Origin of the sequence: Streptomyces shenzhenensis, assembly GCF_003688995.1 — a bacterium.
Classification (GTDB): Bacteria; Actinomycetota; Actinomycetes; order Streptomycetales; family Streptomycetaceae; genus Streptomyces; species Streptomyces shenzhenensis_A.
Genome location: NZ_PENI01000036.1, coordinates 1 through 100,542, shown reverse-complemented (window position 1 = coordinate 100,542; position 100,542 = coordinate 1). Strand labels below are relative to the sequence as shown.

Genomic DNA, 100,542 nt, shown 5'->3' with positions numbered 1-100,542 from the left:
CGACACGAGGATGAAGTCCCGCCTGGCCGTCACAGCGCTGAACAACGCTGTTGCCCGGCGTGGTCACGTCGCCGGGTGCATTCTGCACAGCGATCGCGGATCGCAGTTTCGGTCTCGGAAGTTCGTCAGGGCGCTCGACCGGCACCGGATCGTCGGCTCGATAGGGAGGGTCGGAGCGGCAGGCGACAACGCGGCCATGGAGTCCTTCTTCAGCCTGCTGCAGAAAGGCGTCCTCGACCGTCGGGCGTGGGCCACCCGCGAGGAACTGCGGATCGCGATCGTGACCTGGATCGAGAGGACCTACCACCGACGCCGCAGACAAGCCTCGCTCGGCCGGCTGACCCCTGTCGAATTCGAGAGCGTCATGACCACACCGGCCCTCCAGGTCGCGTGACCAAACCTGTCACCCAAACCTGCACCAGACCCCTTTGATTTGGATCATCAGGTGGACCGGACGAAGATGCCTGGGATGAGCAGTCCGGCGTGGTAGATGGTCGCGGTCTTCTCATGGCGGATTGCGTGCCTCTCCATTGAGCGAGGCGGTTGACGCACCGCTCGACTGTGCTGCGTTATCGGTATGACTGAGGACCAAGAGGTCCGAGGTGAGCCGGCTGCGGCCTCAGTTAGCCACAACTGACCAGCGGCGGCCGTGACCAGCGGCCGCCGAACCGATCACTGCTCTGACCTGCTGCTGAGCTGTCAGTAGTTGTCGACGTTGGTCACCCGTGAGCGCCCTTCCATGGCCCGAGGACGGCTCGGGACGGCGCTCGTGTGTGAGCATCGCATGTAGGAGTTCGATCTACACCCGCCCCTGGGGCCGTCGACGGCTGGTCCGACGGTCGTCCGGGGGTGCTGCTGTATGCCGCCGTCCGGCCTCGCTGATGTCAGCCGTCGTCCTCTCGCTTGGAGAGCACCAGGCCGCGAGACTCCATAAGCTGGCGGCACTCCGGACAGGCCGGAGCGTCGTTGGTCATGGGGCGCACCCTAACTGAGTGACCTCTTCGTCCCGAAGCAACTCCCCGGAGGGCTCTGTCCTGGGCTGGTGTAGGTCTCACCTGCGCTGATGGTCCACAGACGTCCGCGCTTGTCCGCCGTTGTTCGCGGGCGTTGTCATGCAGTTAGACACTCACTTCGCCGCTCCTCTTGGCTCGGTCGCTGCACCAGAGATCTGGCGCGCCAACTCCTCGGCTACCTGCGGCACGACACGTTGAGCACCCTCGTCTTGCAGCGCTTCGACAAGTGCCTGATGGACCGCCGCGAACGGCTGCCCCGCATGTGAGGCACGGGTCCGGTCAACCGCTCGCTCGATCTTCGCGAGATAGGCTGCCATGATCGGCATCGCCTTGTCGTACTCACTGGGATCCGTGGCCACGGGCCCAGCCGACCAGGACGGGACGTTGTGGTCAAGCCGGCGGTGGGCCATCAGTTCGGGAAGCTGACGATGGAGCCGGCTACGAGAGATCCCACTCCACCGCAGGTCAGCCCCAGGCGTTCGGCCGACGCAGATCAGGAATTCTGATGGCTCCTAGACGTCCATGTGGTTTCTCAATGCCAGCGTCGGGATGACTCTTGCCGAGAGTGCTCCTTGTAGCTCTGGATGCGGCAACATTGTTCAACATGAACGAGGCCGTAGCGGCGTTAGCAGGAGCTTTGATCGGTGGGGGATTCGCGTTTGCAGGAGCGCTTGCGCAGGCTCGCAGTGCCTTAGCACAGGCCGATGCCTCCCGCGCAGCAGCTAGGCACCAGACGGACTCCGCTCACATGCAGTGGGTACGCGGTGGCAGAAGCTCTGCATGCCTTGAATTCCTGGCCCTGACTTTGGAGGTGAAAGACCAGGCATTTAATCTGCACTGTTTAAGAGAGCCGCTGGGTGGGCGAGGCTTCTGGCGTAGAGTCCGCTCTTGGCGGGCCGAAGCGGAGATTGGAAACGCCATTCATGAAACTCTCAGGCAGATGCGAGCCACCCTCGCCGTGATCGAGCTGTACGGTCCGGATGAGGTTGCCAGCGCCGCGCACAGAGTGGAAAGAGCATGCCTAAATCTGAGCATGTGTGCTGAAGGGTGGGTGAGGACTTCCGGTCTTCCTCAGTTCGACTGGAATACAGATTTATCAACCGTGCAGCTGGCGCGCCAGGAGTTCGCTGCGGCCGTACGCCCGCATCTGAACAGTTCAGTCACGTGATGCCCCTTGTTGTCGATGCCGATAACCGACGTGTGCGCTCTGAGCTTGGGAATCACGACCACTCATGTGCGATGCAGCTCCCGAACAGCGGAGACCTCGTTAAGCCAGCCACCAAGGAGAGTGTCCGATGGCTTCTGTTGACCGGTGGTTACTCCTCGTACTGGCACGCTGCTGGCACGACGTGTGATAGCCGTGGTGAAGCTAGAAGGACGTTCCGAGAATCCCTCCTCTCTCAGTGTCCAAGACGACCCTGCGGGTGCCATGGACGAACCACTCCTCACCTCGGACAAGATCCGGAACATCATTACTGTTCATTGTGCAGATGTACTGACCGCCGACATTTTCCACCGTCTCATTGATCAGTCGCAGACCGGCCGCAACCTGTCGCGGATCTACTCCGTCGAAAACAACTGAATCGTGAATTAGGAAACCTGGGTGATGCAGCTCGTCGCTTTCGGCCATCAAAGTTAGGTCGAAACACAGGAGTTGCATACGGGTCACGCCACCACTGGCAGAGGTAGAGACCCGGATAGAGAATTTGAAACCTAGGTCGTCGACTTCTGCTGTTAGTACCCCTCCTACGTTGTATAGATCCTGCATCATGCTGTCGAAACGCGTAGCAACAGAATCAAGCTTCTGTCTATTGGTGCTGAGGTCGCGCGCTGTTTCTTGCCTGAGCTGTGCCTTTTGAACTCGGATTCCCTCTTGAGCCTCGGCGAGATCCCTTACGTTACTTAGAGAGGCCTCAACTTCACTTACCCTCGCCGCAGCCTGCGCGCACTCGTTTTGTAGAGCGGAAAGCTCTTCCAGTGCACCGCCGGCATCTAGTACTGTGAGAATTGAGTTTCGTGACGCGGTAAGTTCTCTTATCCGTTCATCTCGCTGAGCCTGCTGGATCCTGAGGCGTTCCAGCTCTGACGCGAGAAACCTCCTTCTGTTCCCCATGAGTTGCTGATGAAAGGCCTCGACTTTTTCGAAGCTATGGAGTGCTTCTGGACTGAAAGCACGCTGCATTTCGCTATATAGTCCAGCGACCGCCTCGCCGACACCTTCGTCATTGGTCGTTTGCTCCCCCTCGATTGACTCGGCATAAAGTTCAATCATTCGACGGTCAACGAGGGCGTCGTTGCGAAGTTCCTTTAGCTCCTCAGTAACTCGATCAGCTCGTGAAATAAGGCCGTCTGGATCGTCTACGACTTGGAAACCATTAACGCGAGATGAAAGTTCTTCGAGCGTGCGCTGGGCTTCCACCAATTCCAGCATTAGTTCAGGTTCAGGGCGAAGGGCGCGAGGAAGTAGGTTCTTCTTGGTGGCTCTTGCGATCGCCTTGTATGTATTAGAATCCTCTTCGAGGCGAGAAAGGTCGCGTACCAATTCCCAGTTGAGATTCAGCAGATAGGCTACGTGCTCGCGACTGCTCCACGCGGGTTGCTGAGGGATGATCTTCAGAGGATCTTTGACTGCCTCTGTGCGAATTACGTAAGATAGAAGCGTCCGAGGGGAGATTCCTCTATCGCCTTGCTCGGGCACCCGATCGAGGGCAAATAGCCCCAGCCCTAGAAGGAACTTCCAATCGTCAACGGAGATCGTCGAGTTCTCATCTAGGTAGGGGTGAAGAGCGCCCGTCAGCTCCGCGGGGTAAGCCAGCGAAAGTCTGGTGCCACCCTTAACTTTGCGCGTGACAGTTACGGTACTTCCGAAGAGATCCAACTCAAGGCTAAATGCCCAACCTGTCGGCCCTAGCGGCGCCATTGACTTTGCAAGACTTCCTCCCAGGCAGTAATTTATTGCCTGAATTAGAGTCGTTTTGCCGCGAGCGTTTCTGCTGTGCTTATCGGATGCGTTGGGAGCCATTTCTGCCAAGATGACATTAAATCCTGGCTTGAAGGTGATTGGTTGAAAAGATGAAAAATTGGATGAGATCCTACGCAGCATCGTTTGTCACCTTCACGAGTTGCTGGCCTTCGAGGCGCAGTACGCCGAGGCCTACGAGTACATCCAACGTCAGGACGAAGCGTTCGAAGGGGAGGCTGCCAAAGAGCTTTCTATAGGTCGCCCAGCCGGCACCGACCGACTCCGCAGGAGGCATGCTTCGGAATAGCTCAGCAGCGTGCACCGCGAGACTGTCGGAAGGCTTCAGGTAGCGGTTAGGCAGCAGGATGCTCATGCTCGAACAACTCACAAAGTTGAAATAGGTAAGCCACAGTCGCCAGTGTCGCTGCTCGCAGCTTATCGGTTTCTACGGGGCCAGCATTAGTCATCGCCACGGAACAAATGAACTCGAAAAGTTCGTCCCCGGCAAGCCCTTCTGCGTAGCCACCGTAGTACTCTCGCTTGAATCGCGCAGCGAGCCGGTTACCGAAATTGGGGCGCATTTTGCTGATAGCGGATATGAAGGCGTCAACCTCGCCTGATTTTGCGAGACCGATCCTGATTCTTTCCTCGGCTATCGTGCCGAGTCCGTTGAGTTCAATTTTTTGCTGGATGTCGATTGGGATTACGACGTCGTCGTTGGTCCTCTCGTCGCCCATACCGATGAACTGACAAACGAGTTCTAGGTCGTCATAGCCGATCTTTCCCATGGCGTGACTCATGGCCCGAGCTACGGCTTGCTCGTGCTTGATCTTGATGCCTTGAAGGAACTCAACAGTGTGAAAGTGGAGTTGAGTGTCGATGACGTCATGGTGAGGCCCGCACAGATATATCAGGTTGTCTGCGCTGCCTCTCTGGGCTGTTGTCATGCTTGCGTCGTACCGCGGTCCACCCGCGCTAGCTGCCCGGATGTGGGCGACCTTTCCCACGGCCTTGTGCAAGTCCTCGGCTGCTTGGGCGTCGATGCTGAGGGCTAGGCCGCAGTTTGGGTACGCGCAGCAGTCACCGCTACGTTGGATGACAATTTTCTCCTGTGCCTTGGGTACTAGGTCGCGAGCCATCGCCCCCCGATTCGTCCGACTCAACCAGTGCTGCAGTTTACGACTCGCTTGAGCTGTCTCGTAGGGGGTTGGGCCTCACGACATCGTCCTCCATGACCCCAGGTCGGCGGAGCGGGTTTGGCCGGTGTCCTGTCCGGTTTGGGGTCGAGCATGATCAGGGGGCCGTACGCTGGACGGCAACTCGGGCAGGCTGTGATCCTGCCCGGAATTTGAACGAGTGGTCCCCTGGTCTTGCTCGACGCGGGACCCGAACCGGGGAGGTGGCTAAAGCCGTGGAGCCGACCGCCCCAGCCACAGCGGCTTTCTCCCCACCATGGTCTCGCTCCAGTCGCGCGACCGGCGTAGCCGGGGCCAGAGCGGGCCGAAGGCAGGACCGTCGGGCCCCGGTGGTGAGCCGGGGAGCGCGCGGTGAGCGGAGCGAGCCGCCTTGATGACGTAGAGAAAGTCTGAGCCAACTGGGGTTCGGCTACAGCTTGAACGAGAGCTCCAGCTCGTCGCCCGGTAGGTGGAACTCCTCCAGGGCTAGGGGCTTGTCTGCCTCGGTGAGGGTCACGCGGAGGACGTGCAGGAGCGGGACCCCGTCTGCGAGCCGGAGGGCCTGGGCCTGGTCCGGTAGGGGCATGCGGGTGCGGACGTACTCCGTGAAGTGGAGTTCGTGGCCCAGCTCGGCGAGCGCCGCGTAGAGCTCCGGTGCCGGCGGTGGGGCTTCCTCCTCGTACTTGGTGTCGAGGAGTGCCGAGAACGGCACGTAGGTCCGGTGGAGTTGGCGCAGGCGGCCTTGGGCCGCGGTCTGTAGCGCGTCGTAGGTGAACATCGGCTCGCCCGGTGGGATGCGGAGTAGGTCCGCCAGAGCTAGCGGGGCGTCGGTACGAGTGGCTACCGGCGGCTCGGCGTCCGTCCAACGGATACCGTCGGCCTCGACGTAGCGGCCGTCCGTAGTCCGGCGTACGCCGCGCGGGCGCGTGTGGCTTGGGCGGCCGTGGGGGGAGCGGGCGAAGGTGCCGCGGCCCATGATGGCCTCGACGAGACCGGATGCCCGTAGCTCCGTGAGTCCCTGACGCACTGTGGGCCGTGTCACTCCGAACTGCTTCGCCAACGACTCCTCGGAGGGGAGCGGCTGGCCGGCCGGGAAGGTGCCGTTCAGGATGCCTTCGCGCAGGTACTCGGCGATCTGCCGGTACTTCGGCTGCGTGTTCTTCGGTGGCATGCGGGGCCCTCCGGTGGCCGTGGCTTGTGGGGCTGTGCGTCCTCGTAGACAGCTTGTCCACGTTCGTGGACAGCTTCGCTCATCACTAGGCAGTTGACAACCCGTACTACGGGTGGTCACTCTGGTCTCCGTCACCCGTACTACGGGTGGTCTAGCAGCCCGAAGGGCCGGCCTTCGGGCGCGAGAGATGAGGAGATCCGAAGAGTGGCAAGCCTTCCGATTGACACCGCGAAGTTCACGGGGATCATCTGTGCCGTCCCCCCGACTCCCCGGGTCGCCAACCGTGAGACCGGTCAGCTCCGTATTGACCGCGACACCGGAAAAACCGTGTACCAGGTCGGCCTCTGCCTGATGGCCGGGGCGTCGGCGGACGTCGTGAACGTGAGTGTGGCCGGGGAGCCGACCGGCGTGCAGCTCGGTATGCCGGTGGCCGTGCGGGACCTGGTCGCCACGCCGTGGGAGAACGAGGGGCGGCACGGGATCGCGTTCCGTGCGGCGGAGATCCGGCCCCTGAGCGCTCCCGCCGCCCCGGCGGGCAAGGGGGCCGGGCAGTGAGGAACCTGGCCTCCTCCGCCACCTCGGCCAGTGAGAGCGGGCCGGGTTGGGTTCTGTTGGCGGCCACAGTGCTGGTGTCGGGCCTGCTTCTCGCGGGCCCGGCCCTGCGCCGCCGCTACCCCGTGGCCTGGTGGCTGTTACTCGGCTTCCCGGCCACCGCCTTCCGAGTCGTGCAGACTTGGCGGCCCCTGATGGCCGGGTGCGGGCTCGCCATGAGTCGTCGGCCGGCGCTGACGGTCGTGTCCGGGCTCGTCGGCAACGGGGCGCCTCCGCCACAGCCACGCGTACCCCGACGCGGACTCATACGCCCGACCCCCGGCGGCTTCGTCCTGCTGGTCCGGCTACTGCCGGGCCAGGTGCCGGAGAACTTCGTCAAGGCCGCGCCTGCCATGGCAGAGAGCTGGCAAGTGCACGCGGTGCGGGTGACCTCCTGGAAACCGGGGGTCGTACGAGTCGTCGCCGCGGCGGCCGACCCGTTGGCCGCTCCCCGGGCGCCGAAGCAGCGGGGGCCCGGCCATCTGCTCCGGGTGACCGTGGGCGCACTGGAGACCGGGGCCGCGTGGGTGCTCGACCTGCGGCGCGTGCCCCACTGGCTGATCGTGGGGGCCACCCGCTCCGGCAAGTCGACGCTCATCAACGCACTCGTCGCGGGCCTCGCTCCGCAACCCGTCGCGTTGGTCGGGATCGACTGCAAGGGAGGCATGGAACTGTCCCTCTACGAACCTCGGTTGTCCGCCCTCGCGACCAACCGGGAGCAAGCGGTCCGGCTGCTGGCCGCACTCGTTGACCTCACCCTCGACCGGATGACCGTCTGCCGGGCGGCTCGTGTCCGCAACATCTGGGGGCTGCCGGACAAGCTACGTCCGGTGCCTGTCGTCGTGATCGTGGATGAGATCGCGGAACTGTTTCTTGTGGCGAGCCGGAGCGAGAAGGACGAAGCGCAGGCGGCCGGTACGGCGCTGATCCGGCTCGCTCAACTCGGGGCGGCTCTTGGGGTGTTCCTCGTCGTCGCCGGCCAACGTGTCGGCTCCGACCTGGGGCCCGGTGTCACCGCGCTGCGGGCACAACTCGGCGGCCGGGTCTGCCATCGCGTGGCCGATCCCGGTACGGCTGAAATGGCGCTCGGGGATCTGAACCCCGACGCCCTGAAGGCTGCGCAGGCCATCACCCCGGAACAGGCCGGCACGGCCGTCCTCGCCTCCGGCGATGGCTGGGAACGCGCCCGGTCCCACCTGATCACGGAGGTGGAAGCGGAAGCCGTCGCCGCAGAGTACGCGCACCTGACTCCCGTCCTGTCCGAACTGCACCTCGAAGCGTCGTGAAAGGGGCCTGCCGTGCTGGTGTCCATGTCCGCCGTTCTCCTGCTGGGCCTGCTGATCTGGTTCCTGCTGCGCATCCGGTACCTGCGGTGGGCCGACGCGCTGCTCTGCGGAGCCTTCGGCTTCCTGCTCTCCAAGACCGTGGCCGCGCCGTTCGCTCAGGCGTTCCTCGACGGCGTGAACGGCTTCCTCGGCCAACTCCGCTTCTGAAAGCACCCGTTGGGAAGAGAAAGGGACTTCCTGTGTCCGAGTACGTCATCCGCTCCGGCGACCGGGCGGCGTTCATCGCCGGTCTTCGAGAGCTGGCGGACTTCCTGACCGCCAACCCCGCTGTCCTCGTCCCGCGTAACGCGTCCTTCGGTGTCTTCGTCGACGCGTCCGACGCCACAGCGCGCAGGGAGGGCGCGGAGCATGTCGCCGCGTCCCTCGGCGTGCCCGTCGAGGACATCGGCGAGGGCTACTACGACGCACGCCGTGACTTCGGCCCGATCGCCTACAGCGTCATTGCGATCCCGCCCAAGGAACGGCAGTGATCGCCCGTACGACGGGCTCCCGACGGGGCGCGAAGTCGCCAAACCCGACCCCGTCAGGAACCCACTCCATCCGCCACGTGAGCAGTGAAAGGAGCACTCACACTTTGTCCACTGCGCATCATTCGCGCAAATCTCCGCTGCCCGACTGCGACCTCAAGGGAGACGGTCCCGAGGTCTCGACCTGCGAGGGACCCGAACGTGTCGTCCTCGTCGGGCTCGACGACACCGAGCAGCACCTGTGCCCGGCGCACGCTGCCGCAGTCTGGCTCACGGATCCGACGTTTCGGTTCAGCGCCAAGACTCGGCCGGAGGCAATCTCGGCCGTGATGCGGCACGCGTTCGGTGGGGGCGGTGGTCGACGATGACCACACCCCTCGTACCGGGCAGCGCTGCCGCTCTGGTCGCCAGGGCATCGGAACCCGAGTTCGCCGCCTGGCGCCGGAACATCGTCCGCCTCGGCGGTTGTACCAACCCGATTCACCTGGTCGGCACGGCGACCGTCTTCGACACGGCCACGGGTGCGGCTCTGCTCTCGTACGGGTCGGACGTCTATGGCGGTCGCCTGCTCACCGCATGCGGCAACCGGCGGGCGACGGTGTGCCCGGCCTGCTCGGCGCTGTACCGGGCGGACACGTACCAACTGGTTCGGGCCGGACTCGTCGGCGGCAAGAACGTCACGGAGGCGGTGAGCGGGCACCCGCGCGTGTTCGCCACGCTCACCGCTCCCGGCTTCGGGCCGGTCCACACTCGGCGGGAACACGATGGGCTCGTACGGGCCTGTCGTCCCCGCCGGCCGGGGGAGTGCTGCCCGCACGGGCGGCCGGTCGGATGCCGTACGCGTCACGCGGCCGACGATCCTCGCCTCGGCGAACCGCTCTGCCCGCGCTGCTACGACTACGCGGGCGCCGTCCTCTGGCACGCGTTCGCCGGTCGGCTCTGGCATCGGTTCGGGCTGGAGCTGCGGCGGGAGATCGCCCGTCGGGCCGGTCTGTCGCGTACGGAGTTCGGGGAAGTCGCCCGCCTCTCGTACGCGAAGGTCGCCGAGTATCAGCGGCGGGGCCTGGTCCACTTCCATGGTGTGATCCGCCTCGACGGACCGGACGGGCCCGACTCACCTCCGCCGGGCTGGGCGACTACGGCACTGCTGGCGGAGGCCGTTCCGGTGGTGGCTGGTCGGGTTCGGCTTACGGCGCCAGGCGCGAGCATCGTCGGTCCGCGGGAGCTGCGTTTCGGCGGGCAGGTCGACGTACGGCCCGTCACCTCGTACCGCCGTGACGCGGGGGAGCGGCCAGCCTCTGCCGGGGCCGTGGCGGGCTACATCGCCAAGTACGCGACGAAGGGGGCGGAAACCGCTGGCGCGGTGGACGGCCGGATCTACGACGCGCGAGACATGGTCATGCTGCCCGTTCGGGCGCACGTGCTGCGGATGATCGGCACGTGTTGGTGGCTGGGCAGCCTGGCGGAGTCCGAGCCGCTCGGGCTTCGTCGCTGGGCGCACATGCTCGGCTACGGCGGCCACTTCTCCAGCAAGTCGCAGCGCTACTCGACCACGTTGACCGCTCTTCGGCAGGCCCGTGCCGATCATCGTGCGGAGCAGCAACGGGCGTCGCTGGGCCTGGCTGACGTCCCGACCGTCGTGGTTGGCCAGTGGCGTTACGCGGGGCGCGGCTACTCGCTGGCGGGGGAGCTCCTGGCTGCTTCGGTGCGGGAGGGCGGTGGTCGTCGTGGCGCGTGACAGCCGTGCGAAGTCGGCCGAGCTGCTCACCGTTCGGCAGGTGCTCGACGAACTGGGCGGCGTCTCCCGGCGCACCTTCTACCGCTGGCGGGAACTGCGCATCGCCCCCGCCTGCATCCGGCTGCCGAACGGGGAGCTCCGGGTTCGGCGGGACGTGCTGAACGACTGGTTGGAGGAGCGGGCGGAGGGGGCGGCGTCGTGAAGTCGTACAAGGTCTCTGTCTGGAAGATCTCCGTCAACAAGACCACCAAGAAACCGACCTACCTTGTGCGCTGGGTCGTAGGCGGCCAGCCGTTCAGCGAGTCGTACAAGACGAAGACGTTGGCCGACCGTTTCCGCGCGAAGCTGGTGGGCGCGCTTGACAAGGGCGAGCCGTTCGACACGGTCACCGGTCTGCCCGATTCGCTGCGTGGTGGCAAAGCTGCCCTGTCGTTCCTCGACCTGGCGGTGAAGTATGTGGATGCTCGTTGGGCGGAGGCGTCTGCCAAGCAGCGGGACAGTGTGACGGATGCACTGGCGACGGTCGTTCCCGTCCTCGTGAAGCTGGGACGGGGGCGGCCTGCTCCCGAGGTGTTGCGGCGGGCGCTGCGCTCGTACGTGCTGCCCGTACCCCGTAGGGAGCGGGAGCGGCCGGAGGAGATCGCCGCCGCGGTGCGGTGGATCGAGAAGGCGTCGCTCCCGGTGGGGGAGCTGCAAGAGATCGCTCGGGTTCATGAGTTGATCGACGTGCTGGGCCGGAGGCTGGACGGCAAGCCTGCGGCGACCCAGACGTACCGGAGGCGGCGTGCGGTGGTCTTCAACGTGCTTGAGTACGCCGTCGAACTCGAACACCTGCCGTCCAACCCGCTGAGCCGGGTCCGGCGCAAGCGGGGGAAACGGGCCGTGCAGGAAGTCGATCGCCGCGTGGTGGTCAACCCTCGGCAGGTGCGGGAGCTGCTGACGGCGCTCACCTACGTCGGTGGCTACGACCGGGCCAGCGGTCGACGGCTGCGGGCGTTCTTCGGCTGCCTGTACTACGCGGCAATGCGGCCGGGGGAGGCGCTGGGGCTTCGCCGCTCCGACTGCACGCTTCCAGCGACCGGATGGGGGCGTATCGAGCTGGCAGAGACTCGCCCGACAGCCGGGAAGGCGTGGACGGACTCCGGGGAGGCTCACGATCGGCGCGGGCTCAAGCAACGGGCTCACGGTGAGGTGCGCATCGTTCCGATCCCGCCTCCGCTGGTGCGCCTGCTACGGGATCACCTGAAGGAGTTCGGTACGGCGAAGGACGGCCGGCTGTTCTCCAGCGAGCGGGGGAACGTGGTCGCCGCCTCATCGTACTCCCGCGCCTGGAAGCAGGCTCGGGAACTGGCGCTCGTCCCCGATCAGGTGGCCTCGGTGCTTGCCTTCCGGCCGTATGACCTCCGTCACGCGGGTGTGTCCCAGTGGCTCAACTCTGGCGTGCCGGCGCCCGAGGTCGCCGCTCGCGCGGGCCACTCGGTGGACGTCCTTCTGAAGATCTACGCCAAGTGCATCGACGGCCAGGAGCAGGAGATGAACGACCGGATCATGCAGGGGCTGGGGGAGGGAGAAGCCCTCACGGACTGACATAACCACATAACCGACGAACGGGAGCCCTGGGCCGTCTGGTCCGGGGCTCTCGTATGTTCACTTACGTGCGGACGATCGCGTGTGATCACTGCATGGTCGCGAGGGTGTGTCGGTTGGTGGCCAGGATGAGTACCTGTACTCAGGCGCATCTGCTGCGTTGGCGGCACGCTGACGGGCATGCAGCGGCGTTCGGTGTGGTTGGATCTTGGGCTCGCGGTCGCCCTTTTGCCGGTGTCGGCGATGCTCATCGTCTGGCTCGGAGTGCATGTGATGTTCTCGGGTGATGACTTCGGATCCCCCGGCATCCGCACTGCTCATGCTGCGCGCCGTGGGGCATGGATCAGCGGCTGCGTAGCGGTGGTGGTGGGCGGCGGGCTGCTGGGGCTGCGATTGTGGATCGCAGGATCTCTGCAACTGCTTGTTCTTGGCGCGGCCGCTGTTCTGTTCGCCGCAGTGGCTATGCAGCATGGTTGATCACGGGAGTCTCCGGAGGAGATCAACGCGTCGGCGATGCGGGTCTGCAGGACTACGCTCAGGCGGTCGCCGAATGCCCACTGACCTGCCGCGAAGCCCTTCAAGATCAACACGCTATTACAACGTGATCACTGGCAAACGGCTGCTTCCGACCGCATCCGCCTGCACAAACAACAAGACCCCGCACCCAGCAAACGCGCTGGCGGCGGGGTCTTTAGGCACCTCATGCGAAGTGCCCCCGGCAGGATTCGAACCTGCGCACACGGCTCCGGAGGCCGTTGCTCTATCCCCTGAGCTACGGGGGCGTGTCGGGTGTGGAGCTGTTGCTCGTTGCGACGGGTAGAACACTAGCAGGTCTCGCGCGGTGATCAGGAACGGGTTTGCCGTGGGTGGGGAGGTGGCGGGCTCGCCCGCACGGGTGGAAGTGGGGAAAAGCCGGACGCGGTGGCCGGTCCGGACCTACTCTCGAGGTGTGCCAGGCGCTTCGGGGCGGGTGCTTGTTGTGGACGACAACAAGGTCATCCGACAGCTGATCAGGGTCAATCTCGAACTGGAGGGTCTCGAGGTCGTGACCGCGGCCGACGGTGCCGAGTGTCTGGATGTCGTTCATCAGGTGCGGCCCGATGTCGTGACCCTCGACGTCGTGATGCCCCGGTTGGACGGGTTGCGCACCGCCGCGCAGCTCCGGGCCGACCCGCGCACTCATGATCTTCCCCTTGCCATCGTCAGTGCCTGTACGCAGCACGAGGTCGAGGGTGGGCTCGACGTCGGCGTCGACGCCTTCCTCGCCAAGCCCTTCGAGCCCGCCGAACTCGTACAGCTGGTACGTCACTTGCTCGCGCAGGGGCGTGGTGGGACCGGGCGTCAGGTGGGGGGCCGCCTCGATGTCGGGGAGGGCGGGGAAGGGGCGCGCACCCCTGACTCCGAGTTCTCCGGGTAGCGCTCCGCGCACACCAGCGGATCAGCACACAAGACACCAGCGGATCAGTGGGGCGGTCGGTCGGGGGTCCATGAGTGTGCCCTGAGTCTCCGGTGGGGACCGTGCCTGCCCGTTGTGCCGTGGCGTCCATATCGCGGGACCCGGCCAAACCGGCTCGCCTACCCACCCCCCTCCTCCCCTACGCTTGTCCCGTGACCCCCGTCGAGCTCTCCCGTACCGTGCTGCGCGCGGTGCGTCGTGCTGTGGACGGGGGAGAGCTGAGCGTGACCGTGCCTGAGCGGGTCGTGGTGACCGTGCCCGGGCCCGGAGGATGCGGGGACTACGCGACCAACGTCGCCCTGCAGCTCGCCCGGCCGGCCGGGAAGCCCGCGCTGCGCGTCGCCGAGATTCTGCGGCCGCACCTCACGGATGCCCAGGGCGTCGGTGACGTCGTCGTCACCGGCCCGGGGTTCCTCAACATCAGCCTGGAGCCGGGTACGGCTTCCGTCGGTGCGCTCGTGCGTGAGATCCGGGACCGGGGGGCCGCCTACGGTCACGGTGACGCCCTCGCCGGGCAGATCGTCGCGCTGCGCGTGCCGTACGAGGCGCGGGCCGAGGTCGTCGCCGACGCGCTGGTGCGGATCGTGGCGGCCCAGGGCGGCCGGGTCGAGATCGAACACGGTGCGCCGGTGAACCTGCGTCCCGTGCCGGCCCCGGAGGACCCCGCCCCGCTCGGTCCCGACGCCGCCCGCTGGGCGCTGCTGTATCCCGCCCCGCACGACCGGCCCCGGATCACCGCCGACCACCTGGTGCAGCGCGAGGGCAATCCGCTCTTCCGGGTCCGTTACGCGTACGCCCGCACCCGGGCCCTCACCCGCAACGCCGCCCGCCTCGGCTTCACCGCCGAACCCGGCGACGACCTGGACGATCTCACGGGCACGGTCCCATCCGCCCACCCCGCGGTCTCGCCAGCCGGCGGCGACCCGACGGACCCGCCCGTCTCCACCGGCCCGACGGCCGCACCGGCTGGTCCGAGGGCCACGGGCGCGGCCTCATCCGCCCACCCCACGGTCACGTCGGTCGGCGGTGACCTGATGGACCCGGCCGTCTCCACCGGCCCGACGGCCGCACCGGCTCGCCCGAAGCCCACGGGCACGGCCACATCCGCCCACCCCACGGTCACACCAGCCGGCGGCGACCCGACGGACCCGCCCGTCTCCACCGGCCCGACGGCCGCACCGGCCCGCCCGAAGCTCACCGACACGGTCACACCAGCCGGCGGCATCCTTGCCGCTCGCTCGTCGGCGGCAGCCGTACGGCCCCTGCTCGCCGTCCTTGCCGACCACCCCCGCATCCTCCGTGCCGCCGCCGTCGATCGTGGTCCGGACCGGATCGCGCGGCACCTCGTCGCCGTCGCCGATGCCGCGCTGCCGTTCCTTCTGACCGTTCTGCCGCACGGCGAGGAGAAACCCTCGGCCGCCCACCGCGCCCGGCTCGCGCTCGCCGAAGCCGTCGGGACGGTGCTCGCCGGCGGCCTGTCCCTGCTCGGCATCGACGCCCCCGACCACCTCTGAGTGCCCTGGTGAAAGCCATGGAGAGCACCGGAGAAAGCCTTGAGAGCCTGAGAGTCAGAGAGCCACTGTCATGAGTCGTTCCGCACACCCCGCCGGGCCCCGCCACGCCGACGTCGTCCCGGAGGGGCACTACTCCGCCCCGCCCGCCGACCTCAACGCGCTCGACACCAAGGTGTGGGCCCACACCGTCGGCCGCGACGCCGACGGCGTCGTCACCGTCGGCGGCATCGACGTCAAGCGGCTCGCCGAGGAGTTCGGCACGCCCGCGTACATCCTCGACGAGGAGGACTTCCGGATCCGGGCGCGGGCCTGGCGCACCGCCTTCGGGCACGACGCCGACGTCTTCTACGCCGGGAAGGCCTTCCTGTCCCGCGCCGTGGTGCGCTGGCTGCACGAGGAGGGGCTCAATCTGGACGTGTGCTCCGGCGGCGAGCTGGCCACCGCGCTCTCCGCGGGCATGCCCGCCGAGCGGATCGCTTTCCACGGCAACAACAAGTCCGCCGGGGAGATCGAGCGGGCCGTGCGGGCCGGCGTCGGCCGGATCGTCCTCGACTCGTTCCAGGAGATCGTGCGGGTCGCGCACCTCGCGCAGTCCCTGGGGAAGCGGCAGCAGGTCCAGATCCGGGTGACGGTCGGCGTCGAGGCGCACACCCACGAGTTCATCGCCACCGCGCACGAGGACCAGAAGTTCGGCATCCCGCTGGCCGGCGGGCAGGCCGCGGAGGCCGTGCGGCGGGCGCTGCAGCTCGACGGGCTGGAGGTCATCGGGATCCACTCGCACATCGGGTCCCAGATCTTCGACATGTCCGGGTTCGAGGTCGCCGCCCACCGGGTGGTCGGGCTGCTCAAGGACATCCGCGACGAGCACGGCGTCGAACTGCCGGAGATCGACCTCGGCGGCGGCCTCGGGATCGCGTACACCAGCGACGACGACCCGCGCGAGCCGCACGAGATCGCCAAGGCGCTCACCGAGATCGTCTCCCGCGCCTGCGACGCCGCCCGGCTGCGCACCCCGCGCATCTCCGTCGAGCCCGGCCGCGCCATCGTCGGGCCGACCGCGTTCACGCTCTACGAGGTCGGCACCGTCAAGCCGCTCGACGGGCTGCGGACGTACGTCTCCGTCGACGGCGGCATGTCCGACAACATCCGGACCGCGCTGTACGACGCCGAGTACAGCGTTGCGCTCGTCTCCCGGACCTCCGGTGCCGCGCCGATGCTGTGCCGGGTCGTCGGCAAGCACTGCGAGAGCGGGGACATCGTGGTCAAGGACGCGTTCCTGCCGGCCGACCTGGCACCCGGTGACCTCATCGCGGTCCCGGCGACCGGCGCCTACTGCCGGTCCATGGCCAGCAACTACAACCATGTGCTGAGGCCGCCGGTGGTCGCGGTGCGCGACGGCGAGGCCCGGGTGATCGTCCGGCGCGAGACCGAGGAGGACCTGCTGCGGCTCGACGTCGGGTGACGACGGAAGTCCGGCGACGGCAGCGGGGGACGGCGTCAGCAGGGCCGGAAGATCTCCGGTTTTCCGGCCCGGCACAATGAAATAGATGTCTCACGATCCGGACGAAGGGTAGAAACCGCCGTCCGGTGAGTGAGACTGGTCCAACCGTAGACGGTATGAGGAAACGAGGTCGGATGATGCGTACGCGTCCGCTGAAGGTGGCGCTGCTGGGCTGTGGTGTTGTCGGCTCAGAGGTGGCGCGCATCATGACGACGCATGCCGACGACCTCGCCGCCCGTGTCGGAGCCCCGGTGGAGCTGGCGGGCGTGGCCGTGCGCCGGCCCGACCGGGTGCGCCAGGGCATCGACCCGGCGCTGGTCACCGCCGACGCCACCGCCCTGGTCAAACGCGGCGACATCGACGTCGTCGTCGAGGTGATCGGCGGCATCGAGCCCGCCCGCACCCTGATCACCACGGCGTTCGAGCACGGCGCCTCCGTCGTCTCCGCCAACAAGGCGCTGCTCGCCCAGGACGGCGCCGCCCTGCACGCCGCGGCCGAGGAGCACGGCGAGGACCTCTACTACGAGGCCGCCGTCGCCGGTGCCATCCCGCTGATCCGGCCGTTGCGCGAGTCCCTCGCGGGGGACAAGGTCAACCGGGTGCTCGGCATCGTCAACGGCACGACCAACTTCATCCTCGACAAGATGGACTCCACGGGCGCCGGCTACCAGGAGGCGCTGGACGAGGCCACCGCCCTGGGGTATGCGGAGGCCGACCCCACCGCCGACGTCGAGGGGTTCGACGCCGCGGCCAAGGCCGCCATCCTCGCCGGGATCGCCTTCCACACGCGCGTACGCCTCGACGACGTCTACCGCGAGGGCATGACCGAGGTCACCGCCGCCGACTTCGCCTCGGCCACCCGGATGGGCTGCACCATCAAGCTGCTCGCCATCTGCGAGCGGGCCGAGGACGGCGGCTCGGTCACCGCGCGCGTGCACCCCGCGATGATTCCGCTGAGCCACCCGCTCGCCTCCGTGCACGGCGCGTACAACGCCGTGTTCGTCGAGTCGGACGCCGCAGGGCAGCTCATGTTCTACGGTCCGGGCGCGGGCGGCGCCCCCACCGCCTCCGCGGTCCTCGGCGACCTGGTCGCCGTCTGCCGCAACCGGCTCAACGGTGCCACGGGGCCCGGCGAGTCGGCGTACGCCGCGCTGCCCGTCTCGCCCATGGGCGATGTCGTCACGAGGTACCACATCAGCCTCGACGTCGCCGACAAACCGGGCGTTCTCGCCCAGGTCGCCACCGTGTTCGCCGAGCACGGTGTCTCGATCGATACGGTTCGGCAGCAGGGCAGAAATCAGAGCGGCGGCGACGCGGTCGCCATCGAACAGGGTGGTGGGCGACGGGAGGGCGGCGAGGCCTCCCTCGTCGTCGTCACCCACCGGGCGTCCGACGCCTCCCTGTCCGGGACCGTCGAGGCGCTGCGCAAGCTCGACACCGTGCGGGGTGTCGCCAGCATCATGCGGGTTGAAGGAGAGTAACCAGCAATGACCCACCAGTGGCGCGGAATCATCGAGGAGTACCGGGACCGGCTGCCGGTATCCGACACCACGCCGGTCGTGACGCTCCGTGAGGGCGGCACGCCGCTCGTGCCCGCGCAGGTGCTCTCCGAGCGCACGGGGTGCGAGGTCCACCTGAAGGTGGAGGGTGCCAACCCGACGGGATCCTTCAAGGACCGCGGCATGACCATGGCCATCAGCAAGGCCAAGGAGGACGGGGCCAAGGCGGTCATCTGCGCCTCCACCGGCAACACGTCCGCGTCCGCCGCCGCGTACGCGGTGCGGGCCGGGATGGTCTCGGCCGTGCTCGTGCCGCAGGGCAAGATCGCGCTCGGCAAGATGGGCCAGGCCCTGGTGCACGGCGCGAAGATCCTCCAGGTCGACGGCAACTTCGACGACTGCCTCACGCTCGCCCGGAACCTGAGCGACAACTACCCGGTGGCGCTGGTCAATTCGGTCAACCCGGTGCGCATCGAGGGACAGAAGACGGCCGCCTTCGAGATCGTGGACATGCTGGGCGACGCCCCGGACATCCATGTGCTGCCGGTCGGCAACGCGGGCAACATCACCGCGTACTGGAAGGGGTACCAGGAGTACGCCGCCGACGGCGTGGCGGCCGGCACCCCCCGCATGTGGGGCTTCCAGGCGTCGGGCAGTGCCCCGATCGTCCGCGGCGAGATCGTCAAGGACCCCTCGACCATCGCCACCGCCATCCGCATCGGAAATCCCGCCTCCTGGCAGTACGCGCTGCGCGCCCGGGACGATTCGGGCGGTCTGATCGACGAGGTGACGGACCGTGAAATCCTGCGCGCCTACCGGCTGTTGGCCGCGCAGGAGGGCGTCTTCGTGGAGCCCGCGTCCGCCGCGTCGGTGGCCGGCCTGCTGAAGGCCGCCGAGCAGGGCCGGGTCGACCCCGGTCAGCGCATCGTCTGCACGGTCACGGGCAACGGCCTCAAGGACCCCGACTGGGCCGTCGCCGGCGCCCCGCAGCCGGTCACCGTCCCGGTCGACGCCGCGTCCGCGGCCCAGCGGCTGGGACTCGCCTGACGGTACCGGGGGCCGGACCGGCACCGCCTTCGAGCGGGTCGACCGGGCCGGCCTTCCCGGCGTCCTGACCCGGGTACTCCCTACGAGGGGTGCACGGGGGGCTTGCGACACGCATCGTGCGCCTCCTGTGCGCCCTATGTCGCCACAGAACCTTCCTTCGATAGGCTGTACACAACCCGCCTGCCGCATATGCCCACGCATACAGCGGTGCCGCGTTGTCTCCGCGGCCCCGGGGCCGCACCGTACGCACGTATCGAATGTCATTCGACAAGCACGCAGCTCAAGGAGAGTCATCGAGAGATGGCCGGTCCAGCGTTCCGCGCCGCCGCCGTCCGGGTGCGCGTCCCCGCCACCAGCGCCAACCTCGGCCCGGGCTTCGACGCCCTCGGCCTCGCTCTGGGGCTCTACGACGACGTGGTCGTCCGGGTGGCCGACTCCGGGCTGCACATCGACATCGCGGGTGAGGGCAGCGAGACACTCGCACGTGACGAGAACCACCTCCTCGTACGCTCGCTGCGCACCGCCTTCGACCTGCTGGGCGGCCAGCCCCGGGGCCTGGAGATCGTCTGCGCCAACCGCATTCCGCACGGCCGTGGCCTGGGCTCCTCCTCCGCCGCCATCTGCGCGGGCATCGTCGCCGCGCGGGCGGTGACCATAGGCGGCGAGGCCAGGCTCGACGACGCCGCCCTGGTGGAGCTGGCCACCGAGATCGAGGGCCACCCCGACAATGTGGCGGCGTGTCTGCTCGGCGGCTTCACGCTGTCCTGGACGGAGCAGGGTGCCGCCCGGGCCATCAGGATGGAGCCCGACGATTCCATCGTTCCGGTGGTTTTCGTGCCCGGGAAGCCGGTTCTCACCGAGACCGCGCGCGGCCTGCTGCCGCGCACCGTGCCGCACGTCGACGCCGCCGCCAACGCGGGCCGCGCCGCACTGCTCGTCGAGGCCCTGACCAGGCGCCCCGAGCTGCTGCTCGCCGCCACCGAGGACCGTCTCCACCAGGAGTACCGCGCACCGGCGATGCCGGAGAGCGCCGCGCTGGTGGAGCGGCTGCGCGCCGACGGGATCCCCGCGGTGATCTCCGGCGCCGGACCGACCGTCATGGCGCTGGCCGATGCCGGCACCGCCGACAAGGTGCAGGCCCTGGCGGGCGCCGGCTGGGCCGCCAACCGGCTGGGCCTCGACCTTCAGGGAGCGAGCGTGCTTCCGCTTGCGCCCTGACACCCGGTTGCCGGATATGGAGAGGGGGAATGTTTGTTGGATCCGGTAGTGTTAATCTCAAGTCTGCACCCGACCCCACCATGGCGAGGTGCTTCGTGTCCCCGTCCGGGACAGACATTCTTCCGGGAGCCTCCCAAGCCACTTCGTGTTCTGTACGTCGTACCTGGGCAGTACGCCGCACTCGGGCACTGAGGGGATCGCCGGGCACGCTTCGGAATCGGTGCGACCACGCCACGTGACACTGGATGCCACGGCTCAGGGAAGCGCCATCACCAGATATCTCTTCCGCCGCTTTGGCGGACCACCGCCCCGGTACGGTCCACACAGCAAGGGCCGAAGCCGGACAGCACAACCGGTCGCCGAGCCAGACAGGCCGACGTCCGCTCCAGGGAAGGACCCTTCGTGAGCGACACCACCGATCTGATGGGCGCACGTGTCGAGGAGACCGCTGCCGCGCCCGCCACGGACGCCTCCGCGCCTGCCAGCGGTGCCGGCTCCCGGCGGCGCCGCGGTACCGGCCTCGAGGGCATGGTGCTGGCCGAGCTGCAGCAGGTCGCATCCGGCCTCGGTATCAGGGGCACGGCGCGCATGCGCAAGAGCCAGCTGATCGAGGTCATCAAGGAGGCGCAGGCCGGGGGTGCCCCCGCCGGCGGAGGCAGCGCCTCCGCCGCCAAGGCGGACGCCTCCGAGGCCAAGCCGAAGCGCCGGGCCACCTCACGGACCCGTACGGGCGAGGAGGCGGACAAGAAGGCCGAGGCCAAGGCCGCGGCCCCCGCCGACAAGGCCGTGGCCCAGCAGCAGATCGAGATTCCCGGCCAGCCCTCTCCCAAGGTCTCGGCCCCCGCCGAGCAGGCGGGCGCCGATGACGAGGCCCCCACCGAGCGCCGCCGGCGCCGTGCCACGGCCGAGGCGGGCAGCCCCGAGACCGTCGTCGCCGAGGCGAAGAGCGAGGTCAGGGCCGAGACGCCGGCCGCCAAGACCGCGACGTCGGCCGACCAGGCCGGCGGTTCCGCGCAGGGCGAGGCCAAGGGCGACGGCGGTGAGGGCGAGGGCCGCGGCCGTCGTGACCGCCGTGAGCGAGGCGAGCGCGGCGAGCGCGGCCGGGACCGCGACCGCGACCGCCGGGGCAAGGGCGACGAGCAGCAGGGCCAGGGACAGGGCAGGCAGCAGCAGAACCAGCAGGGCGGCGGCCGCCAGGAACGGCAGCAGGACGACGACGACTTCGAGGGCGGCCGGCGCGGCCGGCGCGGCCGTTACCGCGACCGTCGGGGCCGTCGGGGCCGTGACGACGTCGCCGAGCCGCAGCTCGCCGAGGACGACGTCCTGATCCCCGTCGCGGGCATCCTGGACATCCTGGACAACTACGCCTTCATCCGGACGTCCGGCTACCTGCCGGGTCCGAACGATGTGTATGTCTCCCTCGCCCAGGTCCGCAAGAACGGTCTGCGCAAGGGCGATCACATCACCGGCGCGGTCCGCCAGCCCAAGGAAGGGGAGCGGCGCGAGAAGTTCAATGCGCTGGTCCGGCTGGACTCCGTCAACGGCATGGCGCCCGAACACGGCCGCGGCCGACCGGAGTTCAACAAGCTGACCCCGCTGTACCCGCAGGACCGGCTCCGTCTGGAGACCGACCCCGGTGTCCTCACCACCCGGATCATCGACCTCGTCTCGCCCATCGGCAAGGGCCAGCGCGGTCTGATCGTGGCCCCGCCGAAGACCGGCAAGACCATGATCATGCAGGCGATCGCCAACGCGATCACCCACAACAACCCCGAGTGCCACCTGATGGTCGTCCTCGTCGACGAGCGTCCGGAAGAGGTCACCGACATGCAGCGGTCGGTCAAGGGCGAGGTCATCTCCTCGACCTTCGACCGCCCGGCCGAGGACCACACCACGGTCGCCGAGCTGGCCATCGAGCGGGCCAAGCGGCTGGTGGAGCTGGGCCACGACGTCGTCGTGCTGCTCGACTCGATCACGCGTCTGGGCCGTGCGTACAACCTGGCCGCGCCCGCCTCCGGCCGCATCCTGTCCGGTGGTGTCGACTCGACCGCCCTGTACCCGCCGAAGCGGTTCTTCGGTGCCGCGCGGAACATCGAGGACGGCGGCTCGCTGACCATCCTCGCCACCGCCCTGGTGGACACCGGGTCCCGCATGGACGAGGTGATCTTCGAGGAGTTCAAGGGCACCGGCAACATGGAGCTCAAGCTCGACCGGAAGCTCGCCGACAAGCGCATCTTCCCGGCGGTGGACGTCGACGCGTCCGGCACCCGCAAGGAGGAGATCCTGCTCGGCAACGAGGAGCTCGCCGTCGTGTGGAAGCTGCGCCGGGTGCTGCACGCGCTCGACCAGCAGCAGGCGATCGAGCTGCTCCTCGACAAGATGAAGCAGACCAAGTCGAACGTCGAGTTCCTGATGCAGATCCAGAAGACCACGCCTACGCCGGGCAACGGAGACTAGGCGCTCCGCTGGTTCGGCCGCGTACGTCGGTCGTCGGCTGTCTGCGGCGCCGTCGTGGCTGGTCGCGCAGTTCCCCGCGCCCCTTTGGGGCGGTGCTGAAGGTCGGCTCCCGTCACTGAGTGACGGGAGCCGACCTTTTGGCGCAGATAGGAACGGGTGTGCTGATACACCCGTTCCAACGCCTGTTCATCTGGGGGGACTTCCTTGCCTACCACCCTGTCCGGCGGTCGTCACAGACGCCGGATACGCATCGGGCTGCCCGTCGCCGCCGTCGGCGTCGCCGCGGCCCTCGCCGCCGCGCTGCTGACCAGCTCCGCGGACGCGGCCACCGCCCTGCCGACCCCGACGGTCGAGCCGGCCGTCGCCGCACCCTCGCTCGCCACGCTGGAGCAGCGCGTCGCGGGCGCCCTCGCCGGGGACGACACCCCGGGGCAGCTCACCAAGAAGGCATCGCTCAGCGCGGACACCCGCGCCACCACCATCGACCCGAAGATCATCGGCGGCAGCCAGACCACGATCACCTCGGCCCCGTGGATGGCCCAGCTCTGGTACTACGACGACCGGGGCACCGCCGACGAGAGCGACGACATCGGCTTCTTCTGCGGTGGCACGGTCGTCTCGCCGACGAAGATCCTCACCGCCGCGCACTGCGTCAAGGGCTACAGCTGGAAGGCCAACGGCGCGATCGTCACCGGCACCTCCCAGCTGCCGACCACCGACGCCGCCGGCGACACCGATCTGCACGGCGGCACCGTCACCGGTGTCCTGCGCCAGTGGAACCACGCGTCGTACAGCGCGAGCACGCTCGACAACGACATCGCGGTGCTCACCCTGGGCACCCCGGTCAAGGCCACGCCGATCCGGATGACGACGTCCGGCGACACCGCCTCGTACGCGTCGGGCACCAGCGCCAAGGTGTACGGCTGGGGCCGCACCAGCTCCACCACCCAGGACATCTCCGAGACGCTGAAGACCGCCACGCTGCCCGTCCAGTCGGACACCACCTGCGCCCGCACCTACGGCCCCGACTTCGTCAAGGGCCACATGGTGTGCGCGGGCAAGCCCGCCACCGGCAGCGACACCGGCACCACCGCCACCTGCAACGGCGACTCCGGAGGCCCGCTCGTGGTCGGTGGCCGGATCGTGGGCGTCGTCTCCTGGGGCGTGACGGACTGCGTCACCAAGGGCGCCTACAGCGTCTTCACCAAGGTCAGCACCTACGTCGGTGCCGCGTACGCGCAGCTCGACGACGCGAACCTCAGCCACACCGACGGCAAGGCCGACGTCTGGGTGCGTGCCGCCGCCAGCAAGACCGGCTACGAGAAGGACTCCAAGGGGTCCTCGCTCGGCGCCCGCATCTCCTGGGGCAACTGGAACGGCGTCAACGTCGTCCTGCAGACCGACCTCAACCGCGACGGCATCCAGGACCTGGTGGTCCGCGACAGCGGCACCGGGAACGTCTACTGGATGCACTACGTGACCGCCAGCGGTTCCTGGGCGAAGACGAAGATCTTCACCGGCTGGAAGACCCGTACCCGGATCATCACGCCCGGTGACGTCACCGGTGACTACCTGCCCGACGTCCTGTCCGTGGACTCCGGCGGCACCCTGTGGATCTACCCGGGCAAGGGCAACGGCACCTTCGCCTCGCGGGTGAAGGTCGGCACGGGCTGGAACCAGTACAACTCCGTGCGCGGCCACGGCGACTTCAACGGCGACGGCAAGGCCGACCTGCTCGTGCGCAAGAGCAGCACCGGGGACCTGTACCTGTACAAGGGCACCGGCAAGGCCGGCAGCGGGGCGTTCTCCGCCCGGGTCAAGGTCCGGAGCGGCTGGACCGGTTTCAACGCCTTCGACGCCGTCGGTGACGTCAGCGGCGACGGCAAGGCCGACTTCCTGGCCCGTACCAAGAGCGGCACGCTCTACCTGTACAAGGGCACAGGCAAGGGCACCAGCGAGATCTTCGCCACAAGGGTCTCGCTCGGCACCGGCTACCAGCAGTACGACATCTGGGGCTGAAACCCCAGGTGAGCCGGGCTCGTCCGGCACGGGTTGTCACCTGCTGTGCCCGCCCTTTCACAGGGCGGGCACAGTGCGTCATGCAACCCTGTCCCCGATTTCGCCGTCTGACCTGGGGGAGTGACGATGGTGCGACAGGCACCGTGACCGTCCCTGGCAGCAGGGGGTAACCGAAGGACCCGACCAGGACCGAGGAGCACATGTCCGCCGAGAGCACGCCGGAGCCAGGCATACCCGAGTCCGGCCATGGGGCCCGCCACCGCGGGACCCGCAGGCGCAGCAAGGCCCTGCTGATCACGGCCTGGACCGTCGCGGGCATCGTGGTGCTGGGCGGCACGGGCGTCGGGTACGTGTACTTCAAGCTCAACGGCAACATCAAGAGCGTCGACATCAACCAGGTCCTGGGCACCGACCGGCCGACGAAGGCCGACAACGGCTCCGAGAACATCCTGGTCCTCGGCTCGGACTCGCGGTCCGGCTCCAACGAGAAGCTCGGCGGCGGTGCCGACGACGGCAGCGCCCGCTCCGACACGGCGATGATCGTCCACGTCTACGAGGGCCGTAAGACGGCCAGCGTGGTCTCCGTCCCCCGCGACACCCTGGTCGACCGCCCCGAGTGCACCGGCACCGACGGCGGTACGCACCCGGCCGCGACCGGCGTGATGTTCAATTCCGCCTACTCCACCGGTGGCGCCGCCTGTGCGGTCAAGACCGTCGAGTCCATCACCGGCATCCGGATGGACCACTATCTGGAGGTCGACTTCAGCGGCTTCCAGAAGCTCATCGACGAGCTGGGCGGGGTCACGGTCACCACCACCAAGGACATCGACGACCCGCAGAGCCATCTCGACCTGACCGCCGGCACCCACAAGCTGTCCGGCGAGCAGGCGCTCGGTCTGGTGCGCACCCGGCATGGTGTCGGCGACGGCTCCGACCTCGGTCGCATCCAGCTCCAGCAGGCCTTCGTCAAGGCCCTGGTCGACCAGGTCAAGCAGGTCGGCGTCCTCACCGACCCGACGAAGCTGTTCGCCCTCGCGGACACCGCGACCAAGGCCGTCACCACCGACTCCGAGCTCGGCTCCGTCAACTCCCTGGTGAGCTTCGCGAACGGTCTCAAGGGCATCAGCGCGTCCCACATGACCATGGTCACGACGCCGGTCCAGTACGACCCCGCGAACCCGAACCGGGTCCTCCTGGACAAGACCAAGTCCCAGCAGGTCTGGACCGCCCTGAAGAACGACCGCCCCATCCCCGAAACAGCAACCAAAAACACAGCAACAGGCCAGGCCAAGGACGTGATCACCACCCCGTAGCCATGGTCAGCACCCCGCAGGGGCGCGAGGAACTGCGCGCTCAACCACAACGAACCGGCACCCACCGGGGCCCATGGTGAGCGCCCCGCAGGGGGCGCGGGGAACTGCGCGCTCAGCTACAGCGAGCCGGCACCCGCCCACGGTGATGACCTGGCACCCCCTTGGTGGCACCCACCGGGGCCCGTGGTGAGCGCCCCGCAGGGGGGCGCGGGGAACTGCGCGCTCGGCCACAGCGAGCCGGCACCCGCCCACGGTGATGACCCGGCACCCACCCGGGCCCGTGGTGAGTGGCCCCGCAGGGGGCGCGGGGAACTGCGCGCTCAGCCAGAACGAGCCGGCACCCGCCCACGGTGATGACCCGGCACCCCATTGGGCGCACCCACTCAGGCCTTCAGAAAGAGATATGGTCAGCCCCCGCAGGGGGCGCGGGGAACTGCGCGACCAGCCACAATGAACCGGCACCCGCCCACGGCGATGACCCGGCACCCACCTGGGCCCGTGGTGAGTGCCCCGCAGGGGGCGCGGGGAACTGCGCGACCAGCCACAACGAACCAGCACCCGCCCACGGCGATGAACCGGCACCCCCTTGGGCGTCAGGGGAATACTTCACCCGCACCCCCGGTTTTGGGGGATGGCGCCAGTCCTGGCAGACTGGTACGTCGGCTCCGGTTCACGCTCCCGCACCCCGCGGCAGCGACCCGGCGCCCTCCCGAAACCTAGGAGACACCTTGAAGCGCGACATCCACCCCACGTACGTCGAGACGCAGGTCAGCTGCACCTGTGGCGCGTCGTTCACCACCCGCAGCACCATCGAGTCCGGTACCGTCCGGGCCGAGGTCTGCTCCGAGTGCCACCCGTTCTACACGGGCAAGCAGAAGATCCTCGACACCGGTGGCCGTGTGGCCCGCTTCGAGGCCCGCTTCGGCAAGGCTGCCGCCGGCTCCAAGAAGTAGCGAGCCCCCATTCGCCGGTCCATGGCCGTGCCCCTCACCGGGGCACGCCCGGGACCGGCGTTTTTGGTCGCCCGCCTTCCCCCTTTCCGAGCAGTACAGGAGCCCCAAGATGTTCGAGGCCGTCGAGGAACTCGTCGGTGAGCACGCCGATCTGGAGAAGAAGCTCGCCGATCCGTCGGTCCACGCCGACCAGGCCAACGCGCGCAGGCTCAACAAGCGCTACGCCGAGCTGACTCCGATCGTCGCCGCCTACCGCTCCTGGAAGCAGACCGGCGACGACATCGAGACGGCCCGTGAACTCGCCGCCGAAGACCCGGAGTTCGCCGCCGAGGTCAAGGAGCTGGAGAAGCAGCGCGAGGAACTCACCGAGAAGCTGCGCTTCCTGCTCATCCCGCGTGACCCCAGCGACGACAAGGACGTCATCCTGGAGATCAAGGCGGGCGCGGGCGGCGACGAGTCGGCCCTGTTCGCCGGCGACCTGCTGCGCATGTACCTGCGCTACGCCGAGCGCGTCGGCTGGAAGACCGAGATCATCGACTCCACCGAGTCCGAGCTGGGCGGCTACAAGGACGTCCAGGTCGCGGTGAAGTCCCGCGGGCAGACCGAGCCGGGGCAGGGCGTGTGGGCCCGGCTGAAGTACGAGGGCGGTGTGCACCGTGTGCAGCGCGTGCCCGCCACCGAGTCCCAGGGCCGGATCCACACCTCGGCGGCCGGTGTCCTCGTCACCCCCGAGGCCGAGGAGGTGGACGTGGAGATCAACCCCAACGAGCTCCGCATCGACGTCTACCGGTCCTCGGGACCCGGCGGCCAGTCCGTCAACACCACCGACTCCGCCGTACGCATCACGCACATCCCCACCGGAGTCGTCGCTTCCTGCCAGAACGAGAAGAGCCAGCTGCAGAACAAGGAGCAGGCTCTGCGTATCCTGCGCTCCAGGCTGCTCGCCATCGCACAGGAGGAAGCGGAGAAGGAAGCCGCCGACGCCCGGCGCAGCCAGGTCCGCACCGTCGACCGCTCCGAGAAGATCCGCACGTACAACTTCCCGGAGAACCGCATCTCGGACCACCGTGTCGGCTTCAAGGCGTACAACCTGGACCAGGTCCTGGACGGCGAACTCGACGCGGTGATCCAGGCGTGTGTCGACGCGGACTCGGCGGCGAAACTGGCCGCCGCCTAAGGCACGTAGGACGACGTAGCGAGGACCGGAGGACGAGCGTGCAGCAACATTTTGGGGGGCGACCCCCGACCTCCCGCAGCGTGCTGCTCGCGGAGGTGGCGCAGGCCACCCAGCGGCTGGCGGACGCCGGCGTGCCCTCGCCGCGCAACGACGCGGAGGAACTCGCCGCGTTCGTGCACGGCGTGAAGCGGGGCGAGCTGCACTCCGTCAAGGACGCCGACTTCGACGCCCGCTACTGGGAGGTCGTCGCCCGCCGCGAGCAGCGTGAGCCGCTCCAGCACATCACCGGGCGGGCCTACTTCCGGTATCTGGAGCTCCAGGTCGGACCGGGTGTCTTCGTGCCCAGGCCGGAGACCGAGTCGGTGGTCGGCTGGGCCATAGACGCCGTGCGCGCCATGGACGTGGTCGAGCCGCTCATCGTCGACCTGTGCACCGGCTCCGGCGCGATCGCGCTCGCCCTGGCCCAGGAGGTGCCGCGCTCGCGCGTGCACGCCGTCGAGCTGTCCGAGGAAGCCCTCCGGTGGACCCGTAAGAACATGGCGGGCTCCCGGGTCGACCTGCGCCAGGGCAATGCCCTGGACGCCTTCCCCGACCTCGACGGCCAGGTCGACCTCGTCATCTCCAACCCGCCGTACATCCCGCTCACCGAGTGGGAGTACGTCGCTCCCGAGGCCCGTGACTACGACCCCGAGCTGGCCCTGTTCTCCGGCGAGGACGGCCTCGACCTGATCCGTGGTCTGGAGCGCACCGCGCACCGGCTGCTGCGGCCCGGCGGTGTCGTCGTCGTCGAGCACGCCGACACCCAGGGCGGCCAGGTGCCGTGGGTCTTCACCGAGGAGCGGGGCTGGGCCGACGCGGCCGACCACCCCGACCTCAACAACCGCCCCCGGTTCGCGACCGCCCGCAGGGCCCTGCCGTGACGCCGACGCGCGCAGTGGCCGCGGCGCGCCGGCCGGCCGAGGGCACCCCGGAGGCGAACCGAGCGACAACAGAAGGAGACCGCTAGACATGGCACGGCGATACGACACCAATGACGCCACCGACCGCACGACGGGCCTGCGCGAGGCCGCGTCCGCCGTCCGCCGGGGCGAACTCGTGGTGCTGCCGACCGACACCGTCTACGGCATCGGCGCCGACGCGTTCTCCGCGGAGGCCGTGGCCGACCTGCTGGAGGCCAAGGGCCGGGGCCGCAGCATGCCCACGCCCGTCCTCATCGGTTCCCCGAACACCCTGCACGGCCTCGTCACGGACTTCTCCGAGTCGGCCTGGGAGCTGGTCGACGCGTTCTGGCCGGGCGCCCTCACGCTGGTCGCCAGGCACCAGCCGTCGCTGCAGTGGGACCTCGGCGACACCCGGGGCACGGTTGCCGTGCGCATGCCACTGCACCCGGTCGCCATCGAGTTGCTGACCGAGGTCGGCCCGATGGCCGTGTCGTCGGCGAACCTCACCGGCCACCCGGCCCCGGAGGACTGCGACGCCGCCCAGGAGATGCTCGGCGACTCCGTCTCCGTCTACCTCGACGGCGGCCCGACCCCCGCCAATGTGCCGTCGTCCATCGTGGACGTCACGGGTGACGTGCCGGTGCTGCTGCGCGAGGGCGCGCTCTCCCCGGACGAGCTGCGAAAGGTCGTACCCGACCTCGAGGTGGCGAATTGACGGCCCCTGAGGCCCCCGAGCTCTCGACTGCGCTCGAGCAGGGGGGAACCCCATGCGTGGCATAGGAAACGGGGACAGCAGCGCGGAGGAGACGACGACCTTCGGATTCCCGCGCGACACCTTCCGCATCCTCCACGTCAGCACCGGCAATGTGTGCCGCTCGCCCATCACCGAGCGGCTGACCCGGCATTTCGTGACGGAGCGGCTCGGCATCCTGGGCGGCGGGCTGATCGTGGAGAGCGCGGGCACCTGGGGCCACGAGGGCGCGCCGATGGAGTCGAACGCGGAGGCCGTGCTGGCCGAGTTCGGCGCGGACGCCTCCGGCTTCACCGGCCGGGAACTCCTCGACGAGCACGTGATCACGGCCGATCTGGTGCTGACCGCCACCCGCGACCACCGGGCCCAGGTCATCTCCATGGGCCATTCGGCAGGGCTGCGGACCTTCACGCTGAAGGAGTTCACCCGGCTGGTCCGGGCGATAGACCCGACGACGCTGCCGCCGCTGGAGGACGGCCTGGTCGCGCGGGCCCGCGCGCTGGTCCGGGCGGCCGCCGCGCTGCGCGGCTGGCTGCTGGCGCCCACGGCCGAGGCCGACGAGGTCTACGACCCGTACGGCGCGCCCCTGACCTTCTTCCGGTCCATCGGCGACGAGATACACGAGGCGCTGGACCCGGTCGTCACGGCCCTCACGGGCGTCCCCGCACGGATGTAGCCGACCGCGCACCCCCTCCGCCCCGGGCCTACATTGGACGTACGTCACCGTCGACCGCCCGGGAGTCCGTCATGTCGGTCACCCATACCCTCGTCGAGGCCGATGTGCTGCGCGGGCAGGATCCCGAGCTGGCCGATATCCTGCTGGGCGAACTGGCCCGGCAGTCGACCACCCTGCAGCTGAGCGCGGCCGAGAACTACGCGTCCCCGGCCGTGCTGGCGGCGCTGGGCTCGCCGCTCGCCAACAAGTACGCCGAGGGCTATCCGGGCGCCCGCTACCACGGCGGCTGCGAGCTGGTGGACATCGCCGAGCGGCTCGCGGTCGACCGGGCCAGGGCGCTGTTCGGCGCCGCGCACGCCAACGTCCAGCCGCACTCCGGTTCCTCCGCCGTGCTCGCCGCGTACGCCGCCCTGCTGCGGCCGGGCGACACCGTCCTCGCCCTCGGGCTGTCCTACGGCGGTCATCTCACCCATGGCTCGCCGGCCAACTTCTCCGGCCGCTGGTTCGACTTCGTGGGCTACGGGGTGGACGCGGAGACCGGGCTCATCGACCGGGACCAGGTCCGGGCGCTGGCCCGCTCGCACCGGCCCAAGGCGATCGTGTGCGGGTCGATCGCCTACCCGCGCCACCTGGACTACGCCTTCTTCCGGGAGGTGGCCGACGAGGTCGGCGCCTATCTCATCGCGGACGCCGCCCATCCGATCGGGCTCGTCGCCGGGGGAGCGGCGCCCAGCCCGGTGCCGTACGCCGACGTCGTGTGCGCCACCACGCACAAGGTGCTGCGCGGGCCGCGCGGCGGGATGATCCTGTGCGGGGCCGAGCTGGCCGGGCGCGTCGACCGGGCCGTGTTCCCGTTCACTCAGGCCGGGGCCCAGATGAACGCCGTCGCCGCGAAGGCGGTGGCCTTCGGTGAGGCGGCGACGCCGGCGTTCGCCGCGTACGCCCGGCAGGTGGTCGCCAACGCGCGGGTGCTGGCGGCGCGGCTGGCCGCCGAGGGGCTGGCCGTGACCACCGGCGGCACGGACACCCATCTGATCACCGCCGACCCGGCGCCGCTCGGCGTCGACGGGAGGACCGCGCGGGGCCGGCTCGCCGCCGCCGGGCTGGTCCTCGACTGCTGTGCGCTGCCGCACGGGGACGCCCGCGGGCTGCGCCTGGGCACCGCGGCGGTGACCACCCAGGGCATGCGGGAGGCGGAGCTCGACCGGATCGGGGCGCTGCTGGCGGAGGTGCTGCGGGGTGCGGCCGATACCGTCGGGGCCCGTGCCGAGGTGCGCGAGCTGACCGGTAGATTTCCGCCGTATCCCGGCTGAGCGGGGACGGACGCGGGGCCGTGCATGTGGTGCACAGCTCTTCGTGCAACCATCGTCGCTACCCGGAAGTCCCCATACATATGCGTCCCTCGCTAGGGTGTGGGGCTGTGATGGCCAGCGAGACCTGTGGGGAAGCCTGTGCGTGAATACCTGCTGACGCTCTGCATCACGGCCGCGGTGACCTATCTGCTGACAGGGCCGGTACGGAAATTCGCGATCGTGGCCGGGGCGATGCCGGAGATCCGGGCGCGTGACGTGCACCGGGAACCCACTCCGCGCCTCGGCGGGATCGCCATGTTCTTCGGCCTGTGCGCGGGCCTGCTGGCGGCCGACCATCTGACCAACCTCAACGAGGTCTTCACCAAGTCCAACGAGCCGCGCGCGCTGCTGTCCGGGGCCGCGCTGATCTGGCTGATCGGTGTCCTGGACGACAAGTTCGAGATCGACGCCCTGATCAAGCTGGGCGGGCAGATGATCGCGGCGGGCGTGATGGTCATGCAGGGTCTGACGATCCTGTGGCTGCCCATCCCCGGCGTCGGCAACGTGGCGCTGACCCCGTGGCAGGGCACGCTGCTGACGGTGGCGCTGGTGGTCATCACGATCAACGCGGTGAACTTCGTGGACGGCCTGGACGGCCTCGCCTCCGGCATGGTGTGCATCGCCGCCGCGGCGTTCTTCCTGTACGCCTACCGGATCTGGTACTCGTACGGCATCGAGGCCGCCGCCCCGGCCACGCTGTTCTCGGCGATCCTGATGGGCATGTGCCTGGGCTTCCTGCCGCACAACATGCACCCCGCGCGGATCTTCATGGGCGACTCCGGCTCGATGCTGATCGGCCTGGTGCTGGCCGCGGGTGCGATCTCCATCACGGGGCAGGTCGACCCGGACGCGCTGGCTCTGTTCACCGGCTCCGAGAAGGCGGCGGTGCACCAGACGGTGCCCGTCTACATCCCGCTGCTGCTGCCGCTGACGATCATCGCGGTGCCGGCCGCCGACCTGGTGCTGGCGATCGTGCGCCGCACCTGGCGCGGTCAGTCGCCGTTCGCCGCCGACCGCGGGCATCTGCACCACCGGCTCCTGGAGATCGGCCACTCGCACAGCCGGGCGGTGCTGATCATGTACTTCTGGTCGGCGCTGATCGCCTTCGGGGCGCTGGCCTACTCCGTGAACTCCGCGTCCATGTGGATCGTGCTCGGCGTGGTCTTCCTCAGCGCGATCGGCCTGGTGCTGCTCCTGCTGCCGCGGTTCACGCCCCGTGCCCCGCGCTGGGCCGAGCACTTCGTGCCGCCGCGCTACCGGCGCCGGCGGGCCGCCGCGGCGGACGTCGCAACCTGCCCTCCCGCGGCCCCAGTTGAGGACGAATCCCGTACTCCGGTCAGCGCCGGGGTCAACGGGGCGAGCGCCGTCGGCGCTCGTTCGCGCCTCCTGGACGAGCGCAACGCGGGTACGTCACGCTGACGCCCAAGGTAAGAATCTGACTAGAGCATTGCCAAGCCGTGGGGGAGCAAAAGCCCCTAATACCAGACAAGTGGGCCTGGTCCTTGCACAGACGCGCACTCTCACTCTCATGTGTGACGGCTAGCACACGTCCCAGGTAAAGACCTCATCAAATAGTTTGTGATACGGTTCACGAGAACCCCGGACACACCCGAAGGACCGCAGTGCGACGGTCCATTGGCGTGAGGTCTCCCCTACTCAGCCCGGGGTTAGGCTCGTCCATGACGACACCCCACGCCCCCTGTGAAAAGCGGAGTTGCCGCCATGCCGTCCAATGACGTCCGGACCCTGGCCCAGGCTGCCGTGCCCACGGCTGCCGTCGGCGCGCTCGCCGCCGTCGTCAGCTCGGTGGTCGCGGGTGGCAAGGGCGCCATCGGGGCGGTCGTCGCGACGCTGATCGTGATCCTGTTCATGGGGCTCGGCCTGTACGTCCTGCAGCGCACCGCCGCGTCGCTTCCGCACCTGTTCCAGGCCATGGGCCTGATGCTCTACGCGGCGCAGATCCTGCTGCTGTTCGTGTTCGTCGCGGCGTTCAAGAACACCACGCTGTTCAACCCCCGGGCCTTCGCGCTCACGCTCGTCCTCGCCACTCTCAGCTGGATCGCGGCACAGACGCGTGCGCACATGAAGTCCAAGATCCTCTACGTCGAACCCGATTCGACCGCCGCTGCGAGCGGCGACAGGCCCGAGAAGACCGGGCACCAGTCGTGAGCGGTAGGGCCGGGATAAAGGCGCATGAGAGATGCTGCTATCGTCCGGTGCCAACTGCGGCATCGCGGGCGCGGGCATCCGAGCTGACGCCTGCTCAATCGCGAGGCGAGATGTCCCTCAGCCGCCCCCACATCCGTTACACCAGTCCGGTGCCGACCCGCGGCCCTGCGCCGCGCCGACACAACGAGGTTGCCGTACCCATGCGCCACGCAGAAGGAGCCCGCGGTGAGTGCTGACCCGACGCAGGTGCTCGCCTTCGAGACCGACTGCCACATCTTCGATGGCTGTGGCTTCCCCGCTCCGGGCCTGCACTCGTTCCTGTTCGAGCCCCTCTGGGGCGACGCCGACAGCAACCTGTATTTCAACAAGACGATGCTGCTGGCGCTCCTCGGCTCGATCATCATCGTCGGATTCTTCTGGGCCGCCTTCCGCCGGCCGAAGGTCGTGCCCGGCAAGCTGCAGATGGTGGCCGAGACCGGCTACGACTTCATCCGGCGCGGCGTCGTGTACGAGACGATCGGCAAGAAGGAGGGCGAGAAGTACGTCCCGCTGATCGTCTCGCTGTTCTTCTTCATCTGGATGATGAACCTCTGGTCGATCATCCCGCTCGCCCAGTTCCCGGTGACGTCGATCATCGCGTACCCGCTCGTGCTGGCCCTGATCGTCTACGTCCTGTGGGTCTCGCTGACCTTCAAGCGGCACGGCTTCGTCGGCTTCTTCAAGAACGTCACGGGCTACGACAAGTCGCTGGGCGCGGTGCTGCCGCTCGCCATGACCATCGAGTTCTTCTCGAACCTGCTGGTGCGGCCTTTCACCCACGCGGTCCGGCTCTTCGCGAACATGTTCGCGGGCCACACCCTGCTGCTGCTCTTCACGATCGCCAGCTGGTACCTGCTGAACGGCATCGGCATCGCCTACGCCGGCGTCAGCTTCGTCATGACCATCGTGATGACGGCCTTCGAGCTCTTCATCCAGGCACTGCAGGCGTACGTCTTCGTGCTGCTGACGTGCACCTACATCCAGGGCGCCCTCGCCGAGCACCACTGAGCGCCCGCACCACCCCCCTGATCGTCCGGTGGACAACCCCCACCGGTCCGTAAAGAAGAAGGAAGAACTGGCATGTCCCAGACCCTTGCCGCCGTCTCCGGCTCGCTCGGTTCCATCGGTTACGGCCTGGCCGCCATCGGCCCCGGCGTCGGCGTCGGCATCATCTTCGGCAACGGCACCCAGGCCCTGGCCCGCCAGCCCGAGGCGGCCGGCCTGATCCGCGCCAACCAGATCCTCGGCTTCGCCTTCTGTGAGGCGCTCGCCCTCATCGGCCTGGTCATGCCGTTCGTCTACGGCACCTGATCGACCGACCGATCAGCGACAGCCCCCTAGACGAAAGGCACTGACATGAGCCAGTTGCTCATTGTGGCGGCCGAGGAGGCGGAGAACCCCCTCGTCCCGCCGATCCCCGAGCTCGTCATCGGCCTGCTCGCCTTCGTCATCGTCTTCGGCTTCCTCGCCTGGAAGCTCCTTCCGAACATCAACAAGGTTCTGGAGCAGCGCCGCGAGGCCATCGAGGGCGGTATCGAGAAGGCCGAGGCCGCGCAGACCGAGGCCCAGAGCGTCCTCGAGCAGTACAAGGCCCAGCTCGCCGAGGCCCGGCACGAGGCCGCGCGGCTGCGCCAGGAGGCGCAGGAGCAGGGTGCCGCGCTCATCGCCGAGATGCGCGCCGAAGGCCAGCGGCAGCGTGAGGAGATCGTCGCCGCCGGTCACACCCAGCTCGAGGCCGACCGCAAGACCGCCTCGGCCGCGCTGCGCCAGGACGTCGGCAAGCTCGCCACCGAACTGGCCGGCAAGCTCGTCGGCGAGTCCCTCGAGGACCACGCCCGGCAGAGCCGCGTGATCGACCGCTTCCTCGACGGGCTCGATGACGCCGCTTCGAAGGCCGAGGCGACTCGATGAACGGAGCGAGCCGCGAGGCACTGGCAGCCGCACGTGAGCGCCTCGACGCGCTGACGGACGTCACGACCGTGGACGCGACGCGGCTCGCCGACGAGCTGGCGGCCGTCACCGCGCTGCTCGACCGCGAGGTGTCGCTGCGTCGGGTCCTCACCGACCCGGCGCAGCCCGGCGAGGCCAAGGCCGAGCTGGTCCGGCGCCTGATCGGCGGCCAGGTCAGCGGCCCGGCCGCGGACCTGGTGTCCGGTACGGTCCGCTCCCGCTGGTCGCAGCCGCGCGACCTGGTGGACGCGCTGGAGGAGCTGGCCGATGTGGCCGACCTCACGGCCGCCCAGCAGGCGGGCCGGCTCGACAGCGTGGAGGACGAGCTGTTCCGGTTCGGCCGGATCATCTCCTCGAGCACCGAACTGCGCGCCGCGCTCACCAGCCGCAGCGCCGGCGCCCCCGCCAAGACGGAGCTGCTGCGCCGGCTGCTCGGGGGCCGCGCCGCCGCGACCACCGAGCGTCTGGTGACGCGCCTCGTGACCGTGCCGCGTGGACGTAGCCTGGAAGCGGGAATCGAAGCCCTCTCCAAGCTCGCCGCCGAGCGCCGGGACCGCACGGTCGCCGTCGTCACCTCGGCGGTACCGCTGAGCGACACACAGAAGCGGCGCCTGGGCGCCGCCCTGGCGAAGCTCTACGGCCGCACGATGCACCTCAACCTCGATGTGGACCCGGCGGTCGTCGGCGGTATCCGGGTACAGGTCGGCGACGAGGTCATCAACGGCTCGATCGCGGACCGGCTGGAGGACGCCGCCCGCCGCATGGCGGGCTAGCAGCAACTCAAGAAGCAGTACTGATGGCGGCCCTGGTTGGGCCGTGCAGAGGATTCACCTCCAGATGGGGGGAGTCCCCATCCCCCCAAGTGAAACTTCGGGCCCAACAAGGAGAGCAGGGAACCCAGATGGCGGAGCTCACGATCCGGCCGGAGGAGATCCGGGACGCGCTGGAGAACTTCGTCCAGTCGTACAAGCCGGACGCGGCCTCGCGCGAGGAGGTCGGTACGGTCACCCTTGCCGGCGACGGCATCGCGAAGGTCGAGGGCCTGCCCTCGGCCATGGCCAACGAACTGCTGAAGTTCGAGGACGGCACCCTCGGTCTCGCGCTGAACCTGGAAGAGCGCGAGATCGGTGCCATCGTCCTCGGTGAGTTCAGCGGCATCGAGGAGGGTCAGCCGGTGCAGCGCACCGGTGAGGTCCTCTCCGTCGCGGTCGGCGAGGGCTACCTCGGCCGCGTCGTCGACCCGCTCGGCAACCCGATCGACGGCCTCGGCGACATCGAGACCGACGGCCGCCGCGCCCTCGAACTGCAGGCCCCCACGGTCATGCAGCGCAAGTCGGTGCACGAGCCGATGGAGACGGGCTACAAGGCCGTCGACGCGATGACCCCGGTCGGCCGCGGCCAGCGCCAGCTGATCATCGGCGACCGCCAGACCGGCAAGACCGCCCTGGCCGTCGACACGATCATCAACCAGCGCGACAACTGGCGCTCGGGCGACCCGAACAAGCAGGTCCGCTGCATCTACGTCGCCATCGGCCAGAAGGGCTCCACCATCGCGTCGGTCCGCCGCGCGCTGGAGGAGAACGGCGCGCTGGAGTACACGACCATCGTCGCCGCCCCGGCCTCCGACCCGGCCGGCTTCAAGTACCTGGCGCCCTACACCGGCTCGGCCATCGGCCAGCACTGGATGTACCACGGCAAGCACGTCCTGATCATCTTCGACGACCTCTCGAAGCAGGCCGACGCCTACCGCGCCGTCTCCCTGCTGCTGCGCCGCCCGCCGGGCCGCGAGGCCTACCCGGGTGACGTCTTCTACCTGCACTCCCGGCTGCTGGAGCGCTGCGCCAAGCTCTCCGACGACATGGGCGCCGGCTCGATGACCGGTCTGCCGATCGTCGAGACCAAGGCCAACGACGTGTCGGCGTTCATCCCGACCAACGTCATCTCCATCACCGACGGCCAGTGCTTCCTGGAGTCCGACCTGTTCAACGCCGGTCAGCGGCCGGCCCTGAACGTCGGTATCTCGGTCTCCCGCGTCGGTGGCTCCGCCCAGCACAAGGCCATGAAGCAGGTCTCCGGCCGGCTCCGCGTGGACCTCGCCCAGTTCCGTGAGCTGGAGGCGTTCGCCGCCTTCGGTTCCGACCTGGACGCCGCCTCCAAGGCCCAGCTGGAGCGCGGTCAGCGCATGGTCGAGCTGCTGAAGCAGGACCAGTACCAGCCGATGGCCACCGAGGACCAGGTCGTCTCCGTCTGGGCCGGCACCACCGGCCGGATGGACGACGTGCCGGTCGCCGACATCCGCCGCTTCGAGAAGGAGCTGCTGGAGTACCTGCACCGCAAGGAGCAGGGCCTCATGACCTCCATCAAGGAGGGCGGCAAGATGTCCGACGACACGCTGACGGCCGTGGCCGACGCGATCGCGGACTTCAAGAAGCAGTTCGAGACCTCCGACGGCAAGCTGCTCGGCGAGGACACTCCGGCCGCTGCCGCCAAGTGACGTAAGGAAGGGACCTGACTCATGGGAGCCCAGCTCCGGGTCTACAAGCGTCGCATCCGATCCGTCACCGCGACCAAGAAGATCACCAAGGCGATGGAGATGATCGCCGCCTCGCGCGTCGTCAAGGCGCAGCGCAAGGTGGTGGCCTCCACGCCGTACGCGCGGGAACTGACCCGCGCGGTCACGGCGGTCGGCACCGGTTCGAACACCAAGCACCCGCTCACCACGGAGGCGGAGAACCCGACCCGTGCCGCGGTCCTGCTCCTGACGAGCGACCGCGGTCTGGCCGGCGCCTTCAACTCCAATGCCATCAAGGCGGCGGAGCAGCTGACCGAGCGCCTGGAGCGCGAGGGCAAGCAGGTCGACACGTATGTCGTCGGCCGTCGCGGTCTGGCCCACTACAACTTCCGTGAGCGCAAGGTCACGGAGTCGTGGACCGGGTTCACCGACGAGCCGACGTACGCGGACGCGAAGAAGGTCGCGGCGCCTCTGATCGAGGCCATCGAGCGGGACACGGCCGACGGCGGTGTGGATGAACTCCACATCGTCTACACCGAGTTCGTGTCGATGATGACGCAGACGGCGCTGGGCGCCCGGCTGCTGCCGCTGCGCCTCGACGAGGTGGCGGAGGAGCAGCCCAAGGGCGAGATCCTTCCGCTGTTCGACTTCGAGCCCTCGGCGGAGGACGTCCTCGACGCCCTGCTGCCGCGCTATGTGGAGAGCCGTATCTACAACGCGCTGCTCCAGTCGGCCGCTTCGAAGCACGCCGCCACGCGGCGCGCGATGAAGTCGGCCACCGACAACGCGGGCGAGCTGATCAACACGCTCTCCCGGCTTGCCAACGCGGCCCGCCAGGCCGAAATCACCCAGGAAATCAGCGAGATCGTCGGTGGCGCGAGCGCCCTGGCCGACGCGACCGCGGGGAGTGACCGCTAATGACCACCACTGTTGAGACCGCGACGGCTACGGGCCGCGTCGCCCGGGTCATCGGCCCGGTCGTCGACGTGGAGTTCCCCGTCGACGCGATGCCGGACATCTACAACGCCCTGCACGTGGACGTCGCCGACCCGGCGAACGAGGGCGAGAAGAAGACGCTGACCCTGGAGGTCGCCCAGCACCTGGGTGACGGCCTGGTCCGTACCATCTCCATGCAGCCCACCGACGGTCTGGTCCGCCAGGCCCCGGTGACGGACACCGGCTCCGCCATCTCCGTCCCCGTCGGCGACTTCACCAAGGGCAAGGTGTTCAACACCCTCGGTGAGGTGCTGAACGTCGACGAGGCCTACGACGGCGAGCGCTGGCCGATCCACCGCAAGGCCCCGAACTTCGACGAGCTCGAGTCCAAGACCGAGATGTTCGAGACGGGCGTCAAGGTCATCGACCTGCTCACCCCGTACGTCAAGGGCGGCAAGATCGGCCTGTTCGGCGGCGCCGGCGTCGGCAAGACGGTGCTCATCCAGGAGATGATCTACCGTGTCGCCAACAACCACGACGGTGTCTCCGTGTTCGCCGGTGTCGGTGAGCGCACCCGTGAGGGCAACGACCTGATCGAGGAGATGTCCGACTCGGGCGTCATCGACAAGACCGCCCTGGTCTTCGGTCAGATGGACGAGCCCCCGGGCACCCGTCTGCGCGTCGCGCTGGCCGGCCTCACCATGGCCGAGTACTTCCGTGACGTCCAGAAGCAGGACGTGCTGTTCTTCATCGACAACATCTTCCGCTTCACGCAGGCCGGTTCCGAGGTCTCCACGCTGCTCGGCCGTATGCCGTCCGCGGTGGGCTACCAGCCGAACCTGGCCGACGAGATGGGCCTCCTCCAGGAGCGCATCACCTCGACCCGCGGTCACTCGATCACCTCGATGCAGGCGATCTACGTCCCCGCGGACGACCTGACCGACCCGGCCCCGGCCACCACCTTCGCCCACCTCGACGCGACGACGGTGCTCTCCCGTCCGATCTCCGAGAAGGGCATCTACCCGGCCGTGGACCCGCTGGACTCCACGTCCCGGATCCTGGACCCGCGCTACATCACGCAGGACCACTACGGCGCCGCGATGCGCGTCAAGACGATCCTGCAGAAGTACAAGGACCTCCAGGACATCATCGCGATCCTCGGTATCGACGAGCTCGGCGAGGAGGACAAGCTCGTCGTCCACCGGGCCCGTCGTGTGGAGCGCTTCCTGTCCCAGAACACCCACGTCGCCAAGCAGTTCACCGGCGTGGACGGCTCGGACGTGCCGCTCGACGAGTCGATCGCCGCGTTCAACGCGATCTGCGACGGTGAGTACGACCACTTCCCCGAGCAGGCGTTCTTCATGTGCGGTGGTATTGAGGACCTCAAGGCCAACGCCAAGGAGCTGGGCGTCTCCTGAGCCCCGCGCTCGTCCGAGAGGGGCGTGGACCCACTCCTTCCGGGGTGCGTCCGGCCCCTCTCGCCACGCCCATTAGAATTGACCCCACACCCGGCACCTGAGCCGGGTGGTGACCCGAGGAGCCACCCTTGGCTGCTGAGCTGCACGTCGAGCTGGTCGCCGCCGACCGTCAGGTCTGGTCCGGCGAGGCCACCCTGGTCGTCGCGCGCACCACGTCCGGCGACATCGGCGTCATGCCCGGTCACCAGCCGCTGCTCGGTGTGCTGGAGTCGGGCCCGGTGACCATCCGTACGAGTGATGGCGGCACGGTCGTCGCCGCGGTGCACGGCGGTTTCATCTCGTTCGCGGACGACAAGCTGTCGCTGCTGGCCGAGATCGCCGAACTGTCGGACGAGATCGACGTCCAGCGCGTGGAGCGGGAGCTGGAGCGCGCGAAGGCGGAGGGTGATGCCGCCGCCGAGCGGCGCGCGGATGTCCGCCTGCGTGCGGCGACGACGCGCTGACCGGGGACGCCTCCCAGTCCTCTAGGCTCTGGGGGAGCGTCGTGCGATGACGACACTCAGCCGCGGCCGGTACCGGAGCAATCCGGTACCGGCCGCGGCTGAGGCAGATGTGGGTGTTTTTTCCGTTCCGTTACCTAGGAGACGAGGAGGTCGGTGCCGATGGTCCTCGCTCTGACTGTGTGCGGAGTCGTGGTAGCGCTCGTGGTGGTGGGGCTGTTCCTGTTCGGTCTGCGCCGCCGGCTCATCCAGCGCTCCGGGGGCACGTTCGACTGTTCGCTGCGCTGGGACGTGGTGGAGAAACCCGACACCAGCGGCAAGGGCTGGAGCTACGGCGTCGCCCGCTACAACGGTGACCGCATCGAGTGGTACCGCGTCTTCTCCTACGCCTACCGGCCGCGGCGCGTCCTGGAGCGTTCCGCGATCGAGGTGGCCGGCCGCCGGGTCCCGGAGGGCGAGGAGGAGTTGGCGCTGCTCTCCGACGCCGTCATCCTGGCCTGTACCCATCGCGGCACCCGCCTCGAACTCGCCATGAGCGACGACGCGCTGACCGGTTTCCTCGCGTGGCTGGAGGCTGCCCCGCCCGGACAACGGGTGAATGTGGCGTAGCCGCATCCACCCGTTGCGTGGGGGGTTCCCCGACTAGGTCCGGGGGAGTGTCAAGGTCGCTCGGTGCCGGTTGGTCCGGCGAACCTTCTTGCGAACCGTCCTACGACAGGCCGCTGTTGATGGCGCTCACCAGTTCGCCGTTGCCGGTGTCGCCGCTGAACTCCCAGAAGAACGCGCCGCCCAGACCCTGGGTCTTGGCCCACGCCATCTTTGTGCCGATGGTCGCCGGGGTGTCGTACGACCACCAGTTGCTGCCGCACTTCGCGTAGGCGGTGCCCGCGACGGTGCCGGTGGCCGGGCAGGACGTCTTGAGCACCTTGTAGTCCTCGATGCCCTGCTCGTAGGTGCCCGCCGCCGCTCCGGTGGCGGTGCCGCCCGGGGCGTCCTGGGTGACGCCGGTCCAGCCGCGGCCGTAGAAGCCGATGCCGATGAGCAGCTTCTTCGCGGGCACGCCCTGCGCCTTGTACTTGGCCATCGCGTCGGCCGTGGTGAAGCCGGCGGTCGGGATGCCGCTGTACGAGGTGAGCGGGGAGTGCGGGGCGGTCGGGCCCTGCGCCGCCCAGGCGCCGAAGAAGTCGTACGTCATCACGTTGTACCAGTCGACGTACTGCGCGGCGCCCGCGTAGTCGGTGGCGTCGATCTTGCCGCCGGAGGAGCCGTCGGCCGTGGTGGCCGCGGTGACCAGGTAGTTGGCGCCGAACTTGGCCCGCAGCGCCGACATCAGGTTCTTGAAGGCGTCCCGCCCGCTGCTGTCGCAGCTCAGGCCGCAGGCGTTCGGGTACTCCCAGTCGATGTCGATGCCGTCGAAGACATCGGCCCAGCGCGGGTCCTCGACCAGGTCGTAGCAGGACTGCGCGAAGGCCGCCGGGTTCCTGGCCGCCTCGGTGAAGCCGCCGGACCAGGTCCAGCCGCCGAAGGACCACAGCACCTTGAGGTTCGGGTACTTGGCCTTCAGCTGGCGCAGCTGGTTGAAGTTGCCGCGCAGCGGCTGGTCCCAGGTGTCGGCGGCGCCGCTGACCGACTGGTCGGCGGTGAAGCTCTTCTCGTAGTCGGCGAAGGAGTCGCCGATCGCGCACTTGCCGCCGGTGACGTTGCCGAAGGCGTAGTTGATGTGCGTGATCTTGGCCGCGGAGCCGGACGTCACCAGGTTCTTGACGTTGTAGTTGCGGCCGTAGATGCCCCACTCGGTGAAGTAGCCGAGCTTGACCGTGTCGCCGGTGGGCGGGGGAGTGGTGCCGCCGGTGGTGCGCACGGCGACCGCGCCGCTGACCGGGCCGGTCTGGTCGGCGGTGTCGCGGGCCTGGACGGTGTACGAGTAGTCGGTGCCCGCGGTCAGGCCGGTGTCCGTGTACGAGGTGGACGTCACGGTGGCGACCTTGGCGCCGCCGCGCAGCACGTCGTAGTTCTTGACGCCCTTGTCGTCGGTGGCCGCCGACCAGGACAGCTTCACCGAGGTGTTGGTGATGTCGGAGGCCGTCGGGGTGCCCGGCGCGGACGGCGGGTTGTCGCCCGGTACCGAGGTGCCGTCACAACTGCCGCCGTTCAGCTTGCAGTTGGCGGGGGAGCCGGAGCCCGCGCCGTTGAAGCCGAAGGAGACCGAGGCGCCCGGGGCGAGAGTGCCGTTGTAGGACTTGTTCTTGGCGGTCCAGTGGGTGCCGGAGGACGTGACGTCCGCGTCCCAGGCGGAGGTGACGGACGTACCGGAGGGGAAGTCCCACTCGACCGTCCACGCGGTGATGGTCGTCGTGCCGGTGTTCTGGACGGTCCACTTGCCCTCGAACCCGGTTCCCCAGTCCGAGGCCTTGGTGTAGGTGGCCGTGGCGGTCTCGGCCGCCTGGGCGGGACCGGCGAGGCCGACCAGCCCGGCGAGGGGGAGCAGCAGGGTCGCGAACCCTGCCGCGGCTCTGTGTCTGAAGCGCATCGTGCGCCTCCTCTTGTGTCGTCGGCCACCGGGGCGCCGAAACCGGTGACCGGGGGTGTCGGGGGCATGACTGAGCCTTCACGCCCACTGTGCCGCGAGAATAGAAAGGTCTGGACCACGGGTCAATAGGTCTGGACCACTACCGAGGTGCCGGGCTAGATCCCCAACTCCTGTGCCAGCACCGCGGCTTGCACCCGACTGCGCAGCTCCAGCTTCGCCAGCAGCCGGCTGACGTGCGTCTTCACGGTCCCCTCGGCCATCTCGAGCCGCTCGGCGATCTCCGCGTTGGACAGCCCCTCGCCCAGACACGACAGGACTTCCCGTTCCCGTCGCGTCAGCGCGTCCAGCACCGCCGGATCGGCCGACGTCTCCCGCACCGGCCGGGCGGCGAACTCGGCGATCAGCCGCCGGGTGACCGCCGGGGCGATCATCCCCTCGCCGCGCGCCACCGTGCGCACCGCCGTCAGCAGGTCCTTCGCCTCGGCGTTCTTCAGCAGGAACCCGGCGGCCCCGGCCCGCAGCGCCCCGAACACATACTCGTCGAGGTCGAAGGTGGTCAGCACGAGCACATCGGCGAGCCCCTCCCCGACCACCTCACGGGTCGCCGACACCCCGTCCCTGCGGGGCATCTGAACGTCCATCAGCACCAGGTCCGGCCGCAGTTCCCGGGCCAGCCGCACCGCCCGCTCGCCGTCCGCCGCCTCGCCCACCACCTCGATGTCGGGCGCGCTGCGCAGGATCAGTACGAGCCCGGCGCGGACTGCGGACTGGTCCTCGGCGACCAGGACACGGATCATTCGGGGTCTCCTTCGGTCACGGGGAGGGTGGCGCGCACGGTCCACACGCCGCCGTCGGGACCGGCCTCGAAGCCGCCGTCCAGCAGCACGGCTCGTTCCCGCATCCCGATCAGACCGGCGCCGGAACCGGGCGCCCGCGGGCCGTCCGGACGGCCGTACGGGCTGCTCACCCGCACGTCCAGGACACCGTCCCGCTGGACGAGACGGACGGTGACCCGGCCCGGCCCGGCGTGCTTGAGCGCGTTGGTCAGGGACTCCTGCACGATCCGGTAGGCGGCGAGTTCCACGGGGGCCGGGACCTCGCCGTGATCGGTGTCGAGCGTGACGTCGAGACCGTTGCCGCGGGCGCCGTCGACCAGCGTGGCCAGGCTGTCCAGCGTGGGGGTGGCGAACGGCTCGCCGCCGGCGTGGTCCCGCAGGATCCCGATCAGCCGCCGCATCTCGGCCAGCCCCTCGACGCTGTTCTCCCGGATCACCCCGAGCGCCTCCCTGGAGGTGCCGGGGTCGTCGATCGACAGCGCCGCGGTGGAGTGGATGGCGATCGCGGACAGATGGTTGGCCACCAGGTCGTGCAACTCCCGTGCCACCCGGGCCCGTTCGGCGGCGACGGCCTGGGCGCGGTCCATCTCGGCGAGCAGCGCGGTCTGCTCCGCCCGCAGCCGTGCCGCCTCGGCCGCGTCCCGGTGGTTGCGCACCACCCAGCCGGTCGCGGCCGGGGCGAAGGCGACGACGCCCACGCCGACCCCGATGAGCATCCCCTGCGGATCGCGCCAGAGCGCGGCCGGCACCACCCCGCCGAGCACGGTGAGCAGCCCGGTGATCCACGGGAGGCGGCGGGCGACGGCGGGCGTGCCGTACAGGACCGCCGCGTACATCAGGTCCGTGTAGAGCACGATCGTGGCGACGCTGCCCCGGGTCAGCAGGTCCGCGACCATCGCGGCCGTGCCGATCAGCAGGCCCGCGCCGGGCCGGATGCGGCGCAGCAGTTCGCAGCCCGCCATCACGGCCAGCGGCACCAGGGGCGCCCAGTACCCGGGCCGGACGGCCAGGTCGTCCGAGGCCGTCCGCGGGAAGATGCCGACCGCCCACAGCAGCAGCCCGCCGAACAGCCCGCCCACGGCGATGCGCAGGTCGTCGCGGTGCGGGCGGGGCAGGTTCGGGGCCATGCCCTCCATCCAACACGGCCCGCGGGCGGCCCGCCTGCCCCCGGGGAAGGGTCCGCGACTGCATCTTTCGATGTACCGCGAGTTCGTCGCCGACGACGACGAAACCGGCGACCCGGGACGGGAGCCTGGAGAGGTGACAGAAAGGAGCGAACCGTGATCGTCGGGTTGATCATCGCCTGTGAGGTGGCGTTCTGGGTGCTGCTGGCGGCCGGACTTGCCTTCCGCTATCCGCTGCGGATGCCGCGTACCGGCCTCGCGCTGCTGCTGTGCGAGCCGCTGCTGGAGATCGTGCTGTTCACCGTGACGGCGATCGACCTCAAGAACGGCGCGGAGCCGGACTGGCGGCACGGTCTCGCGGCCGTCTACATCGGCTTCACTGTGGGTCTCGGGCACGCCACGATCAAGTGGGCCGACGCCCGGGTCGCCCATCGCTTCGCGGGCGGGCCGGCGCCGGTGAAGCCACCGAAGTACGGCATGGCCCGCGCCGTCCGCGAGTGGCGGACCGCGGGCCGCTGGATCGTCGCCTCCGTGGTCGCCATCGCGCTGTTGCAGGCCGCCGCCTGGTACGTCGGTTCCGACGGCGAGACCGGCTCGCTGCGGGCGTGGCAGCTGAGGATGGTGTGGCTGATCGGGATCAATGTGGTGATCGCCGCCAGCTACACCCTGTTCCCCAAGCGGGCACCCGCCGAGGACCGGAAGCCGGCCAAACTGCCCTGAGCGCGCCCCGCGCCCTGAAGGGGCGCGGGGAACTGCGCGACCAGCCACGATGGTGCCGCGGACGACCGACGGCACATCGCGGCATTTCCAGCGGAGCGCTCAGCGCTCCCCGCCCGGTACCCACAGCACGTCGCCGGTCTCCTTGTTCGCCGTGCGGGCCAGGATGAACAGCAGGTCGGACAGCCGGTTGAGGTAGGTCGCGGTGAGCGGGTTCACGGAGTCGCCGTGCGCCTCCAGGGCCGCCCAGGTCGAGCGCTCGGCGCGGCGGACGACCGTGCAGGCCTGGTGGAGCAGGGCGGCGCCCAGGGTGCCGCCCGGCAGGATGAAGGAGCGCAGCTTCGTCAGCCGCTCGTTGAAGCGGTCGCAGTCCGCCTCCAGCCGGTCGACGTAGAACTGCTCGATGCGCAGCGGCGGGACGGTGTCCTTCGCCGACGCGGGGTTCTCCACCACCGGGGTCGACAGGTCCGCGCCCACGTCGAACAGGTCGTTCTGCACCCGGGCGAGGACCTCGACCAGCTCCGCGTCGAGGCCGCCCAGCGCGATCGCCGTGCCCAGCACCGCGTTCGCCTCGTTGGCGTCGGCGTACGCGGCGATCCTCAGGTCGGTCTTGGCGACCCGGCTCATGTCCCCGAGGTTCGTGGTGCCCTTGTCGCCGGTCCTGGTGTAGATACGCGTCAGATTGACCATGTGGCCAATCTAGTCGCCGGCGGCATCAGCGGCGCCGGGACATCACCGCGCGGAACCCAATACCGACCGGCCGACGCCGAGTTCCCGACTGTGAGGAGGATCGCCGATCACCAGGCGCCCAGCCCTGTACCGGCACTGCTAATGTCCGCCGGAGAGGCAGACCTCAACAGTGCGTAAGGGGAGTCGGAGTGGCACGGAAGCTCGCCGTCATCGGGTCCGGTCTCATGGGGTCCGGCATCGCCCAGGTCTCCGCGCAGGCGGGCTGGGACGTGGTCCTGCGTGATGTCACCGACGAGGCGCTCAGGCGAGGCACCGACGCGATCAGGGCCTCGTACGACAAGTTCGTGGGCAAGGGCACGATGGAGGCGCACGACGCCGACGCCGCACTCGCCCGCATCACCGCCACCACCGACCTGGACGCCGTGGCCGACGCCGACCTCGTCATCGAGGCCGTCTTCGAGAAGCTGGAGATCAAGCACGAGATCTTCCGCGCGCTCGACGCCTTGGTGCGCCCGGACGCCGTGCTCGCCTCCAACACCTCGGCCATCCCCATCACCAAGATCGCGGCGGCCACCGAGCGCCCGGAGCGGGTCGTCGGCGTGCACTTCTTCTCGCCGGTGCCGATGATGCGGCTGGTCGAACTCGTCCGCGGCTACAAGACCAGCGACGAAACCCTCGCCACCGCGCGGGAGTTCGCCGAGTCCGTGGGCAAGACCTGCATCGTCGTCAACCGGGACGTGGCCGGCTTTGTCACCACCCGGCTGATCTCGGCGCTCGTCGTCGAGGCGACCAAGCTGTACGAGTCGGGCGTGGCCAGCGCCGAGGACATCGACCTGGCCTGCAAGCTGGGCTTCGGCCACGCCATGGGCCCGCTCGCCACGGCGGACCTCACCGGCGTCGACATCCTGCTGCACGCCACCAGCAACATCTACACCGAGTCGCAGGACGAGAAGTTCGCGCCGCCGGAGCTGATGCGCCGGATGGTGGACGCCGGTGACATCGGACGCAAGAGCGGGCAGGGCTTCTACACCTACTGACCTCCGGCCGGCATCAGGCCGGACGGGGGCGCCGAGACCGCACCAGCCCCTGGGATATCACCCTCAAGGGTGAATTCGGTATCGGTTCGCTTACAGACGGCAACCTGGCTGTCGCTGAAGCAGTCAGACCGTGCACAGCACAGTCACGGAGCACGCCGCCGCACTCACGGGGAGCGCATTATGCACATCAGGGGCGACCACGCCGAGCTGGTCGTCGGGGGCCGCCTCGACGTCCGCAGCGCGGCGGACGCCCGTACGGCCCTGCACTCGGCCGTCGATGACGGTGTCGGCGACCTGGTCCTCGACCTCTCCGAACTCGACTCCTGGGACGCCACGGGGCTCGGGGTGATCATGGGGGTGCACCGGCGGGCCGGCCGCTGCGGCCGGCGCCTGGTGCTGCGCGACGTGCCGCCCCAGATGCAGCGTCTGCTCGTCGCCACCCGGCTGCACCGGATCCTGGCCATCGAGGGGGGCATCGGGGTCGAGTCCCTGCCCCGGGTGTGACGCCGCGACCGGGAGTGCACCGGGCGAGCGGGGAGACCCGGGCGCAGACCGTAGAACCGCACGTCATGCGCAATCCTCCCAAGACCGTGACGTCTCGGGCCGACCGGTACCCCGGCCTGTTGTGGATGGTGTGCCAAGGTTTAAGGTTCGCTCGCCCGCTGCCATACGAACCCTCGAGCGGGCCCGGACCAGAAGCGACAGCGCGGTGTGCAGCAGGCCGGGAGGGGCCGGATACGGGCACACCACGTTTTTGGGGGCTTGAGAACCTATGGACCCGATCAAACCGGGACCCGAGGACCACGGCCACGACGGTGGGGACACCTCCCGGGCGAGTGAATTCGAGACCGGGCCAGGCGACCCGCCGCGCCCGCGTGCGCCCCGGGAATCCCTCACACCGGACTTCGGCCAGAGCACACCCGCACTCGCCCGCACGGTGCAGCTCGTCTCCGGTGACTTCCTGCTCACGGTCAACCCCGTCGACGGCAGCGAGATAGAGCCCTGCCCGCCGGGGGAGCGGCCCGGCAGGCCCGTGAAGTTCACCGCGGCCGAGCGCGCCTCGGCCGAGCGCGCCGCACGGCCGCCCGTGCCGCCGGGACCGGCCGGGCCCACGCTGCCGCTCCTGGAACGCCAGGACGAGCGCGAGCGCCTGGTGCGGCTGCTGGCCCGCGGCCGCTCCGTACGCCTCACCGGGCCCTCCGGGTCCGGTCGCACCGCCCTGCTCGACCTCGTCGCCGAGGACTGCGCGGACCTCGCCCCCGACGGCGTGGTCCGGCTGAGCGGCTTCCACCGCACGTCGGGCGAGCTGCTGCACGACCTCTTCCACGCCGTGTACGACGCGCCCCGGTACCGACCCGAGCGGGAGGAGCTGCTCGGCCTGGTCGGCGAGATCGGCGCCGTCGTCGTGCTCGACGACATCGAGTTCGGCGGTGCCGCCCTCGACGAGCTGATCGTGGCCACCCCCGAGTGCGCCTTCCTGATCGGCGCCACCCCCGACGTGCCCGCGCCGTCCGCCGAATCCGCCGTCGAGGAGATCTTCCTCAACGGCCTCGACCGCGCCGGCGGCGTCGACCTGCTGGAGCGCGCCGTCGGCCGTGTCCTCACCGAGGAGGAGGCCAACTGGGCGGGCGACCTCTGGTTTGAGTCGGAGGGCCTGCCGCTGCGCTTCGTCCAGGCCGGCGCCCTGCTGCGGCAGCGCGACCGGCTGCGGACCAGCGTGGGTGCCGTGGACGAGTTCGGGGTTTTCGAGGACGTACGGCCCCCTTCCCCGCGCTCGGCGGCGGCCGAACCGGGCGGCGGCCCCGCGTCCTTCGGCACGGACGCCGAGGACGCCGAGGAGGTGCCCCTGCCGTCGCTCGGCGAGGCCGCGGCGCCCGCTCCGCTGCTCGCCTCCCGGCTGAGCGCCTCGGCACGCGCCGCCCTGCGGCTCGCCGTCGCCCTCGGCGGTGAGGTGCCGCACCAGGCGCATCTGCCCGCCCTGGCCGGCGACACCCACGCGGACGCCGCGCTCGGTGAACTCGCGGGCTGCGGGCTGGTCTCCCCGGTCGGCTCCCGCTACCGCCTCGCGGCGGGCGTGCAGACGCAGTTGGAGGCCGCCGGATACGCCGACGACCTGGCCGCCGAGGCCCTCACCGCCGCCCAGCACTACTCCTGGTGGGCCGGCCACCCCTCCGTCACGCCCGAGCGGGTGTGCGCCGAGGCCGACGCCGTGCTCGCCGCGCTGGCCGTCCTCGTGCCGCAGCCCCCGCCGGCCGCCGAGGACGAGGAGAGCCCCGCCGTCGGGCTCGCCCGCACGGCCGCGCCCGCCTTTGCCTCGGGGCTGCACTGGGGCGCCTGGGAACGGGCGCTGCGGTCCGGCGCCGAGGCCGCCCGGATCGCCGGTGACGTGGCCGAACAGGCCTACTTCCACCACGAGTTGGGTGTCCTCGCGCTGTGCGGCGGCCAACTGGACCGGGCCCGCGCCGAACTGGAGGCCTCGGTCGGTCTGCGCGGCGCCCTCGCCGACAAGCGGGGCGCCGTGGCCGGCCGCCGTGCCCTCGCCCTGGTCGCCGACCGCGCGGGCGATGTGCCCGGGGGCGGAGCCGGCGCGGGCGAGAAGGCGGCCGCGCGCCGGGACGAGTCCGCCGCGCCGCCCGGCGGCGTCCCCGCGGGCTTCCCGTCCGCGGCACCGCCGGTCGCTGACACGCTCGTCAGCCGTCGGAGCGGGCCCCCGGCACCCGCGCAGAAGCCCGGCGGCGGGCTGCGCCGGCTGGCCCGGCGCAATCTGGTGGCCGCCGGTTCCGGCGCGCTGCTCGCGGCCGTGCTCGGCACGGTGGTGACGCTCGGCATGACGACCCACGACAGCGCCGACGACCCGTCCGGCAAGGTCGACGTCAACCCGTCGGCCGGTGCGGGCACCGACGACGGCAGCCTGGGCGCGGACACGCCCAAGAAGGACAGCGGCGACACCGGCACGGCGACCAGCAGGCCCACCGACCCGGGCCCCGACGGCACGCTGGGCACCTCGGACGACCCGACGCCGCCGTCGTCGCCGGCCATGACCGGGCCGTCGGACGACCCGAGCGGGACGCGGCGGCCGGGCGGTGACGACTCGCCGTCCTCGCCGTCCACGTCGCCCACCGGCAGGCCGCCCACGTCGACATCGCCGACGTCCAAGCCGTCGCCGTCGACATCGCCCACACCGCCGTCGACTCCGCCGGAGCCCTCCGAGTCGCCGAGCTCGGATCCGACGCCGACCACGTCCGACTCGGCCAGCGGCCCCGCCTCCAGCGCACCGGCGGAGGCGAGCAGTTCGGCGAGCGCCCCGGACGGCACGGGCTCGCCGAGCGGCCCGGATTCCGTCATCTGAGGCGGCGCGGGCCGGATCCGTCGCCCGGATCCGGCCCGTCCCGCACTGTCCCGCGTCGCTCAGAACAGCCGCAGCTTGTCGTCCTCGATGCCCCGCATGGCGTCGTAGTCCAGCACCTGGCAGCCGATGCCGCGGTCGGTGGCGAGGACCCGGGCCTGGGGCTTGATCTCCTGGGCGGCGAAGACGCCGCGGACCGGGGCGAGATGCGGATCGCGGTTCAACAGCTCCAGATAGCGGGTGAGTTGCTCCACGCCGTCGATCTCACCGCGCCGCTTGATCTCGACGGCGACGGTCTGTCCCGTCGCGTCCCGGCACAGGATGTCGACCGGGCCGATGGCGGTCATGTACTCGCGGCGGATCAGCGTGTAGCCCTCGCCGAGCGTCTCGATGCGGTCGGCGAGCAGTTCCTGGAGGTGCGCTTCCACACCGTCCTTGATCAGGCCGGGGTCCACGCCGAGTTCGTGCGAGGAGTCGTGCAGGATCTCCTCCATGGTGATGATGAGCTTCTCGCCCGCCTTGTTGATGACGGTCCAGACACCGTCCTCGTCCCCTGTCCCCTCCTTGAGAGTGCAGGGCGGCGACATCCAGTTGAGGGGCTTGTAGGCCCGGTCGTCCGCGTGGATCGAGACGCTGCCGTCCGCCTTGACCAGGATCAGACGGGGAGCCGAGGGAAGGTGGGCGGTGAGCCGACCGGCGTAGTCGACGGAGCACCGGGCAATGACGAGACGCATGGTCGGCAACGCTACTCGACGCGCCCCGACGGCCGCGATTCGCCCACCGGTCTCGCCTCGTCCCGGTCGACCGGATCCCGGCGGGTCGTCCCCTTACCCGTGTAAAGAGTTGTTCATCCCTGGCCGATTGTGCGCCCAATCCGATCGGCCCATGTACGCATTCTGCTGGTGCCGTCACCGTCGGTTGCCTACCGTAGGGAACGGGAGGTCGCGACCTGTGTACTCAGCGTGTTCGACATCGCGAACTCCCTGACCTGTCCGGCAACCCCTGCTGTGCGGGGGTGCGAGAGGAGAACCCATGTCGCTCGACGTCTCACCGGCCCTACTCGAACAGGCCGAGCGAGGCGAGGTCGACGAAGCCGATTTCGTCGACTGCGTCCGGACCTCCCTGCCCTACGCGTGGGAGATGATCAGCTCCCTGGTGGCCCAGCTGAAGGTGGACGGCGGAGAGTTCGCCGACAACCAGACGCCCCCGCCGGACGAGCAGGCACGCGGTCAGCTGCTGCGTGCGCTCGCGAGTGACGCGATACGCGGCGCGCTGCAGCGGCACTTCGGTGTGCGGCTGGCCTTCCAGAACTGCCATCGGGTGGCGGTGTTCCCGCTGGACGCCTCGGTCGACGAGACGCTGGCCCGCTTCACCTCGGTGCGCAACCAGTTGCTCAACCAGTCGCCCGAGCTCCGGGACTGCTGACGGTGTGAGCCGCCTGCTTGCCGCTCCGCCCGCGGGAGGTGCATCCAGTACCGGGGCGGCAAGCTCCCCGCTCGGCGCGGACACCGCACGGCGTCAGCGGAGTTGGGGGAGCACCTCGGTGCCCAGCCGCCGTACGTTCTCCTCCGTCGTCGCGAGGTCCCCCGAGCCCTCGACGAGCAGTGCGAAACGGGAGATGCCCGTCCGTTCGGAGGTCGCCGCGAGCCGGTCCGCGCACAGTCGCGGGGTGCCCACCGGGTGCAGCCCGCAGAGGAGTTCGGTGTAGGCGAGGGGATCGCGCATCGCACGCATCCGGCCGTCCACCGTCGTATGCGCCTCCAGCCCCTGTTTCAGCCAACCCGGCATCGCCTTCAGCAGCGTCTCCACCGCATCCGTGCGTCGGTCGGCGAGCTGGCAGACGCCCGCCGACACATGGGCGGCGCGGGCGATCTCGTCGGCGGGCCGCCCCGTCGCGCGCGCGTGCCGCCGCCACAGGGCGACCATCTCGGCCTTCTCCTCGTCCCCGATGTGCATCCCCAGCAGCATCGACAGGCCGCGCTCGGCCGCCAGCCGGACGCTCGCCGGCGAGGTGCAGGCGACCACGACCTCGGGGCCCGGCACGTCCGTCAGCGCCTCCGTCGGGCGCGGCACGACCGGGACCGCACGGAAGGCGAACCGCTCGCCCGAGGCCGCGACCGACGGTTCGCGCAGCCAGCGCACCAGCAGATCGAGTGACTCCGGGAACCCGTGCTCGTACGCGGCGAGGCCCGAGCCGAACACCTCCAGATCCACCCAGGGGCCGCCGCGGCCGACGCCCAGCGTGAAGCGCCCGCCGCTGGTCACATGCAGCAGCGCGGCCTGTTCGCCGAGGGCGACCGGATGGACCGTGGGGAGCACGCTGACGGCCGTGCCGACCTGGATGCGGCGGGTGCGGCCCAGCAGCAGCGCGGCCAGGGTGATCGCGGACGGGCAGGTGCCGTACGGCACGAAGTGGTGCTCGGCCAGCCACACCGCGTCGAGCCCCGCTTCCTCGGTGACCTGCGCCGAGCGGACCGCCCGGTGCAGCGCCTCCCCCTGGCCCTGCCCCGGGAACTGGGCGGCCAGCACAAAACTTCCTACGTGCATGGTCTTTCCTGCTTTCGTGGCTCCGACGCGGAGCTCCCCCGACCGGCATAACCCTCTGACACGTGCCGAGGACACGGCCTGGCGACGGGATTTGCGGATTGTCTGCAGAATGCCTGGCCCTGCTGGGCGACTTGTGTGGTTTGAGGTCCTTCGCGTACCCCCGTGCGGGCCGCGTACGCTGGACACAGTCCCTGCATCCTGTATAGCCCCGTGAGGTGTCCCGTGTCCCCGCGTCGCAACCGGCCCAAGGACCCCAAGGGTGCGGCCTCGTCCGGCCGGAGCGCCGAGGACGACCGCGCCGACCGCTACGGCGGCTGGCAGTCCACGGAGCAGTGGCAGGGCGAGGACTGGAACGTGCGTCATGTCGCCGGGGCCAGCGCCCAGGGCAAGACCTACCGCTGCCCCGGCTGCGACCAGGTGATCCCCTCCGGCCTCCCGCACGTGGTGGCCTGGCCGGAGCACGCGGGCGTCGACGACCGCCGGCACTGGCACAAGGCCTGCTGGAACGCGAAGGACCGCCGCACCACACGGGTGCAGCGGTCCCGTAACACGCCGCGGTTCTAGATCACTTCGGGGTGGCGCCGCGGGGTCAGACGTCGCGCTTCTCCAGGAGCAGGCAGGCCGCGCCGAACGCCACCGCCGTGACACCCAGGGCGATCCACAGCGGATCCCAGCCCGACGGGCCGGAGTTGCTCAGCGAGTTGGCGTAGAAGACGCTCAGCTGGTTCGGGATCGAGTACTCGAAGAGCAGCTCGCGCACCTTCTCCAGCGACGACGAGAACATGAACAGCGCGATCACCAGCGGCGCGAGCAGGGCGCCGATCATGATGGTGATCGCGCCCGCCGAGTGCCGGATCATCGAGCCGACGACGAGCGAGAGCAGCCCGAGCAGCGCGATGTACAGGCTGACGCCCACCGTGCCCTTCAGCCACTCACCGCCGGTCGGGGTCCGGAAGCCGGGCGTGCCGTCCAGCATGGACGTCTGCGCCAGGGCGACTAGGGAGGTGGCCGCCAGCGTGACGACGAAGGCGACGACGAAGAACACGATCGCCTTGGCCGTCAGCACGCGCACCCGCGAGGGGCAGGCCGTCATGGTCGTACGGATCATGCCGGTGCCGTACTCCGACGCCGTGGTCAGCACGCCCAGCGTGATGACGCACATGGTGCCGAGCAGCAGTCCGAAGAAGCCGAGGGACAGCGGGTTCTCGCCGGACATGTCCGAGGTCGAGCCGCTGACCAGCGACCCGGTCAGCAGGCCGATGCCGACCACGAGGAGGACGAACACACCGAGCGTCCACATCGTCGAGCGCACCGACTTGATCTTCGTCCACTCGGAGGCGAGCGCATGTCCGAGATGGGTGCGCACCACCGGGATCGGCGAGGTGTACCCCGGGAACGGGCCACCCGGCGCCGGCCGCCAGTCGGTCGCGTCCACGGCTGCCTGGGGCATCGGGGGCTGGTGGGTGCTCATCGGGCGTCCTCGGGCTTGGTCGGGTCGGCGGAGACGGGCGCGGACGGGGCCGGCTCGGCGGCCGGCGCCGCGGGCTGGGCCGGCGCGCCCGCGGCGGGCTGCGCCTGGGGCGGCTGCGGGGCCGGCTGGGCGTACGGGTTGGGCTGCCCCGCGCCGGGCGCCGCCGGGGCGCTGTACGGGTTCGGTGCGCCCGCCGGTGCGCCGTACGCCCCTGCGGGCGCTCCCTGCCCGCCGTAGGGGCCCGCGGGCGCGCCGCCCGGCGCCTGCTGCCCCGGCGGCATCGTGAACGCCTGACCGCCCTGCTGGGGTGGCGGCGGGGCGTACCAGCCCGGCTGGCCCTGGCCCGGCACCGGCATCGGCGGCTGCGCGCCCGGCGGCAGCGGCTGCTGCAGCCCGGCCTTCTGGTCGATGGTGGAGCGGTAGTCCACGGCGCCCTGCGTCATCCGCATGTACGCCTCCTCCAGCGACGCCTGGTGCGGCGACAGCTCCCACAGCCGTACGTCGGCCTCGTGCGCCAGATCGCTGATGCGGGGGAGCGGCAGCCCCGTCACGCGCAGCGCGCCGTCCTGCTCCGGCAGCACATGCCCGCCCGCCTCGGTGAGCGCGGAGGTCAGCTTCTCGCGGAGTTGGGGCTCGGTGTCCGGGGTCCGCACGCGCGCGAAGTCGGCGGAGTTGGCCGAGATGAAATCCGTCACACTCATGTCGGAGAGCAGCTGTCCGCGCCCGATGACGATCAGATGGTCGGCGGTCAGCGCCATCTCGCTCATGAGGTGGCTGGAGACGAACACCGTCCGCCCCTCCGCGGCGAGCGCCTTCATCAGGTTGCGCACCCACAGGATGCCCTCGGGGTCGAGCCCGTTGACCGGCTCGTCGAACAGCAGCACCTGCGGGTCGCCGAGGAGCGCGGCCGCGATGCCGAGCCGCTGGCCCATGCCCAGGGAGAAGCCCTTGGACCGCTTCCTGGCCACCTCCTGGAGGCCGACGACACCGAGCACCTCGTCCACGCGGCGGGCCGGGATGCCGGACAGCTGGGCCAGGCAGAGCAGGTGGTTGCGGGCGTGCCGGCCGCCGTGCACCGCCTTGGCGTCGAGCAGCGCGCCCACCTGGCGGGCGGCGTTCGGCAGCTTCCGGTAGGGGTAGCCGCCGATCGTCACCGAGCCCGCGGTGGGAATGTCCAGGCCCAGGATCATCCGCATGGTCGTCGACTTCCCCGAGCCGTTCGGCCCGAGGAAGCCGGTGACGGCTCCCGGCCGCACCTGGAAGGAAAGGTTGTGCACGGCGGTCTTGTCGCCGTAGCGCTTGGTCAGGCCGACAGCCTCGATCATGCTCCGGTCCCCATCGGAAGGTATGCCTCGAAAGTTCAGGACAGCGGGGCACACGCCCCCGTAAGGGTTAGGAGCTTATCCGGGTGCTGACGGTTCCGCCCAAGGCACAGCAAAGGCCCGTCGTCACTACGCGTCGCGCTTCTTCAGCAGGATGTAACCGCCGATCACGGCCGCGAGCGCCCACAGCACCATGATGCCGAGGCCGCCCCAGGGTCCGTAGGGGGTGTCGTCGTCGACCTGAGGGACCACCTGCATGATCCGGCTGCCTGCCTGGTCGGGCAGGTACCGGCCGATCTTCTTCGTCGCGTCGACGCTGCCGAGGATGCCCGAGATCAGGAAGAAGAACGGCATCAGGATGCCGAGCGACAGCATCGGCGAGCGCAGCATCGCCGCGACGCCCATCGAGAACACCGCGATCAGCGTCATGTAGAGCCCGCCGCCGACGACGGCCCGCAGCACGCCGGGGTCGCCGAGCTGGGCCCGGTGGGAGCCGAGCATCGCCTGGCCGAGGAAGAACGCGACGAAGCTGGTCACCAGGCCCACCACGAGCGCAAGACCGGCGGCCACCGCGATCTTGCTGAACAGGAACGTGCCGCGCCGCGGGACCGCGGCCAGCGAGACGCGGATCATGCTGGTGCTGTACTCGTTCGACACCACCAGCACCCCGAACACGATCATCGCGAGCTGCCCGAGCGTCATGCCCGCGAAGCTCACATAGGTCGGGTCGAACGACAGCCGGTCCTGGGCGGACATGTCGTCGAACTGGCTCCGCGACAGGGCGGAGATCAGCATGCTGAGGGCGATCGTGACGACCACGGCGAGGGACAGCGTCCACACCGTCGACGCCACGGACCTGATCTTCGTCCATTCGGACCGGATGACCTGGGCGGCCGTCATGACTCAGGCTCCTTCCAGTCGGCACCCCAGTCCCGCGGGACCGGGGTGGCGTCGGAGTGCGCGTGGTACTCCACCGACTCCGCCGTCAATTGCATGAACGCCTCCTCCAGCGAGGCCTGCTGCGGGCTCAACTCGTGCAGCACGACCCCGTGCTGGGCGGCCAGCTCGCCGATCCGCTCGGCCTTGCCGCCCTCCACCTCCAGCGCGCTGCCATCGGCCTGCGCGACCGCGATCCCGGCCTCGTGCAGCACGTCGAACAGCCGCTCGCGCTGCGGGGTGCGGATACGGACGTACGACCGCGAGTTCTCCCGGATGAAGCCGGCCATGGAGGTGTCGGCGAGCAGCCGCCCCTGTCCGATGACGACGAGGTGATCGGCCGTCAGCGCCATCTCGCTCATCAGATGGCTGGAGACGAACACGGTCCGGCCCTGCTCGGCCAGAGACTTCATCAGATTACGGATCCAGTGGATGCCCTCCGGGTCGAGCCCGTTGACCGGCTCGTCGAACATCAGGATCCGCGGGTCGCCGAGGAGCGCGGCCGCGATGCCGAGCCGCTGGCCCATGCCGAGCGAGAACCCCTTGGCCTTCTTCCGGGCCACCGCCGTGAGCCCCACGGTGTCCAGCACCTCATTCACCCGGCGGGTGGCGATCCCGTTGCTCTGCGCCAGACAGAGGAGATGGTTGTAGGCGCTCCGCCCGCCGTGCACCGCCTTCGCGTCCAGCAGCGCCCCTATGTACGTCAGCGGGTCCTTCAGTTGGTCGTAGTGCTTGCCGTCGATCCTGACGTCGCCTCCGGTGGGGTGGTCGAGGCCCAGGATCATCCGCATCGTCGTGGACTTGCCGGCACCGTTGGGCCCGAGGAAGCCCGTGACGATGCCCGGCCGCACGGTGAAGGTGAGGTCCTGCACCGCGATCTTGTCGCTGTACCGTTTGGTCAACCCCTCCAGCTCGATCATGCGGACACGTTAAGACGGGACGAAGCCCCCCGCCACTGGAGTGGCAGAGGGCTTCGCGCTGTTCAGCCGGAGTATCCCGGGTCGTTACCGGGACTGCTGCGCCGGCACACCGCGGGAGATCGGCTCGTCCTCGGTCGGGGAGCCGGCCGCCGCCACCGCGGCGCCCGTGAGCGTGGCGAGCATCTCGCGGACGTTCGTCAGCTGGGCGTTGATGCTGTCGCGGCGGTTGGTGAGCGCCGCCAGCTCGCGCTCGGATTCCGAGCGGATGCGGTCGGCCTTGGCGTTGGCGTCGGCCACGATGTCCTCGGCCTGGCGCTGAGCCGTCTCCACCGTCTGGCGGGCGCGGCGCTCGGCGTCCGTGCGCAGCTTCTCGGCCTCCAGGCGCAGCTGCTCCGCACGGTGCTCGATCTCGGCGAGGCGCTTCTCGGCCTTCTGCTGACGCGAGGCCAGGTCGCGCTCGGACTGCTCGCGGCGCTTGGCGAGGTTCGTCTCGAAGTCGGCGGCGGCCTGCGCGGCCTTCGCACGGGTCTCCTCGAAGAGGGCGTCCGCCTCCTCGCGCTTGGACTGCGCGTCCTTCTGCGCCTCGGCGCGCAGCTGAGAGGCGTCGCTCTTGGCCTTCTCGACGATCCGGACGCCCTCGTCCTCGGCCTTGGACTTGCGTTCGGCCGCGAACGACTCCGCGTCGTTGCGCACCTGCTGGGCCGCCGACTCGGCCAGCTCGCGGTGCTGCTCCGCCGCCCGGCGGGCCTCCTCGCGCAGATCCTTGGCCTCCTCCTCGGCGAGGCGGAGGATCTTCTCGACACGCGCGCCGAGACCTGCGTACGACGGCTCGGCGTCGCTTACCTGTGCCTGGGCGTTCTGCGTCTCGAGGTGCAGTTCCTCGATGCGCTTTTCCAGAGCGGTGATGCGGGCGAGCGCGCTGTCACGGTCGGAGACGAGTTTGGAGATCCGTTCGTCCACCTGAGCGCGGTCGTACCCACGCCGCACAAGCTCGAAGCCGTAGGGGGAAGTGTCGCTCATGGGGTTCCTGTCGAAAGAGACCGGTGAGGTGATAGGGGGAATCCTAGGGGCCGAAGCGGTGTGTCATCGAGCGGATGCGTGTTTGATCTGGAGAATGACACCCCTTTTGAGTGGCTAACCGGCAGACGGCTTGCCAAAGACTGGGGCAAAGAGCCCACAACATACCGGAACGCTCCCGGCTCGCTAGCCTTCTGACGACTTGCCACCCGATCGGGGAGCGCCGACCGTCGCGCTCGCCTTGACCCCTGAGTCCTTGCCGGACGACGGGGCCTCGAAGGACTCCAACGCCTCCAGGACGTCCTGGACACGGGAGATCTCCGCATTGATGTCCTCGCGGCGGCGCACCAGGACATCGAGTTCACGCTTGCCCTCCTCGACCGAGCGCCGGGCCTCGCGGATCGCCTCGGCCTTCAGCTCCTCGGCCTCCCTGACGAGCGCGGACTTCTTCTGCTCTGCCTCCTTGAGCAGCCCCTCGGCCTTCTTGACGGCGGCGATACGGACCTTGCCCGCCTCGGAGTTGGCCTCCGAGACGATCTCCTTGGCCTTCGCCTGCGCCTTGGCGAGCTGCTCCTCCGCGGCCTTGATGAGCGCGTCGCAGCGGTCGCCGGTCGACTTCATCGTCTCGGCGGCCTCGCGGCGGGCCCGCTCGTGCAGCTCCTCGATCTCGTTGGTCAGCCGCTCGCGCAGCTCCTCCGCGCGCTCCCGGATCGACGTGGCGTCCCGGCGGGCGCCGACCAGCAGCTCGTTCGCGTCCGTACGGGCCTTCTCCACGAGCGAGTTGCCCTCGACCGTCGCCTCCGACACCAGCCGATCGGCCTCGTGGCGGGCCGCGCCCACCATCGTGTCGGCCTGCGCCTCGGCGTCCGCGGTGGTCTTGTGGGACTGCTGCTGCGCCTCCGTGAGCAGCTTGTCGGCCTCCGCCGTGGTCTCCGTGATGAGGGTGTCGACCTGCTCGGCCGCCTCGGACCGCCGCTTGTTGGCCTCCTTGCGGGCCGCGTCCAGCGTCCGGTCGGCCTCGTCGCGCGCGGTGGACACCAGCCGCTCGGCCTCGGCCCCCGCCTCGGCCCTGAGCCGCTCCGACTCGCTGCGGACCCGCTCGGCGTGCTGCTGCGCGGAGCCGACGGTGTCGGCGGCCTCGGCGCGCAGCCGCTCCGCGTCCCCGCTCGCGTCCGCGATCAGCTTCTCCGCCTTGGCGACGGAATCGGCCCGCACCCGCTCGGCCTCGACGACGGTCTCCGTCTGCAGCCGCTCGGCCTCGTTGCGCGCCTCGGTGATCAGCGTGTCCGCCTGCGTCGCGGCGTCCGACCGGATGCGGTTGGCGTCCTCGCGGGCCTCCGCACGCGTACGGGCGGCCGCCTGCTCGGCCTCGGCGACGGTGTCCGAGGCCTCGGTGCGCACCCGCTGGGCGTGTGCGGCCGCCTCCGTGCGCAGCCGCTCCGCGTCGGTGATCGCGTCCGCCGTCGCCCGTTCGGCGAGCGCCCGGGCCGCCTCCGTCTCCTCGCGGGCCTCGCGCCGCAGCCGGCTCGCGTCCTCGCCGGCCCGCTCCCGCTCGGCGTAGGCGTCGGCGCGGACCCGGTCCGCCTCCTCCTCGGCCTCCCGCCGCGTCCGCTCCGCCGCGTGCTCGGCCGCCGAGCGCAGGCCGGTGATCTCCTCCTGCGCCTGCTCGTGCAGCCCGGCCACGGAGTCCCGGACCTGCTGGGCGTGCTGCTCGGCCGCGGCCACCATCTCGGTGGCGCGCCGGTCGGCCTCCTCGACCAGCCGGACCGCCTCGGCCTGCGCGTCGTCGACCCGCCTGCGGGCCGACGCCAGCAGTTCCTCGCTCTGCTCGCGGGCCCGCTCCCGCTCCTGGTCGGCCTCCTGGCGGGCGGAGCCGAGGAGTTCCTCGGCCTCGCGGCGGCGCCGGGCGGCCTCCTCCTGGGCGGCGGCCAGCGTCTCGGACGCCTCCGCGCCCAGCCGTTCGGCGGCGGCCTGCGCCTCGGCCCGTACCCGGTCGGCGGTGTCCTGCGCCTCCGTCTTCAGCCGTTCGGCCTCGGCCGCGGCCTCCGAGCGCAGGCGCACGGCGACGGCCTCGCCCTCCGCGCGGGACGCGGAGGCGTCGGCGGCGGCCTCGGTGCGCAGCCGCTCCGCCTCCGTCTCCGCCTGCTGCTGGAGCGTGCGGATCCGCTCGGCGGCCTCCGCGCGCAGCCGCTCCGTCTCCTCGGCGGCCTCGCGGCGGATGCGGGCCGCCTCCTCGCGGGCGTCGTCAAGCGCCTGCTCGGCGGCGGCGAGCCGCTCCTCGGCCTCGGTGTGCAGCCGGGTCAGCTCCCCGGCCGCCTCCTCGCGCCGCGCCTCGACGCCCCGCTCGGTCTCCTCGCGCAGCTCGCGCGCGGCCCGCTCGGCGTCCGCCGTGACCGCCTCGGCCCGCTCGGCGGCCTCCACGCGGTGCCGCTCGGCCTCCTTGCGGGTGCGCTCCAGGGTCTCCTCGGCCTGGCGGCGCAGGGTCGTCGCCCGCTCGATGGCCTCCGTACGGACCTTCTCGCTGTCCGTCGTGGCCGTCTGGCGCAGCTCGTCCGCGTCCGCCTTGGCCTTCGCCAGCAGCTCCTCGGCGGACCTGGCCGCCTCCTCGATCTGCTGGACCGCCTCGCGCCGGGCCTCGGCGCGGATGCCCTCGCCCTCGGCGACCGCGTCGGCCCGCAGCTGCTCGGCCTCGCCGCGCAGCCGGCGCGCCTCCTCCTGCAGCTCGACCGTCTTGGCCCGGTACTCCTTGGTGTCGTCCTTCGCCGCGCCCTTGAGCTGCTCGGCGATGTCGTGCGCCTCGGCGCGCAGCCGGTCCGCCTCGGTCTCCGCCTCGGTGCGGATCCGCTCGGCCTCCTCGGCCGCCGCCTTGGTGGTCCGCCTGGCCTCCTCGGCCGCCTTGTCGAGGACGTCCTCGGCGGTCTTCGCCGCCTTCGACAGCTGGGAGGCCGCCTCCTCGGCGGTGACGGTACGGGCCTTCTCGCCGGCCTCGGCGACGATCTTCTCGGCCTCGGTACGGGCGTCCGCGACGATCTGCTCGGCCTCGACCCGGCTGTGCTCGGCGTCCTTCGTGGCCTCACTGACCAGCCGCGCGACCTGCTCCTTGGCCGTGCGCGTGCGCTGCTCGTTGGTGGCCTCCGCGCCGGCGAGGGACTTGGTCGCGGCCTCCTTCGCCTCGGCGACCAGCTTCTCCGCCTCGCTGCGCGCCTCGCGCAGCGCCGTCTCGGCGTCCGCCATGCGCTGCTCGGCGGCCCGGCTCAGCTCGCCGGCCTGCCGGCGCGCCGCGTCCGACTCCGAGGCGGTGGAGGAGCGCAGCTGCTCGGCGTGGTCGGTGGCCTCCTGGGCCTGCGTGGACGCCGCGTTCAGCAGCCGCTCGGCGTCGGTACGGGCCCGGCGCAGCAGCTGTTCCGCCTCCGCGCGGGCGGACTCGGCCTCGGCCTGCAGCCGCTGCCGGGCCTCGGCGGTCAGCCGCTCGGCCTCGGCGCGGGCGGCGGCCATGGACTGCTCCGCCTCGGCGCGGGACTCGTCGAGCAGCCGGCGGGCCTGCGACTCGGAGCGGGCGCGCAGCTGCTCCGCCCACGCCACGTTCTCGTTGACGTGCGATTCGACGGTCTGCCGGCGCTCGGCCAGCTCCTGGTCCAGCTGCTGGCGGCGGGTGACCGCCTCCTGGTGCAGCTCCGCCTGGAGCCGGGCGGCCTGCTCGGCGTGCTCCTGGAGGATGCGCTGGGTCTGCGCGCGGGCCTGGCTCAGCTCCCGCTCGGCGTCCTGGCGCAGCTGGTCGGCCTGCATCTGGGCGTTGCGCAGCAGCTGCTCGGCCTGATAGCCGAGGTCACCGCCGTCGAACGCCGGCCGGGACATGATGGTGCGCCGTGCCTCGTGCAGCTTGGCGCGCAGCACCTCGACCTGGTAGCCGAGGTCCTCGGCGTGCTGGATCGCCTTTTCCCGCTCGGTCTTCAGCCGCTTCATCTCGGCCTCGAACCGAGAGAGGTGGTCGACGTCAGCCGCCGGCTCTCGCTCCTGGCTCTCGTAGCCCCGCACTGCGCGGTCCCATCCGTCCCCTGGTCGCAAGTTTCTCCGAACGAGCACCGTCCGTCCGCCGAACGGGGCCCCCGGGGAATGGTGTCAGATCAACGGCGGAGCACGGGCTGCTGCCCCGATGCTCGTCCCCCGAAACCCGGACCCCGGCATGCGGCCGCCGCCCGGCCTTCGAGGGCGACCGCCCCCAACCCTACCGGCCCTTATGTACGGCGGTCAGTGCTCAGGTGACTCAACCGGCGCCGAAGTGACCAGTTCTGTGAGTACGCCATGGCAGTCCTTGGGGTGCAGGAAGGTGATCCGGGACCCCATGGAGCCGCGCCGCGGCTCGTCGTACAGCACGCGTACGCCCTTGCCGCGGATGTCGGCGGCGTCCCCGTCCACGTCCGCCGTGCCGAAGGCGATGTGGTGGACCCCCTCACCGTTCTTCGCCAGCCATTTCGCGACCGTGGAGTCCTCCCGGACCGGTTCCAGGAGCTGGAGGTACGAAGCGCCGCCGTCGGACGTATCGTTGATCTTGAGCATGGCCTCGCGTACGCCCTGCTCCTCGTTGATCTCGGTGTGGAAGACCTCGAAGCCGTAGGTCGCCCGGTAGAACTCGACGGTCGCGTCGAGGTCGTGGCAGGCGATCCCGATGTGGTCGATTCGCGTCAGCATGAGTTCAGTGCAGCGCTCCGGAGGTGGTTACGCAACGTGCGCGCGATCACACCGAAAGGCCGATGACGGCCGCGACGACCCCTCAGTACATTCGATGTAAACCCTCGTTCACTCCTCAGCTTCTGTGCAGCTGGAAGGGGATCGCACCTCATGTCAGCAACGAACAGCACGACCTCCGTGATCGTCGCGGGCGCCCGTACTCCGATGGGACGGTTGCTCGGCTCGCTCAAGTCCTTCTCGGGAGCCGACCTCGGCGGCTTCGCGATCAAGGCCGCCCTCGACCGTGCGGGGATCGGCGGCGACCAGGTGCAGTACGTGATCATGGGCCAGGTGCTCCAGGCCGGGGCGGGGCAGATCCCGGCCCGCCAGGCCGCGGTCAAGGCCGGCATCCCCATGAGCGTGCCCGCGCTCACCGTCAACAAGGTGTGCCTGTCCGGGCTCGACGCCATCGCCCTCGCCGACCAGCTGATCCGCGCGGGCGAGTTCGACATCGTGGTGGCCGGCGGCCAGGAGTCCATGACCAACGCCCCCCACCTGCTCCCCAAGTCCCGCGACGGGTACAAGTACGGCGCGGTCCAGGTGCTCGACGCGATGGCGTACGACGGCCTGACCGACCCCTGGGAGACCATCCCCATGGGTGAGTCCACCGAGAAGCACAACACCCGCCTGGGCATCGCCAGGCCGGAGCAGGACGAGATCGCCGCCCTCTCCCACCAGCGCGCCGCCGCCGCCCAGAAGAACGGCGTCTTCGAGGCCGAGATCACCCCGGTGGAGGTCCCGCAGCGCAAGGGCGAGGCGGTCCTGTTCAGCCAGGACGAGGGCATCCGCGGCGACACCACCGTGGAGTCGCTGGCCCGGCTGCGCCCGGCGTTCGCCAAGGACGGCACCATCACCGCGGGCACCTCCTCGCAGATCTCGGACGGCGCCGCGGCCGTCGTCGTGATGAGCAAGGCGAAGGCGCAGGAGCTGGGCCTTCAGTGGCTCGCGGAGATCGGCGCGCACGGGAACGTGGCGGGTCCGGACAACAGCCTCCAGTCGCAGCCGTCGAACGCGATCCGGCACGCCCTGAAGAAGGAGGGCCTGGAGGTCGCCGACCTCGATCTGATCGAGATCAACGAGGCCTTCGCCGCCGTCGCGGTGCAGTCGATGAAGGATCTCGGGGTATCCACCGAAAAGGTGAACGTCCATGGCGGCGCCATCGCCCTGGGTCACCCGATCGGTATGTCCGGCGCCCGGCTCGTGCTGCATCTGGCGCTGGAACTGAAGCGGCGCGGCGGCGGGGTCGGGGCGGCCGCCCTGTGCGGGGGCGGCGGCCAGGGTGACGCGCTGATCGTGCGGGTACCGAAGGCCTGAGCGGGTCCGTCCGGCCGAGGGCCGCGGGCAGGTCGAGCGAGCGAACGGAGCAGTGATGCAGGACGTCTCCTCTCTGGTGGCCCAGGCCAGGGACGGCCGGCCGCGGGCCGTGGCCCGGCTGATCTCCCTGGTGGAGGGGGCGTCCCCGCAGCTGCGGGAGGTGATGGCGACGCTCGCGCCGCTGACCGGCAGCGCGTACGTCGTCGGTCTCACCGGCTCCCCGGGTGTCGGCAAGTCGACGTCGGCCTCGGCGCTGGTCACGGCGTACCGCAAGCAGGGCCGGCGGGTCGGCGTCCTGGCCGTCGACCCCTCGTCCCCGTTCTCCGGCGGGGCCCTGCTCGGCGACCGGGTGCGGATGTCGGAACACGCCTCCGACCCCGGCGTCTACATCCGCTCCATGGCGACCCGCGGGCACCTGGGCGGGCTCGCCTGGGCCGCCCCGCAGGCGATCCGCGTGCTGGACGCGGCGGGCTGCGACGTGGTCCTGGTGGAGACGGTCGGCGTCGGCCAGTCGGAGGTGGAGATCGCCGCCCAGGCCGACACGTCCGTCGTCCTGCTGGCCCCGGGGATGGGCGACGGCATCCAGGCGGCCAAGGCGGGCATCCTGGAGATCGGCGACGTGTACGTCGTCAACAAGGCCGACCGTGACGGTGCGGACGCCGCGGCCCGCGAGCTGAACCACATGCTCGGCCTGGGCGAGGCGCGCGGCCCCGGCGACTGGCGCCCGCCCATCGTGAAGACGGTCGCCTCCCGCGCTGAGGGCATCGACGAGGTCGTGGAGGCGCTGGAGAAGCACCGCGCGTGGATGGAGGAGCGGGGGGTGCTGGCGGAGCGCCGGCTGGCCCGCGCCGCCCGCGAGGTGGAGACGATCGCCGTCACGGCGCTGCGCGAACGCATCGGCGACCTGCACGGCGACCGCCGTCTGAGCACGCTCGCGGAACGGATCGCCTCCGGCGAACTGGACCCCTACAGCGCCGCGGACGAACTGGTGACAGGCCTCACCCAGCCCTGACCTCCCGCCCGTTGCCGCACTGCGGCGGGCCGCTTCGGCGCCCGCGCAGGCGGGCTGTGCCCTGGGGGATCGGGCCGTGTGCCGTTGCTGCGCCGTGATGGGCCCGTGATCGTCTGTCTGATGCCCCTGGCCTGGTGGCGCCGGTGCCCGCGCTTTCATGTCGCCCGTGGAGGCGGGCCGTGCCCCGGGGACCGGGCCGTGTGCCGTCGCCGTGCTGTGAGGGGCTGGTTCGGTGGCGCGGCTGGCTGTCTGATGCGCCTTCGGCGGCCTGGTGGTCCGCGCCGGGCTCGGTGGCGGCGGTGCTTGCGCTTCATGGCGCCCGCGCAGGCGGGCCGTGCCCTGGGGGATCGGTCGTGTGCCGTCGCCGTGCCGTGGTGGGCCGGTTCGGTGCCGCGGTCGGCTGTTCGATGTTTCTTGGTGGTCCGCGCCGGGCTTCTGGTGTTCTCGGCGGTCGGTGGGCCGTTCGTGGCGGTCCTGCGCCGGCGGGCTGTTCGGTGGCCGGGGAACCCCGTTGTGGGCGGCGGGAGTCCGCTCGCCGTCCGGGGCGGGTCAGGGGCGGCCGCGCTGGCTTCTCAGGTGTTCGGCGATCGGCTTCAGGCCCTTCTCCAGCTCCACCAGGGCCTCGGGTGCCAGCAGATCGATGAAGTGCCTGCGCACGGACGCCACATGATGCGGCGCGACCTTCTGCATCGTCTCCATGCCGTGCTCGGTCAGCACCGCGTACAGCCCCCGCCGGTCGGACTCGCAGTTCTCCCGCCGCACCAGGTTCGCGTTCTCCATGCGTGTGATCTGGTGCGAGAGGCGGCTCTTGGACTGGAGGGTGGCGGACGCGAGGTCGCTCATCCGCAGCCGTACGTCCTCGGACTCGGACAGATTCACCAGGATCTCGTAATCGTTCATCGTCAGGCCGAACGGCTGCAGATCCTTTTCGAGCTGGTACGTCAACAGCCTGTTGACCTCCAGGTGGGTGCGCCAGGCGCACTGCTCCGCATCGGTCAGCCAGCGCGTGGCCGTCTCGGTCTCCATGAATGAAGTCTACCTAAGAAGTTGAAAGGCGAACTAGTGAGGGGGGTGTGACCGTGGGCACGCGTTCGACGTCACACTCCGCAGACTACCGCTCACAGCCCGAAGCGACGTTGGAGGTCTCCCAGCTGTCCGGGAAGGCGCGGTCCGCCCTGCCCCGCTCCATGGCCGCCGGACGCGCCGCCGCCCGGCACGCCGGGCTCGTCCGGAACGGCCCCCGTGGCCTGCTCCTCCATCAGCTTCTCGGTCGACTGGAGCAGCACCGTGCCGGCTCCCACGAACTCGAACTGGTGCTCCTCGCCTGAGGCCCCGCCAATGCCCGTCATCGCACGTAGACCGCCCAGCACGCCGGTCATGTACCCATGGTCGTAGTGGTGGCACGGGGAGGGGCAGTCGGCCCACCCGACCAGGGCCTGCGGGTCCACCCGGATCGGGGGCTCCATGAACACCACCGGGCCGTTGGACGCGGCCACGAACTTTCCGGTTCCGATGAGTGTCAGAAAGCCCGGCACGATCGACTGTTTGAGCGCAAGACTTGGCTGAAATGCGAGCAGGTTGCCCGAGCGAATGGTCAGATTGCCGTCTTCGAGGTCGTACGAGTTGACGTCGAAGGCCCGGTCGGCGAGGAGCATCTTGCCCGAGCCCGCCGCCACGACCCAGTCGCTCGCGTGCAGCGGCGAATGGAACGACGTGCGGACGAGACGGTCGAGCTGCCCGTGCCCGATCCCGTTGAACTCGATCGCCCCGTAGTAGGCGATCATCTTCCCCTTCTGCAGGAACCACTGCCCGCTCACCAGCTCCACGCAGAAGGTGTAGCCGTTGACGTTGTCGTCGGCGGGCAGCGTCATCGGGTCGTACACCACGGGCCCGGAGCCCGGACCTGCGTACCTGCTCACAGCTTCTCCTCCGAGGCCTGGACGTACACCGTGCCGCTCCCGCTCAGCTCCAGCTGGAACGCCTCGCCGGAACCACGGCCCACCATGTCGCGCCAGCCGAGCGCCGTGGAGAGCTTGTTACGGACGTCACCGTGGTGGGCGACATACGCCTGCGGGTCGACGTGGACGGGATGCTGCGGTGTGATCGGCAGCTCGAACACCCCGCCGTGCGCCATCACGGCGACGGCCCCGTGCCCCTTGAGCGTGGTGGTGAACAGCCCCTGCCCGGTGACCTGCCCGCGCACCATCCCCATGACCCCGCCCTGCGAGCCCATGAACATCGTCCCCTGCTGGAGGGTGCCCTCGAAGGCGAGGAGCCGGTCCGCCTCCACGTACAGGGTGTCCCCGGAGAGGTTGATCACCTGCACATGGTGGCCGCCGTGCCCGAACAGGACGGTGCCGCTGCCCTCGACGGTCATCAGCGGGGTGGCCTCACCGGAGACCCGGCGGCCGACCATCGACATCAGACCGCCCTGTCCGCCCTGGATGTTGGGGGTGAAGGAGACGTCGCCCCGGTAGGCGAGCATGGCGCCGCGCTGGCTGAACAGCCGCCCGCCGGGGGCCACGGTGGCCTCCACCATCTTCGAATTGATCTCCCGCAGCCCCATCTCAGACATCCCCCGCAATGGTGTTCCGCTCACTCGGCTGGACGTACACCAGCCCGTCCCCCTCGAACCGGATCTGGAACGCCTCGCCCCCGCCCTCGCCGAGGAAGGTGCGGAAGCTCACACCCGCCTGGAAGGACTGGCGTACCTCGCCCTGGTGGGCGATGTAGGCGCCGGGGTCGACGATCAGCGGGTACTGCGGGCTGACCCGCAGCACGACGGCCGGCCCGTCCGACATGATCGCGGCCTGCCCGCGGCCCTCGACGGTGGTCGTGAACAGCCCGTTGCCCTGAGAGGCGCCGCGCAGTCCGGTGAACGTCGTCCCGGTGCGCAGCCCGGCGTCGGTCACGAGCAGATTGCTCGACTCCACGTACAGCTTGTCCCCCTGGAGATCGACGAGGTTGATTTCCGAGGCGCGGTCCGCGAACCAGCATGTGCCGTGCCCCTTCACCTCCATCACGGTCATCTGCTCACCGGTGAGCCGGCGGGTCACCATGCCGCGCAGCCCCTCACCGCCACCGGTCAGCTTCTTGAAACTCATCCGCCCGTCGTACGCGACCATCGAGCCGTTCTTCGCCTTCACGGCGTCCCCGGTCATCTCGACGGCGAGCACCCTGCTGCCTTGAAGTCGAAACATCGCCACCCGGTGACGGTAGCGGGCCCGCGGGGGCGGAGGGAGGGGGTCCTCCCGAGCGGTCTTCCCCGGTTTGCCACAATGGGCAGAAGTTTGTGCTCACGTTCACAAACCGGGGCCAGACGACATGCCGACCCACTCCCACCAAAGGTGACCCGTGGACATCAAGACCGCCACCGCCCTCCGCCGCCTCCGCCTGGTCTCCGCCCCGGAGGCCGTGTCCTTCCTCATCCTGCTCCTCTGCTCCGTGCTGAAGCGGACCACGGACTTCAACGCGGTACCCGTGATGGGCGCGATCCACGGTCTCCTGTTCGTCCTGTACGTGGTCTTCTGGGCCGACGCCTGGAACCGCGCCAAGTGGGGCCCGAAGACCGCGGCCCTCTACTTCGTCCTGTCGGTCCTGCCCACCGGCGGCTTCTTCGCCGAGCGCAAGCTGCGCCGGGAGGCCGAGGACGCGGTCATCGCGGCCCGCGCCCGCAAGGAAGGGGTCGTCAACGCATGATCGTCGCCTTCTCCGTGACGCCCCTGGGTGTCGGCGAGGACGTGGGGGAGTACGTCGCCGACGCCGTCCGCGTGGTGCGCGAGTCGGGGCTGCCCCACCGTACCGACGCCATGTTCACCTCCGTCGAAGGGGAGTGGGACGAGGTCATGGACGTCGTGAAGCGCGCCGTCGCCGCCGTGGAGGAGCGCGCCCCGCGCGTCTCCCTGGTGCTCAAGGCCGACATCCGGCCCGGTGTCACCGACGGCCTGACCTCCAAGGTCGAGACGGTCGAGCGCTACCTGGCGGGCTGAGCCCGCCGCCGGACCGCCCACCGTGCGAGACCCCGGCCCCCTCGGGGCCGGGGTTTTGCCATGTCCCGCCGTACACCCGCCCGTTCGGGGGTTTGAGCGATCGCTCAAACGGGTGTACTTTGCCTGCCGGGCTGTTGAGCGTTCGCTCAAACACCTGGCCGGCTTGGGGAGTTCACCGTGGGGCTCTATGTGGAGGCACGCGTGCGTGCCGATCTCGACGCGCTCTGGGACCGTACGCAGGACCCCGCCCAGCGTCCGCGCTGGGACCTGCGGTTCACCGAGATCACCCGGCTGCCGGGCACGGAGGGCGAGCCGCGGCGGTTCCGGTACGCCACCCGTGTGCTGCCCTTCCTCAGGATCTCCGGCACCGGGATCTCGGCCGGCGAGAAGGAACGCCCCGACGGCACCCGCGCCTCCGCCCTGCGCTTCGCGACCCCGCACCCGCTCTCCCCGATCGCCGGGGGCGGCGGCTACTTCCGCTACGTCCCCGACGGCGACGGCGTCCGCTTCCTCACCGGCTACGACTACCGCCCGCGCGGCGGCGTCCTCGGCGCGCTCGCCGACCGGCTGCTGCTGCGCCCGCTGATGGGCTGGGCGACCGCCTGGTCCTTCGACCGGCTGCGGCTGTGGCTGGAGCGCGGGATCACCCCGGAACGCGCGCTGCGGAACTGGCTGGCCGAGCTGCTGGTCCGGGCCCTCGTGTTCACCGCGGGCTGTGCCGGCCTCGGCCTCGGCTCCTTCGTTCCGCTCTTCGGCTCGCTCGCCCCCACGGTGGCGTTCCTGTTCCCGCTGCTCCTCCTCGTCGCCATGGCCCTCGCGCTCCTCAAGGCGCCGCTGCCCGGCACCCCGGCCGCCCGGCGCTGCCGGCGCACCGCACCCGCACGCGCGCGTGCCCCACGCCTCCTGTGCACGCTGGCGCACCCGTCATGACCGCGGACACGAAGACCAAGCTGCTGGAGGGCGCGCTGCGCACGCTCACCGAGCAGGGCATCGCGAAGACGTCGGCCCGTACGGTCGCGGCGGCGGCCGGGGTCAACCAGGCGCTCGTCTTCTACCACTTCGGCTCGGTGGACGAACTCCTTGCCGCCGCCTGCCGCTACGGCGCCGAACAAGCGGTGTCCCGGTACCGGGCCCGTCTCGCCGCCGTCACCTCCCTCACCGAACTGCTGGCCGTCGGCCGTGAGATCCACGAGGAGGAGCGGGCCGACGGCCAGGTCGCGCTGCTCGGCCAGCTGCTGGCCGGCGCCCAGACCCATGCGTCGCTCGGCCCGGCCACGGCGGCCGGCCTCGACCTGTGGATCACCGAGATCGAGCGGGTCCTCACCCGGGTCCTGACGGCCACCCCGTTCGCCGAGTTCACCGACCCGGCGGGGCTGGCACGGGCGGTCGCCGCCGGCTTCGTCGGGATCGAGCTGTACGAGGGCGTGGACGAGCGGGGCGCCCAGACGGCCCTGGACGCCCTGGAACAACTCGGCGCCCTGGTGGCCGCCCTGGACGAACTCGGCCCGGTGGCCCAGCGCGCGGTCAGCCACCATCTGCGCCGCACGAACCGCCACTGACCCGACCACCGGGGCCCGTCGCTGTCCGCGGGCTGCCGCGGTCCGTGGGCGTCTATCCCTGTTCTCCTGATGCCAGTGCGATGCCGAGTGGTGTGCGTTCGTACAGCACCTCGTGGCCGTAGCGGCGTGCGGTCAGGAGGCCGCCGTCGCGCAGCACCGTCAGATGCGCGGACACCGAGGACGGGGCGAGCCCGAGACGGCGGGCCAGGGCCGTCGTGCTCGCCGGTTCGTCGAGCGCGCCCAGCACGGCGGCGCGGCCCCGGCCCAGCAGCCGCACCAACCGGTCCGGCGCGGGGCCCGCGGGCTCGGACCACAGGCCGCCGATGCCACGGGCCGGATAGACCAGGGCGGGCTGCCACGGCGGGTCGAAGGAGCTGACGACGTCCGGCCAGACGAACACGCTCGGCATCAGCACCAGGCCCCGCCCGCCCAGCCGCCGCTCGTGCCGCCCGGGCGACACCACGGTCAGCGTCCCGCCCTGCCAGCCGCACCGGTCGCTGAGCTCCGGCAGCAGCCCGCCGAGACCGACCTGCGCGAACCGCCGGGAGTGGAAGGCGATGTCCGCCTCCAGCAGCGTGCGCAGCCGCGGCCAGTCCGGTGCGACCAGCGCCCGCCAGGCCTCCTCCAGGAGGTCCGCCAGGTCGCGGACCATCCGCTCCGGGTCGGCCAGCCAGGCCCGGCCGTACGGCGACTCCAGCGCCCCCGGGGTCGCCCCGAGCGACCGGGCGGTGTCCTCGCGTGCCGCCGCCGGATCGGCCGCGCGCACGGCCGCGATCTCCTCCTCGAAGGTGGCCGTCGGGCCGATCGGGGGCGGGCCGAGCCAGTCGGGCGAGTGGCCGCGGCGCGGCATCAGCAGCCACAGCGGGGCGAGGTCGAGACCTGCCGCGGCCGTGCGGATGCGGCGCAGCCAGGGCGCGTGGTAGCCGCGCCGGTCCGCGCGCTTGAGCGTGCGCACCGCCTGGTGCGTCTCCCACAGCGGCGACACGGCGAACCGGCAGCGCAGGAAGTCGATCTCCTCGAAGTGCAGCAGCGACGGCATGACGGACCTCCCGGGCGCGACGGCGTGGAGCCGCGGGTGCACCGACCGGATTCGGCGCACACCGAATCTTTACGCCGACGGCACGCGCGCGTGCACGCTGCCGTGCGTGACATCAGATCAGCAGGTGCCGGCGCCGCCGGCCACCGGGTACGCCCGGGTCTTCGCCGTGCCCGAGTTCCGGGCCGTCTTCGCCGCCCACACGCTGTCCATGCTCGGCGTGATCGTCAGCGAGATCGCGCTGTCCGTGCTCGTCTACGACCTCACCGGCTCGCCCCTGCTGAGCGCGCTGACCTTCGCGCTCGGCTTTCTGCCGTACGTGCTCGGCGGCACCCTGCTCGCCGGGATCGCCGACCGCTTCCCGGCCCGCCGGGTGCTGGTGGTGTGCGACCTGGTGTGCGCCGGGTGCGTCGCGCTCATGGTGGTGCCCGGGACCGGCATCGGCGGACTGCTCGCGCTGCGCTGCTGCGTCGCCGTCGTCGCGCCGGTGTTCGCCGGGACCCGGATGGCGACCCTCGCCGACGTCCTCGGCGGCGGCGATCTGTTCGTGCTCGGCCGCTCGCTGCTGCGGATCGTGGCGCAGAGCGCCCTGCTCGTCGGGTACGGGCTCGGCGGACTGCTGCTCGCCGTGGTGTCGCCGCGGCACGCGCTGCTGATCACCGTGACCACCTTCCTGGGCTCGGCCGGGCTGCTGCGCCTCGGCACCCGCGGCCGGCCGGCCCGGTCCCGGGACACCGGCGCCCTGCTCGGCGACTCCCTCACCGGCGCCCGGCTGCTCATGGCCGACCGGCGGATACGCCTCCAGCTGCTCCTTTTCTGGGTACCCGCGATGTTCTGCGTCGTCCCCGAGGCGCTGGCCGCCCCGTACGCCGACGCGCTCGGCGTCGGCTCCGCCGGGCTCGGCCTGCTGATGTGCGCCCTGCCGGTCGGCACGGTCCTGGGCGAGCTGTACGCGGGCGCGCGGCTCGGCCCGGCCGCCCGGGAGCGGATCGCGCTGCCGCTGGTCTGTCTCACGCTGCTGCCCTACCTCGGCTACGTCCTGCGCCCCGGGCTCGTGGTCTCGCTGCTGCTCCTGCTGGTCGCGGGCGCCGGGTCCGCGTACACGCTGGGCCTCGACCAGCGGTTCGTGCGGGCTGTGCCGGAGGAGCTGCGCGGGCGGGCCATGACCGTGCTGAGCGCGGGGCTGATGACCGTGCAGGGCGTGGGCATGGCGCTGGCGGGCGTGGCCGCCGAGGCGTTCGGGGTGCGGGCGACCGTCGTCGGGGCCGGTGCGCTGGGGGCGGTGTGCTGCTGGGCGCTGGCCGCGGCGTACCGCGCGGCCGAAAGCCGGGACGGGGGCTGACCGGCATGTGACCGGCCGGTAAGGTCAAGGGCGTGTCCAAGCCACTCAGCCTCCCCTTCGACCCCATCGCCCGCGCCGACGACCTGTGGAAGCAGCGGTGGGGGAACGTGCCGTCGATGTCCGCGATCACCTCGATCATGCGGGCGCACCAGATCCTGCTCGGCGAGGTCGACGCGGTGGTGAAGCCGTACGGGCTGACGTTCGCACGCTACGAGGCGCTGGTGCTGCTCACCTTCTCCAAGGCGGGCGAGCTGCCCATGTCGAAGATCGGCGAGCGGTTGATGGTGCATCCCACGTCGGTGACGAACACCGTCGACCGGCTGGTGCGGTCGGGCCTGGTGGACCGGCGGCCCAACCCGAACGACGGGCGCGGCACGCTCGCCGTGATCACCGACAAGGGCCGGGAGGTCGTCGAGGCCGCCACCCGGGACCTGATGGCCATGGACTTCGGGCTCGGGGTGTACGACGCGGAGGAGTGCGCGGAGATCTTCGCGATGCTGCGGCCGCTGCGCGTCGCCGCGCGGGACTTCGAGGACGAGTAGGTCTCTGCGGGCCGGCCCGCAGCTCCGCGCAGCGGCGCAGGCGGCCCGAGCGTGCTCGGACGTCAACAGCCGACGGCGGGGAGGTCCCCGCCGGAGCGGGGGATTTGCGGGCAGTTACGCTCGGATCCATGAAACCAAGCGTGCTGACCCGCTATCGCGTCATGGCCTACGTCACCGGTGTGCTCCTGGTCCTGCTGTGTCTCGGCATGATCGCGAAGTACCTCCTGAGCATCGACGGCGCCGCGGACTTCACCCGGGTCGTCGCCATCGCGCACGGCTGGCTGTACGTGGTCTACCTGGTCTTCGCCTTCGACCTGGGCTCCAAGGCGAAGTGGCCGGTCGGCAAGCAGTTGTGGGTGCTGCTCGCGGGGACGGTCCCGACGGCCGCCTTCATCGTCGAACGGAAGATCAGCCACGAGCTGGCGGCCAAGGTCGCCGACCAGGCCCCGGCTGTCGCCAAGGCGTAGGTCACACCGCCGTGCGAGCGATGCACGGCGGTCTGCCATCGACATTTACTTGGACGTCCTAGTAAATTCGAGGGTATGGACGCTCACGCCATCGAGGAGGGCCGCAGCCGCTGGCAGGCCCGCTACGACGCCGCGCGCAAGCGCGACGCTGACTTCACCACGCTCTCCGGCGATCCCGTGGAGCCGGTGTACGGGCCGCGACCCGGTGACACGTACGAGGGATTCGAGCGGATCGGCTGGCCGGGGGAGTACCCGTTCACCCGCGGTCTGTACCCGACCGGCTACCGGGGTCGTACCTGGACGATCCGCCAGTTCGCCGGGTTCGGGAACGCCGAGCAGACCAACGAGCGGTACAAGATGATCCTCGCCGCGGGCGGCGGCGGACTCTCGGTCGCCTTCGACATGCCGACGCTGATGGGGCGCGACTCCGACGACCCGCGCTCGCTGGGCGAGGTCGGCCACTGCGGGGTGGCCATCGACTCGGCGGCGGACATGGAGGTCCTGTTCAAGGACATCCCGCTGGGCGGCGTCACGACCTCGATGACGATCAGCGGCCCCGCCGTCCCCGTCTTCTGCATGTACCTGGTCGCGGCCGAGCGGCAGGGCGTCGACCCGGGCGTCCTCAACGGCACGCTCCAGACCGACATCTTCAAGGAGTACATCGCCCAGAAGGAGTGGCTCTTCCAGCCGGAGCCCCATCTGCGGCTGATCGGCGACCTGATGGAGCACTGCGCGGCCGGCATCCCCGCCTACAAGCCGCTGTCCGTCTCCGGCTACCACATCCGCGAGGCCGGGGCGACGGCCGCCCAGGAGCTGGCGTACACGCTGGCGGACGGGTTCGGGTACGTGGAGCTGGGGCTGTCGCGCGGGCTCGACGTGGAGGTGTTCGCGCCGGGCCTGTCCTTCTTCTTCGACGCGCACGTCGACTTCTTCGAGGAGATCGCCAAGTTCCGCGCGGCGCGCCGGATCTGGGCCAGGTGGCTGCGCGACGAGTACGGGGCGCGGAGCGAGAAGGCCCAGTGGCTGCGGTTCCACACACAGACCGCCGGGGTGTCGCTGACCGCCCAGCAGCCGTACAACAACGTGGTGCGCACGGCCGTGGAGGCGCTGGCCGCCGTGCTCGGCGGGACCAACTCGCTGCACACCAACGCGCTGGACGAGACGCTCGCGCTGCCGAGCGAGCAGGCCGCCGAGATTGCGCTGCGCACCCAGCAGGTGCTCATGGAGGAGACCGGCGTCGCCAATGTGGCCGACCCGCTGGGCGGTTCGTGGTACGTGGAGCAGCTGACGGACCGGATCGAGGCCGACGCGGAGCGGATCTTCGACCGGATCAAGGAGCGGGGGCTCAGGGCGCACCCCGACGGGCGCCACCCGATCGGTCCCGTCACCTCCGGGATCCTGCGCGGCATCGAGGACGGCTGGTTCACCGGGGAGATCGCGGAGTCCGCGTTCCGCTACCAGCAGTCCCTGGAGAAGGGCGACAAGAAGGTCGTGGGCGTCAACGTCCACACCGGCTCGGTGACCGGGGACCTGGAGATCCTGCGGGTCAGCCACGAGGTGGAGCGGGAGCAGGTCCGGGTGCTCGGCGCCCGCAGGGCCGCGCGGGACGAGGCGGTGGTGCGCTCCGCGCTGGACGCGATGATCGGTGCCGCGCGGTCCGGGGCCAACATGATCGAGCCGATGCTGGACGCGGTACGCGCGGAGGCGACCCTCGGTGAGATCTGCGGCGTACTCCGCGACGAGTGGGGGGTGTACACGGAGCCGGCGGGGTTCTGAGGAGGCGGTTCCGGGCTTCAGGGTGCCTCGGCCGCCGACAGGCCGTGCAGCAGGACTTGGGTGAAGCCGCGCACCCAGTCGGGGTCGACGGGCTCCGCGCTGACCAGGGTGCGGTGCACCACCGCGCCCGCGACCACGTCGAAGATCAGGTCGACCGTGCGGGCCGCCTCCGCGGGATCCGCCTGCGCGGGCAGCTCGCCGCGTCGCTGTGCCCGGGCCCGGCCCTGGAGCACCAGGCGCTTCTGCCGGTCGACGATCGACTCGCGGATGCGCTCGCGCAGCGCGTCGTCCCGGGTGGACTCAGCGAGCACCGCCATCAGGCCGCTGCGCGCCTCGGGGCGGGCCAGGATCGCCGCGAACTGGAGGACCACGCCCTCGATGTCGGCGGCGAGGCTGCCGTGGTCGGTCAGTTCCAGTTCGTCGAAGAGCTCGGCCACCGCGTCCACGACGAGTTCGTTCTTGCCCGCCCAGCGGCGGTAGAGCGTCGTCTTCGCCACCCCGGCCCGTGTCGCCACGTCCGACAACGTGAGCTTCGACCAGCCCAGTTCGACCAGCGCCTGCCGGGTCGCGGCCAGGATCGCGGCGTCCGCGGCGGCACTGCGTGGGCGGCCCGCACGGGGGGCGGGGGTGCGGCTCTGCATCCCCCGACCATAACCGGCGGATTCCGTGCGGCCGTGAGGGAGATCACCGGGAGGGGCTGTCACGGGGCCGGGATTCGTATTACGCTACGAGTCGTAGCGTAAGCCCGTGCGGGACGTGTGCGGGCGAATGCGTACGCGAGGCACGACCAGGTGCGTGGGCGGGGACCCGGCGCGCTTCCACACCACTTTTCACACAGGCGCGGGATCGGGGGAGGATAGACGCATGCAGCCACGGAACATGTCCATGAGCGGCGTCGTCGACCTCGCCGCGGTGAAGGCGGCCCAGGAGGCCAAGGCCAAGGCGGAGCAGACGCGCGCCGAGACCGCCCGACAGGGCGGAGCGGGGGCCGTCTCCCCGGCCGATCTCGTCATCGACGTCGATGAGGCGGGCTTCGAGCACGATGTCCTGCAACGCTCGGCCGAGGTACCGGTCGTCATCGACTTCTGGGCCGAGTGGTGTCAGCCCTGCAAGCAGTTGAGCCCGGTCCTGGAGCGGCTGGCCGTCGAGTACAACGGGCGCTTCCTGCTCGCCAAGATCGATGTCGACGCGAACCAGATGCTGATGCAGCAGTTCGGGATCCAGGGGATCCCGGCGGTCTTCGCCGTCGTCGCGGGGCAGGCGCTGCCCCTCTTCCAGGGGGCCGCCGGGGAGCAGCAGATCCGGCAGACCCTCGACCAGTTGATCCAGGTCGCCGAGGAGCGCTTCGGGCTGACCGGCCTGACCGTCGACCCGGACGCCGAACCGGGCGGGGCGGCCACGGCGGTCGCGGCCCCGGTGCCGGCCGGCCCGTACGACGCGCTGCTGGAGGCCGCCGTGCAGGCGTTGGACGCGGGCGATCTGGGCGGGGCGATCCGCGCGTACCAGAACGTGCTGAGCGACGACCCGGGCAACACCGAGGCGAAACTGGGCCTCGCCCAGGCCGAGTTGCTCCAGCGGGTGCAGGACGCCGATCCGCAGCAGGTGCGCAAGGAGGCCGCCGAGAAGCCCCGTGACGTACAGGCGCAGATCACCGCGGCCGACCTGGATCTGGTCGGCGGGCATGTCGAGGACGCCTTCGGGCGGCTCATCGAGACCGTGCAGCGCACGGCGGGTGACGACCGGGACGCCGTACGGCGCCGGCTGCTGGAGCTGTTCGAGGTGGTCGGGGCCGACGACCCGCGGGTCGTCGGTGCGCGCAGGGCGCTCGCTCGCGCGCTGTTCTGAGCGGAACCCCGAGCGGGGCGCGGGCCCCGTTCTGACCAGTTGCTAAACACTCGGGCATGTGATGCCCGAGTGAAGGATTTGCCGACGAGGCGTCAGGCGGCCGCGCTTTACCAAATCTTGGTAATCGCGGCCGCTGTTACTCGGAGTAAATCGAGGCAGTTGGTCTGTCCTGTTCCGCCCGGAGGTCAACGGTTTTGTTCTGCCCCTTGATGTCGCCGAGCGTCGCGCTCCGAGATCGCTGGGTCGTGCTTCGGTTATCCGGTCGTTACTAGCCAGTAACGAACCCCCTTGTGCGGGCGGCGAGAATGCACCACGATCGGCGACGCTCGGTCCATTCCCGTACCCCGACAGCCAATCGGGTGCACGGGACCATCTGGGTCCCCACCGAGCAGAGCCGGCGGCAGTGGGGCCGGCTCTAGGGCAGGGGGGTCTTCGCCAGACCGGCGAAGCCTGTCCGGCAAGGTTGTGCGTGATGCGTGTCAGGCGCGACCAGTGGCTGTCGCTCGGGGGTGATCGCCGGTGATTTCGGGCGCGGTTCGTGTCCCCGAGCGCGGGCGTTCTCCTGTCCGAGGACGTAGCACTTCTCCCATCCCTGCCCGGCTGAGCCGCCGACTGGGGCGAGTCCGGGCCAGGAGATGTACGTCCGAGAAGGAGGAAATATGGAGTCCCAGGTGCGTGGCGGGACCAGATGGAAGCGGTTCGCTGTGGTCATGGTGCCCAGCGTCGCCGCCACGGCTTGTATAGGTGTCGCCCTTGCGCAGGGCGCTCTCGCCGCGTCGTTCAGCGTCTCCGGCCAGTCGTTCAAGGTACGTGCCGACAAGCTCGTAGGTGACGGCTTCGCGCAGTACGGTGCCATCGACAGCGGCTACACCCTGGACGGCGAGAAGACCGCCCATCCAGTGGCCGTCTCGTCGTTCCAGCACGCCGAGATCACGAACCTTTGCCAGTCCGTGGTCACCCCGAATGTCCCGTTCTTCGGCAAGGTCAGCCTCATTCTGCGGGCCGGTGGGGCCGGCCATGACGCGGTCCAGGCCGACCGGATCTACATCGACATCGCCGATCTCAAGGCCGATGCGACCTTCGAGAACATCGACATCGGTGTGGCAGCCGGCGACACCGCCGCCGGCAACGGCAAGGGCGGCAAGGGTCCCGGCATGAAGGGCGGGGGCGAGCAGGCCAACCCGTACGGCTTCGCGCAACAGGCCACCAAGGCCACGCTGAACGACGTGAAGCAGACGGCGTGGGCGACCACCGCCGGAACCTTCAAGCTCAGCGGTCTGAACATGTCGCTGTCGACGAGCGGCGCGGAGTGCTACTAGGCACTCACTGACGGGCGGGGGAGCCGATGGCGCCCCCGCCCGTCCACACTCCGGCCGCGTCTTCACGCGCGGCGCACATCACCACCACAGCAATGCCGTACCAGGGAGCTGTTTTCCATGAGCGCCGAGACTCCTGCCGTTACCGGTCAGTTCCATCGCCGGAGGTTGCAGTTCCGCGCCTGGCGGGGAAGCCGTCCGTTCTGGGCGGGCCTGTTCGTCCTGCTCGGCGGCTTTCCGATCATGTACTTCCCGTACGCGCATCTCCAGCTCGGGCATCTGACCCTGGCGATGGCCACGACCGCGGGAGCCGGGTCCCTGATCATCGGGGTGCTGCTCGTCATCCTCGGCATCAGCCTCTGGTTCCAGCAGCACGTGCGGACCTTCGCGGGGGTCGCCGCGATCCTGCTGGCGCTGGTGTCCATCCCCGTGTCCAACTTCGGCGGTTTCGTCATCGGGTTCCTGCTCGCGCTGATCGGCGGGGCGATGGCCGTGTCGTGGGTGCCGGGAGTGCCGTCGGCGCCGCAGCCGGCGCAGTCCGGCGGCACGGGCGCGGGGGGCTCCCCCGAGGCCGCTCCCGGCGGTGCCACGGACCCGGGGCACGAGGCGAACGACCTGTCAGGAACGAGCCCGGGCAACGGGGCGAACGGGAGGCACAGTGCCGGCTGACGAGGTGACCCACGGGACTCAGGTGGAGACGTCCCGTGTGAGAACCGGGCCGCGTCACGCGGCACCCAAGAAGCCGCTGTTCACCAGGTTCCACATGCCGGCGGGCAAGGCGATAGCCTCCGTGGCGATGCCGACGGCGGTCCTCATGGGTATGGGGTTCACGTCCACGTTCGCCCTCGCCGACAACAACGACACCCCGCCGTCGTCGAAGAGCCTGACGGCCGACGAGTACAAGGACTGTGTCGCGGCCCTGGACACCTCGGCCTCGCCGTCGCCCTCCGGCTCGCCGAGCGCGAGCGAGTCCGCGGAGCAGGAGACGCCGAGCCCGTCGGCGACGACCGAGGCCACCGGCGGCGCCAAGGACACGTCGGGCCAGGCCTCTTCGCCGGATTCAGGTTCCGACGACAAGGCCACGCCCAGCCCGTCGGCGTCCAAGTCGGCGCCCTCGGCGAGCGGTTCGGACGTCTCGGGCTCCGGCACCACGACCACCACGCCCAGCCCGACGGCGTCGTCGGGCGGCGGAAGCCTTCTGGACGCCATCGGCGACGCGATCACCGGCATCTTCACCGGGGCCGGCGTGGGCGCCGACTCCTCGGCGAGCGCGAGCCCCACGCCCTCCGCGTCGGCGTCAGCGGCGGGCTCCGAGGCGAGCAAGGACTCCGGGGACGCGAAGGACTCCGGCGGCAGCGCCACCGACGCCGTCAAGGACACGGCGGACAAGGTCACCAAGACGGTGGAGGACACCGTCAAGGACACCACCGACACGGCGTCCGAGGCGGCCGAGGACGCCACGGGCGCGGCGCAGGAGCCGACCGAGTCGGCCACCGCCTCGCCCAGCCCTTCGGCGAGCGCCTCCGCCTCCGCCGCCGACTGCCCGGTCGCCACCGACGACATGAGCGGCGTCGACAACAAGACGCCGGTGGCGGACGAGCCCTGGTACCTGGACGCCAGCTCGCTGCTGCTGAAGAACGCCGACTACCAGGGCATCGTCGAGGTGAAGCGCGCCAACGGGACCACCAAGAAGGTGCTGAAGTACGTCATCTCCGGCGGCACCGACATCGGTGACCTGCACCAGACGGTCAAGGACAAGCAGATCGGCAAGACCTACCACGTGCAGGCGGCGGCCGGTTCGATGTCCACGATCCGCGACGGCGACACGGTGATGTACACGGAGAGCATCTCCGGGAACCTTTTCGGTCTGATCCCGGTGACGTTCAGCCCGGACAGCCCGCCGCCGCTGAACATCCCGCTGATCTACTTCACCCATGTGAAGGTGATCCAGGCCGCCCAGTTCGGAGGCACCCTGCACGTGCCCGGCATGCACGTGTACACCACCGACTGACGCCCCGGGCCGAGCGGACCGGCTCGTCCTGTCGGGACGTACGGAGGGCGCCCCCTGTCGCAGGGGGCGCCCTCGGCGCCGTATGGGGTGCTTCGGTGGGGTAGTGGCCGGGGCCCGCGGAGCGGTTAGTTCTTCTCGCCGCCGCCGAGGTGGTGGACGCGGACCATGTTGGTGGTGCCGGGCACCCCGGGGGGCGAGCCGGCCGTGATGATCACGGTGTCGCCCGCGTCGAAGCGGCCCAGCTTCGTGACCTCCTGGTCGACCAGGTCGACCATCTCGTCCGTGCTGTTCACGAACGGCACGACGTGCGACTCCACGCCCCAGCTGAGCGTCAGCTGGTTGCGGGTGGACTCGTCCGTGGTGAAGGCGATGATCGGCTGGACGGCGCGGTAGCGGCTCAGCCGGCGGGCGGTGTCACCGGACTGGGTGAAGGCGATCAGGCCCTTGCCGCCGAGGAAGTCCGCGATCTCGCATGCGGCCCGGGCGACCGAACCGCCCTGTGTGCGCGGCTTCTTGCCCGGCACCAGCGGCTGCAGCCCCTTGGCGAGCAGCTCCTGCTCGGCCGCCCGGACGATCTTCGACATCGTCTTGACGGTCTCGACCGGGTAGGCGCCCACGCTCGACTCGGCGGACAGCATGACCGCGTCGGCGCCGTCCAGGATCGCGTTGGCCACGTCGGAGGCCTCGGCGCGGGTCGGACGGGAGTTGGTGATCATCGACTCCATCATCTGGGTCGCCACGATCACCGGCTTGGCGTTGCGCCGGCACAGCTCGATCAGGCGCTTCTGCACCATGGGGACCTTCTCCAGCGGGTACTCGACGGCCAGGTCGCCGCGGGCGACCATCACGCCGTCGAACGCCATCACGACGTCCTCCATGTTCTCGACCGCCTGCGGCTTCTCCACCTTGGCGATGACCGGGACGCGGCGGCCCTCCTCGTCCATCACCTTGTGGACGTCGGCCACGTCCCGGGCGTCCCGGACGAAGGACAGCGCGACCAGGTCGCAGCCCATGCGCAGCGCGAACCGCAGATCCTCGATGTCCTTGTCGCTGAGCGCGGGCACGTTGACGGCCGCGCCGGGCAGGTTGATGCCCTTGTGGTCGGAGACGACACCGCCCTCGATCACGATGCTCCGCACCCGGGGGCCCTCGACGTCCAGGACCTTCAGCTCGACGTTGCCGTCGTTGATCAGGATCTGGTCGCCGCGCGAGACGTCGCCGGGCAGGCCCTTGTACGTCGTGCCGCAGATGCTCTTGTCGCCGGGGACGTCCTCGGTGGTGATGACGAACTCGTCACCGCGCTCCAGCTCCACCGGGCCCTCGGCGAAGGTCGCCAGCCGGATCTTCGGGCCCTGGAGGTCGGCGAGCACGCCGATGGCGCGGTGGGTCTCCTTGGCCGCGGCGCGGACGCGGTCGTACCGCGCCTGGTGCTCGGCGTGGGTGCCGTGGCTGAAGTTGAACCGGGCCACGTTCATGCCCGCCTCGATCATGGCGACGAGCATCTCGTGGGAGTCGACCGCGGGGCCGAGAGTACAGACGATTTTCGAACGGCGCATGGGGCGATCCTATCGGTTTGTTTCGCTACGGAATATTCCGTCTGGCGGAAGGTGCATATGGGCGCGTTCGCGCTCAGGCGAGTGCCGGTCGAATTCCTCAGACGCCCTTTCCGACCAGTGCGTAGGTCTGTTCGGCGATCTCCCATTCCTCGTCCGTCGGAACCACGGCCACGGCGACCCGCGCGTCCGGCGGCGAGATCAGCCGGGCCTCGTCGCCCCGTACGGCGTTCAGCCCCGGGTCGACCGCGAGACCCAGCCCGGCCAGCCCCTCGACCGCCGCCGCCCGCACCGGGGCCGCGTTCTCGCCGACCCCGGCCGTGAAGGCGACCGCGTCCACCGTGCCGAGTACCGCGTAGTAGGCGCCGATGTACTTCTTCAGCCGGTGCACATAAATGTCGAAGGCGAGCCGCGCCCCGGCGTCACCCTCGTCGATTCTGCGCTGAATCTCCCGCATGTCGTTGTCGCCGCACAGGCCGAACAGACCGCTCCTCTTGTTGAGGAGAGTGTCGATCTCGTCCATGGACATTCCGCCAACGCGCCGCAAATGGAAGATGACGGCGGGATCCAGGTCGCCCGAGCGGGTCCCCATCACCAGCCCCTCCAGCGGCGTCAGCCCCATCGAGGTGTCCACGCACCGGCCGCCGCGGACCGCCGAGGCCGACGCCCCGTTGCCCAGGTGCAGCACGATGACGTTCACCTCCTCCGGCGCCCTGCCGAGCAGTCGCGCGGTCGCCCGGGAGACATACGCGTGCGAGGTGCCGTGGAAGCCGTAGCGCCGCACCCGGTAGCGGTCCGCGAGCTTGGTGTCGATCGCGTAGCGGGCCGCGTACTCCGGCATCGTCGTGTGGAACGCGGTGTCGAAGACCGCGACCTGCGGCAGGTCCGGGCGCAGCGCCCGGGCCGTGCGGATGCCGGTCAGGTTCGCCGGGTTGTGCAGCGGTGCGACCGGGATCAGCCGCTCGATCTCGGTGAGCACGGAGTCGTCGATGAGGGTGGGCTCGGTGAAGAACTTGCCGCCGTGCACCACGCGGTGCCCGATCGCGGCCAGCTCCGGCGAGTCCAGGCCGATGCCGTCCCGGGACAGTTCACCGGCGACGGCCTTGAGGGCGGCGTGGTGATCCGCGATCGGCCCGTTCTGCTCACGGGTGTCGCCCGTGGCCGCACAGGTGTGCCGCAGCCGGGAGGTCTGCTCGCCGATGCGCTCCACCAGACCGACGGCGAGCCGGCCGCCGTCGCGCATGTCCAGCAGCTGGTACTTCAGCGACGACGAGCCGGAGTTGAGGACGAGGACCCGGGAGGCGAGGGGGGCCGAGAGCGGCTCGCCGGACGCGGTGGCGGCGGGCGACGGGTGCGAGGTCACTGGGCGGTTGCCTTCTCGTGCGGGGTCGGGACGGTGCTCTGGGCCTGGACGGCCGTGATGGCCACGGTGTTGACGATGTCCTGGACGAGCGCGCCCCTGGACAGGTCGTTGACCGGCTTGCGCAGGCCCTGCAGCACCGGCCCGACGGCGATCGCGCCGGCCGAGCGCTGCACGGCCTTGTAGGTGTTGTTGCCGGTGTTCAGGTCGGGGAAGATCAGCACACTGGCCTGCCCGGCCACCTCGGAGTCCGGCAGCTTGGTCGCGGCGACCGTGGGCTCCACGGCGGCGTCGTACTGGATCGGCCCCTCGATCTTCAGGTCGGGCCGCCGCGCGCGGGCCAGCTCGGTGGCCTCGCGCACCTTGTCGACATCGGCGCCCGAACCGGACGTACCGGTGGAGTACGACAGCATCGCGATCCGCGGTTCCACGCCGAACTGCCGTGCGGTGGCCGCCGACTGGACGGCGATGTCGGCGAGCTGGGCGGCGTCGGGGTCCGGGTTGACCGCGCAGTCGCCGTAGACCAGCACCTTGTCGGCGAGGCACATGAAGAAGACCGACGAGACGATCGAGGACTCCGGCCGGGTCTTGATGATCTCGAACGCGGGCCGGATGGTGGCCGCGGTGGAGTGCACGGAACCGGAGACCATGCCGTCCGCCAGGCCCTCCTCGACCATCAGGGTGCCGAAGTAGTTCACGTCGGCGACCACGTCGTAGGCCAGCTCGGCCGTGACGCCTTTGTGGGCGCGCAGCCGCGCGTACCGCTCGGCGAAGGCGTCGCGCAGCTCGGCGGTGGCCGGGTCGATCAGCTGCGCGTCGCCGAGGTCGATGCCGAGGTCGGCGGCCGTCTTGCGGATCCGGTCGACCGGCCCGAGCAGGGTCAGATCGCACACGTCCCGGCGCAGCAGCACCTCGGCGGCGCGCAGCACGCGCTCCTCGGTGCCCTCCGGCAGGACCACCCGGCGCCGGTCGGCGCGGGCCTGCTCCAGCAGCTTGTGCTCGAACATCATCGGGGTGACGCGGTCGCTGCTCGGTGCGGAGACCCGGCCCAGCAGATCGCCGGTGTCGACGTACCGCTCGAACAGGCCGAGCGCGGTCTCCGCCTTGCGCGGGGTGGCCGCGTTCAGCTTGCCCTCCAGGGAGAACAGCCGCTCGGCGGTCGGGAAGCTGTTGCCGGCCACGGACAGCACCGGGGTGCCGGGGGCGAGGCGCGCGGCCAGGGTGAGGACCCCGTCGCTGGGGCGTTCGTTCAGGGTGAGCAGGACGCCGGCTATCGGCGGGGTGCCGGCGCTGTGCGCGGCGAGCGAGCCGACGACCAGGTCGGCGCGGTCGCCCGGGGTCACCACGAGGCAGCCCGGGGTCAGCGCGGCCAGCAGGTTGGGCAGCATGGCGCCGCCGAAGACGAAGTCGAGCGCGTCCCGGGCGAGCCCCGAGTCGTCGCCGAGCAGCACCTCGGCGCCCAGGGCCTGGCCGATCTGCGCGACGGTCGGCGCCGCAAGGGCCGGTTCGTCCGGCAGCACGTAGCAGGACACCGGCAGCCGGTCCGCGAGCTGCTCGGCCAGCGTGTCGCGGTCGTCGCGGGCCACCCGGTTGGCGACCATCGCCAGCACGTCGCAGCCCAGGCCGTGGTAGGCCCGGAAGGCGTTGCGGGTCTCGGCGAGCACCGAGTCGACGCTCTGCCTGCGGCCGCCCACCACCGGGATCACGGACGCGCCGAACTCGTTGGCGAGCCGGGCGTTGAGGGCCAGCTCGTCGGGGAGCTGGGTGTCGGCGAAGTCGGTGCCGAGCACCAGGACGACGTCGTAGTCGCGGGCCACCAGGTGGAAGCGGTCGACGAGCGTGGAGACCAACTCGTCGGTGCCCTGCTCGGCCTGGAGCGTGGACGCCTCGTGGTAGTCCATGCCGTACACGGTCGCCGGGTCCTGGGAGAGCCGGTAGCGCGCCCGCAGCAGTTCGAAGAGACGATCGGGATGGTGGTGCACGAGCGGACGGAACACTCCCACCCGGTCGATCTGCCGGCTCAGGATCTCCATGACGCCCAGTTCGACGACCTGGCGGCCGTCACCGCGGTCGATCCCGGTCACGTACACACTGCGGGTCACGCGTGCTCTCCCTCTCGTCTCGGCTGTGTCTCGGCCGGAGAAGATTCGGCAGAATGTTCCGGCATGGACGAAAAACGCTCACCGGGGTGAGCGGAACCCTCTTGACAATACCTTCGGCCGCGGATAAGGCCCCCGTCAGGGCGGGGGTCCGTCCGCCTCCGGGACATGAAACAATCGGACTGGCTCACCGGCGTCGACAGCGAGCAGGAGACACAGCAGGATGCGCATCGGAGTCCTCACCGCAGGCGGCGACTGCCCCGGTCTGAACGCCGTGATCCGGTCGGTCGTGCACCGGGCGGTCACGAACTACGGCGACGAGGTGATCGGCTTCGAGGACGGCTACCGGGGCCTGCTCGACGGCCACTACCGCACCCTCGACCTCGACGCGGTCGCCGGCATCCTGGCCCGCGGCGGGACCATCCTCGGCTCCTCGCGCCTGGAGCGCGACCGGCTGCGCGAGGCCTGCGAGCGGGCCACCGACATGGTCGGTGAGTTCGGGATCGACGCGCTGATCCCGATCGGCGGCGAGGGCACGCTGACCGCGGCCCGGATGCTCTCCGACGCGGGCCTGCCGGTCGTCGGCGTCCCGAAGACGATCGACAACGACATCTCCTCCACGGACCGCACCTTCGGTTTCGACACCGCGGTCGGCGTCGCCACCGACGCGATGGACCGCCTCAAGACCACCGCCGAGTCCCACCAGCGCGTGATGGTCGTCGAGGTCATGGGCCGGCACGCCGGCTGGATCGCCCTGGAGTCCGGCATGGCCGGCGGCGCCCACGGCATCTGCCTGCCCGAGCGGCCGTTCGACCCGGCCGACCTGGTCAAGATGGTCGAGGAGCGGTTCGACCGCGGCAAGAAGTTCGCCGTCGTCTGCGTCGCCGAGGGCGCACACCCCGCCGAGGGCACGATGGACTACGGCAAGGGCGAGATCGACCAGTACGGCCACGAGCGCTTCCAGGGCATCGGCACGGCCCTGGCGTACGAGCTGGAGCGGCGGCTCGGCAAGGAGGCCAAGCCGGTCATCCTCGGCCACGTCCAGCGCGGCGGCACGCCGACCGCGTACGACAGGGTGCTCGCCACCCGCTTCGGCTGGCACGCGGTGGAGGCCGCGCACCGGGGCGAGTTCGGCAGGATGACCGCGCTGCGCGGCACCGACATCGTGATGGTGCCGCTCGCGCAGGCGGTGACCGAGCTGAAGACGGTGCCGAAGGACCGGATGGACGAGACCGAGTCGGTCTTCTGAGCGGCGGCGGGGGCGGCCGCTCGGGGTTCACCCCTTGACCGCGCCGCCCAGCGCGAACCCGCCCCCCAAGCGCCGTGCGACCAGCACGTACAGCAGGATCACCGGCGTCGAGTAGACGACCGAGAACGCGGCCAGCTGCCCGTACGCCACCATGCCCCGGTTGCCGAAGAACTCGTTGATGCTCACCGCGGCGGGCATCTGGTCCGGGCTGAGCAGCAGCATGAACGGCACGAAGAAGTTGCCCCACATCACCACGAACGAGAAGACGGTGACCACGGCGACCCCGGGCCCCATGAGCGGCAGCACGATCCGCACGAGCGACTGGAGCGAGGACGCGCCGTCCGTCCACGCCGCCTCCTCCAGCTCCTTCGGCACGCCGTCCATGAAGTTCTTCATCAGCCAGATGGCGAACGGGAGTTGAGAGGCCGCGAAGAACAGGATCGTGCCCTGCCGGGTGTCGATGAGATTCACCTGGACGAACAGCGCGTACACCGGGACCATGATCGCGGTGATGGGCAGGCTCGTGGCGAACAGGATCGTCAGCAGGAACGGACGGTTCAGCCGGGAACGGAACCGGGACAGCGGATAGGCCGCGAGCGCCGCGCACCCCACCGTCAGCAGTGTCGCGCCGCCGCACAGGATCAGGCTGTTGAGCAGCGGTGTGAAGGTGACGTCCGCGTTCAGGACGGCGTCGAAGTTGTCCAGGGTGAGCCCGTCGGGGGCCTTCACCCTGAGGTCCGCGTGCCGGTCCAGGGCGGAGAGCACCACCCACAGGAGCGGCAGCGCGAACGCGGCGGCCACGGCCAGCAGGCCCGCGTCGGCGGCCAGCCGGTGACGGGTGCGGCGGGCCGCGAGGGTCCGGGGCATGGCGTCAGACCTCCGTCCGCAGCAGGCGCAGATAGACGACCGAGAACAGGGAGCCGACCAGGAGCAGCAGCAGGGCCACCGCGGTGCCGTAGCCGATCAGGCTGTTCTGGAAGGCCTGTTCGTACATGAACAGGGGCAGCGTCTGGCTCCGGCCGCCCGGGCCGCCCCGTGTCATCACCCAGATCAGCCCGAACACCGAGAGCGTCTGCAGGGTGTTGAGCATCAGGTTCGTACCGATGGAGCGGCGGATCATCGGGAGCGTGATGTGCCACATGCGGCGCCAGCCGCTCGCGCCGTCCACCTCCGCCGCCTCCGTGATCTCCTTCGGGATCTCGCCGAGCGCCGCCGAGTAGACCAGCATCGAGAAGGCCGTGCCCCGCCACACGTTCGCGAAGGACACCGCCAGGATGGGCAGTGTGAACAGCCAGTTCTGGGACGGGAGATGCAGCTGGTCCAGGAGGGCGTTCAGGGTGCCCTCGCGGCGGAAGAAGGCGTACAGGAGGAAGCCCGCCACGACCTCCGGCAGCACCCATGCCGTGATCACCACACCGCCGGTCAGCGTGCGCACCGGCTTCGAGGCGCGCCGCATCAGCGCGGCGAGCGCCAGGCCGAGGGTGTTCTGGCCGACCAGCGACGACAGGACGGTGAACACCAGTGTCAGCCACACCGCGTTCAGGAACCGCTCGTCCTGGAACGCCCGGCGGAAGTTGGCGAACCCGACGAAGGACGAGTGAGCCTGGCCGGTCAGCTGGAGGTCGGTGAAGGCGAGGTAGGCGCAGTAGGCGATGGGGCCCGCCAGGAAGAGCAGCAGGACGACCAGGGCGGGGGTCACGGGCAGTGCCCTGGTGAGCGCGCGGCGCAGCGGGCGCGGGCGGGGCCGCGGCGCCGGTTCGGGTGGCCCGGGGTCCGGGGCGGCGGGCGCGACGCCCGGGCCCGCGTGCGATGCGGCGGTCATGGCCGCCCGCCGGTCACTTCGCGACGACCTGGTTGTCGGTCGCGGCCTTGAGCGCGTCGTCGTACGCCTTCGCCGCCGCGTCGACCGACGCGTCACCCGTCGTCACGCCCTCCATCGCCTCCTGGATGGCGGTGGAGACCTTCGGGTACGCCGGGTAGGCGGGCCGGTAGTGGGTGCTCGCGACGAGGTCGGTGAAGAACTTGATGCCGGGCTGGGCCGACACGTACGAGGGATCGCCCGCGACGTCCTCGCGCACGGCGATGCCGGAGTTGGCGATGTACCACTGCTGCGCGTTCGTCGTCGTCTGCATCACCTTGACGAAGTCGAAGGCCAGGTCGGGGTTGCCCGCCTTGGCGGGGATCGCCCAGGTCCAGCCGCCGGACATGCTCACCTTGCCGGGGGCCTGGCCGTGCTGGGTGGGCATGGCGGCGAGACCGAGCCGCTTCGACCACTCGGGCCACTCGTGGCCGCTGCCCGGCAGCCAGTCCTGCGGGAGCCACGAGCCGTCGAGGTCGATGCCGAGCCTGCCCCGGGGGAGGAGCTCACCGCGCACCCGGGTGCCGAAGTTGGGGTCGAGGGCGTCGGACACGTCCGGGCCGAGCTTCTCCGCGAAGACGGTCTCGACGAACGAGAGCGCGTCCTTGAAGCCCTGCCCTGCGGTGATCCACTTCTTGGACGCGGCGTCGTACAGCGGATCGGTGCCGCCGTCGCCGGTGCCGTAGAGCAGCATCTCGAAGCCCTGCATGGCGGCGGCCTCACCGGCCGGCTTGCCCGTGTAGATGTTCAGCGGGGTGACGCCGGGCACCTTCCGCTTGATGGTGCGGGCCGCGTCGAGCACGTCGTCCCAGGTCTTCGGCTGCCAGTCGGCGGGCAGCCCCGCCCGCTCGAACACGCCCTTGTCGAACCAGAGTCCACGGGTGTCGGTGCCGTCCGGGACGCCGTACGTCCTGCCGTCCTCGCCGCGGGCCGCGGACTTGGCGGTGTCGATGAACCGGTCCCAGTCGGGCCACTCGGCGAGGTAGGGGTCGAGGGGCTTCAAGTACCCGCTGGTGATGTCCGAGTTGATGAGGAAGGTGTCCTCGTAGACCAGGTCCGGCGCGGTCTTGGGGGAGCGGAGCATCTGCTGGAGCTTGGTGTAGTACTCCGAGTCCGGCGCCTTGACGGGCACGAACTCGACTTTCTTGCCCGGGTACTTCTTCTCGAACTGCTTCTTGATGCCGGCGAGGTAGGTGTCCATCACCTTGACGGAGTTGTCCGTCGACTGCTTGAAGCTGACCCTCACGGTGTCGGGGCTGCTGCCGGAACCGCCGCCGCACGCGGTGAGCGCGGTGGCGGCGAGGGCGGTGGCGAGGAGGGCGGGGAGGACGGCGGTGGGGCGCACGGGCATGACCTCCTGCGGGCGCACGGCGGTGTGGCCTGGTGGTTCCCGTGAAGGTAGGGGTGTGGTCCAGTCGGGTCAATGCATGTGCCGTGGATCGGGCAACAGCACCCGCGCGCTCACCTCACTGCCCCCTCACCCAGCGGTACTGCAGTTCCGGTCGGCCCACCGTGCCGTACTGGGGACTGCGGGCCGCCCGGCCCGTGTCGACCAGGTGTTCCAGATAGCGGCGGGCCGTGATGCGGGAGATGCCGACCGCCTCGGCGACGCCGGTCGCGGTGAGACCGTCGGTGCGGTCGCGCAGGGCCACCGTGACCCGCTCCAGGGTGGGCGCGCTCAGGCCCTTCGGCAGCGCCGCCGGGCTCGGCGCCCGCAGCACCGCGAGCGCCCGGTCCACCTCGTCCTGCCCGCTGGCCTCGCCGGCCGCCGCCTGGAACTCGGCGTAGCGCAGCAGCCGGTCCCGCAGGGTCGCGAAGGTGAACGGCTTCAGGACGTACTGCACGACCCCGAGCGAGACCCCCTCGCGCACCACGGTCAGGTCCCGGGCGGACGTCACCGCTATCACGTCGGCGTGGTGGCCGGCCGCGCGCAGCGAGCGGGCGAACTGCAGGCCGTGCACGTCCGGCAGGTGCAGGTCCAGCAACAGCAGGTCGACCGGGGTGCGGTCAAGGACGCGCCGGGCCTCCGCCCCGGTGTGCGCCTTGCCCACGGCGACGAACCCGGGCACCCGTCCGACGTACAGCACATGCGCGTCCGCGGCGACCGGGTCGTCCTCCACGACGAGGACCCGGATGGGCTGCCGTGCCGTCATGCCCCACCTCGCACCGCGCCGCTGCCGCTGCGGCGGGCCGGCCCCGCCGACCTGCCCAGCGGCAGCCGTACCTCGAACACCGCACCGCCCTCCTGGCCCTCCGCCACCGTCAACGTGCCCTCCTGCCGGGTGACCGCCTGCCGCACCAGCGCCAGGCCGAGCCCGCGGCCCTGCGGCCCGGCCGGCTTGGTCGTGAATCCCCGCTGGAATACCAGTTCGGCATGGGCCGGATCCACCCCGCTGCCCGAGTCCGCGACCCGCAGCACCAGTTCGGCGCGGCTCCCCTCGGCCGCGCCCGCCGTGTCCGCCGTGTACGCCGTGTACGCCGTGTACGCCGTCACCGTGACCCGGGCCCCGACGGTGCCCTGGGCCGCGTCCACCGCGTTGTCGATCAGGTTGCCGAGGATGGTCACCAGGTCGCGGGCCGGCAGCCGCTCCGGGAGCAGGCCGTCGTCGAGCCGGCTCTCCGGCGCCACCACCAGCTCCACGCCCCGCTCGTTGGCCTGGGCGGTCTTGCCGAGCAGCAGGGCCGCCAGCACCGGCTCGCCGACCGCGGCCACCACCTGGTCGGTCAGCGCCTGGGCCAGCTCCAGCTCGGCGGTCGCGAACTCCACCGCCTCGTCGGCGCGGCCCAGCTCGATCAGGGAGACCACCGTGTGCAGCCGGTTCGCCGCCTCGTGCGCCTGCGAGCGCAGCGCCTGGGTGAAGCCCCGCTCGGAGTCCAACTCGCCCATGAGCGACTGGAGTTCGGTGACGTCCCGGAGGGTGACCACGGTGCCGCGGCGCTCACCGCCTGACACCGGCGAGGTGTTGACGACCAGGACCCGGTCCGCCGTCAGATGCACCTCGTCGACGCGCGGCTCCGAGGCCAGCAGCGCCCCGGTGAGCGGCGCGGGCAGCCGGAGGTCGGCCACCGACCTGCCCACCACCTCCTCCTCGCTGCCGACGCCGAGCAGTTCCCGCCCGCCGTCGTTGATGAGGGCCACGCGGAACTGGCCGTCCAGCATCAGCAGCCCCTCGCGCACCGCGTGCAGCGTGGCCTGGTGGTAGTCGTGCATATGGCTCAGCTCGCTCGCGTTCATGCCGTGGGTGTGCCGGCGCAGCCGGGCGTTGACGACGTACGTGCCGACGCCGCCCAGCGCCAGGGCGCCGGCCGCGACGCCGGTCATGGCCGTGACCTGCTCCTGCACCCGCTCGCTGATGGCCTCGACGCGGATGCCGGCGCTCACCAGGCCGACGACCTGGTTGCCCTGCCAGACGGGGGTGACGGCGCGCACGGAAGCGCCGAGCGTGCCGGTGTACGTCTCGGTGAAGGAGCGGCCCCGGAGGGCGGGCCCGATGTGCCCCAGGAACTCCTTGCCGATCTGCGTGGTGTCCGGATGGGTCCAGCGGATGCCCTGCGGGTTCATGATCGTCACAAAGTCGACCCCGGTGTCCCGCTGGACCTGGAGCGCGTACGGCTGGAGCCGGGCCGTCGGGTCCGCGGTGCCGATCGCCTCCCGCACCGACGGGGAGTCGGCTATCGAGCGGGCCACCGCCGTGACCTGCCGGCCCGCCGCGTCCTCGGCCTGGCCCCGGTCGCTGAGATAGGTGAACAGCGCGTACCCGGCGACCACGACCGCGATCAGCACGGCCTGCATGGCGAACAGCTGGCCGGCCAGGCTGCGGGGTCGGGGCGGGACGGGGAGACGCATGCCGTCAGTGTGCCTCTCCGGATAAGCACGAACTAAATGAACGCAAGGGTGACCGCCCTCACAGACCAGGGGATAGTCACGGCATCCCCCACATCCCCCGGACGTGAGCCGCACGCCGGTGATGCCGACGACGACGTCAAGGAGGGCAGCCGTGGCCGCCAGCACATCCCCAACGGCACCTGCCGCACCCGCCGCGAAGCGGGACCGCACCCACTATCTGTACATCGCCGTGATCGCCGCGGTGGCGCTCGGCATCGCCGTGGGGCTCATCTGGCCCGACTTCGGGGTCGAGCTGAAGCCGCTCGGCACGGGCTTCGTGAACCTGATCAAGATGATGATCTCGCCGGTCATCTTCTGCACGATCGTGCTGGGCATCGGCTCGGTGCGCAAGGCGGCCAAGGTCGGCGCGGTCGGCGGTATCGCGCTCGGCTACTTCCTCGTGATGTCGCTCGTCGCGCTCACCATAGGTCTCGTCGTCGGCAACGTGCTGCACCCCGGTGACGGGCTGCAGCTGACCGACGCGCTCAAGCAGACCGGGCACGACCAGGTGTCCAGCGACGCGCTGCCGCCGGTGGACTTCGTGCTGTCGATCATTCCGACCACGTTCGTCTCCGCCTTCACCGAGGGGGAGGTGCTCCAGACGCTGCTGGTGGCGCTGCTCGCCGGGTTCGCGCTGCAGGCGATGGGCTCGGCCGGCCAGCCGGTGCTGCGCGGCATCGAGCACATCCAGCGCCTCGTCTTCCGCATCCTGGCCATGGTGATGTGGGCCGCGCCCATCGGTGCCTTCGGCGCCATCGCCGCGGTCGTCGGCTCGTCGGGCCTGGAGGCGCTGAAGAGCCTCGCGGTGCTGATGCTCGGCTTCTACGTCACCTGCTTCCTGTTCGTCTTCGTCGTGCTCGGCGCGCTGCTGCGGGCCATCGCGGGGCTGAACGTCTTCGCGCTGTTCAAGTACCTGGCCCGGGAGTTCCTGCTGATCCTGTCCACCTCCTCCTCCGAGTCCGCGCTGCCGCGGCTCATCGCGAAGATGGAGCACCTGGGCATCAGCAAGCCGGTGGTCGGCATCACCGTCCCGACCGGCTACTCCTTCAACCTCGACGGCACGATGATCTACATGACCATGGCGTCGCTGTACATCGCCGACGCCCTGGGCACGCCGATGTCGGTCGGCGAGCAGATCCCGCTGCTGCTGTTCCTGCTGGTGGCCTCCAAGGGCGCCGCCGGCGTCAGCGGTGCCGGTCTCGCCACGCTGGCCGGCGGTCTCCAGTCGCACAAGCCCGCGCTGGTCGACGGCGTCGGTCTGATCGTCGGCATCGACCGCTTCATGAGCGAGGCCCGCGCCCTGACGAACTTCGCGGGCAACGCGGTCGCCACGGTGCTGATCGGCACCTGGACGAAGGAGATCGACACGGACCGGGTCCGGCAGGTGCTCGCCGGTGAGCTGCCGTTCGACGAGAAGACCCTGCTGGACGAGAGCGAGCAGGCGCCGGCGTCCGAGCTGCCGGGCAACGGCGGCACCGAGCGGGAGCTGGCCAAGGCGTAGCGGCTCCACCAGCTCCGGATGTCCGGCCCGGCCTGAACCCGGGCCGGGCGTCCGGCCACCGCCCCGGGCGGCCGAGCATCCCCCGTAGCTCGGCCGCCCGGTTCCGTCATGGACCGGTACCTGGCGGACCGGCCCGTCGCCCTGTTCTTCCTGGCCGTCTTCGGTGCCTTCTACTACCTCACCCAGTACCTGCAGTTCGTGCTCGGCTTCGGCCCCCTGGAGACCGGCCTGCGCATGCTGCCGCTGGCCGGCGCCGTCAACGACACCTCGCTGGAGCTGGGCGGCTCGCTCGGCATCGCCCTCCTCGGCTCCCTGTTGTCCACCACGTACGGCGACCGTCTCACCGACGCCACCCGCGGTACCGACCTGCCGGCGGACGCGTCGGCCACCGCTCAGGACTCGGTCGGCGCCGGGTACGCCGTCGCCCAGGGCATCGGCGACAGGGCGCGGCAGCTCGCCGAGCAGGCGGCACACACCGGCGACCCGCAGCAGGCCGGCCGACTCGCCGCGGGCGCACGGCAGATGGCCGATGCCGTCGGTTCCTCCTTCGCGGACGCGGTGGCCCGCACCAGCCTCGTCGGCGCGGTGATCCTGGGCGTCGGCACGGTCCTGGTCGCGCTGCTGCTGCCGGGCCGCACGGCCGCCGTACCGGAGCCGGCCGAGAAGGAGCGGGAGCCGGCGGGCAGCATGGCCGGCTGAACGGCCCCGGCCGGTCGGCCGGGGGGCCCGCGCGACCGACGGTTGCCCTGACCCCGACGTCAACGCCTACCGTCGAGAACATGCGCATCGGCGAGCTGGCCGCACGGGCCGGGACCACCACGCGGACACTGCGGTACTACGAGGCGCGCGGGCTGCTGCCCGCGCGTCGCGACGTCAAGGGCCACCGCGTCTACGACGAGCGGGATCTCCGGCTGCTCACCCAGATCCGGACCCTGCGGGACTTCGGGTTCGACCTGGAGGAGACGCGGCCGTTCGTGGAGTGTCTGCGGGCCGGGCACCCCGAGGGCGACTCCTGCCCCGCCTCGCTCGCGGTCTACCGGCGCAAGCTGGACGAACTGGACGCGCTCATCGGGGAGCTGCACGCGGTGCGGGCGCAGGTCGCCGGGCAGCTCGGGCGGGCGGAACGGGCCCGGGACGTGCTGGCCGCCGAGGCGCGGGTTCCGGGCGGTCCGGAACCGGAGTGCGAACTGGGAGGACACCGACGATGACCAGGACGGCCGGTGTGGCCGAGGTGACGGACGCGGACTTCACGGCGGAGGTGATCGAATCCGACCTGCCGGTGCTGGTGGAGTTCACCGCCGACTGGTGTCCGCCGTGCCGGCAGATGGCGCCGGTGCTCGGGGCGCTCGCCGCCGAGACGAGCGACCGCCTCAAGGTCGTACAACTGGACGTGGACGCCAATCCGGCGACCACCAACGCGTACAAAGTGCTGTCGATGCCGACGTTCATGGTGTTCCGGGGCGGCGAGCCGGTGCGGGCGATGGTCGGAGCGCGGCCCCGGCGCAGGCTCCTGGAGGAGCTGTCCGACGTGCTGTAGGACCGCGGCGCCCACTGAAAAAATCCCCCGAGTAATTGCGCTCGGGGGATTTCTCTGCGTATATTCAGTGATTCGCGACTTCAATGGAATGCGGTCGCGGTGAAGTTCAATGAGCAGAGTATATCCGGGCAGGAGCGGAATTGTCAAACAGCGAATTTCCGGACAATGAATTGCGTCGCGAGCAGGAATTCATCGACGGACTGTACGCGCGCGTGGACGCGCTGCGCGGTGACACCGAGACCTCCGTCGCGGACGCCCTCGCACAGGGCGACAAGCCCATGCAGGCCCGCCTGGAGCGGGACATCCTGGTCGCCGAACGGTCCGACCTGCTCGCCGCGCTGAACGCCGTGGACGGCTCGCTCTGCTTCGGCCGTATCGACCTGACCTCGGGCACCAGTCACCACATCGGCCGCATCGGGCTGCGCACCGACGACGCCGAGCGCACACCGGTCCTCATCGACTGGCGCGCCGCCGTCGCCCGCCCCTTCTACCTGGCCACCGGCCACACCCCGATGGGACTGCGCCGGCGCCGGCACATCGCCACCGACGGCCGCGAGGTCACCTCCCTGCACGACGAGATCCTCGACCTCGGCGACGCCACCCGCACCGGCCACGAGGACCCGACCGGGGACGCCGTGCTCCTGGCCGCGCTCAACTCCGCGCGCACCGGCCGCATGAGCGACATCGTGCAGACCATCCAGGCCGAGCAGGACGAGATCATCCGGGCGCCGTACCGCGGGGTGCTGGTGGTCGAGGGCGGCCCCGGCACCGGCAAGACCGCGGTCGCGCTGCACCGGGCCGCCTATCTGCTGTACGAGTACCGGGAGCTGCTGGCCCGGCGGGCCGTCCTGATCGTCGGCCCGAACCCCGCGTTCCTCGGCTACATCGGCGAGGTGCTGCCCTCCCTCGGTGAGACCGGGGTGCTGCTCGCCACGGTCGGCGAGCTGTTCCCCGGGGTGCGGGCGACGGCCCGGGACACCCCGGAGGCGGCGGCGGTCAAGGGCCGCGCCGACATGGCCGAGGTCCTCGCCGCCGTCGTGGGCGACCGGCAGGCGCTGCCCGACCCGGTGATCGCGATCGAGCACGACCGCGAGGTCCTGATGCTCGACGACGGCCTGGTGAAGGTCGCCCGCGAGCGCACCCGCGCCGCCGGGCTGCCGCACAACGCGGCCCGCGAGCACTTCGAGGGCCATATCCTCAACACCCTCACCGACATGGTCGCCGAGCGCATCGGCACCGACCCGTACGACGGCACCAACCTGCTCGACGCCGCCGACATCACCCAGATCCGCGACGAACTCGCCGAGAACCCGGAAGTCTGGTCCGCCGTCGACCAGTTGTGGCCGAGGCTGACTGCGCAGCGGCTGCTCGCGGACTTCCTCGCCGAACCCGAGGGGTACGTGGGCGACGCGGACGCCGCCGCGATCCGCCGCCCGGTGACCCGGGCGTGGACCGTGGCGGACGTGCCGCTGCTCGACGAGGCCGCCGAACTGCTCGGCGAGGACGACCGCGGCAGACAGGCGCTCGCCGAAAGGGAACGCGAGACGCAGATCGCCTTCGCGCAGGGCGTCCTCGATGTGTCGTACGCGTCCCGCACCTACGAGTTCGAGGACAAGGAGGACAGCGATCCCGACGGCTCCGAGGTGCTGTCCGCGCACGACATCATCGACGCCGAACGGTTCGCCGAGCGGCACGAGGAGGCCGACTTCCGCAGCGCCGCCGAGCGGGCCGCGGCCGACCGGACCTGGGCGTTCGGGCACATCATCGTGGACGAGGCGCAGGAGCTGTCGCCGATGGCCTGGCGGCTGCTGATGCGGCGCAGCCCGACCCGTTCGATGACCCTGGTCGGCGACCCGGCCCAGACGGCGGAGGCGGCGGGCGTGGGCTCCTGGTCCCGGATCCTCGCGCCGTACGTCGAGGACCGCTGGGAGCACGCGTGCCTCGGCGTCAACTACCGCACCCCGGCAGAGATCATGGACCTGGCCGCGGCCGTGGTCCGCGCCGAGCAGCCCGGCTTCGAACCGCCCAGCTCGGTCCGCTCGACCGGGGTCCGGCCCTGGGTGCGGCAGGCGGCCGACGATCTGCCGGGCGCCGTGGCGAAGGCGGTCGCCGAACTGACCCCCGCCGAGGGCCGCCTCGCGGTGATCGCGCCGCGCGAGCTGCACCGGGCGCTCGCCGCCCGGCTGGACGGGGTCACGGCCGGCGCCGAGCCCGACCTGACCCGGACCGTTGTCCTGCTGGACCCGCGCCAGGCCAAGGGGCTGGAGTTCGACTCGGTGCTGGTGGTGGAGCCGGGCCGGTACGGCACCAGTGACCTCTACGTCGCCCTGACCCGGGCCACCCAGCGGCTGGGCGTGCTGTACACGGGCGGCCTGCCCGAGGGGCTCAGGCGGGCCGCAGCCACACCGTAGCCAGCGGGGGCAGGGTCAGCCGGATGCTCGCGGGGCGGCCGTGCAGGCCCCGCGGCTCCGGTTCGACCGGGTGCGGGTGCACCACATCGCTGCCGCCGTAGCGGGCGTTGTCGGTGTTGAGTGCCTCGTGCCATGCGGGGATGTCGTGGGGTACGCCGAGTCGGTAGTCGTGGCGGACGAGGGGGGAGAAGTGGGACACCGAGAGCAGGG

At 70.4% G+C, this 100,542-nt stretch carries 93 protein-coding genes, 1 tRNA gene and 1 pseudogene; 61 read left to right on the top strand and 34 right to left on the bottom strand.

Annotated elements, in window-relative coordinates; all coding sequences use genetic code 11:
- Nucleotides 1–394: DDE-type integrase/transposase/recombinase (locus CTZ28_RS38065; RefSeq protein ID WP_147481257.1), on the top strand; the 394-nt coding region annotated here is incomplete at its 5' end.
- Between the two features lie 732 nt (nucleotides 395–1,126).
- Here the strand turns inward: CTZ28_RS38065 and CTZ28_RS46695 are convergent.
- From CTZ28_RS46695 to CTZ28_RS38050, 5 genes are all read right to left on the bottom strand, one after another.
- Nucleotides 1,127–1,372, bottom strand: a complete 246-nt coding sequence (locus CTZ28_RS46695; RefSeq protein ID WP_147481256.1) for a hypothetical protein — start codon at nucleotides 1,370–1,372, stop codon at nucleotides 1,127–1,129.
- 1,010 nt (nucleotides 1,373–2,382) lie between these two features.
- Nucleotides 2,383–4,116 carry a DUF2326 domain-containing protein gene (locus CTZ28_RS38060; protein WP_121894324.1) on the bottom strand — a complete coding sequence of 578 codons (1,734 nt, stop codon included), beginning with the start codon at nucleotides 4,114–4,116 and terminating at the stop codon, nucleotides 2,383–2,385.
- Nucleotides 4,106–4,348, bottom strand: coding sequence for a hypothetical protein (locus CTZ28_RS46690; RefSeq protein WP_147481255.1), 243 nt, complete (start codon nucleotides 4,346–4,348; stop codon nucleotides 4,106–4,108). Before CTZ28_RS46690 ends, CTZ28_RS38060 begins: the two co-directional genes overlap by 11 nt.
- Nucleotides 4,329–4,922 (bottom strand): ABC-three component system protein, encoded by a 594-nt coding sequence (locus tag CTZ28_RS38055; RefSeq protein WP_147481254.1) that lies wholly within the window; start codon nucleotides 4,920–4,922, stop codon nucleotides 4,329–4,331. The genes CTZ28_RS46690 and CTZ28_RS38055 overlap by 20 nt, the downstream gene beginning before the upstream one ends.
- A 658-nt stretch (nucleotides 4,923–5,580) precedes the next feature.
- Entirely contained in the window at nucleotides 5,581–6,321 is a 741-nt protein-coding gene (locus tag CTZ28_RS38050; protein ID WP_121894322.1) for a GntR family transcriptional regulator, read from the bottom strand.
- A gap of 204 nt (nucleotides 6,322–6,525) precedes the next feature.
- Here CTZ28_RS38050 and CTZ28_RS38045 point away from each other — a divergent pair, with 204 nt between their 5' ends.
- The 8 genes from CTZ28_RS38045 to CTZ28_RS38005 all read left to right on the top strand — a co-directional run bounded on the left by CTZ28_RS38045 (nucleotide 6,526) and on the right by CTZ28_RS38005 (nucleotide 12,527).
- Nucleotides 6,526–6,876 (top strand): SCO3933 family regulatory protein, encoded by a 351-nt coding sequence (locus CTZ28_RS38045; protein ID WP_121894321.1) that lies wholly within the window; start codon nucleotides 6,526–6,528, stop codon nucleotides 6,874–6,876.
- A 212-nt stretch (nucleotides 6,877–7,088) separates the two neighbouring features.
- A complete protein-coding gene (locus CTZ28_RS38040) occupies nucleotides 7,089–8,198 on the top strand; it encodes an FtsK/SpoIIIE domain-containing protein (protein WP_121894332.1) in 1,110 nt (369 codons plus the stop codon).
- A 12-nt stretch (nucleotides 8,199–8,210) separates the two neighbouring features.
- Nucleotides 8,211–8,405: a hypothetical protein gene (locus CTZ28_RS38035; protein WP_108014878.1), complete on the top strand. Its 195-nt coding sequence runs from the start codon at nucleotides 8,211–8,213 to the stop codon at nucleotides 8,403–8,405.
- A 32-nt stretch (nucleotides 8,406–8,437) separates the two neighbouring features.
- Nucleotides 8,438–8,728, top strand: coding sequence for a hypothetical protein (locus CTZ28_RS38030; RefSeq protein ID WP_121894320.1), 291 nt, complete (start codon nucleotides 8,438–8,440; stop codon nucleotides 8,726–8,728).
- Between the two features lie 361 nt (nucleotides 8,729–9,089).
- On the top strand, nucleotides 9,090–10,463 hold the full coding sequence (locus CTZ28_RS38020) for a replication initiator (protein ID WP_121894318.1): 1,374 nt from the start codon (nucleotides 9,090–9,092) through the stop codon (nucleotides 10,461–10,463).
- Nucleotides 10,453–10,665: a helix-turn-helix transcriptional regulator gene (locus CTZ28_RS38015; RefSeq protein WP_121894331.1), complete on the top strand. Its 213-nt coding sequence runs from the start codon at nucleotides 10,453–10,455 to the stop codon at nucleotides 10,663–10,665. Before CTZ28_RS38020 ends, CTZ28_RS38015 begins: the two co-directional genes overlap by 11 nt.
- Nucleotides 10,662–12,050, top strand: coding sequence for a tyrosine-type recombinase/integrase (locus CTZ28_RS38010; RefSeq protein ID WP_121894317.1), 1,389 nt, complete (start codon nucleotides 10,662–10,664; stop codon nucleotides 12,048–12,050). The genes CTZ28_RS38015 and CTZ28_RS38010 overlap by 4 nt, the downstream gene beginning before the upstream one ends.
- 180 nt (nucleotides 12,051–12,230) lie before the next feature.
- The gene (locus CTZ28_RS38005; protein WP_121894316.1) at nucleotides 12,231–12,527 is read left to right on the top strand and encodes a hypothetical protein; all 297 of its coding nucleotides are present in this window, start codon (nucleotides 12,231–12,233) and stop codon (nucleotides 12,525–12,527) included.
- Nucleotides 12,528–12,760: 233 nt separating this feature from the next.
- On the opposite strand, the gene CTZ28_RS38000 is transcribed toward CTZ28_RS38005, so the two are convergent.
- Nucleotides 12,761–12,832, bottom strand: a tRNA-Arg gene (locus CTZ28_RS38000).
- 113 nt (nucleotides 12,833–12,945) lie between these two features.
- Between CTZ28_RS38000 and CTZ28_RS37995 the strand changes: the two genes are divergently transcribed.
- The 26 genes from CTZ28_RS37995 to CTZ28_RS37865 all read left to right on the top strand — a co-directional run bounded on the left by CTZ28_RS37995 (nucleotide 12,946) and on the right by CTZ28_RS37865 (nucleotide 42,057).
- Nucleotides 12,946–13,467: a response regulator gene (locus CTZ28_RS37995; protein ID WP_259472001.1), complete on the top strand. Its 522-nt coding sequence runs from the start codon at nucleotides 12,946–12,948 to the stop codon at nucleotides 13,465–13,467.
- A 191-nt stretch (nucleotides 13,468–13,658) separates the two neighbouring features.
- On the top strand, nucleotides 13,659–15,020 hold the full coding sequence (gene nrtL / locus CTZ28_RS37990; RefSeq protein WP_121894315.1) for an ArgS-related anticodon-binding protein NrtL: 1,362 nt from the start codon (nucleotides 13,659–13,661) through the stop codon (nucleotides 15,018–15,020).
- 70 nt (nucleotides 15,021–15,090) lie between these two features.
- Nucleotides 15,091–16,482, top strand: coding sequence for a diaminopimelate decarboxylase (gene lysA / locus CTZ28_RS37985; protein ID WP_121894314.1), 1,392 nt, complete (start codon nucleotides 15,091–15,093; stop codon nucleotides 16,480–16,482).
- 173 nt (nucleotides 16,483–16,655) lie between these two features.
- Nucleotides 16,656–18,002, top strand: coding sequence for a homoserine dehydrogenase (locus tag CTZ28_RS37980; protein ID WP_183154795.1), 1,347 nt, complete (start codon nucleotides 16,656–16,658; stop codon nucleotides 18,000–18,002).
- Nucleotides 18,003–18,008: 6 nt separating this feature from the next.
- Nucleotides 18,009–19,067, top strand: a complete 1,059-nt coding sequence (thrC, locus tag CTZ28_RS37975) for a threonine synthase (protein ID WP_121894313.1) — start codon at nucleotides 18,009–18,011, stop codon at nucleotides 19,065–19,067.
- Nucleotides 19,068–19,367: 300 nt separating this feature from the next.
- Nucleotides 19,368–20,285 (top strand): homoserine kinase, encoded by a 918-nt coding sequence (thrB, locus tag CTZ28_RS37970; protein WP_121894312.1) that lies wholly within the window; start codon nucleotides 19,368–19,370, stop codon nucleotides 20,283–20,285.
- Nucleotides 20,286–20,687: 402 nt separating this feature from the next.
- A complete protein-coding gene (gene rho / locus CTZ28_RS37965) occupies nucleotides 20,688–22,742 on the top strand; it encodes a transcription termination factor Rho (RefSeq protein ID WP_121894311.1) in 2,055 nt (684 codons plus the stop codon).
- Nucleotides 22,743–22,946: 204 nt separating this feature from the next.
- Entirely contained in the window at nucleotides 22,947–24,761 is a 1,815-nt protein-coding gene (locus CTZ28_RS37960; protein ID WP_398657580.1) for a trypsin-like serine protease, read from the top strand.
- A gap of 200 nt (nucleotides 24,762–24,961) precedes the next feature.
- Entirely contained in the window at nucleotides 24,962–26,074 is a 1,113-nt protein-coding gene (locus CTZ28_RS37955) for an LCP family protein (protein ID WP_121894310.1), read from the top strand.
- Between the two features lie 728 nt (nucleotides 26,075–26,802).
- On the top strand, nucleotides 26,803–27,027 hold the full coding sequence (rpmE, locus tag CTZ28_RS37945) for a 50S ribosomal protein L31 (protein WP_121894309.1): 225 nt from the start codon (nucleotides 26,803–26,805) through the stop codon (nucleotides 27,025–27,027).
- Between the two features lie 109 nt (nucleotides 27,028–27,136).
- Complete coding sequence (gene prfA / locus CTZ28_RS37940) at nucleotides 27,137–28,204, top strand: peptide chain release factor 1 (RefSeq protein WP_121894308.1); 1,068 nt, start codon at nucleotides 27,137–27,139, stop codon at nucleotides 28,202–28,204.
- Nucleotides 28,205–28,284: 80 nt separating this feature from the next.
- Nucleotides 28,285–29,124, top strand: coding sequence for a peptide chain release factor N(5)-glutamine methyltransferase (prmC, locus tag CTZ28_RS37935; protein WP_121894307.1), 840 nt, complete (start codon nucleotides 28,285–28,287; stop codon nucleotides 29,122–29,124).
- 88 nt (nucleotides 29,125–29,212) lie between these two features.
- Nucleotides 29,213–29,860, top strand: a complete 648-nt coding sequence (locus CTZ28_RS37930) for an L-threonylcarbamoyladenylate synthase (protein ID WP_121894306.1) — start codon at nucleotides 29,213–29,215, stop codon at nucleotides 29,858–29,860.
- Nucleotides 29,861–29,912: 52 nt separating this feature from the next.
- Nucleotides 29,913–30,572: an arsenate reductase/protein-tyrosine-phosphatase family protein gene (locus CTZ28_RS37925; protein ID WP_121894305.1), complete on the top strand. Its 660-nt coding sequence runs from the start codon at nucleotides 29,913–29,915 to the stop codon at nucleotides 30,570–30,572.
- Nucleotides 30,573–30,643: 71 nt separating this feature from the next.
- Nucleotides 30,644–31,885 (top strand): serine hydroxymethyltransferase, encoded by a 1,242-nt coding sequence (locus CTZ28_RS37920; RefSeq protein ID WP_121894304.1) that lies wholly within the window; start codon nucleotides 30,644–30,646, stop codon nucleotides 31,883–31,885.
- A gap of 138 nt (nucleotides 31,886–32,023) precedes the next feature.
- On the top strand, nucleotides 32,024–33,343 hold the full coding sequence (locus tag CTZ28_RS37915) for an MraY family glycosyltransferase (protein WP_121894303.1): 1,320 nt from the start codon (nucleotides 32,024–32,026) through the stop codon (nucleotides 33,341–33,343).
- A gap of 303 nt (nucleotides 33,344–33,646) precedes the next feature.
- Nucleotides 33,647–34,093 (top strand): Cg1360 family ATP-synthase-associated protein, encoded by a 447-nt coding sequence (locus CTZ28_RS37910; protein WP_121894302.1) that lies wholly within the window; start codon nucleotides 33,647–33,649, stop codon nucleotides 34,091–34,093.
- A 225-nt stretch (nucleotides 34,094–34,318) separates the two neighbouring features.
- On the top strand, nucleotides 34,319–35,140 hold the full coding sequence (gene atpB / locus CTZ28_RS37905; RefSeq protein WP_121894301.1) for a F0F1 ATP synthase subunit A: 822 nt from the start codon (nucleotides 34,319–34,321) through the stop codon (nucleotides 35,138–35,140).
- Nucleotides 35,141–35,212: 72 nt separating this feature from the next.
- Nucleotides 35,213–35,443 (top strand): ATP synthase F0 subunit C, encoded by a 231-nt coding sequence (atpE, locus tag CTZ28_RS37900; RefSeq protein ID WP_028804225.1) that lies wholly within the window; start codon nucleotides 35,213–35,215, stop codon nucleotides 35,441–35,443.
- Between the two features lie 45 nt (nucleotides 35,444–35,488).
- Complete coding sequence (locus CTZ28_RS37895; RefSeq protein WP_121894300.1) at nucleotides 35,489–36,043, top strand: F0F1 ATP synthase subunit B; 555 nt, start codon at nucleotides 35,489–35,491, stop codon at nucleotides 36,041–36,043.
- A complete protein-coding gene (locus tag CTZ28_RS37890; protein ID WP_121894299.1) occupies nucleotides 36,040–36,855 on the top strand; it encodes a F0F1 ATP synthase subunit delta in 816 nt (271 codons plus the stop codon). Before CTZ28_RS37895 ends, CTZ28_RS37890 begins: the two co-directional genes overlap by 4 nt.
- 128 nt (nucleotides 36,856–36,983) lie before the next feature.
- Entirely contained in the window at nucleotides 36,984–38,576 is a 1,593-nt protein-coding gene (gene atpA / locus CTZ28_RS37885) for a F0F1 ATP synthase subunit alpha (RefSeq protein WP_121894298.1), read from the top strand.
- Between the two features lie 21 nt (nucleotides 38,577–38,597).
- Nucleotides 38,598–39,512, top strand: a complete 915-nt coding sequence (locus tag CTZ28_RS37880; RefSeq protein WP_121894297.1) for a F0F1 ATP synthase subunit gamma — start codon at nucleotides 38,598–38,600, stop codon at nucleotides 39,510–39,512.
- Nucleotides 39,512–40,948, top strand: a complete 1,437-nt coding sequence (gene atpD / locus CTZ28_RS37875) for a F0F1 ATP synthase subunit beta (protein ID WP_121894296.1) — start codon at nucleotides 39,512–39,514, stop codon at nucleotides 40,946–40,948. The genes CTZ28_RS37880 and atpD overlap by 1 nt, the downstream gene beginning before the upstream one ends.
- 128 nt (nucleotides 40,949–41,076) lie before the next feature.
- Nucleotides 41,077–41,451 (top strand): F0F1 ATP synthase subunit epsilon, encoded by a 375-nt coding sequence (locus tag CTZ28_RS37870; protein WP_121894295.1) that lies wholly within the window; start codon nucleotides 41,077–41,079, stop codon nucleotides 41,449–41,451.
- A gap of 159 nt (nucleotides 41,452–41,610) precedes the next feature.
- Nucleotides 41,611–42,057, top strand: a complete 447-nt coding sequence (locus tag CTZ28_RS37865; protein WP_121894294.1) for a DUF2550 domain-containing protein — start codon at nucleotides 41,611–41,613, stop codon at nucleotides 42,055–42,057.
- 100 nt (nucleotides 42,058–42,157) lie between these two features.
- Here the strand turns inward: CTZ28_RS37865 and CTZ28_RS37860 are convergent, their stop codons facing one another.
- The 3 genes from CTZ28_RS37860 to CTZ28_RS37850 form a co-directional block, all read right to left on the bottom strand.
- Entirely contained in the window at nucleotides 42,158–43,978 is a 1,821-nt protein-coding gene (locus CTZ28_RS37860; RefSeq protein ID WP_121894293.1) for a glycoside hydrolase family 18 chitinase, read from the bottom strand.
- 155 nt (nucleotides 43,979–44,133) lie between these two features.
- Nucleotides 44,134–44,775, bottom strand: a complete 642-nt coding sequence (locus CTZ28_RS37855) for a response regulator (protein WP_121894292.1) — start codon at nucleotides 44,773–44,775, stop codon at nucleotides 44,134–44,136.
- The gene (locus tag CTZ28_RS37850; protein ID WP_121894291.1) at nucleotides 44,772–45,941 is read right to left on the bottom strand and encodes a sensor histidine kinase; all 1,170 of its coding nucleotides are present in this window, start codon (nucleotides 45,939–45,941) and stop codon (nucleotides 44,772–44,774) included. The genes CTZ28_RS37855 and CTZ28_RS37850 overlap by 4 nt, the downstream gene beginning before the upstream one ends.
- Before the next feature lie 153 nt (nucleotides 45,942–46,094).
- Here CTZ28_RS37850 and CTZ28_RS37845 point away from each other — a divergent pair, with 153 nt between their 5' ends.
- Nucleotides 46,095–46,658 (top strand): hypothetical protein, encoded by a 564-nt coding sequence (locus CTZ28_RS37845; RefSeq protein WP_121894290.1) that lies wholly within the window; start codon nucleotides 46,095–46,097, stop codon nucleotides 46,656–46,658.
- A 99-nt stretch (nucleotides 46,659–46,757) separates the two neighbouring features.
- Here the strand turns inward: CTZ28_RS37845 and CTZ28_RS37840 are convergent, their stop codons facing one another.
- On the bottom strand, nucleotides 46,758–47,345 hold the full coding sequence (locus CTZ28_RS37840; protein WP_121894289.1) for a cob(I)yrinic acid a,c-diamide adenosyltransferase: 588 nt from the start codon (nucleotides 47,343–47,345) through the stop codon (nucleotides 46,758–46,760).
- Between the two features lie 188 nt (nucleotides 47,346–47,533).
- On the opposite strand from CTZ28_RS37840, the gene CTZ28_RS37835 reads away from it, so the two are divergent.
- The 3 genes from CTZ28_RS37835 to CTZ28_RS37825 all read left to right on the top strand — a co-directional run bounded on the left by CTZ28_RS37835 (nucleotide 47,534) and on the right by CTZ28_RS37825 (nucleotide 51,731).
- Complete coding sequence (locus CTZ28_RS37835; protein WP_121894288.1) at nucleotides 47,534–48,382, top strand: 3-hydroxyacyl-CoA dehydrogenase family protein; 849 nt, start codon at nucleotides 47,534–47,536, stop codon at nucleotides 48,380–48,382.
- Between the two features lie 180 nt (nucleotides 48,383–48,562).
- Nucleotides 48,563–48,886, top strand: coding sequence for an STAS domain-containing protein (locus CTZ28_RS37830; RefSeq protein ID WP_121894287.1), 324 nt, complete (start codon nucleotides 48,563–48,565; stop codon nucleotides 48,884–48,886).
- A 268-nt stretch (nucleotides 48,887–49,154) separates the two neighbouring features.
- Nucleotides 49,155–51,731, top strand: a complete 2,577-nt coding sequence (locus CTZ28_RS37825) for an ATP-binding protein (protein WP_121894286.1) — start codon at nucleotides 49,155–49,157, stop codon at nucleotides 51,729–51,731.
- Nucleotides 51,732–51,790: 59 nt separating this feature from the next.
- On the opposite strand, the gene nucS is transcribed toward CTZ28_RS37825, so the two are convergent.
- Nucleotides 51,791–52,462 (bottom strand): endonuclease NucS, encoded by a 672-nt coding sequence (nucS, locus tag CTZ28_RS37820; RefSeq protein ID WP_121894285.1) that lies wholly within the window; start codon nucleotides 52,460–52,462, stop codon nucleotides 51,791–51,793.
- Between the two features lie 298 nt (nucleotides 52,463–52,760).
- Here nucS and CTZ28_RS37815 point away from each other — a divergent pair, with 298 nt between their 5' ends.
- Nucleotides 52,761–53,153, top strand: coding sequence for an SCO5389 family protein (locus CTZ28_RS37815; RefSeq protein WP_093499046.1), 393 nt, complete (start codon nucleotides 52,761–52,763; stop codon nucleotides 53,151–53,153).
- A gap of 93 nt (nucleotides 53,154–53,246) precedes the next feature.
- On the opposite strand, the gene CTZ28_RS37810 is transcribed toward CTZ28_RS37815, so the two are convergent.
- Entirely contained in the window at nucleotides 53,247–54,275 is a 1,029-nt protein-coding gene (locus tag CTZ28_RS37810) for an LLM class flavin-dependent oxidoreductase (RefSeq protein WP_121894284.1), read from the bottom strand.
- A gap of 222 nt (nucleotides 54,276–54,497) precedes the next feature.
- Between CTZ28_RS37810 and CTZ28_RS37805 the strand changes: the two genes are divergently transcribed.
- On the top strand, nucleotides 54,498–54,839 hold the full coding sequence (locus CTZ28_RS37805) for an ATP/GTP-binding protein (RefSeq protein WP_121894283.1): 342 nt from the start codon (nucleotides 54,498–54,500) through the stop codon (nucleotides 54,837–54,839).
- A 25-nt stretch (nucleotides 54,840–54,864) separates the two neighbouring features.
- Here the strand turns inward: CTZ28_RS37805 and CTZ28_RS37800 are convergent, their stop codons facing one another.
- From CTZ28_RS37800 to mce, 7 genes are all read right to left on the bottom strand, one after another.
- Nucleotides 54,865–55,746 carry an ABC transporter permease gene (locus tag CTZ28_RS37800; RefSeq protein ID WP_121894282.1) on the bottom strand — a complete coding sequence of 294 codons (882 nt, stop codon included), beginning with the start codon at nucleotides 55,744–55,746 and terminating at the stop codon, nucleotides 54,865–54,867.
- Nucleotides 55,743–57,071, bottom strand: a complete 1,329-nt coding sequence (locus CTZ28_RS37795; RefSeq protein ID WP_121894281.1) for an ABC transporter ATP-binding protein — start codon at nucleotides 57,069–57,071, stop codon at nucleotides 55,743–55,745. Before CTZ28_RS37795 ends, CTZ28_RS37800 begins: the two co-directional genes overlap by 4 nt.
- A gap of 126 nt (nucleotides 57,072–57,197) precedes the next feature.
- Nucleotides 57,198–57,968 (bottom strand): ABC transporter permease, encoded by a 771-nt coding sequence (locus CTZ28_RS37790; protein WP_121894280.1) that lies wholly within the window; start codon nucleotides 57,966–57,968, stop codon nucleotides 57,198–57,200.
- Nucleotides 57,965–58,924 (bottom strand): ABC transporter ATP-binding protein, encoded by a 960-nt coding sequence (locus CTZ28_RS37785; RefSeq protein WP_121894279.1) that lies wholly within the window; start codon nucleotides 58,922–58,924, stop codon nucleotides 57,965–57,967. Before CTZ28_RS37785 ends, CTZ28_RS37790 begins: the two co-directional genes overlap by 4 nt.
- Nucleotides 58,925–59,008: 84 nt before the next feature.
- The gene (locus tag CTZ28_RS37780; RefSeq protein ID WP_121894278.1) at nucleotides 59,009–59,944 is read right to left on the bottom strand and encodes a coiled-coil domain-containing protein; all 936 of its coding nucleotides are present in this window, start codon (nucleotides 59,942–59,944) and stop codon (nucleotides 59,009–59,011) included.
- Between the two features lie 183 nt (nucleotides 59,945–60,127).
- Complete coding sequence (gene scy / locus CTZ28_RS37775; protein ID WP_121894277.1) at nucleotides 60,128–63,976, bottom strand: polarized growth protein Scy; 3,849 nt, start codon at nucleotides 63,974–63,976, stop codon at nucleotides 60,128–60,130.
- A gap of 213 nt (nucleotides 63,977–64,189) precedes the next feature.
- Complete coding sequence (mce, locus tag CTZ28_RS37770; RefSeq protein ID WP_121894276.1) at nucleotides 64,190–64,630, bottom strand: methylmalonyl-CoA epimerase; 441 nt, start codon at nucleotides 64,628–64,630, stop codon at nucleotides 64,190–64,192.
- Nucleotides 64,631–64,780: 150 nt separating this feature from the next.
- Here mce and CTZ28_RS37765 point away from each other — a divergent pair, with 150 nt between their 5' ends.
- Complete coding sequence (locus tag CTZ28_RS37765) at nucleotides 64,781–65,983, top strand: acetyl-CoA C-acetyltransferase (protein ID WP_121894275.1); 1,203 nt, start codon at nucleotides 64,781–64,783, stop codon at nucleotides 65,981–65,983.
- Nucleotides 65,984–66,038: 55 nt separating this feature from the next.
- Nucleotides 66,039–66,995: a methylmalonyl Co-A mutase-associated GTPase MeaB gene (meaB, locus tag CTZ28_RS37760; protein ID WP_121894274.1), complete on the top strand. Its 957-nt coding sequence runs from the start codon at nucleotides 66,039–66,041 to the stop codon at nucleotides 66,993–66,995.
- A 549-nt stretch (nucleotides 66,996–67,544) separates the two neighbouring features.
- Here meaB and CTZ28_RS37755 read toward each other — a convergent pair.
- The 4 genes from CTZ28_RS37755 to CTZ28_RS37740 all read right to left on the bottom strand — a co-directional run bounded on the left by CTZ28_RS37755 (nucleotide 67,545) and on the right by CTZ28_RS37740 (nucleotide 70,195).
- Nucleotides 67,545–68,021 (bottom strand): MarR family winged helix-turn-helix transcriptional regulator, encoded by a 477-nt coding sequence (locus tag CTZ28_RS37755; RefSeq protein WP_121894273.1) that lies wholly within the window; start codon nucleotides 68,019–68,021, stop codon nucleotides 67,545–67,547.
- 92 nt (nucleotides 68,022–68,113) lie between these two features.
- A complete protein-coding gene (locus CTZ28_RS37750) occupies nucleotides 68,114–68,914 on the bottom strand; it encodes an AIM24 family protein (RefSeq protein WP_121894272.1) in 801 nt (266 codons plus the stop codon).
- Nucleotides 68,911–69,561, bottom strand: a complete 651-nt coding sequence (locus CTZ28_RS37745) for an AIM24 family protein (protein ID WP_121894271.1) — start codon at nucleotides 69,559–69,561, stop codon at nucleotides 68,911–68,913. The genes CTZ28_RS37750 and CTZ28_RS37745 overlap by 4 nt, the downstream gene beginning before the upstream one ends.
- Nucleotide 69,562: 1 nt before the next feature.
- Nucleotides 69,563–70,195: an AIM24 family protein gene (locus CTZ28_RS37740; protein ID WP_121894270.1), complete on the bottom strand. Its 633-nt coding sequence runs from the start codon at nucleotides 70,193–70,195 to the stop codon at nucleotides 69,563–69,565.
- Between the two features lie 154 nt (nucleotides 70,196–70,349).
- On the opposite strand from CTZ28_RS37740, the gene CTZ28_RS37735 reads away from it, so the two are divergent.
- The 4 genes from CTZ28_RS37735 (at nucleotide 70,350) to CTZ28_RS37720 (ending at nucleotide 72,543) form a co-directional block, all read left to right on the top strand.
- Nucleotides 70,350–70,694 carry a DUF3817 domain-containing protein gene (locus CTZ28_RS37735; protein ID WP_121894269.1) on the top strand — a complete coding sequence of 115 codons (345 nt, stop codon included), beginning with the start codon at nucleotides 70,350–70,352 and terminating at the stop codon, nucleotides 70,692–70,694.
- Nucleotides 70,691–70,984 carry an MTH1187 family thiamine-binding protein gene (locus CTZ28_RS37730; protein WP_121894268.1) on the top strand — a complete coding sequence of 98 codons (294 nt, stop codon included), beginning with the start codon at nucleotides 70,691–70,693 and terminating at the stop codon, nucleotides 70,982–70,984. Before CTZ28_RS37735 ends, CTZ28_RS37730 begins: the two co-directional genes overlap by 4 nt.
- 177 nt (nucleotides 70,985–71,161) lie before the next feature.
- Nucleotides 71,162–71,914 carry a hypothetical protein gene (locus CTZ28_RS37725; protein WP_121894267.1) on the top strand — a complete coding sequence of 251 codons (753 nt, stop codon included), beginning with the start codon at nucleotides 71,162–71,164 and terminating at the stop codon, nucleotides 71,912–71,914.
- Complete coding sequence (locus CTZ28_RS37720) at nucleotides 71,911–72,543, top strand: TetR/AcrR family transcriptional regulator (RefSeq protein WP_121894266.1); 633 nt, start codon at nucleotides 71,911–71,913, stop codon at nucleotides 72,541–72,543. Before CTZ28_RS37725 ends, CTZ28_RS37720 begins: the two co-directional genes overlap by 4 nt.
- Nucleotides 72,544–72,595: 52 nt before the next feature.
- Here the strand turns inward: CTZ28_RS37720 and CTZ28_RS37715 are convergent, their stop codons facing one another.
- A complete protein-coding gene (locus tag CTZ28_RS37715) occupies nucleotides 72,596–73,582 on the bottom strand; it encodes an ArsR/SmtB family transcription factor (RefSeq protein ID WP_121894265.1) in 987 nt (328 codons plus the stop codon).
- A 208-nt stretch (nucleotides 73,583–73,790) separates the two neighbouring features.
- On the opposite strand from CTZ28_RS37715, the gene CTZ28_RS37710 reads away from it, so the two are divergent.
- The 4 genes from CTZ28_RS37710 to CTZ28_RS37695 all read left to right on the top strand — a co-directional run bounded on the left by CTZ28_RS37710 (nucleotide 73,791) and on the right by CTZ28_RS37695 (nucleotide 77,706).
- On the top strand, nucleotides 73,791–74,921 hold the full coding sequence (locus CTZ28_RS37710) for an MFS transporter (protein ID WP_259472000.1): 1,131 nt from the start codon (nucleotides 73,791–73,793) through the stop codon (nucleotides 74,919–74,921).
- 32 nt (nucleotides 74,922–74,953) lie between these two features.
- The gene (locus CTZ28_RS37705; RefSeq protein ID WP_121894263.1) at nucleotides 74,954–75,463 is read left to right on the top strand and encodes a MarR family winged helix-turn-helix transcriptional regulator; all 510 of its coding nucleotides are present in this window, start codon (nucleotides 74,954–74,956) and stop codon (nucleotides 75,461–75,463) included.
- Nucleotides 75,464–75,591: 128 nt separating this feature from the next.
- Nucleotides 75,592–75,930, top strand: a complete 339-nt coding sequence (locus tag CTZ28_RS37700) for a DUF3817 domain-containing protein (protein ID WP_121894262.1) — start codon at nucleotides 75,592–75,594, stop codon at nucleotides 75,928–75,930.
- 75 nt (nucleotides 75,931–76,005) lie between these two features.
- A complete protein-coding gene (locus CTZ28_RS37695) occupies nucleotides 76,006–77,706 on the top strand; it encodes a coenzyme B12-dependent isobutyryl-CoA mutase large subunit (RefSeq protein WP_121894261.1) in 1,701 nt (566 codons plus the stop codon).
- Nucleotides 77,707–77,723: 17 nt separating this feature from the next.
- Here the strand turns inward: CTZ28_RS37695 and CTZ28_RS37690 are convergent, their stop codons facing one another.
- Nucleotides 77,724–78,347 (bottom strand): TetR/AcrR family transcriptional regulator, encoded by a 624-nt coding sequence (locus tag CTZ28_RS37690; RefSeq protein ID WP_121894260.1) that lies wholly within the window; start codon nucleotides 78,345–78,347, stop codon nucleotides 77,724–77,726.
- A 223-nt stretch (nucleotides 78,348–78,570) separates the two neighbouring features.
- On the opposite strand from CTZ28_RS37690, the gene CTZ28_RS37685 reads away from it, so the two are divergent.
- From CTZ28_RS37685 to CTZ28_RS37665, 4 genes are all read left to right on the top strand, one after another.
- Nucleotides 78,571–79,551, top strand: coding sequence for a tetratricopeptide repeat protein (locus CTZ28_RS37685; RefSeq protein WP_121894259.1), 981 nt, complete (start codon nucleotides 78,571–78,573; stop codon nucleotides 79,549–79,551).
- 659 nt (nucleotides 79,552–80,210) lie between these two features.
- A complete protein-coding gene (locus tag CTZ28_RS37675) occupies nucleotides 80,211–80,870 on the top strand; it encodes a DUF6230 family protein (protein WP_121894258.1) in 660 nt (219 codons plus the stop codon).
- Nucleotides 80,871–80,987: 117 nt separating this feature from the next.
- Nucleotides 80,988–81,536 (top strand): DUF6114 domain-containing protein, encoded by a 549-nt coding sequence (locus CTZ28_RS37670; protein WP_121894257.1) that lies wholly within the window; start codon nucleotides 80,988–80,990, stop codon nucleotides 81,534–81,536.
- Entirely contained in the window at nucleotides 81,526–82,878 is a 1,353-nt protein-coding gene (locus CTZ28_RS37665) for a hypothetical protein (RefSeq protein WP_121894256.1), read from the top strand. Before CTZ28_RS37670 ends, CTZ28_RS37665 begins: the two co-directional genes overlap by 11 nt.
- A 125-nt stretch (nucleotides 82,879–83,003) precedes the next feature.
- Here CTZ28_RS37665 and pyk read toward each other — a convergent pair whose 3' ends face one another.
- The 3 genes from pyk to pta all read right to left on the bottom strand — a co-directional run bounded on the left by pyk (nucleotide 83,004) and on the right by pta (nucleotide 87,893).
- Nucleotides 83,004–84,434: a pyruvate kinase gene (gene pyk, locus CTZ28_RS37660; RefSeq protein WP_121894255.1), complete on the bottom strand. Its 1,431-nt coding sequence runs from the start codon at nucleotides 84,432–84,434 to the stop codon at nucleotides 83,004–83,006.
- A gap of 97 nt (nucleotides 84,435–84,531) precedes the next feature.
- A complete protein-coding gene (locus tag CTZ28_RS37655; protein ID WP_121894254.1) occupies nucleotides 84,532–85,794 on the bottom strand; it encodes an acetate kinase in 1,263 nt (420 codons plus the stop codon).
- Nucleotides 85,791–87,893 carry a phosphate acetyltransferase gene (gene pta, locus CTZ28_RS37650; RefSeq protein WP_121894253.1) on the bottom strand — a complete coding sequence of 701 codons (2,103 nt, stop codon included), beginning with the start codon at nucleotides 87,891–87,893 and terminating at the stop codon, nucleotides 85,791–85,793. Before pta ends, CTZ28_RS37655 begins: the two co-directional genes overlap by 4 nt.
- A gap of 220 nt (nucleotides 87,894–88,113) precedes the next feature.
- Between pta and CTZ28_RS37645 the strand changes: the two genes are divergently transcribed.
- Entirely contained in the window at nucleotides 88,114–89,139 is a 1,026-nt protein-coding gene (locus CTZ28_RS37645) for an ATP-dependent 6-phosphofructokinase (protein WP_121894252.1), read from the top strand.
- A 27-nt stretch (nucleotides 89,140–89,166) separates the two neighbouring features.
- On the opposite strand, the gene CTZ28_RS37640 is transcribed toward CTZ28_RS37645, so the two are convergent.
- The 5 genes from CTZ28_RS37640 to CTZ28_RS37620 all read right to left on the bottom strand — a co-directional run bounded on the left by CTZ28_RS37640 (nucleotide 89,167) and on the right by CTZ28_RS37620 (nucleotide 94,844).
- A complete protein-coding gene (locus CTZ28_RS37640; RefSeq protein ID WP_121894251.1) occupies nucleotides 89,167–90,006 on the bottom strand; it encodes a carbohydrate ABC transporter permease in 840 nt (279 codons plus the stop codon).
- A 4-nt stretch (nucleotides 90,007–90,010) separates the two neighbouring features.
- Entirely contained in the window at nucleotides 90,011–90,961 is a 951-nt protein-coding gene (locus tag CTZ28_RS37635; RefSeq protein ID WP_121894250.1) for a carbohydrate ABC transporter permease, read from the bottom strand.
- Between the two features lie 13 nt (nucleotides 90,962–90,974).
- A complete protein-coding gene (locus CTZ28_RS37630) occupies nucleotides 90,975–92,348 on the bottom strand; it encodes an extracellular solute-binding protein (RefSeq protein WP_183154792.1) in 1,374 nt (457 codons plus the stop codon).
- A gap of 115 nt (nucleotides 92,349–92,463) precedes the next feature.
- Nucleotides 92,464–93,150: a response regulator gene (locus CTZ28_RS37625; RefSeq protein ID WP_121894249.1), complete on the bottom strand. Its 687-nt coding sequence runs from the start codon at nucleotides 93,148–93,150 to the stop codon at nucleotides 92,464–92,466.
- On the bottom strand, nucleotides 93,147–94,844 hold the full coding sequence (locus CTZ28_RS37620; RefSeq protein ID WP_121894248.1) for a sensor histidine kinase: 1,698 nt from the start codon (nucleotides 94,842–94,844) through the stop codon (nucleotides 93,147–93,149). Before CTZ28_RS37620 ends, CTZ28_RS37625 begins: the two co-directional genes overlap by 4 nt.
- 121 nt (nucleotides 94,845–94,965) lie before the next feature.
- Here CTZ28_RS37620 and CTZ28_RS37615 point away from each other — a divergent pair, with 121 nt between their 5' ends.
- The 5 genes and pseudogenes from CTZ28_RS37615 (at nucleotide 94,966) to CTZ28_RS37595 (ending at nucleotide 100,332) form a co-directional block, all read left to right on the top strand.
- Nucleotides 94,966–96,384, top strand: a complete 1,419-nt coding sequence (locus CTZ28_RS37615; protein ID WP_121894247.1) for a cation:dicarboxylate symporter family transporter — start codon at nucleotides 94,966–94,968, stop codon at nucleotides 96,382–96,384.
- Nucleotides 96,385–96,519: 135 nt separating this feature from the next.
- Nucleotides 96,520–97,083: pseudogene (locus CTZ28_RS37610) on the top strand (MFS transporter); the annotation flags it as partial.
- Nucleotides 97,084–97,163: 80 nt separating this feature from the next.
- Nucleotides 97,164–97,592, top strand: coding sequence for a MerR family transcriptional regulator (locus CTZ28_RS37605; protein WP_121894246.1), 429 nt, complete (start codon nucleotides 97,164–97,166; stop codon nucleotides 97,590–97,592).
- Nucleotides 97,589–97,921, top strand: a complete 333-nt coding sequence (locus tag CTZ28_RS37600) for a thioredoxin family protein (protein ID WP_310887648.1) — start codon at nucleotides 97,589–97,591, stop codon at nucleotides 97,919–97,921. The genes CTZ28_RS37605 and CTZ28_RS37600 overlap by 4 nt, the downstream gene beginning before the upstream one ends.
- 170 nt (nucleotides 97,922–98,091) lie before the next feature.
- Nucleotides 98,092–100,332: a HelD family protein gene (locus tag CTZ28_RS37595; RefSeq protein WP_183154793.1), complete on the top strand. Its 2,241-nt coding sequence runs from the start codon at nucleotides 98,092–98,094 to the stop codon at nucleotides 100,330–100,332.
- Here CTZ28_RS37595 and CTZ28_RS37590 read toward each other — a convergent pair.
- Nucleotides 100,307–100,542: alpha amylase C-terminal domain-containing protein (locus CTZ28_RS37590; RefSeq protein WP_183154791.1), on the bottom strand; the 236-nt coding region annotated here is incomplete at its 5' end. The genes CTZ28_RS37595 and CTZ28_RS37590 overlap by 26 nt on opposite strands.

Bases quoted from the DNA above. Each gene is read 5' to 3' on its own strand.
- CTZ28_RS38060 (WP_121894324.1), bottom strand. From the start codon at position 4,116: ATGCTGCGTAGGATCTCATCCAATTTTTCATCTTTTCAACCAATCACC.
- CTZ28_RS46690 (WP_147481255.1), bottom strand. From the start codon at position 4,348: ATGAGCATCCTGCTGCCTAACCGCTACCTGAAGCCTTCCGACAGTCTC.
- CTZ28_RS38055 (WP_147481254.1), bottom strand. From the start codon at position 4,922: ATGACAACAGCCCAGAGAGGCAGCGCAGACAACCTGATATATCTGTGC.
- CTZ28_RS38050 (WP_121894322.1), bottom strand. From the start codon at position 6,321: ATGCCACCGAAGAACACGCAGCCGAAGTACCGGCAGATCGCCGAGTAC.
- CTZ28_RS38040 (WP_121894332.1), top strand. From the start codon at position 7,089: ATGAGTCGTCGGCCGGCGCTGACGGTCGTGTCCGGGCTCGTCGGCAAC.
- CTZ28_RS38020 (WP_121894318.1), top strand. From the start codon at position 9,090: ATGACCACACCCCTCGTACCGGGCAGCGCTGCCGCTCTGGTCGCCAGG.
- CTZ28_RS38005 (WP_121894316.1), top strand. From the start codon at position 12,231: ATGCAGCGGCGTTCGGTGTGGTTGGATCTTGGGCTCGCGGTCGCCCTT.
- lysA (WP_121894314.1), top strand. From the start codon at position 15,091: ATGAGTCGTTCCGCACACCCCGCCGGGCCCCGCCACGCCGACGTCGTC.
- CTZ28_RS37980 (WP_183154795.1), top strand. From the start codon at position 16,656: ATGATGCGTACGCGTCCGCTGAAGGTGGCGCTGCTGGGCTGTGGTGTT.
- thrC (WP_121894313.1), top strand. From the start codon at position 18,009: ATGACCCACCAGTGGCGCGGAATCATCGAGGAGTACCGGGACCGGCTG.
- thrB (WP_121894312.1), top strand. From the start codon at position 19,368: ATGGCCGGTCCAGCGTTCCGCGCCGCCGCCGTCCGGGTGCGCGTCCCC.
- CTZ28_RS37955 (WP_121894310.1), top strand. From the start codon at position 24,962: ATGTCCGCCGAGAGCACGCCGGAGCCAGGCATACCCGAGTCCGGCCAT.
- prfA (WP_121894308.1), top strand. From the start codon at position 27,137: ATGTTCGAGGCCGTCGAGGAACTCGTCGGTGAGCACGCCGATCTGGAG.
- CTZ28_RS37930 (WP_121894306.1), top strand. From the start codon at position 29,213: ATGGCACGGCGATACGACACCAATGACGCCACCGACCGCACGACGGGC.
- CTZ28_RS37925 (WP_121894305.1), top strand. From the start codon at position 29,913: ATGCGTGGCATAGGAAACGGGGACAGCAGCGCGGAGGAGACGACGACC.
- CTZ28_RS37920 (WP_121894304.1), top strand. From the start codon at position 30,644: ATGTCGGTCACCCATACCCTCGTCGAGGCCGATGTGCTGCGCGGGCAG.
- CTZ28_RS37910 (WP_121894302.1), top strand. From the start codon at position 33,647: ATGCCGTCCAATGACGTCCGGACCCTGGCCCAGGCTGCCGTGCCCACG.
- atpE (WP_028804225.1), top strand. From the start codon at position 35,213: ATGTCCCAGACCCTTGCCGCCGTCTCCGGCTCGCTCGGTTCCATCGGT.
- CTZ28_RS37895 (WP_121894300.1), top strand. From the start codon at position 35,489: ATGAGCCAGTTGCTCATTGTGGCGGCCGAGGAGGCGGAGAACCCCCTC.
- CTZ28_RS37890 (WP_121894299.1), top strand. From the start codon at position 36,040: ATGAACGGAGCGAGCCGCGAGGCACTGGCAGCCGCACGTGAGCGCCTC.
- atpA (WP_121894298.1), top strand. From the start codon at position 36,984: ATGGCGGAGCTCACGATCCGGCCGGAGGAGATCCGGGACGCGCTGGAG.
- CTZ28_RS37880 (WP_121894297.1), top strand. From the start codon at position 38,598: ATGGGAGCCCAGCTCCGGGTCTACAAGCGTCGCATCCGATCCGTCACC.
- atpD (WP_121894296.1), top strand. From the start codon at position 39,512: ATGACCACCACTGTTGAGACCGCGACGGCTACGGGCCGCGTCGCCCGG.
- CTZ28_RS37865 (WP_121894294.1), top strand. From the start codon at position 41,611: ATGGTCCTCGCTCTGACTGTGTGCGGAGTCGTGGTAGCGCTCGTGGTG.
- CTZ28_RS37860 (WP_121894293.1), bottom strand. From the start codon at position 43,978: ATGCGCTTCAGACACAGAGCCGCGGCAGGGTTCGCGACCCTGCTGCTC.
- CTZ28_RS37855 (WP_121894292.1), bottom strand. From the start codon at position 44,775: ATGATCCGTGTCCTGGTCGCCGAGGACCAGTCCGCAGTCCGCGCCGGG.
- CTZ28_RS37850 (WP_121894291.1), bottom strand. From the start codon at position 45,941: ATGGCCCCGAACCTGCCCCGCCCGCACCGCGACGACCTGCGCATCGCC.
- CTZ28_RS37840 (WP_121894289.1), bottom strand. From the start codon at position 47,345: ATGGTCAATCTGACGCGTATCTACACCAGGACCGGCGACAAGGGCACC.
- CTZ28_RS37830 (WP_121894287.1), top strand. From the start codon at position 48,563: ATGCACATCAGGGGCGACCACGCCGAGCTGGTCGTCGGGGGCCGCCTC.
- CTZ28_RS37825 (WP_121894286.1), top strand. From the start codon at position 49,155: ATGGACCCGATCAAACCGGGACCCGAGGACCACGGCCACGACGGTGGG.
- nucS (WP_121894285.1), bottom strand. From the start codon at position 52,462: ATGCGTCTCGTCATTGCCCGGTGCTCCGTCGACTACGCCGGTCGGCTC.
- CTZ28_RS37815 (WP_093499046.1), top strand. From the start codon at position 52,761: ATGTCGCTCGACGTCTCACCGGCCCTACTCGAACAGGCCGAGCGAGGC.
- CTZ28_RS37810 (WP_121894284.1), bottom strand. From the start codon at position 54,275: ATGCACGTAGGAAGTTTTGTGCTGGCCGCCCAGTTCCCGGGGCAGGGC.
- CTZ28_RS37800 (WP_121894282.1), bottom strand. From the start codon at position 55,746: ATGAGCACCCACCAGCCCCCGATGCCCCAGGCAGCCGTGGACGCGACC.
- CTZ28_RS37795 (WP_121894281.1), bottom strand. From the start codon at position 57,071: ATGATCGAGGCTGTCGGCCTGACCAAGCGCTACGGCGACAAGACCGCC.
- CTZ28_RS37790 (WP_121894280.1), bottom strand. From the start codon at position 57,968: ATGACGGCCGCCCAGGTCATCCGGTCCGAATGGACGAAGATCAGGTCC.
- CTZ28_RS37785 (WP_121894279.1), bottom strand. From the start codon at position 58,924: ATGATCGAGCTGGAGGGGTTGACCAAACGGTACAGCGACAAGATCGCG.
- CTZ28_RS37780 (WP_121894278.1), bottom strand. From the start codon at position 59,944: ATGAGCGACACTTCCCCCTACGGCTTCGAGCTTGTGCGGCGTGGGTAC.
- mce (WP_121894276.1), bottom strand. From the start codon at position 64,630: ATGCTGACGCGAATCGACCACATCGGGATCGCCTGCCACGACCTCGAC.
- CTZ28_RS37765 (WP_121894275.1), top strand. From the start codon at position 64,781: ATGTCAGCAACGAACAGCACGACCTCCGTGATCGTCGCGGGCGCCCGT.
- meaB (WP_121894274.1), top strand. From the start codon at position 66,039: ATGCAGGACGTCTCCTCTCTGGTGGCCCAGGCCAGGGACGGCCGGCCG.
- CTZ28_RS37755 (WP_121894273.1), bottom strand. From the start codon at position 68,021: ATGGAGACCGAGACGGCCACGCGCTGGCTGACCGATGCGGAGCAGTGC.
- CTZ28_RS37745 (WP_121894271.1), bottom strand. From the start codon at position 69,561: ATGGGGCTGCGGGAGATCAATTCGAAGATGGTGGAGGCCACCGTGGCC.
- CTZ28_RS37740 (WP_121894270.1), bottom strand. From the start codon at position 70,195: ATGTTTCGACTTCAAGGCAGCAGGGTGCTCGCCGTCGAGATGACCGGG.
- CTZ28_RS37730 (WP_121894268.1), top strand. From the start codon at position 70,691: ATGATCGTCGCCTTCTCCGTGACGCCCCTGGGTGTCGGCGAGGACGTG.
- CTZ28_RS37720 (WP_121894266.1), top strand. From the start codon at position 71,911: ATGACCGCGGACACGAAGACCAAGCTGCTGGAGGGCGCGCTGCGCACG.
- CTZ28_RS37715 (WP_121894265.1), bottom strand. From the start codon at position 73,582: ATGCCGTCGCTGCTGCACTTCGAGGAGATCGACTTCCTGCGCTGCCGG.
- CTZ28_RS37710 (WP_259472000.1), top strand. From the start codon at position 73,791: ATGCTCGGCGTGATCGTCAGCGAGATCGCGCTGTCCGTGCTCGTCTAC.
- CTZ28_RS37700 (WP_121894262.1), top strand. From the start codon at position 75,592: ATGAAACCAAGCGTGCTGACCCGCTATCGCGTCATGGCCTACGTCACC.
- CTZ28_RS37695 (WP_121894261.1), top strand. From the start codon at position 76,006: ATGGACGCTCACGCCATCGAGGAGGGCCGCAGCCGCTGGCAGGCCCGC.
- CTZ28_RS37690 (WP_121894260.1), bottom strand. From the start codon at position 78,347: ATGCAGAGCCGCACCCCCGCCCCCCGTGCGGGCCGCCCACGCAGTGCC.
- CTZ28_RS37685 (WP_121894259.1), top strand. From the start codon at position 78,571: ATGCAGCCACGGAACATGTCCATGAGCGGCGTCGTCGACCTCGCCGCG.
- CTZ28_RS37675 (WP_121894258.1), top strand. From the start codon at position 80,211: ATGGAGTCCCAGGTGCGTGGCGGGACCAGATGGAAGCGGTTCGCTGTG.
- CTZ28_RS37670 (WP_121894257.1), top strand. From the start codon at position 80,988: ATGAGCGCCGAGACTCCTGCCGTTACCGGTCAGTTCCATCGCCGGAGG.
- pyk (WP_121894255.1), bottom strand. From the start codon at position 84,434: ATGCGCCGTTCGAAAATCGTCTGTACTCTCGGCCCCGCGGTCGACTCC.
- CTZ28_RS37645 (WP_121894252.1), top strand. From the start codon at position 88,114: ATGCGCATCGGAGTCCTCACCGCAGGCGGCGACTGCCCCGGTCTGAAC.
- CTZ28_RS37640 (WP_121894251.1), bottom strand. From the start codon at position 90,006: ATGCCCCGGACCCTCGCGGCCCGCCGCACCCGTCACCGGCTGGCCGCC.
- CTZ28_RS37635 (WP_121894250.1), bottom strand. From the start codon at position 90,961: ATGACCGCCGCATCGCACGCGGGCCCGGGCGTCGCGCCCGCCGCCCCG.
- CTZ28_RS37630 (WP_183154792.1), bottom strand. From the start codon at position 92,348: ATGCCCGTGCGCCCCACCGCCGTCCTCCCCGCCCTCCTCGCCACCGCC.
- CTZ28_RS37625 (WP_121894249.1), bottom strand. From the start codon at position 93,150: ATGACGGCACGGCAGCCCATCCGGGTCCTCGTCGTGGAGGACGACCCG.
- CTZ28_RS37620 (WP_121894248.1), bottom strand. From the start codon at position 94,844: ATGCGTCTCCCCGTCCCGCCCCGACCCCGCAGCCTGGCCGGCCAGCTG.
- CTZ28_RS37615 (WP_121894247.1), top strand. From the start codon at position 94,966: ATGCCGACGACGACGTCAAGGAGGGCAGCCGTGGCCGCCAGCACATCC.
- CTZ28_RS37605 (WP_121894246.1), top strand. From the start codon at position 97,164: ATGCGCATCGGCGAGCTGGCCGCACGGGCCGGGACCACCACGCGGACA.
- CTZ28_RS37600 (WP_310887648.1), top strand. From the start codon at position 97,589: ATGACCAGGACGGCCGGTGTGGCCGAGGTGACGGACGCGGACTTCACG.